Genomic DNA, 110,815 nt, shown 5'->3' on the forward strand with positions numbered 1-110,815 from the left:
GAGGGCGAGGGCGAGGGCGAGGGCGAGGGCGAGGGCGGCAGGGCGGCAGGGCGGCAGGGCGGCAGGGCGGCAGGGCGGCAGGGCGGCAGGGCGGCAGGGCGGCAGGGCGGGGCGGGACTCGCCGGAGCACGGTGGGGTGGGGGAGTGCGGCACGGGGGTGGGGTTTTGGGCCTTCTACGCTGGTGGCGTGACTGATGTCTACGAAAGCACCGAGCAGCCTGACCTTATTGCCACGCATTATCTGACCAGCATCGAGGATGTGACGGAGCACCTGCGGGCGGCGAATCGGCTGGGGCTCGGGGTTCGGGTGCGCAGCTATCTCGAGGCGGACGAGGAGGATGAGACGCTCGTCGAGCACTGGGAGGTGGAGCTGTACACGTCCTCGCCGGTTCATGAGGGGGAAGTGGCTGAGCCCGACGTGGCGGGCGAATAGCGTCCCGTGGGTGCCGTGAGTTTGGAAGACCTTGGCGCCTGGCTCCTCAAGGCCAACGGTGAGACGTCCGACATCGCCGAGGTGGCGGGGCGGCGGGAGCCGGTTCGGCGGTGGTGTGTGCGGGCCGGGTACCGGGCGCGGCTGATGGCGGCGGGGCAGCCGGTGGTCCTCTGGGTGAGCGGGGATCGGCGCCGGGTGACGCCGGGTGTCTGGGCGGTCGGTGAGCTCGGCGGTCCGGCTGCGGTGATGGACGGCAAGTTGCGGGTGCCGCTGGAGTTGCGCTGGCTGACCGAGGAGCAGCGGGTGCATCGGGACCTGGTGCGCTCCGATGAGGGGCTTGCCGCTCTCGAGGTGTTGCGCCAACCGCAGGCGGCCAATCCCTCGTTCGTCAGCACCGAGCAGATGGCGGTCCTGCGGACCTATCTGCCGGGCTGAGAGACAGGGCCGACCGAGAGGGCTGAGCGAAAGGGTTCACAAGAGAGCGTCCAGGACCTTGACCGCCCGGTTCTCGTGTTCGGCGTAGGCGTCCGGCACGGCTGAGCGCTGTACGGCCTGGGCCGCGTCGCCGGGGGTCCGGGATTCCCAGTCGGAGACCTTGAGCAGCCGCTCGTAGAACGCGTCGGCGGCGTACCGCGGGTTCATCAGTTGGGGGACGCTGCCCCAGCCCTGGCTGGGGCGCTGCTGGAAGACGCCGAGCGAGTCGAAGTTGTCGCCGCTGCCCTCGTGCGGGCGGTCGAGCGAGTCCGGGACCTTCGGGTTGGCCAGGTTACGCAGGCCGGATTCCTGCAGCCCGGTCATCATGGCCACCAGCATCGCCTGGCGGGGCAGGCCACGGTCCTGGGCGACCCGGACGATCACCGCGGCGTTGTTCATCTGTGTCTGGTTGAGGCCCGACACCGGCCGGGGCGGCCGGGTGGTGCGCGACGACGCCTTCGACGACGGCGTGCGGACCTTGGATTTCGCCGGGGCAGCGGGGGCAGCGGGGGCGGCGGACGTCGAGAACTCCGAAGCGGCGGCGGCCGGTCGCTGAAGCGCGGCGTCGACCGCGACCGGCACCGTGGCCGGTTGGGCGCCGCCGCTGACCGCGAAGATCGCACCCGCGGTGACCGCGACCGCGCTCATCGCCAGCAGGACGAGGCCGGTGCGGCCCGAGCGCCGGCGTCGGCGGTGCCGCGAGGTCGACCAGTCCGGTTCGTACCCGTCGCGGTCGTCGAACTGGACATAGGCGACGCGTCGATATCGTCCGGGTCCCGAACTGGTCGGGCGGCCGGGAACTACCGGATGATCCGAGTGCGCCGGCGTCACGTACGCGACCGCCCTTCCGTGATTGCCTGTCCTTCTGATGGCATTACGGGGTCCCGGGGGTCTGCGGATCAATGACTGGACGAGGAGGCTTTCGTGGTGGGTTCGGCATCGTTCCTGCGGGCCGGCCTGGAAAGGTCCGGCATGACCGACATCACCGAGGTGGAGCCGGTTTCCGGGGGGCTCGCGGCGCTCGCCGGGATAGCGACCCGCCGGGACGCGCCGCCGGTGTTCGTCAAAGCATTCGACGACCCTCCGGAAGACGACCCTGCGGAAGACGACACGCCGCAAGACGACACGCCGGAAAGTGACGTCTTCGCGGCGGAGGCCGAGGGGCTGGCGGTGCTGCGGGCGAACGGTGTGGTGACCCCCGACGTGCTCCTGGCGAACCGGGAACTGCTGGTGTTGTCGGTGCTGCGGCCCCGGCCGCGGAGCGCGGCCTTCTGGGAGCGGTTCGCCCATGATCTGGCCGGCCTGCACCTGGGTACGGTCCACCCGCGCTTCGGCTGGCATCGCGACAACTGGCTGGGCCGGCGCCGGCAGGTCAACACCTGGGCCGGCGACGGTTTCCGGTTCTTCGCCGAGCACCGGCTGCTCCGCTGGCTGGGGGAGCCCCGGGTCGAGGCCGCGCTGGACGCCGGCGACCGGGCGGCGTTGGAGCGGCTGTGTGACCGGCTGCCCGAGTTGCTGCCGGACCGGCCGGCCTGCCTGACCCACGGCGACCTGTGGGCGCAGAACGTGCTGGCGACCTCCGACGGCCGGCCCGCGCTCATCGACCCGGCGGTGTCGTACATGTGGGCCGAGGTGGACCTCGCCCACCTGTGGACCACCTCGCCGCCGGCCGAGGCGCAGCGGTTCTTCCCGCTCTACGCGGAGCTGACCTCGCTCGACCGGGGCTGGCCCGCCCGGATGCCGATCATCCAGCTGCGGCAGCATCTCGCCGTGCTGGCTCAGTTCGACGACGACTGGGGCGCGGGCGAGCGGATCCGCGCCACCCTGGCCCCGTTCCGGCCGGGAAACCAGGGCAGCACTGTCGGATCCGGGCCCGGCCGATCGTGGAAGGGACATGAGCGGGCGAAGGCGCCCGCCGAGGAGGGAAACCCGTGACCACCACCCGCGCAAGCCTGGCCCGTCGCATGTTCGAGCTGCTGGAGCCGATCTGCCTGGTCACCTTCTTCGCCGACGAGTGCAACGAGGAGCTGGCGGCGCTCGGCCACCGCACCTACTGGGACGGCTATTTCGCGAGCCGGGCCGCGCCGCTGGGCCGGGTGCCGGCGCAGGTGGTGCACGCGGCTTTCTACAACTTCGCCGAGGGTGAGGCGGCCCGGCACATCCCGAGCGCGTGGGCGACGATCCCGCCCGAGGCGTCGGTCGCCGCGCGGGAGCGGGGCAGCGCCGCCTCCCTGCGGCGCATCCTGGGGGCGGGGACGGCCGGGTCGGCGGGTCTGGCGCGGGCCGCCGACCTGACCACCAAGGCGGCGATCAGCGCACCCACGCAAGGGCGGATGATGTACGCCGGCATGCGCACCCTCGCGCTGCCGGGTGAGCCGGTCGCCCGGCTCTGGCACAGCGCGACGATGCTGCGGGAGCACCGCGGTGACGGGCACATCGCGGCCCTGCTCGGTGCGGGCCTCGGGGGGACCGAGGCGCACGTGATCAGCGCGCTGGCGGCGGGTGTCTACCCGGCCGAGTCCTTCGGGCGGATCCATCACCTGCCGGCCGAGCGGCTGGCCGCGGTCATGGCCGGGTTGCGCGAGCGGGGGCTGATCGACGCCGACGGCCGGTTCACCGACGCCGGCCGGGAGATCCAGCAGCGCGTCGAGGACCTGACCGACGAGCTCGCGGCCCCGCCGTACGACGCTCTCACCGCCGCCGAGCTCGCCGAACTGATCGCCGAACTCGAACCGATCACCGCGACGTTGGTGGCCGCCGGATCACGGTGAGCGGCAAGGCTTGACCCTGCCCCAGGGGCAGGGCTCGAGGATCGTGGCATGAACGACGCGAAGCACCTCAGCGAGAAGATCGCCGCCTTCTGCGCGGCGACCGGTGTTCCCGGAGTTGTCGCCGGCGTCCACCACGCCGGCGAGCAGGTCCGCGTGGCCCACGGCGTGGCGAACACCGCCACCGGAGCGGCGATGCGGGCGGACACCGGTTTCCTGTTCGGCTCGATCACCAAGGTCATGACCACCATGCTCGTGCTGCGCCAGGTCGAGCGCGGCGTCCTCGACCTGGACGCGCCGGTCGTCCGCTACCTGCCGGAGTTCCGGCTGGCGACCCCGGGCGCGGCGGAGCGGATCCAGGTCCGGCACCTGCTGTCGCACACCAGCGGGATCGACGCCGACCTGTTCTTCCCGGACGCCGCCGGGCCGGGCGCGCTCCAGGCGTACGTCGAGCGCCTCGGCCGGGAGTGCGGCAGCCTGTTCGAACCCGGCCGGCACGTCAGCTACTCCAACGGCGGCATGATCGTCGCCGGCCGGCTGCTGGAGGTGGTCACCGGCCGCCCGTACCATGCTCTGCTCGAGGAAGAGATCTTCGCGGCCACCGGCCTGGCGGACGCGTGCACCGGCGCGGAGAAGGCCGTCCGGCGCCCGACCGCGGTCGGGCATTTCGCCGACCCGGCCACCGGGGAGGTCCGGCCGACCGGCATGTTCATGCTGCCGGCGACGTGGGGGCCGGCCGGGGCGACGCCGATCGGCACCGTCGAGGATCTGCTCACGCTGGGCCGGGTCCACCTCGCCGGCGGGGTGTCCCCGGCCGGCCGGCGGGTGCTGTCGGCGGCGTCGGTCGCCCGGATGGCCACGGTCACGCACGACATGGGAACGCCCGGCACGACACCGGTCGGGCTCGGCTGGCTCGTCCGGTCGATGGGCGCGACGACCGTGCTGACCATGACCGGGGCCTCACCCGGCGGCATCGCGGTGCTCGCCGTCGTCCCCGAGCACGACCTCGTCCTCGCCGCCTACGGCAACGACGGGCGCGCTCTGGAACTGCTCGACGATCTGCTGCTCGACCTGGTCGGACAGTTCACCGAGGTGCCGGCGCCGAGCTTCACCCGACAAGACCTGGACCTTGCCGGGTACGCCGGGACGTACCGCTCGAACCAACTCCGGATCGACGTCCGCGCGGACGGCGGCGAGTTGGTGGAACAGGTCACCTACGAACCGGCCGACGACGACCAGGAACGCGTTTTCACCGGCTTCGTGGGCGGCCCCTTCACGGCGCCGCCGCAGCGGTACGTGCCGGTCGGCGCGGGCCTGTTCGCCCCGGCCGGGATCCCGCTGGCCGGCCTCCCGTCGTACTACCTGGTCTCGTACCACGACGACGCGGCGTACCGATGCTCCGGCGGCCGGATGACCCGGCGTACCCCGGTCTGACACCATGCGGCTCATGACCGGTGCCCGACATCTGCTGACCATCGGCCAGCTCGCCGGCTACGCCGGCACCACCGTCAAGGCGGTGCGGGTCTACCACGATCGGGGCCTGCTCGCCGAACCACCCCGCGACGATTCCGGCTACCGCAGGTACGACGCCGGGCACGCGATCCAGCTCGTGAAGATCAGGACGCTCGCCGAGGCGGGAGTGCCGCTGGCCCGGATCAAGGAACTGCTCACCGCCGGACCGGACCGGTTCGCCGCGGCCGTCGACGAGATCGACCTCGCGCTGAGCCGGCGCGCCCAGGAGATCGACCGGGCCCGGCACCGGATCGCCCAGCTGCGCGGCGGAGACCGGCTGTTCGTCCCGGCGAAGGTCGCCGGCTACCTGGAACTGCTGCGCGAGAACGGCATCAGCGAACGAACCGTACGACTCGAGCGGGACCTGTGGATCCTGATGCGCGGCGCCGCCCCCGAGCCGGCCGAGGGGTGGATCGACGGCAAGCTCGAGGCGGTCGCCGACCCGGAGTTCCTGGAGCTCTACCGCGACTACGACGCCGCGTTCGGTTGGTCCGCCGACGATCCGCGGCTGGCCGGGGTGGCCGAGCGGACCAGGCGGTGGTATGCCGGGCGCGCCACCGGTCCCGAGCCCGACCCGCGGGACCCGGTGATCGCCCAGCTGGCCGCCCTGACCGCCGCGGCCTCGTCACCCGCCTGGGCCCGGATCGCCACCCTGGCGAGAACGGGGTGACGACCACCTGACCCGGACCGGGCGGCGACGGTAGGTCGGCCGGGGCGAGGAAGCCCGGCACATCCGCGGAGGAACCAGTCATGAGCTATGTCGTGGATTTCGGGACGGTCTCGACCACCGGCCTCGAGTCGTCGCCGGTTGCCGACGCGCTCGCCGGGCTGCGGGCCAACGAGGCCCGGTATTTCAAGAACAAGTACGACCACGTCTTCACGGTCGAACCGGCCGCCGCCGCCGGGCCGGCCGTCGAGTGGGTGCACCGCATCCTCAAGCAGGAGCGGGGCCTGGTCATCTCCTCGCGGCCGCTCGAGGCGACCGCGTTCCAGGTCGAGAACATCCGGACGGCGTACGTCTTCTACGAGAGCGGCCTGTCGATCAACGTGATGTACACCGTCGACGACGGCGGCAAACGGGCGGTCGGCTTCAAACTCTCGGACGGCATGGAGGTGCCCGAGGAACTGGGCGCGTTCAAGTTCGCCCGGCAGAGGTCCAAGCTCGCCGGCACCATCCGCGGCTCCTATTTCGTCATCAAGAACGAGTACTGAGCGGGGCTCAGGCCGCCGGGCTCAGGCCGCCGGGCTCCGGCCGGCGAGCGGCGCCCGGGCGAAGATCGCGGACAGCAACCGGGTGGCGGCGACGGCGGCGGCCAGCAGGACGGCGCTGCCGACGACGTCGAGCACGTAATGGTTGCCGGTGGTGAGGACGACGGCGGTCATCAACAGCGGCCAGCCCCACGCCAGCAGAGCCGCCCGTGGATGGCCGGGGCGCAGCGCCGTCCACACCGCGTAGGCGCACCAGGCCGCCCAGGCCACGTGCATGCTGGGCATGGCCAGGAAGTTCGGCGAGCGGGCGAGGTCGTGCGCGGCGGTGTCGCGGACGATGTCGTGCTCGGCGACGACGTCGACGGTGCCGGGTGCCGCGAAACGCGGCGGCGACACGGGCCACGCCCAGAAGACCGGCAGGGCCAGGAAGAGCATCACCAGCAGCGTACGGCGGACCGGCCGGTAGACCTCGCGGTGCCGGACGTACAGCCACACCAGCACGCCCAGCAGCACGAGGTAGTAGAGGCGGTAGACGTACACCGCGGGTGGGATCAGGGCCGGGTGGTCGGTGAGCCATCGGTTGGTCGCCGGCTCGATGTCCAGGTGGCCGCGGTCCTCGATGGACCGCAGGTGGTGCGCGTCGGCGGTGGCGGCGGTGCGGCTCGTGCCGGTCAGTGCGCGCAGGCGCAGGAAGAGCACGATGCCCGCGGTCAGCAGAAGCAGTTCCACCAGGACCGCGGGGCGCCGTCGGCTCATGGCGTCACGATAGGGCAGCCCCCGGGGCGGCCGGGACCGGCGGATTGAACCGGGAGAGCTCGGGGGTGCTCCAGTGCAGCGGGGTGGCGCCGGTGGTCCGGACGACGCGGGTGACGGTGAAGTCGACCAGGCGTTGCGCGCCGGGCACGGTCGCGGCGTGCCGCGGGTCCCAGTCGACGACGGCGGTGCCGGTGACGTGCAGCAGGGTGCCGGTGGTCCAGTCCGGCAGCAGCAGGCCGGCGCGCGGGTTGACCTCGAGGTTGCCGAAGGTGTTGAACATCGAGTTGCCGTCGTAGTCGGGCCAGCGCAGCCGGGTCGGGCTCAGCGCCCGCAGGAAGCCGGGGTTGCCGCCGCGGTGCGAGGCGTCGGCGTTGCCGTCGAGGTCGGCGGTGGCGACGAAGAACGTGTCGGCCACGCTGGCGAAGCCCACCTCCTCGGCGCTGAGCTCGGGGCCGACCCGGGGCTCGCCGGGGGTGGTCGCGACCCGCCGCGGCGAGCGCTTCTGGATGTACTTGGGACAGTTCGCGTAGGCCTGGGTGAGATCGATCCGCAGCCCGTCCGCCGTGGGGCGGGCGGTCCCGTTCAGCCGGACGCGGCGGCGGGTGCCGGGCTCGATCACGATCATCCCGACCCGGGCCGGCCCGCTGAGGATCGGCCGCAGCGGGTCGCCGGCGGCCGGGGCGGCGGCGATCTCGACCGTGGACGGGCCGGTGGCGGTGATGAATCCGGGCTCGCCGGTCAGCATGGTGGCCCAGACGTCACCGGCACCGTCGGTGGCGCCGATCACCAGCATCGGCTGCTCGGCCAGGAAGGCGCGGGCGACCCGCGGGAGCTCGGCACCGATGAGGACGGAGACGCGGGCCGCCTCGTCGAGCACGCCGGCCCGTTCCTGGGCGGCCAGCTCGCCCCGGTGGTAGGGCGACATCTCTAGAAGAACCCGCAGGTCGGGGCCGCACCGGCGGGGGCCGGGGCGCCCTCGGTGCCGGCCGGGACGTAGATCTCCAGGCGGATGCCGTCGGGGTCGGTGAAGAAGATGCCCCCGGAGGCGGCGCCCTCGCTGTGGGCGACCACTCCGTCGTACGCGAAGTCGGCGCCCGCCTCGCGCAGGACCGCCTCGGCCCGGGTCAGGTCGTCGAGTGATTCGGCCTGGAAGGACAGGTGGTGCAGGCCGGCCGTGGTGGTGGAGAACGAGGTCTCGCTCTGCTGCCACAGGGTGAGCATCAGGTCGCCGCGCCGGCCGAGGAAGACCCAGCGGCGGTTGTCGTCGGCGCCCTCGGCGAGCGTCTCGAAGTCGAAGAGGCGGGTATAGAACGCCCGCGACCGGTCCAGGTCGGTGACGTTGAGCCCGACGTGGCCGGTGGCGAAGGAAGCGCTCATGGGGTGCCTTTCGGACGGAGGGCAACCGGTGAAGTCGACTTTAACGGTTGAACCTGGGAGCGGCAACCTGTAAAAGATGTTTAGCCGGTTAGGATGGCGTCGATGAGCGCACAAGCCGACCCGCGCCCCCTGCTCGGGGAGCCCCTGCCGCTGGACCTGGTGAACACCCGCTGGGTCGGCGACGACGGCGAGCACGACCTGCTGGCCTCGCCGGGCGGGCTGGCGATCTGGCTGTCCTCGGCCGGTCTCGCCGGCACCGTGCCGGAGTCGGCGGAGACTCTCGACGCGCTGCTGGCCACCCGGGCGGCGCTGGACGCGCTGACCCGGGCGGCGGCGAGCGAACCGGAGCGGGCGCGGGAGATGCTCAACGAGACGCTGCGCCACGGTCGGATCCGCCGCCTGCTCACCGCGGCCGGGCCGGCGAGCGTGGTCGAGACCGACACGCCCGGCTGGCTCGCCGCTTGGCAGGCCGCCGAGCAATACCTGCGGCTGCTGGCCGAGAACCCGGCGCGGATCCGCGAATGCGCCGACCCCGGGTGCCGGCTGCGGTTCTACGACGTGTCCAAGGCCGGCGGGCGCCGCTGGTGCTCGATGGCGGCCTGCGGCAACCGGGCCAAATATCGCAGCCACTACACCAGGCGGCGCGGCCGTCAGAGTTCCTGACGACCGCGCCGGCGGGTGGTGCGGGTGGTCAGGGCTCGACCTGGATCTCGGCCAGGCCCACGTTCGCCGTCGTCGTGCTCACCGAGGTGACGGTCAGCACGAGGCTGCTCGTGGTGTGCTCGGGGAACGTGACAGTGGTCGCGGCCCCGTTGTTGGTCAGGGCCGGCACCGCGACGGTGTCGCCGTTGTCGAAGGTCAACGTCGCGCCGGTGATCTGATCGTTGGTGTTGGGCCGGTCGTAGAGCACGACACGGGTCATCGTGCGCGGCGACTTCCAGTCGAGCTTGAGCCAGCTGCCGGTCTTGCCGCCGACCGTGGCCCACTCGCGGGTCGGGGCGGCCGGGGTGCCGGAGGCGTAGCCGTCGACCGCCTTGACGCCCAGCTGCTGGCTGCCGGTGCTCTCCGAGGAGACCGAGACGAACGCCTGGGTGGCGACGTTGGCGGTGTACGCCTGCATCTCGGCCAGACCCACGTTGGCGGTCGTGCTCGAGACCGTGTTGATGGTGAAACGCAGGCTGCTGACCCGGTGCGGAGCGAACTTGACCACCATCGCCGAACCGTTGTTGGGCAGCGCGGTGACGCTCACCGGGGCGCCGTCACTGAAGTAGATCGTGCCGCCGGTGACCTGGTCGTTGACGTTGGGCCGGTCGTAGAGCACCAGGGTGTCGATGGTGTGCTGGGTCGGCCAGGCGACGTGGATCCAGCTGCCCGCCTTGCCACCGGTGGTGGCCCACTCCTTGGTGGAGTCGGTCGGTGAGCCGCTCACCACGTCGTCGGCGGCCTTCGCGGCCTGCTGGTTGGTGGACGTGTTCTGCGAGGAGGCGGTGATGGTGCCGACCATCGTGGCGTTCTGCCGGCCACCGGTCTCGGAGGCGGTGCTGTAGCGGCGGGAGAACCACGGGGCGTAGTTGCCGGCGAGGCACGCCTCGGTGGTCTGGCAGACGTAGTCGTCGTGCACCGCGTACGCCATGAAGGTCGCGAGTTTGCGGTCCCGGTCCTCGACGCTGAGGCTGAGGTTCACCGACTGGTTCTGGCTCGGGTAGGCCATGTTGGCGAAGACCTGGTGCGGCCCCGAGAAGTACTGCTTGTGGGCGGCCAGCGAGAAGTACGCCGACGTGTGGTGGTCACTGTGGTCGGTGTCGCCGTACTGGCCCACGTAGTCGAGCGTGCGGATGACGTCCGGCTGGTAGTTGTGCATGATCGTGACCAGTGTGTTGTTCAGGCTCGTCTTGGTGAACGAGGTGGCGCCGTCCAGCGAGTGGATGGTCGGGATGGCGCCGGTCCACAGCTGTTGCAGGCTCTCGTTGCCGGTGGCGGGGAAGCCGGTGCCCCGGCCGCCGTCGGGCAGCCGCAGGAAGATCAGCGCGATGTCGGGCCGGCCCGCGAGCTCGTCGAAGACCAGGGCTTGGCCGTTGATCGTCTCGGTACGCCGCTCCCACTGGTCCGGCACGCCCGCCATCTGCGCGTACGCGGCGTGCGAACCGGCCTCGCGGCCCTGCCAGTAGCTGGTGTCCCGGCCGGCGTCGCCGCCGGTGAAGAAGACGGTGAGCACGCACCGGCCGGCATCCATGTCCTTCTGGATGTCCGGGTTCATGAAGAGCAGGTCGTCGTCCTGGTGCGCGGGCAGGTTGAGCGACCGGTGCCCCGCGCAGTCGGTGGTGGCCTGGGCCGGGCCCGCCCCGGAGAACACGGCGGTGAGGACAGTCAGGACGGCGAACAGGGCAAAAGCCCCCCGATGCCGTGATTTGGACAGACTCCGGCGGTGTTCGGTAACCATGGTGTTTCCCCCGTGTTGACGTGAATCGGTCGTGCGGGCTCGTGGCCGGAACGCGACCGATCTTCGAGAGCCACTTTTAACGATCAAGCCGATCGATCGCCATAGGTGGAATGGCTCATCGAATCTGTCCGATCGGGTGGCCCCCGCCGGATGCCCTGGTGAGGCCGTTCCGCCGGCCGCGAACGAGCCGGATTTCTTCGGCGCGACGGCCGTGGCAGCATGCGAGCCATGCGCCGAGCCGACCCGCGATCCGCCCGCGGATGAACTTGTGGCACCCCGGCCCGCCGCGGACAGGTACCGGGTATGGAAGGTGACGAGGATCGGTTCCGGGAGCTGCATACCGCCATGTATGCGGACCTCCTGCGGTTCGCCGAGCGGCGGGTACCGCCGGCCGAGGCGGAAGACGTCGTCGCGACCGTGTTCCTGGTGGCGTGGCGGCGGATCGGGGACGTGCCGCCGGACGCGCGGCCGTGGCTGTTCGGGGTGGCCCGCAAGACGATCGCCAACCAGAACCGCGGGCTGCGCCGCCGCAACGTGGTCGACCTGCGCATGGTCGAGGACCGGCCGGCCGAGGCGGACGCCACGCCGGACCGCGTCGACCTGATCCGTGCCTGGTGGACGCTCAGCGCCGCGGACCGGGAGGTGCTGGCGCTCGTCGCGTTCGACGGGCTGACCGGTGATCAGGCGGCGAGCGTGCTCGGCTGCCGGCGGTCGGCGTTCAGCATGCGGCTCGGTCGCGCCCGCGAACGACTGCGCAAGGCCCTGGAACCGGCGCATCCCGCCGCGACGATCGGAGAGCGGACATGGATCACGACCTGAACCGGCTGGCCACCCTCGACCCGGCGGCCGGCCGGGAACCCACCGCGGCGCAATGGTCGCGTGCCCGGGCCGGGCTGGAGAGGACCATGAGAACCCCGGCTGCCGTACGCCGTCCGGTCGCGCGCCGGCTCGCGACCGGACTGGCCGTGGCGTGCGTGCTGGCGGCCGGGGCGGCGATCGGGGTGCCGGCGCTGCTGCCGGACGGCGACGCGGCGTACGCGTCGTGGACGGCCGTGCCGCGCGGCGTGCCCGGCCCGGAGTCGCTGGCTGCGGCCCGCGAATGCGCCCGGTCCTGGGACGACGGCGGCCGGGGGACACCGGGGGAGATCGTCCTGGCCGAGCGTCGCGGGGTCACCGTCCTGCTGATCATGTGGCTGCGCGACGGGCCGCTGATCATCTGCTCCTCGCTCGGCACCGGCCACCCGGCCGGGGCCGAACGCCTCAGCGGCGACCGGGGCGAGGAACCGCCGCGGCCGGCGAACGGCCGGGTGACGCTGGACGGCGGCCTCGGCGCGACGGGTTCCGGCAGCCGGTGGTACTCGCAGGCGGCGGGGCGGGTCGCCGCGGACGTGACCGGCGTCGACATCGCCCTGCCGGACGGCCGGACGGTCCGCGCGAGCGTCCGCGACGGCTGGTGGGTGGCGTGGTGGCCGGGCGCCGAGGGCGGCCGGACGGACGCGATCAGGATCGTCGCGCACACCGGGGCCGGCGCCCGGCCGTACCGTCCGGACGAGCTCTTCGCCGACTGAGCCGGGGCTAGCCGACTGAGCCGGGGCTAGTCGGCGGTCTTGCCGAGCACCTTGAAGGCGGCGTCGAGGTCCACGTCCCACCTGGTGTTGTCGGCGGCGCGCACCTCGACCTCGTAGGCCGCCCCGTCGTCGCCGGCGTCCACCTCGACGACGGTGCCGCCGGGGACCGCGGTCAGGGCGGCCTGCCCGGCGGCGGTGCGGTCGGCGTCGGTGAGCACCCGGTCGGCGGGGCCGGGTGCCTCGGCGATCACCTTGAGGTCGCTGTCCAGGACGACCTCCGTCTCGGTGCCGTCGGGCTTGCGCACCTCGACCTCGTACGCCCCGCCGTCGTCGTCGGTCTCGACGTCGAGCACGGTGCCGGGGACGGCCCGCAGCGCCGCGTCCGCGACCCGGTCCCGCTCGCCGCCGCGCACGTCGGCGCCGGCCGCGGTGGCCCAGACGAGGCTGCCGGCGCCCAGCGCGGCGACGAGGGCGACGGCGGGGATGACGATGCGCTTGCGGGGCTTGTTCATTGCTGGTGGCCTTCCTCGAACACGGAATCGGAATGCCCACACCCTGCACCGGCCTCGCTGAACCTCACCTGAACGCGAGCACCGCCGAGCTCCGAGGTGGTGATCGTGACGGTGCCGCCGTGCGCCGTGACGATCTTCCGGACGATCGCCAGGCCCAGCCCGCTGCCGCCGGCGTCGCGGGCGCGGGACTCGTCCAGCCGCACGAACCGTTCGAAGACGCGTTCCCGCTGCTCCGCGGGCACGCCCGAGCCGTCGTCGTCGACGAGGAGCTCGACCGCGCCGCCGGTGTCGCGCACCGTGACCGCCACCGTCGCGTGGGCATGCCGGCCGGCGTTGTCGACCAGGTTGCGCACCACCTGGCCGAGCGTCGCCGCGTCGCCGCGTACCCGCCCCGGCCCGATCCCGGACGTGTCGACCCGCAAGCCGGCCCGGCGGGCCCGCCGGGCCTCGGCGAGGGCCAGGTCGTCCAGGTCGACGTCGCGCGGCGGCGGCGCGCCGGCCGGGCCGTCCGGCCGGGTGAGCAGCAGCAGTTGTTCGACGAGCCGCTGCATCCGCGCCGCCTCGTCCAGCACGGTCTCGGCCAGTTCGCCCTCCGGCAGCGCCCCGGGATGGTCGCGGGTGACCTCGGCCGCCTGCCGGATGCTGGCCAGCGGCGACCGCAGCTCGTGCGAGGCGTCCGCGACGAACTGCTGCTGGCTCGCCCGGGAATCGGCGAGCCGGGCCAGCATCCGGTTCATCGTCCGGGCGAGCCGGCCGATCTCGTCACCGGGCGGTGGTTCGGGGACCCGCCGGTCGAGCCGGTCGGCGGTGATCTCCTCGACCTCGCGCCGGATGCGTTCCACCGGGGCGAGGGCGCGGCCGGACACCACCCAGGTGACCCCGCCGACCAGCAGCAGCATCAGCGGCAGGCCCACCAGCAGGGGCGTCATCAGGGCCGCGGTGGAGTCGTCGACCTCCTCCAGGGAGATCGAGACCGCGACGGTGTAGTCGCCGGCCTCCTCGGTGACCACGGCGTACGGCCGGTCGGGCCGGGGTCCGGAGGAGCGTACGGTCGTCCCACCGCGGTCGAGCACCTGCCAGGCCAGCCCCGGGTCGTCCTCGTCGCCGGCGGGCTCGTCGGCCGGCAGCCCCGTCCGGAGCACCCCGGCGAGCGCCGCGGCGCGCTGCTCGGCGGTGTTCTCCAGGCCGTCGCGTAACGAGTCGCGCATCAGCAGCACGAGCGTGACCGCCCCGACGACCAGGGCGGCGGCGACGACCAGGACGGCCGCCGCGGTGGTGCGCAACCGCACCGAGGCGCGGCGGTCAGCCACCGTCGCCGCCCAACCGGTAGCCGGCGCCGCGCACCGTCCGGATCGCCTCCCGGCCGAACGGCCTGTCGATCTTGTTGCGGAGGTGCCGGACGTAGACCTCGACGATGTTCGGGTCGCCGTCGAAGTCGGCATCCCAGACCGCGTCCAGGATCTGCCGTTTCGAGACCACGTCGTCCCGGTGGCGGGCCAGGAAGTCGAGAAGCGAGAACTCCCGGGCGGTCAGCTCGATCTCGGTGTCGCCCCGCCAGACCCGCCGGGCCGCCGGGTCCAGCCGGAGGTCACCGGCCTCGAGCTGGGTCGGGCGTTCCCGGGCGCCGCGCCGGGCGATCGCGCGCAGCCGGGCGAGAAGCACCGGGAACGAGTACGGCTTGGTCAGGTAGTCGTCGGCGCCGGTGTCGAGCCCCTCCACCTGGTCCCATTCGCCGTCCTTGGCGGTGAGCATCAGGATCGGGGTCCAGTCCTTCTCGGCCCGCAGCGTCGCGCACACCTGATAGCCGTTGACCCCGGGCAGCATCAGGTCGAGGACGATCACGTCGTACCTGTTCTCCCGCGCCAGCCAGAGTCCGTCCACCCCGTCGTGCGCCACGTCGACCGCGAAACCCTCGGCCACCAGGCCCGCTCGCAGCGACCGGGCCAGCCGTTTCTCATCGTCGACGACGAGGACTCGCATGGCCCCATCCTCGCCTACCGAACCTGAAAGTCCGCTGACCGGTTGTCACTCATTGACCGACGCAAATGCGAAACCCTAGGCTTCGGGGGCCGAGCGAACGGGGAGCGCGATGCGAGTTCCGAGACCTGCGGGTGCGATGGCGATCGTGCTGGCGGTGGCCCTGATGCCGCAGCTGAGCGCCGCCCCGGCCGGTGCCGCCTGCGGGGACGGCTATCGGAGCACGGTGCCGAGCCCCGCGTCGTTCCTCGGCTTCCCGCTCGGCGCCGGCCAGCCGCGGGTCGTCACCAACGCCGAGATCCGCGGTTACCTGAGCGCCGTCGACCGGGCCTCCGACCGGGTGAGCACCGGCACGATGGGGACCAGCGTGCTCGGCCGGCCGCTCGACTACGCGGTCGTCTCCGACCGGCCCGGCGCGGTCGAGGAGATCCGCGCCCTGCGGGATCCGCGCGGACTCACCGCCGGGCAGGCCCGCCGGATCGCCGCCGAGCGGCCGGCCGTCGTCTGGATCGCCGGCAACGTGCACGGCGGCGAGACGAGCGGCGCCGACGCCGCGCTCAAGACGCTCTACGAGCTGGCCGCCGGCCGGTCCTGCGCGGTGAAACAGCGCAACGACAACCTGATCACCGTCATTCTGCCCACCCAGAACCCGGACGGCCGGGACGCCAACCGGCGGCAGAACGAGTACGGCTTCGACCTCAACCGGGACTGGTTCGCCCGCACCCAGCCCGAGACCGACAGCAAACTGCAACTGCTGCGCCGCTTCCCGCCGCAGGTCTTCATCGACGCCCACGAGATGGGCGGCCGGCAGTACTTCTTCCCGCCCAACGCCGACCCGATCCACCACGAGATCGCGAGCGAGCCGGTCGACTGGATCAACCGGATCGGCGAGGCCAACAAGGCCGGGTTCGGTTATCAGGGCGCCTGCACCGAGACGGTCACCACCGAGTGCTATTTCAACTACGACACCTATGACCTGTTCTACATGGGCTACGGCGACACGGTGCCGGCCACCGGATTCGGGGCGGCCGGCATGACTTACGAGAAGGGCAGCGCGTCCGCCGTCGAGGACCGGGTCCAGCAGCAGTTCAACACCCAGTGGTCGACCCTCGGCTGGGCGGCCGCCAACAAGCGCGCGGTGCTGACCGGCTATTACCGGCAATGGTCGGACGCGCTCGCCGAGGGCCGTGCCGGAAAGCTCGAGCCGAACGAGGTCGTGCAGCCGGGCAACGAGGTCCGGTTCCCGGTTCCCGACCTCCGGATCAAGTCGTACTTCCTCATGCCGGGACGCCAACTCGCCGATGTGCGCGGGCTGGTCGAACGCCTGCGGCGGATGGACGTCGAGGTGTACGAGGTGAAGGAGCCCCTGCGGGTGCGTGACGCGCGCCTCTTCGGAGGTCGCCGCGCCACCGGCGTCACGGTGCCGGCCGGCGCCTACTGGATCCCGATGGAACAGCCGCAGAAACACTGGATCCAGGCCACCCTCGGCGAGGACCCGTACGCGCCGTTCCCCTATTTCTACGACGTCTCCTCCTGGAGCAACCCGCTCCTGACCGGCATCGAGACCATCTACACAGGCGATGACGTACGGCCGCGGGCGGTCCCGGTCACGAAGATCGACGGCGGGCGTACGCGGGTGGCGCCCTACTACGCCTACGAACTGGACTCGGCCGCGGCCGCCCAGTTGACCTTCCGCCTGCTCGGTCAGGGTGCGCACCCCGTACGCGAGCCGGATCTTGACCGGGTGTCCCTGCCCGCCTCGGAGGTGACGCCGGCGGTCGACCGGCTCGCCCGCTCCCTCGGCGTGGACCTCACCCCGCGGCTGCGGCCGGTGACCGGCGTGGCGCTCACCCGGCCCGACGTCGGGCTGTTCCGCGGCACCGGCATCTCGACCACCTCCGGCTCCTTCGGCGAGGCCCGCTACGTGCTGGGCGAACGCTGGGGCCTCGACCTCACCCCGGTGACCACCGCCGACATCAACGACAACACCGCGGCCTTCACCGGGCGTACGGTCCTGCTGGTGCCCGACGGCAGCAGCGCGACCGGCGGCCTGACCGCGGCCGGTCAGGCCAACCTGCGCGCCTGGATCGCGCAGGGCCACACCTACATCGGCCTGCGCAACGAGGGCACCCGGCTGGCCCGCGCCGCCGGCCTGACCTCCACGACCGAGGCCCCGAAACCGGACGACTACCTGGTGATCGGCTCCCACCTGCGGGTCGACCTCGACGCCCGCAGCCCGGTCGCGGCCGGCCGCCCTGCCGAGGACTTCGAGTTCAACAACGGCGACCCGATCCTGACCCCGAGCAGCACCGGCGTGAACGTCCTGACCTACCCCGGCGACGACTCCTTCTGGCACAACGGCTACACCGTCCACGAGGACGTCCTCAAGGGAACCGCCGTGGTCGTCGACGAGCCCACCGGCGCGGGCCAGGCCGTCCTGTTCGCGTTCAACCCGTTGTTCCGCGCCTACAACGAGAGCGGCCTGCACCTGCTCGCCAACGCCGTGCTCCACCCGTCCTCGCCGGCCACCCTGCGCGCCCCCGGCGTCGCCCCGGCCCGAGCGGCCGCCGCGGCCCGGCCACCGGCCCCGAACCTGGGCGGCGAGTGGCGCCCGTCCCGCATCGAGGTCGCCGCCACCGACCTGACCCGCACCCGGAGCATCGTGTCCCGCTACACCGGCACCGCAACGACCGCCCTGGTGGGCGACTCGGCCTACGTGACCATCCCGAACCCGCAGGGCCTCCAGCCCGACGAGCACCCGTTCCTGCGCTCCCTGGTGGCCGACCTGCGCGCAACCGGCATCCCGCTCCGCTCGGTGGTCGGCTGAGGGCTTGACCCGTGCGCACTAGTCATGCGAACATCTCTAGGCACGAGACCAGGCCAGCAAGAATGGCCGGTGTGATTGATCCCAGCAGATCAATCACACCGGCCACCTTGAACAACTAAATACCAATATGTCCCTTTTGAGAATTAAGTGGCTTAAAGCCACTTCATCCACTGGGTGAGGTCCGCGACCGCATGTGCCAGCTCTCCGGAGACGGCACATGCCAGTAGCGCGTGAAAGGTGGGCGCTACTTCAGACGCGAACGAGATCGTTGACGCAAGCACAGGTCGAGTCCTCGGGTGCGAAGGGGCCTTGATCAATATAAACGTCGATCATGTTGGACCTTCTTCGGTCGACTCCGCAACCGCCACTTTCTCCGCGCCGGTAACGATTCGGCGCGAGGTTCGCGATGGCCTGGGCTTCTGTCCATTCCGGATCTGCCGCGCGCGTTCGACCCGCGTTTTTTTGGCCTCGTTCGGATGACACCGCACGGTTGCGGCAATCCTGGTGCCCCCGCGTCCCACCGATTCGTTCCTTTGTCCAGATAGGCGCTTCGATGCGGCGACCGGTCGTGGGGCCGCTCGGCCGCCGTTAGCATGGAAAGTTCCGTGGTGAACGGGGGGAACGCCATGATCGATGACGTCGTGCCGGCCATTGCGGCGGCGCTCTCAGCCCAGGGAACCGAACTTCTTGTCGCGGGCAGCAAGAGCGTTTTCGGTTCACTTTGCGAGATCATCCGCTCGCGTTTCGGGCGTGGCACGCCGGCGGAGCACAGCCTCCTCGCGGCCCTCGATCATCCCGACGACACCGAGCGGGTGGCCGTCCTCGCGCGACATCTGACGAGGCTCATGGCGCAGGACCCGGAGTTCGCCCGGCAGACGCTCGCGGCCTGGAACAGCGCGACAGCCGCCGGGTCGGCCGAGGGATCGGCCGTGGTCAACAATTTCAGCGGGCAGGCCGACCGAGTGGTGCAGGCCAGGTCCATACACGGCGGCATCAAGTTCTAGCGGTGGATGTGTCATGACCCGCCCCGGCAACGACCTCTCCGGCGTCGTGTTCGGGCCCAGCATCCAAGCCGTCGACATCAACGGAGGCGTGCACTTTCACGGCGTACCGCCACCGCCCTCGCTGGTGCCGCGTCAAGCGGCCGCTCCGCCGCCGCACTTCGCCGGACGGGCCGCGGAGCTCGCGGAGATGCGCGCGGCGCTGGATCTCGGATCGACGGTGGTCATCCTCACCGGGCCCGGAGGTGTCGGCAAGTCGGCACTGGCCCGGCAGTGGGGGCGTCTCGCCGCCGACGCGTTCCCGGACGGCCAGCTCTCGCTGACACTCTCCGGTTTCGGCCCGGGGCCGCCGCTGGATCCGGCCGAAGCGTTGCGGTATTTCCTGCGGGCACTGGGCTTCGGGGCCGGCGGCCTGCCGGCGACGCTGGCGGAGCTGACCGCGATGTACCGGTCGGTGACGGCGGGGCTGAGGCTGCTCGTCGTGTTGGACGACACATACTCCGTCGCCCAGGCCCGCGTGCTCGTGCCCACGTCGGCGACCAGCATGACTGTGGTGGTGAGCCGAAGCCGGCTTTCCGGTCTGGTCGCCGAGGGCGCCGTCCTGGTCGACGTCGCGCCGATGACCCGGGCCGAGTCGTTGGCGCTGCTGGCGAACGTGCTGGGCCGGGCGCGGATCGACCGCGAGCCGGAGCAGGCCGGACGGCTGGCCGAACTGTGCGCCGGCCTGCCGATCGCTCTGTGTCTGGCCGCCGCGAGGCTGTCGACGCGCCCGCGGCTTTCCCTGGCCCGTGCCGTCGAGGCGCTGGCCTCCGAGACCGATCGGCTGGCCCGGCTGGAGACGCCGGACGAGGAGGCCTCGGTGAGCGGATCCTTCGAACTGTCCTATCAGGCACTCGACCCGCCGGCCGCGGCACTCTACCGCGGGCTGGCGTTGCACCCCGGGCGTGAGTTCGGGCCGGGACCGGCGGTCGGGCTGGCGGGATCGGAGGCGGAGCGGCTGATCGATGTCCTGTTGGAGGTCAACCTGCTGCAGGAGGTGGCCGAGGAACGGTTCCGATTCCACGACCTGATCCTGCTGCACGCGCGGCAGAAGGCCACCGGTGCGGAGGCCGCGACGGCCTTGACCGCGATCCTCGAGTGGTACCTCGCGGCGGCGAGCGCGGCCGACGTGGTCGCTACGCCGTACCGGAGGAGGCTCCCCTATTCGTACCGCACGGTCCCGGCCGGTCTTCCGGTCCTTGACGACCGCGACCGGGCGCTCACCTGGCTCGACGCGGAGCGCGTCAATCTGGGTGCGGCCGGGCAGGCCGCGCTGGACCGCGGCTGGGCCGAGCTGGCCTGGCAGCTGACCGATGTGTTGTGGCCGCTGCAGCTCTACCGCAAGAGCACCGACCGCAAGGAGATCGACGCTCGTGGGCTGGCCGCCGCGCGACTGTGGGGTGAGCCGCGGGCGGAGGGTCGCATGCTGAAGCGGCTCGGGCGTACCTGCAGCACCCTCGGCGAGCACGAGGCCGCCGAGGAACTTCTCCGGGAGGCGATCGAGAAGTACGCCGGCGACCCCGAGAACCAGGTGGAGGCCCGGGAGATGCTGGCCCTCGCATACCGGGACACGGGCCGCGCCGGTGCCGCGATCGAGCAACTCCGCGCCGTCCTGGCTCTGCGGCGTCGGCTCGGGCACAGCCGTGACATCGCCCTTACCCTGATCAACCTCGGCGACCTGGTGTCCGGGCGGGAAGCGATCGACCTTCTGCGGGAGGCGGGCAGGCTTCTCGACCTGTCGGTCGCCGCCGACCCGTACAACCCGGTCCGAGTGAAGCTCAGCCTCGCCCGCGCGTACCTCGCCGGCGGCGACCTGGCCGCCGCCGACCGGGCGGCGTCCGAGGCCGCCGGGGACATGCGGCGTCTAGGGGTCGAGGCCGGTGAGGCCGAGGCTCTCGAACTCTGCGCCTGGATCGCCGCCCGCCATGGTGACGTCGCCCGGAACCGGCTCCTTCTGCAGCAGGCCGCGAAGCTTCTCGAGGCTCACGGGTCGCCGCGCGCCGCCGCCGTCCGCCGCCAACTCGCGGCACCACCAGGCGTAGAGGGGACCGGCCAGCGCGCGGGCATCCCCTCGGAGGGTGAGCCGTAGCCCGTTGCGGAAACCGGCCCTGACCACGTCGCCGGGCCCCGGGGTGAGCACGAGAACGACGCCCGGGAAGCGGGCGAGGAGACCGGCGGTTTCCCCGGTCGAGATCAGCACGTCGGCCAGGGCGCTTTCCCCGGCTTGGATCACGGGATCCGCGAAGCTCGTCATGACGCCGTCCGCGACCGGCCCGGGGCGGGCACCGGCAACAGCGGCGGGTCCTGGCTGCCGCGCCGCTGGGTGAGCCCGAGCAGCCGGAACATCGTCCGCCGGAGCAGGCGCCCGGCCCGGTGCGGCCGCGACGTGATCGCGGCGGCCACCCGGCGAGGATCGACCGGGCGGGCCGCCAGTAGTTGCGGCCGCAGCGGCTTCGTGACGTCCAGCCGAGCGGCGCCGCTGAGGACGACCGACTGGGGCGAGCCGGCGGCGGTCCGATCCACCGAGCCTGGCGAAACACACAAGACGGGCAAACCGACGGCTGCACCGTACGCGGTGACCGAACCCCGATCGCCGACCAGGCAGTCGGCGGCCGCGACGTACGCGCGCCAGTCGTCGCCCGGCTCGGCCAGCATCATCCCCGCTTCCTGGCAGGCCCGGGTCCACGCGCCGACCTGCCGGCGCCCGTGGGCGCCGGCGATCGCCGGATGCAGCAGCAGCGCCACCCGGAACCGCGACGGCGGCAGCTGTTCCATCATCGCCGGCAGCAGTTCGGGCACGCCGCCGAACAGGCCGTCCCCGCCCCACGTCGAGGTCACCACCACGAGCCGCTGCCGATCGGCCAGGCCCAGCGACCGCCGGTAGTCGCCACGCCGGGACATGCTGCCGGCGAGCCGGTCCAGGCACGGATCGCCGGCCACGGTGGCGACCCGCAGCGCGTCGGGGCATTGTCTTGCGAGCACGTCCCACTCGTTCTCGTGCGACAGTACGATCGCGGAGGCGATCACCCGGCCGTCCCGCACCAGCCGGGGCGCGTCGAGCCCGTAGACGGACGGTTGCCCCACCGGCCGCCCGCCGGAGTCCGGCGGGCGAACCAGTCGCGACCGCCCGGCGCCGTGCGCCATCAGCATCACCGGTGCGTGCAGCTCGTGCAGGCCGCCGTGCGAAGCGGCGATCGCCAGGTCGAACCGCTCCCGCACCGCCTGCTGCCAGGGGACGACGAGCGCGCCGAGCCGTTCGAGGTGACCGGCGACGCCCGTGTTGAAGACGTCCGGCGGCACCGTGAAAACGGTCTGGACGCGCGGGTCCGACTCGACGAGATCGACGATGTCCAGCAGCCGGTGGCAACTCGCCATCGTGTGGACAGCGATCAATACGGTGCGACACCCCGGTCGCGATACCCATCTTTTTGCATCGATGCCAATGGGTGTCCGCACCCATTCTGGATCAACCACTTCAGCCACCCCCGGTCGGTGAGTCCAACGTGGTCACCATGGGCCGGGTGCCTTGTCGCCGACATTGCGGAAACCTTGCGGAACGGATGCACGTGAACTGGCGATGGCATGTCAGATATCGCGCGATGCGCGCACGGCACCCGATCATTTGCCCGGCTGCAACACACTGAGTAGCGGCCTTATTGCGCGTTGATGGGGGCGCACGTGGAATTCGGCATACTCGGTGCGACAGAATTGATCCACCACGGACGGATCATCCCGCTCGGAACCGCGAAACAGCGCGGCATGATCGCCGTACTGCTCTATCACGCCGGTGAACCCGTGCGGGTGAGCACGATCATCGACCTTCTCTGGGACAACCCGGGAAAGGCGGATCATCGGCCCACGGTGTACTCGCTCGCGAGCCGGCTGCGAACCGTGCTCGCCGGGGTGGGCCTCGATCAGGCGCTGCGGCGGGTGCCCGGCGCCTACCGGCTCGACGTGGAGCCCGCGGCGGTCGACCTCACCCGGTTCCGGCGGATGCTGGCCGAGGCCCGGGAAGCCGCCCCGGAGGCCGCGGCGGAGATCCTCGTGGCGGCTCTGGCGCTCTGGCGTGGCGATCCGCTGCCCGAGCTCGGCGGCCCACGGGCGGAGCAGCTTCGCCACGTGCTCGACGGGCTCCGGCTCGACGCGCACCGGATGCTCGCCGAGAGCCTGCTGGCGCGCGGCCGGGCGCACGCGGCGCTCGACCAGCTCGACGAGATCGTGCGGATGCACGACCTGGACGAGGCCCTCGCCCGCTGCTGGATCCGGGCGCTACGCGCGACCGGCCGGCATGACGAGGCCAAACGGTTCACCACCGCGTTCCGGCGTCGCTTCCGTCGCGAGATGCGCGCCGAACCGGACCTCGGCGCCGCCGCCGCGAACGGATCGTCCGGTGACCGGGTTCCGCGGTACCTGCCCCCCGACCTCGCCGACTTCACCGGGCGGCGGGCCCTGCTCGCCGACCTCGAGCGGTTGAGCGGTGACAACGTGGTCGTCATCACCGGGATGCCGGGCGTCGGGAAGACGACGCTGGCCCGGCACTGGGCCCACCGCCGGCGACATCTGTATCCCGACGGCCAGCTCTACCTCGACGCGGGTGCTCACGGCCTCGGTACGCCGATCGATCCGCGGGACGCCCTCGACCGGTTCCTGCGCGTGCTCGGCGTGCCCCCGGACCAGATCCCGGTCACCTTGGAGCAGCGCCGGGACCGTTTCGAGGACCTGCTCGGCGACCGGCGGTTCCTGCTGCTCATCGACAACGTCCTGGACTCTGCCCAGGTACGCCCGTTGATCCCCCGCTCGATGAACTGTCTTACGGTCATCACCAGCCGAGTGCGGCTGAGCGGTCTGACCATCCACGACGGGGTGCGCACCGTCACGGTCACCCCCCTGCCCGTGGACGAGTCCACCTCCTTACTGGCCCGCATAGTGGGACCGCGGGGCGCGGCGGAGCCCGACGGCCTTGCCTCGCTGGCCCGGCTGTCCGGCGGTCTCCCGCTGGCCGTACGGGTCATCGGGGAGCAGGTGGCGGAACGGCCCCGGGCCGGCATCGCGGAACTTGCCGACGAGCTCGAGCACCGCCTTCTCGAGGCCGGTGACGACCAGGAGACCAGCCTCACCGCGGTGTTCGACTGGTCATATCTCGCGTTGCGCGCGGACGCGGCGCGCCTGTTCCGCCAGGTCTCGCACCATCCGGGAACGAGCATCAGCCCGGCGGCGGCGGCCGCCATCGCCGGTATCCCGGTCACGGACGCCGAGGGGCTGCTCAACGCCCTGGCCAAGGCGCACATGGTCAACCACGACACCACTCGTCGCTACCGCTTCCACAGTCTCCTGCACCAGTACGCGACGGAACGCGCGACCGGCGACGACCCCGCCGCGGCCAGGCAGGAGCAGCGCCGGATGCTGGACTGGTACCTGCTGTCGGCCGCCGGTGCCGTGGCGGTCATCGCCCCCGAATGGCCGCCGATGCCCGACCTGCCGGACGCGCCGGACATCGCACCGATGTTCTTCGCCACCGACGCCGAGGCGATGCAATGGTGCGAGACCGAACGGGACAACCTCTGCGCGGTCAGCCGCTGGGCGCAGGACCACGGATTCCATCGCCACGGCTGGCAGATCCCGGGTGTCGTCCACGAGATCCTCGAGCGGCACGGTTGCCTGGTCGACCTTCTCGAACTCAATCAGCGGGCCCTGGTGGCGGCGCGCTGGAACGAACACGACGAGGGGCAGATCGGGATCCTCAACAACCTCGGAACCATCTACTTCGCCGGGCACGACTACGACCGGGCGGTCGCGTCCCTGGTCGAGGCCCGCAACCTCGCCGCCGCCACCGGCAATGTCGGGGCGGAGACCAACTGCGCCCACAACCTGGCGTCGACCTACGCCATCCTGGGCGAGGTGCCCCGGGCGATCGAGATCTACGAGAAGGCCCTCGAGTCCTGCCGGGCGCTGGGCCACGCGGCCGGTGAGTCGGCGGTGCTGAACGGCCTGGCCGCGGCGCACCTGCGGCTCGGGCACCAGCATCGGGCCGCCGAGAACTACCACCGGGCTCTCGCCATCCGGGAGCGGATCGGCGCCCGCCGGGGCGCCGGCCAGAGCCACGGCGGCCTCGGCACCCTCTATCTGGCCTCGGGCCGGCTCCGGCTGGCGCTGTGGCACTGCGAGGCGGCGCTCGCCATCCACACGCATGCCCTCGACCAGGCGGCGGAGTGCGACACGCTGGTCACCCTCACCGACATTCAGCGCCGGCTCGAGATGCATGACGACGCGGTCCGCAACGGACAGCGCGCGGTGCTCCTGAGTGAGCTGATCGGTGACTCGTTCCGGCAGGTGGCCGCCTTGACCGCGGCCGGTGACGCCCTCGCCGCGGCGGGCGATCCGGAGTCCGCCGCACAGCGGGCCCGCACCGCCCGACGCATCCTCGACGATCTGTCCGGCGTCCACCTGCCGCCCCTGCGTGAGCGGCTGCTCGCCCTCGAGCGGACCGTTCAGATCGCGCCCCCGGAACCCCGGGCCGGCTGAGCCGGGTCCGGCGGCCCTCCTAGGGTCCGGACGGCGGTCATCAGCAGCCGCCAGAAGGCGTCCACGTCCAGGTCGACCGCGACGTCGGTGCGCAGGACGGCGCCGGTCCGGCGGTGCAGGTCCACCACGGTGGCTCCCCGGGTGTGGGTTCCGGTCAGCTCGACGGCGACCGCGGCCCGGGTCGTGGTGATCGTCGGCGGGGCGATGGCGGCGGCCACCGCGATCGGGTCGTGCACCGGTGGGTGGGCGAAGCCGAACTCGCGGCGGTAGGTGCCGGCGAAGAACGTCAGCAGGTCGGCGCAGACGGCGCCCAGCCGGGTGGGCATGGCGCGGAACTCGGCGATGATCTCGTCGGTGGCCAGTGCCCGGTGGGTGACGTTCAGGCCGATCATCGTGGTCGGCAGACCCGAGCGCAGCACGATGTCGGCCGCCTCCGGGTCGGTGACGATGTTGAACTCGGCGTACGGCGTCGTGTTGCCGCGCTCCGTCGAGCCGCCCATGAAGATGATCCGGCGCAGGTTCGCCGTCACCCCGGGGTGGCTGCGCAGCAGCAGGGCGACGTTGGTCAGCGGGCCGGTGGCGATCAGGGTGACCGGCTCGGCGCTGTGCTCGATCAGGCGCCGCATCAACTCGACCGCGGGCACGTCCGCCACCTCGCCGGTCGGCCCCTCGAGGTCGGGTCCGTCCAGTCCGGACGCACCGTGGATGTCCTCGGCCACGCGCAGCTCACCGACCAGCGGCCGGGCGCAACCCGCCGCCACCGGCACGTCCGTCGCGCCGGCCCGGGCGAGGATCTTCAACGCGTTGGCGGTCGTCCTGGGGAGCGTCTGATTGCCGGCGACGGTGGTGACCCCGAGCAGCCGCAACCGCGGATCGCCGACGGCGAGCAGCAGCGCGAGCGCATCGTCATGTCCCGGATCGCAGTCGACGATCACCGGCCGGGCAGCGAACTCGTTCACCCTGCTGACGATAGATCCCCCGGCCGGCGGGACGGCCGGCTCGGCCGCCGAAGCGGCCGTCAAGAGCGGATCGTGTGCAGGATCCGGTCGGTCAGGTCGGGGTCGCCGACCTGCTTGATCTGCAGGTAGGTCCGGCCGGCCACGACCTCGCTGTAGGAGATGGTGGTGCCGGCGCATCCGGCCCACCGGGTGACCTGGGCGCCCGGGACGGTGCGGACCGACCAGCGGGTGCAGCGGGCGTGGGTGGGCAGGGTCGCCCGCTCCAGGCTGTCGGCGGTGCCGACGAAGACGCCGGGGCCGCCGGAGTATTCCTCGCCCCACGAGCGCAGGTCGCCGGCGACGGCCAGGCCGGGGCGGGCGGTCGGGGGCAGGCCGACGGCGGCCGGGTTCCAGCCGGACTGGCGGGCCTGGCCGGCCCAGGCCGACGGCACGGCGATCGAGATCGTCCGGCTCTCGTCGGCCACCCGGGTCCAGCCGGGTGGGGTGCCGTGGGCCGGGCGGGTGCCGCCGAGCAGCGCCAGGCCGGCCAGCGCGAGCAGGCCACCGAGGGTGCGGCCGGCGATCTGCGAGGCCCGGTTGCGGCGCCCGGCGGGGGCGCCGGCCACCTCCTGCAGGGCGTCGGCGAGACCGGCGGCGGTCGGCCAGCGGCGGTCGCGGTCGGCGGCCAGGGCGCGCAGCACGATCCGGTCGACGGTGGGGGAGACGCCGGGGCGCAGCTTCGACGGCGGGCCGGCGGCGCCGCGCGGCTGCCTTCCGGTGAGCATCTGGTACGTCATGGCGCCGATCGCGTGGATGTCGGCGCGCTCGTCGAGGCCGCCGCCGGGCCGGGACTGCTCGGGGGCCATGTAACCGGGGGTGCCGGCGACGACCGTGAAGCCCGACGCGAACGCCAGCGACTTGGCCAGCCCGAGGTCGGCGACCAGCACCCGTTCGGTGCCGCGAACCGTCCCGAACAGCACATTGGACGGTTTGAGGTCGCGATGCAGCACCCCCGCGGAGTGCAGGTCGGCGGTGGCTCGGGCGATGTCGGCGGCGATCCGCAGCGCGGTGCGTACCGGCATCGGGCCCTGGTCCAGGCGTTCGGCCAGGGTGCCGCCGTCGGCGTAGGTCATCACCTGGAACGGCCGGCCGTCGGGCAGCTCGCCGTAGTCGTGGATGCGGACCAGCCGTTCCGAGTCGGCCCGCCGCAGCACCTGGGCCTCCTGCTCGAACCGGGCGCGTACGTCGGCCTGGTGGGCCCAGTTGTCGGCGAGCACCTTGATCGCGACCCACGACTCGAGCACGTCGTCCTCGGCCAGCCAGACGGTCGCGAACGCTCCGGAGCCGAGACGTCGCTCGACTCGGTAACGACCGATCTTGGCAGGCATTGACACACTCACATTGTGCGGCCGGCGCACGGGGCAACGACGGGGGGATCGGCATGGGTGACGAACGCCAGGAGGAGTTGGCCAGAAGGGCCGCGACGGGGGATCGGGCGGCGCTGAACGACCTGCTCGCCGCGATCCGGCCACAGGTGCTGCGCCGCTGCGCGCGGTTCCTGCCGTGCTTCCAGGACGCGGAGGAGGCCTGCCAGGACGTGCTGCTCCAGGTGGCCCGGAGGATCGAGCGGTTCGAGGGCCGTTCGCTGTTCTCGACCTGGCTGCACGTCGTGGTGGCCAACAGTGCGCGGCAGACCTATCGGACGCTGAAACGCCGTGCCGTCGAGGAGGCGCACGATCTCACGCCGCTGGACCGCCCCGATCCGCGCACCACAAGCGTGATCGCCGGTTCCCGGCTCGACTTCCTGGACGCTCTCGAACGTCTCGAGGCGCGCCGCCCCGATCTGGTCGCGCCGATCGTGCTGCGGGACGTCTGCCAGCTCGACTACAACGAGATCGCCGAGCATCTCGGCATCCCGGTCGGCACGGTCAAGTCCCGTATCCATCAAGGACGCTCCGACCTGCGGGAATATCTGTTCCAGGGGGCGTGAACCCGGCCGGGCCGGCCGGCCCGGCCGGGAGCGCCGTCAGACCGCGGGGGTCTCGGTCGGGCCGACCGTCTCGGTCGGGTCCGGGGACACGGTCTCCGTGGGGTCCGGCGTAGCCGTCTCGGTCGGCTCCGGGGCCACGGTCTCGGTCGGGTCCGGCGAGGCGGTCTCGGTGGGCTCCGGAGCGACCGCGTTGACGAACACCGAGCCACCCTGGGTGGTGTCGGTGACGGGGGAGTACCGCGCGGTCCAGTACGCCGACGACAGGCACAGCGACGAGCCGGAGATCTTGTTGAACTGCTGGTTGGTGAACTTGATCGAGTTGGTCGCGTTGTCCGCGGCACCGGCCAGCGAGGTGACGACCGGCTGGTAGACGCAGGTGATCGTGCCGAGCAGGGTGGTGATGACCACGGTGGCCTGGATCGGACCGGCGCCCGGGGCGATCGCGACCGCGCCGCTGGCACCGTCGATGGTGGCGTGGTAGGCGAGGTTGTTCAGCGTCACGCTGCGGACCCCGAGCGTGCCGATGATGTTGCTGGTGCAGTTGGCGAACGTCTGCGCGTCGATCGTCTCGGTGGCCACGCCGGGCGCCGCCGGGTTGGCGGTCACGGTCGACGAGAAGCTCGACGTCGAACAGCTGACCCCGCTGGTGCCGGTGGCGGTCGAGTAGAACGTGGCCTTGGTGCCGGTGGCCAGCGACGCGGTGACGGTGTCGCCGACCGCGACGTTGGTGCCGCCGGCCGCGCCGACGGTGAGCACGGCACCGGTGGCGGCGTACGCGGTGGAGGCGAGCAGGGTCGCCCCGAGGGCGGCACCGGCCACACCGGCCAGGTAGAGGTATTTACGCATTACCGTTCTCCAATCACGGCGGGGAACTGCTTTTGTCGGTGGCCTACAAAACGACGGCCCGAAATTGGAAATGGCATCCAACGAGATACGGATTTGCGCACGGTGCATCGCAAAACCGCAGGTGAACGCGGGGGTGGACGGGACGAGAAAAGGCGGAATCGGGCGCCGACGGAAACTGATCCGGGAGCTACCAGTCAGTAACGAGTCGATTTATATGCCTCAATAGGCGCCGCCGTCAAGAGTGCGCGGCACGGAGGGCCTTTACCGGCCGCCCTATCCTGGCCCGCATGGAGATGGAGTTCAGCGGCGAGGTGTGGTTCTGGCGGGGGCCGGCGCCGTGGCACTTCGTGACCGTCCCCGAGCCGCAGTGTCAGGCGATCGCCGACGCGTCGGCGGTGCTGACCTACGGCTGGGGGATGATCCCGGTGACCGCCCGGATCGGCGGCACCGACTGGGTGACGTCGCTGTGGCCGAAGGACGGGCGCTACATCGTGCCGGTCAAGACCAAGGTCCGGCAGGCCGAGCGGATCGAGCTGGGTGACCAGGTCACCGTGCGCCTCACGATCTGAACCGGGCCGAGCTGAATGGGGCCGAGCTGAACCGGGCCGAGCTGCCGAGCGGCGCGTGGTCCTCGCTCTGCGGCGGGCCGAGGTTCAGCAGCCGAAGACGGCGGCGACCCTGTCCTGACTGATCGGTTCGGCGATTTCTCGGCGAATGTCGGCCCGTCCGAGGTGCCGTCCTGACCGCCGTGCGGGTGACCGGGATCACGTTCCGAAGATCGGTCGAGTACGGTCGGTGAATGGCCGAGCTCTACTCACGACGGTCGTTCCTGGCCGGTGTGCTGACCGCGGGGATGCTGTCCACCTCCGCCGGATATTTCCTGACCAGGCGCCGGACCATCACCCTGACCCTGGCCACCGGCGTCGACCCGACGGGCGGGCGGCAGCTGCTGGTGACGATGTGGAATCTGCTGAACCCGGACACCCAGATCAGGCCGATCGAGGTCAACAGCTCCACCCGCGACCAGTACGACAAGTTCGTCGAGACCCGGGCCGACATCTACAACCTGGACGTCATCCACGTCCCGCGCTTCGTCGACGCCGAGCGGATCATCTCGTTCGAGCCGCACAACGACATCTCGCTGCTCGCCCCGATCCGCCGGGTGTGCGAGCGGCCCGGCACCGGCGAGTTCTGGGCGGCCCCGTTCAACTCCGACGTGGGCATGCTGTTCCGGCGGGTCACCGACAAACGCGGTGACGCCGAGCCCACCCTCGAGGACGTGCTCGCCGCCTCGGTGCGGGTGCCGGGGCAGTTCGCCGGGCAGCTCGACACGGTCGGCCAGCAGACCGACGAGGCGTTCGTCGTCAACGTCCTCGAGCACGCGCTCGCCCAGGACGACGCCATCCTCGACGCCGACGGCGTCCTGTCGTACGGGCTGGGGCAGTGGCGTGACGCCCTCGGCCCGCTCGCCGAGGCGATCCGGGCCGAACGCATCGTCACCGCGGCCGGCGAGGCCGACACCACCCGGGCGTTCCAGCAGGACACGTTGCGCTACATGCGGCACTGGCCGGTGACCCTGCGCTCGATCCAGGAGGCGGAGCGGGCCAAGCGGGGCACCGAGGACATCCGGCTGGGCCGCCTGCCGGTCGGCATCCTCGGCGGCCAGAGCCTCGCCATCGCGGCCGACACCGACCACCGGGCCGAGGCCGAGCGGGCCATCCACTTCCTGACCGACACGCCCGCCCAGAAGCTGCTGGCCAGCTTCGGGTTCGCGCCGACCGGGGTGGACGCCTACACCGATGCCGCCCTGCAGGCCTCGCTGCCGCAGCTCAACCGCATCCGGTTCGCCGTCGAGGGGTCCCGCCCGCGACCGATGCACCCCCGCTATGCCGAGTTCGCGGCCCGGTTCGCCGACCACACGAGACGTTTCCTGCACGAGGGCGAGCAGCTGACCCAGCGGTTCATCCAGGACATCCAGGAGGTGCTGAAGTGAACACCCAGGGCATCGAGGCCTGGCAGCTCTCCATCCTGATCACCGCGGGGGTCGTCCTGGTCGAGGCGGCGGTGAACGCGGTGCTGCGCCGGCAGGCGAGTTTCGTGCTGCACCAACGGGTGCGGACCGGCGCCCTGGCCGCTCTGGTCGCCCTGACCGTGATCGTCTTCGTGGCCGCGCTGGGCCCGTCGCTGGCCGACGAACTGTCCAGTGTGGCCGCGGCGGTGGCCACGGTGGTGGCGCTGTGGCTCACCTACCGCTCCTACCACTCGACCCACGAGTCCGGCATGACCGGCACCGGCGAGCCCCCCGCGCCACCCCCGCCCCCGCCCGTGCCGGACGGGACGCCCGGCCGGGGCGGCGAGTCGTGAGCTAGCGCGGCCGCCGGGTGAACGACAGGTGGGTCACGCCGAGCGGGGACGGGGTGGCCTCAACGGTGAACCGCTCCTCCAGTCCCTCGAGGCCGTCCCAGAGCCGTTCGCCCCGGCCGAGCAGGATCGGCACGAGGACGATGTGCATCCGGTCGATCAGGTCGGCCCGCAGGAACTGGCGCACCGTGCCGACGCCGCCGCCGATCCGCACGTCGAGGCCGCCGGCCAGGGCGCGGGCCTGCTCGAGGGCGGTGGCCGGGTCGGCGTCGACGAAGTGGAACGTCGTCCCGCCGGCCATCTCGAGCGTCGGCCGCGGATGGTGGGTCAGCACGACGACCGGCGTGTGGAAGACCGGGTCGTCGCCCCACCAGCCCTTCCATTCCTCGTCGGTCCAGGGGCCGCGCTGCGGGCCGAACTTGTTGCGGCCCATGATCTCGGCGCCGATGCCGGGGGCCCAGTTGCTCGCGAACGCCTCGTCGACGCCGTGCGAGCCGGCCGTCTCGCCGTGCAGGCCCATCTCGCGGAAGGTGCGGGTCTCGAAGGCCCATTCCAGCAGTCGGGAACCGGCGTGCCCGAACGGCGCCTCCAGCTCTTGCCCCTCGCCGGTGCCGAACCCGTCGAGCGAGACCGAGAAGTTGTGGACGCGGACCAGTGACATGCCGGCTCCTAGTGGTTGCGATCTGCAAGCACTCTAGGGGGTTGCGGAATTTTTGTCGCTGTGTAGCCACCCACGCGCTTGTGTTGTGGGTCACAATCGGGAGCTATGGGTGACTTGCGGGTGGTGGTCAGCGGCGGCGGTGCGGCCGCGGGGGTCGTCGGGCTCATCGAGGAGGCGTCGCGCCGGGGGTGGTCCGTCGACGTGACGGCCACGCAGAGCGCACTCGGTTTCCTCGACACGGCCGCGGTGACGAGAGCCAGCGGGCGGCCGGTGCGGACCACCTACAAGTTCGCGGCGGACGGGCGGCGCATCTCGCCACCGGCCGACGCGCTGATCGTGGCGCCGGCGACGTTCAACACGATCAACAAGCTCGCCGCCGGGATCGCCGACAACTACCCGCTCTCGTCGGTGGCCGAGGTGATCGGGCGGGGCATCCCCACGGTGGTGGTGCCGGCGGTCAACTCGGCGCTGGCGGCCCGGCTGCCGTTCCGGCGGTCCGTCGCCGACCTGCGCTCCGAGGGCGTGCGGGTGCTGTTCGGTGCCGAGGACGGCTGGGAGCCGCTGCCACCGGGCCGCAACGACCCGCGCAACTTCCCCTGGATCCGGTCGCTCGACCTGGTCGAGGAGGCCTTCGGGTTGACCACCGTGGAGTCGGGCGTGGCGCTACGGGCCTGATCCCGCCCGGCGCCGGGGACGGCACCACGAAGATCCCCTCCGCGTACCTCCAGGTGCTCGCCGTCGGTCAGAGACCGGTCTCCTCGGCGGGGGTGGGCAGCCGGTTCGGGGTGGCGGACCCCAGCCGGCGGCGCACCCCGGCGGGTCGGGACAACTCGTCCAGGGCCGCGGTGACCAGGGCGACGCTGGAGCTGGCCAGCCGCTCGAACTCGCCACGCAGGAGGGGGGTGGCGAGTTTGGCGAGGCCGTGCAGCTCCATCTCCATCCGGTAGGTCACCTCGGTGCCGCCCGGCACGTGGTGCAGCCCGACCAGGTCGACGCAGGTGGCGCCCTCGCTGCGGCCGTGGAAGACCAGCCGGTTCGGCTCGGCGGCGATCAGCGTGTAGGTGAGCTCGGTGGTCACCCCGTAGACCTTGCGGGTGTGCCGCCAGTGCGCGCCCGGCGCGATCGGGCCGGCGTCCACCCGGCTGGTCCGCCGGGCCGACGGGTCCCACTCCCGCGCGTTCGCGAAATCCTGGAGATAGCCCAGCACCGGGCCCGGGGCGGCGGTCACGGTGAACGTGCGCTCCACGACGATCATCGGTCCCCCAGGGCGTCGGCGTGCTGTCCCAGCGTAATGGCAGCTTCCGATCAGTGCCCGGGTTTCCCGGGCGGATCGAGACGGCGCACGAAACGGCTCTGCCACGGCATCTCCACGGCCTTCGGGTGGTAGTGCTCGCGGACGAACGCGACGGCCTCGCCCGGCGGCACCCCGTCGAGCACGGCCAGGCAGGCCAGCGCGGTCCCGGTGCGGCCACGGCCGCCGAAGCAGGCGATCTCGACGCGGTCCTGCCCGGCCCGGGCCAGGACCTCGAGCAGCACCGTACGGGCGTACGCGGGGTCGGCCGGCAACCGGAAATCGGGCCACCGCACCCACCGCGCCGGCCAGCCGAACTCCGGTGGCCGGGCGCCGAGGAGGTAGACGCCGAACGTCGGCGGGTGGCCGGACGGCAGCGGATCACGCAGGCCCCGGCCGCGCACCCGGCGCCCCGACGGCAACTCCAGAACCCCTTTATCGCCCCGCTGCCACAGTTCCATCCTGCTACAGTGCCCCGCATGTACAGCTTCAGCGAGCGACGCCGGCGATCTGACGACCGCCGCTGAAGTCTGCTTGTCCGCCGGCGGGTCGAACCCGCCGGTGCTGATGTCTCGACCGGTCGACCCGCGTACCCGATGGGTTGCCGATGAATCTCGAAGCTCTCCTCAACGACCGGCTCGCGGCGGCGTTCGCCGCCGTGGCCGGACTACCCGTCGACCCCGCGGTGCGCGCGTCGCAGCACGCCGATTTCCAGTCCGGGGCGGCCCTCGCCCTGGCCGGGCGACTCGGCCGCGCCCCTCGGGAGATCGCCGCCGACGTCGCCGCGCGCGCCGACCTGACCGGCCTGGCCGACGTCGGACTGTCCGGTCCCGGCTTCCTCAACCTGACCGTGCACGACGACGTGCTGGCGGCCGGCGTCGACGCGCTCGACGACCGGCTCGGGGTGGCCCGCACCGCCACCCCCGAACGGGTCGTCGTCGACTACTCCGGCCCCAACGTGGCCAAGGAGCTCCAGGTCGGACATCTGCGGTCGACGATCATCGGGGACGCGCTGGCGCGGCTGCTCGACTTCGCCGGGCACGACGTGGTGCGGGTCAACCACCTCGGCGACTGGGGCACGCAGTTCGGCATGCTCATCGAGCACCTGGCCGAGGACGTCGCCGGCGAACACTCCCTGGCCGACCTGACCGAGTTCTACCGGGCCGCGCGGGCGAGGTTCGACGGCGACGAGGCCTTCAGGACACGGGCGCGGCTGCGGGTGGTGGCGCTGCAGTCGGGCGACGAGGCGACCCGGCGGATGTGGCGGCGGCTGGTCGAGCAGTCCGAAGTGGCCTTCCTGGCGGCCTACGCCCGGCTCGGCGTGACCCTCGCGCCCGGCGACTTCGTGGGCGAGAGCTTCTATCAGGACCAGTTGGCCTCGGTGGTGGCCGAGCTCAGCGAGAAGGGCCTGCTGGTGCCGAGCCAGGGCGCGCTCTGCGCGTTCCCGCCCGGCTTCGCCGGCCGCGACGGCGAACCGCTGCCGCTCATCGTCCGCAAGAGCGACGGCGGATTCGGGTACGCCGCCACCGATCTCGCCGCGATCCGGCACCGGGTGGGGGAGTTGGGCGCCACCCGCATCCTGTACGTCGTCGGCGCCCCGCAACGGACCCACTTCGCGATGGTGTTCGCGGTGGCGCGGGCGGCCGGCTGGCTGCCCGCCGGAACCACCGTCGAACACGTCGAGTTCGGCGCCGTCCTCGGCGCCGACGGCAAGATGCTCAAGACCCGGGCGGGCGAGAACATCAAGCTGGCCGATCTGCTCGACGAGGCCCAGGCGCGGGCCACCTCGGCCGCCGTCGGGATCGGTGCGATCAAGTACGCCGACCTGTCCAGCGACCGGCGCTCCGACTACGTCTTCGACTGGGACCGGATGCTCGCCTCCACCGGCAACACCGGGCCCTACCTGCAGTACGCGTACGCCCGGATCCGGTCGATCTTCCGGCGGTCGCCGGCCGCCGAGCCCGGCCCGGTGGTTCTCGCCGACCCCGCCGAACGGCGGCTCGCGCTGCACCTGCTCGGTTTCGAGGCGGTCGTGCACGCCGCGATCGAGCAGCGCGAACCCCACCGGCTGGCGGTCTACCTGCACGACCTCGCGGTGGCGTTCTCCAGTTTCTACGAGACCTGCCGGGTCGCCGGGAACACGAGCCGGCTCACCCTCGCCGACCGGACCGCCCGTACCCTCCGGATCGGTCTTGATCTGCTGGGCATCGATATGCCCGAGGAGATGTGAGGTTTATCGTGCGTGAGGCGCGCCCACAGGTGCGTGATCCGATCTGGAAAGGTTTCCGATGACTACTCCCGCCGGTGTATCGCGGCGCACTGTTGTCGCCGCCTCCGCCGCGGCGGCCGCGGTGGCCCCGTTCGTCGCCGCCGAGGCCGCGCAGGCTCATGGCCGGGGGCACACCCACCCCACGCCGGAGACCTACCACCTGACCGTGCTCGGCACGTCCGACACCCACGGCAACGTCTACAACTGGGACTACTACAAGGACGCCGAGTACGACGACTCCGCGCACAACGACGTCGGCGTGGCCAAGCTCGCCGCCCTCGTCAACAAGCTGCGGGCGGAGGCGACCGGCGCGACACTCGTGCTCGACGCCGGCGACACCATCCAGGGCACGCCGCTCGCCACCTACTACGCCAAGCAGGAGCCGATCACCACGACCGGTGAACGGCACCCGATGGCCCGCGCCATGAACGTGCTGCACTACGACGCCGTCACGCTCGGCAACCACGAGTTCAACTACGGCCTGCCGCTGCTGAACCTGTGGATCCGGCAGCTCGGCTTCCCGGCCCTGGCCGCCAACGCGGTGAACGCCAAGACCGGCCGGCCGGCGTTCACGCCGTACGTCATCAAGCGCGTCTCCCTCGGAAAGCATGCGCCGACGCTGCGTGTCGGCATCCTCGGCCTCACCAACCCGGGCGTGGCCATCTGGGACAAGGCCAACGTCGAGGGCAAACTGACCTTTCTCGACATGGTGACGACCGCCGCGAAGTGGGTGCCGGAAATGCGGCGCCGGGGTGCCGACGTGGTCATCATCTCGGCCCACGGCGGCGACAGCGGCACCTCCAGCTACGGCCCGGAGCTCCCGAACGAGAACCCGGTCGCCCTGATCGCGCAGAACGTCCCCGGCATCGACGCGATCCTGTTCGGACACGCCCACCTCGAGATCCCGCAGCGATTCGTCACCAACACCAGGACCGGCCAGCAGGTGCTGACCTCGGAACCGTCGAAGTGGGGCCAGCGCCTCACCAAGATGGACTTCGACCTGGTCCGCACCCACGGCAAGTGGAAGATCACCAGCTCGGCCGCGACCACGCTCAACACCAACACCGTCGACGCCGACCCGCACGTGCTGGCCGCGGTCAAGGCCCAGCACGACAAGACGGTCGCGTACGTCAACCAGGTCGTCGCCACCTCCACCGAGGAGCTGTCCGCCGCCACCTCACGCTACGAGGACACCCCGATCCTCGACTACATCAACAAGGTGCAGACCGACACCGTCGCCGCCGCCCTGGCCGGTGGCCCCTACGCCGCCCTGCCGGTGCTGTCGATCGCCGCACCGTTCAGCCGCACCGCCGTCTTCCCGAAGGGCAACGTCAAGATCAAGGACGTGGCCGGCCTCTACATCTACGACAACACCCTGGAAGCGGTCGTACTGACCGGCGCCGAGGTCAAGGCGTACCTCGAGTACTCGGCGAAGTTCTTCGTCACCCTCGCCCCGGACGCCCCGGTCGTCGCCGCCACCATCAGCGACCCGGCCGTCCCCGACTACAACTACGACGTGCTGTCCGGCGTCGACTACGACATCGACATCAGCAAGCCGATCGGCTCCCGCATCACCCGCCTGCAGCTCAACGGCACCGACGTCGACCCGGCCGCCCAGTTCGTGGTCGCCGTCAACAACTACCGCCGCTCCGGCGGCGGCAACTTCCCCGGCATCGTCAAGACCCAGGTCTACAACGAGCAGCAGGAGATCCGCCAGCTGCTCATCGACTGGGCGCAGGCCAAGGGCGCCATCGACCCGGCCGACTTCTACGTCAAGAACTGGCAGCTCGTCCGCGCCGGCGTACCCGTCGCGTTCTGACCTCCGGAGCCCGCGGGGCGCCCGGCCCATCGAGCGCCCCGCCGCAGGCCCGTCCTTGTCCGCGCGTCCTTGTCGGCGCCGGCGGGTCCCGCCAGGTCGCCTCGCTCATGATCGCGGCTATTCGGTGAGCGGTTTGCACCTTTTAAACCCGTCGGCTTCGGCGTGTTCGGATTCGCCGGATGATCCGCCGACGGATCGGGCTGTGGCGGATCTCGTTCGGCGAATCCCTTCGGGGCGCCGGGTCGAGAATGAGGTCTCCCGAGGGACGTTCCGAGGACCCCGGCGCCGATGGCGGGTGCGGGCTAGCGGATGACGGGGACCTGCATCTCGGTGAGCCACTTGGTGAAGTCGTCCGGCGGGCAGTCCAGGTAGATCTCGCGGGCGTAGCCGGGCGGGACGGTGCGGAAGCCGTTGTCGTCGATCCAGTTGGCGATCTTCTGGCCGGTACGGAACGCCTCGCTCATCGAGCCCTCGTGCAGGGCCGTCGCGGCCTGCTCGATCTCGGGCAGGACCACGACGTCGAAGCCCGGGTCGGGGCCCACTTCGACGTCGCCGATCGGGAAGGCCGCGTGCACGGTGATCGTCTCGTCCTCCGGGCCGGTCGGCGCGGGCCGGTAGTAGGCGATCGGTGAGCCGGTCATCGGGACGCCGGCCCTCTCCATCAGCTCCATGAGTCGTGGATAGAGCGGGGTCAGGTTCTCGGTGATCGACGACGGGTCGTCGTAGCTCTTGGCGACGGCGGACAGTTCCGCGATCCGCAGCGGCGGGATGCTCTTGATGATGACGTCTCCGGTGTCCATGTGGCCCTCGATCTCGATCATGCGGAGACGGGCGTCGACCTGGGCCAGGCGCAGGTTGTCGCGGTCGACCTGAGCGGCCAGTTCGGCCCGGCGCAGGCGGAGCATGCCGCGCATCTCGCCGGTGTCGACCTTGTCCTCGAGCAGCGCCCGCACCTGGTGCAGGGTGAAGCCGAGGTCCTTGAGGGCGACGATCCGGTTGAGCGTACGCAACTGGGCCGCCGTGTAGGAGCGGTAGCCGTTGTGCTGGTCGACGTGGGCGGGCGGGAGCAGGCCGATGGCGTCGTAGTGGCGCAGCATCCGCACCGACACCCGGCCCAGGCCGGCGAAGTCTCCGATACTGAACATGGTTCACTCAGCCTCCGCCCTGACACGGTGTGAGGGTCAACCCTCGGCGCCGCCGCCTGCTCCGGCGCCGCCGCCGCCCGCCCCGGCACCGGCCGGCGTGGTGGGCTGGGTGGTCGGCGGGGTGGTCGGCGCCGCCGTGGTGGGCTGGGTGGTCGGCGGGGTGGTGGTCGGCTTCGTGGTCGGCGACTTCGAGGGGGTCGCGCTGGTCGCGGGGGCCTCGCTCGGGGTGGCCGAGGTGCGCGGGGCCGACGAGCGCGGGGTGCCGTTGGGCTTCACCGTCGACTTGGTGGTCGAGACGCCGACGGAGGGCTGCGGCTGCTGCTCGGTCTGCTCGGCGGTCGCGGACGGCACGGTGATCCCGTCCTTCACCTGGTTGCGGTCCTTCTCGCCGCCGAACAGGATGGCCATGGTCAGGCCGATCGCCAGCACCGCCATCGTCACGATCGCGACCAGCAGCGCCGTCTGACTTCTCGGCTTGCGCCTGGCCGGCGGCAACGGTGGGGGCAGGCTGCGGGGAACCGGCACCGCCCGGGTCGGCGGGGCCGGGCTGAGCGGGGCGACCAGAGCCGTGCCGGTCATCCGCTTCCAGTCGAGCGGTCCGGCCGCCTCGAACGCGGCTTCGGCGAACTCGGCGGCGGTCTCGAACCGGTCGGCCGGCTGTTTGGCCATGGCGCGGGCGATCAGCTCGCGGACGGCGAGCGGCACGTGCGGCGGCAGCGGCTCGGGCTCCTCCTCGAGGTGCCGCAGGGCCACCTGGAGGGCGTTGTCGCCGTCGAACGGCGGCACCCCGGCGATGCAGTGGTAGGCCACCGCACCCAGGGCGTAGATGTCGGTGGCGGCCGTGACCTTGCCCTTGGCGACCTGCTCGGGAGCCATGTAGAGGGCCGTGCCCACGATCGCGTTGAGCTGGGTGACGCTGGTCACCGCGTTCGAGCGGGCCACCCCGAAGTCGACGAGCACCACGGCGCCCGTCGGTTTCACGATCAGGTTGCCCGGCTTGACGTCCCGGTGCACCACGCCGACCTCATGGGCGGCGTGCAGCGCGTCGGCCGCCTGCGCGACGATCGACATCGTCTCGGCCACCGTCATCGGACCCTGCCGCACCCGGGTGGACAGCGGCTCGCCCTCGACGTAGGCCATGACCAGATAGGCCACCTGGTCGACGGCGGACTCGCCGTCGCCGGCCCCGGCGTAGTCGTAGACCTCGACGACGCCGGGATGGCGGAACGAGGCCATCATCCGGGCCTCGCCGTAGAAACGGGCGGTGAACTCGGGGTCGGCGAGCATGGCCGTCTTCAGAACCTTGACAGCGATCACCCGGCCGAGCACGACGTCGGTGCCCCGCCAGACCTCGCCCATCCCTCCGGTGGCGATGCGCTCGTCCAACCGATACCGGTTGCCCAGGAGGTTCCCCGCAGACAGCACCGACGGACCTTATCTGATCAGGTGGCATGGCCACAGCAGCCGAACGTCGCTCAACTCTACAGACGGTCGGTGATGAAAGCGGTACCAGCGGTGGGCTGGTCGCGGGCACGGCGAAGGGCCGCCAGGTGGCAAAGGGTTCCACCCGGCGGCCGGCGTCCGCCGGTGGTCACACGTCGGTACCGCCGACGATCACCGCGGTCTCGGTCAGCTCACGCTCCTCGGCCTCGGCCTGCTTGGCCAGCGCCGTACGGGTGTACGTCGCCGCCGCCCAGCCGACGGCCGCACCGGCCAGACCGGCCACGATCAGCAGCCCCCACGGGGTGCTCGGCTTACGCCCGGCCAGCGCCGCCGCCGCCGCGTTGGCCCTCGCCCACGCCACGTCCGCCTTGCCACCGGCCTTGCCGGCCGCCTTACCGGCGAATTCCTGGCTCCGGTCGGCCCATTCCTGGCTCTTGTCGCCCGCGACCGAAGCCGCCTTCGACGCGGTCTCCGCCATGGCGGACGACAGGTAGTCCCACGCCTGGGCCGCCGTCCGCTCGGCCTTGCTCAACGTGCTGGAAGACATATCCGTTTCCCTCCTGCGTTCGCCTACCCGATCTCACCTGCCCATGTGCGTCATCCGGCAAACGTGCCGGCTGTGCACGCCATCACGTTTCGGAAACGACTGGACAAGCCCCGGTACTCTTGACCAGGTTCACACGGGTCACTCAGGTGGCTAACAGGTTCGATGACTAGCCTTCTGGCCAGTTTCACCGGACCTTGCGGGGGTAGTCTCGACCACCCCCGGCGGGGGCACTCTCGTGACTAAGCACTACGCTGCGTCGCGGCCCGCGCACAGAGGAGCAGACGCCCGGGAAGGCTCGGGCGGGTGGAGGGATTGGCGTGACGCTGTCGATAACGACGTCGACGCTTGCCGACGGTGTGGTGGAGGTCTCGCCCAGCGGCGAGATCGACGTGGAGAACGCTTACGAGATCCGGGAGGCCGTGGCGACCCAGCTCGCCGAGGGACGTCCCGCCCGCATCGAGCTCAATATGCAAGCCGTGACCTTCATCGACTCCGTGGGGATCAGCGCGCTGGTCGCCGCCTTCCAGCTCGCCGCGGTCAGCGAGGTCAAGTTGCTGGTGACCCGGCCGAGCCGGTTCGCCCACCGGCAGCTGTGGGTCACCGGCCTGCTCGGGCTGTTCGGCAACCCCCAGCCGTTCGGCGAGGCGGAGAGTCAGCCGGTCGTCCCGGCCTGACGCCCGGCCCGGGGCCGCTCAGCGCACCAGCACCGTCTCCAGGTTGAACCGCACGTCCGCCGCTTCCACGGGGGCGCGCAGCGGCGTGACCACGGCGAAGTGCTCGGCCAGGGCGGCCAGGTCGGTCTGCGGCTCGAGCAGGTCGTCGGCGGCCTGCACGGCGGTCCGCACGAAGTCCTCCCCGGCCTCGGCGATGTGCATCTGCACCTGGCCGAACTGGGCGAGGGCGGCCCGGCGCAGGCCCCGGATCCCGTCCAGGTGAAGGTCGGGCACGTTGAGGTTGAAGACGGTGCCGGACGGGGTGTGCTCGAGTGTCGGGATCAGCCGCGCGGCCAGATCGGCGGCGCTGCTCCAGTGCCGCTTCTCGTCGTCGGCCGCGCTGATCACGTCCATCGCCGCGCCGCCGCTGCGCGACGACGCCACCCGGGCGGTGAGCACGTCGAGCGAGACGGCGAGGCCGTGCAGACCCGCGTACGAGGCGGTGAGCGTGGCGCCGACGGTGCCGGAGTGCACGACCGCCGACCCGGCGTTGGCCCCGCGGTTGATCCCGGACAGGACCATCTGGGGCGGCTCGCCGAACGCCTCCCGCAGCGCCAGGAGCACGATGTACGCCGGTGAGGCGGCCACCGCGTACGCCGGGATGTGCTTGGCCCCGGTGAGCTCGCGCTTGTGCAGAATGATCTTGCCGTGCTCCTCGATGGCGGTCATCGAGGCGCTGCAGCCACTCGACTCGGTGATCGGCGCGGCCACGACCACGTCGTGGCCCTCGCGCGCGGCCGCCCGCGCCAGGTAACGCAGGCCGGGAGCGTCGATGCCGTCGTCGTTCGTTACCAGGATTCTCGTCATCGTGCCTTCTTGATCGGGGTGAGCTTGACCCGCTCGGTGAGCACCTGGACGGCGTCCTGGTGCCCCGTACCGAGCCCGTGCCGGGTGACGTTCAACGCGCCTGCGGCCGCCCCGGTGCGAACCGCCTCGCTCATCTCGCCGCCGCGGGCGAGCACCGCGGCCACACCGGCGGTCATCGAGTCGCCGGCGCCGCGGGCGTCCGTGAGGGTCAGCTTGGGGGTGCCGACCCGGTAGATCTCCTCGTTGATGAGCGCGAGGGCGCCCGCGTCGGCCCGCGAGACGAGCGCCGCCTCGGCGCCGTCGTCGTGCAGCTTCAGCAGGGCGTCGGTGAGGTTCTTCTCGGAGTCGTCGGGGGAGAGGCCGTCGGCGATCAGCTCCTCGTGGCTGACCTTGACGACGCTGAGCCCGGCCGAGAGCACCGCTTTGAGGTGGTCGCCGCACAGGTCGGCGATCACCTTGCAGCCGTTGGCCTTGAGGTCGGCGGCGAGTCGCTGGTAGACCTCGGGCTTGATGACCGAGGGGTGGGCCGGGCCGCTGAGGATGGCGATGCCCGCCCGCAGCCCCTCGGCCAGCGCCAGGTTGTAGAGCTCGTCGAGCTCGTGCCGGGTGAACGGCGCCCCGGCCTGCTCGGCCAGGGAGCGGCGCTGGCCGTCGCGGCGATCATGGACGTACCACCCGCTGCCGCTCTCCCGGGGGATGGTGCGCAGCGTGACGCCCTTGAAGTCGAGCAGGGGCTTGAGCACCCGGCCGACCTCGCCGCCGACGGCCGCGCAGAGGATCACCTCGGCGCCGAGCGAGGTGATCATGCGGGTCTGCCAGATGCCCTGACCGCCCGGGTGGACGTGCAGTTCGGGCTGATCGTGCTGCTGTTCGATGGTCACGGTGAGTTGAGGTGCGGGCGCGAAGACCATGACCCGAGCGTCGCTCATGTCCAGATTTTCTCTGTTTGCGACGCACCAGTCTGGCGAATCCCGCAAAAGCGATTAAATCTCAGAGAGCAACGGCCTCCACGGTCAGCTCACGCACCGCGTCAGTCAGCTCCGGATGCGTACGCAACAGGTCTTCGAGCCGCACCCGCCACTTGCCGGCCTCCACGTCGCTCGCGTACCGGTCGCCGCCGGTCTCGACGAGGGCCGTCAGCAGGCGCTGCCGGGTGTCGGCGAACTGGCCGTAGACCTCGCTGCCGAGCCGGCTGAGCACCCGCGACGCGAACGTCTCGGACTGCGGGCTGCCGGCGGCCCGGACGAAGGCGCGCGCGCCGTCCCAGGCGATCCGTGGCTGATGGATGACGGACTGCGTCATGATTGTTTCCCTCCGTGATGGCATGGCCACCAAGCGTAGAGACGACCCCGCCGACGGGTCGGGGGTTGGCCTGTTCGGTGGCCGGTGTGGTGATCGTGCCCCCTGGGTTGTGATGATCGCCACCCGTCGCGCACCATCCGGCAGGCCGCCCACCACCTACGTCGCCGGGATCCACTCCTTGACCGTGCCGACCGTGGTCAGCCGCTGGGTGGCCCGGGACAGGGCGACGTAGAGCGTGCGGATCCCGGCCGCGTCCCGGGTGAGCGCCGCCGGCTCGACGAGCACGACCGCGTCGTACTCCATGCCCTTGGCCTCCAGCGCCGTGACCACCTGGATCCGCTCCGGCAGGCCGGTGAGCCAGCCGGCCATCTCGTCCCGGCGCGGCACCGGCGTGATCACCCCGATCGTCCCGTCGACGTCGGTGAGCTGCTTCTCGGCCAGCTCCCGCACCAGGCCCGGCAGCCCGGCCCGGTCGGTCACCAGGTCGACCGGCTCGACACCGGTGCTGCGTACGGCCGACGGCAGCGGCAGGTCCGGCATGATCGTGCGGATCACCCGGGCGGCCACCTCGAAGATCTCCGCCGAGTTGCGGTAGTTGGTGGTCAGCGCATAGGAGTTGCGCTTGCGCGTGCCGAGCGCCCGGTCCCGGGAGTGGTCCAGCTCGGTCGGGTCGCCCGCCCACGCCGTCTGGGCCGGGTCACCCACGACCGTCCACGACGCGTACTGGCCGCGGCGGCCGATCATCCGCCACTGCATCGGCGAGACGTCCTGCGACTCGTCGACCACCACGTGCGCATAGTCGCGGTAGTCCTCGTCACGCTGGACCCGCTGGGCGCGGGCGGCGGCCTGCCGGTCCGAGAAGGTGCTGACCTCCTGGACCCCGTCCCGTACGTGAAACGGGTTCCGGCTCTTGGCCTGGGCCCGCCGGGGCCGGCCCAGCAGCTCGTCGAGCTCGTCCAGCAGCGCCACGTCGGCGATCGTCGGTCCCTGCTCGTCGAGCAGGTCGAACGAGCCCTGCAGGGTGGCGAGCTCGGCCCCGGAGAGCAGGCCGTTGGCGTAGTGCCGCAGCCGGGCCGGATCAGCCATCCAGCGCAGCACCCGCATCGGGGTCAGGCGCGGCCACCACTGCTTGAGGAACTCCCGGAAGTCGGTGCGGTCGGCCAGTTCCGCCTCGAACTCGCGCTTCTCCGGCAGGCCGGACAGGCGCTGGTCGCGGACCTGCGCCCAGAGCGCGTCGAAGACCCGGTCGAAGCCGTGCCCGCGCACCTCGTTGCGGCGGGCCCCCCGCGGCAGCGCCTTGCGGCGGATCTGCTCCAGCGTGCCGGCGTCCAGTCGCAGCAGCGCGCCCCGGTAGAGCAGGCGCAGCTCGGTGGGACCGCCCGGGACGGCGTCGTGCGAGGCCCGCTCCAGCACCCGGCGGATGCGCAGCGAGCCCTTGAGCGCGGCGACCGGACCGGAGTCGACCCGGGTCGCGGCGTAGCCCGGCACCAGCGTGCCGAGCGAGCGCAGCGACGCGGAGTCCTCGCCGAGCGAGGGCAGCACGGTCGCGATGTACTCGACGAAGACGCCGGACGGGCCGACCACCAGGATGCCGCCGCCCGCGAACCGGCCGCGGTCGGAATAGAGCAGGTAGGCCGCCCGGTGCAGGGCCACCGCCGTCTTGCCGGTGCCGGGGCCGCCGGTCACGATCGTCACCCCCGAGGCGGGGGAGCGGATCGCGTCGTCCTGCTCGCGCTGGATGGTCGCGACGATGTCCCGCATGCCCCGGCCGGTCGCCTTGGACAGGCTGGCCAGCAGGGCGCCGTCACCGACGACGCGCATGCCCTCGGGGGCGGCCTCCGGGTCGAGCAGGTCGTCCTCGATGCCGGTGACCTTCTCCCGGGACGACTGGATCATCCGGCGCCGCACGACGCCGAGCGGCTCGGCCGGGGTGGCCCGGTAGAACGCCGCGGCGGCGGGTGCGCGCCAGTCGACCACCAGGGGGGTGGAGCTCTCGTCGCGGATACCCATCCGGCCGACGTAGTGGGTCGCTCCGGTGAGCAGGTCGAGGCGGCCGAAGACGAGGCCCTCGTACTCGGTGTCGAGGGCGTGCCGGCGGCGGGCCGCGTGGAACACCATCGCGTCGCGCTCGACGAGGGCACCGAACGTGCCGACGCCGGCCAGTTGGTAGCCCTCCTTCTCGGCGCGGGTCGCGTCGCGGCGCAGGTCCACCAACCGGGCGTAGACCCGGTCGACGTGCTTCTGCTCGAGGGCGATCTCTTGCTGGAGGACGGTGGAGTCGCTCAAGTGGTCATTCCTCCGAAAAAAGGGGGCAATCGAATCTACTCCCGGAGGACAGGTTGATGACAGCCGGGTCCGGATCTCGGGTCACCCGACGGTCACCGCCGCGAGCCGGGGCCCGCTACGCGGCCTTGCGCAGGACACGGCGGCGGCGCTTGGCCGGGCGGGCCCGCACCACGACGTCCGCCAGCACCGCCGACACCTCGGGGTGGCGCTCCAGCGGCAGCATGTGCCCGGCGCCCGGGTAGACGGTCAGTTCGGTGCCGGGCAGCGCGTCGGCGATCCCCTCCGCGCACGGCGGCGGGGTGAGCCGGTCACGGTCACCCACCAGCACCGCGGCCGGCACGTCGCCGAGCCGGGTGAGGGTGTCGAGGCGCTGTTGCGCACCGATCGAGGCCCGGAAACCACCGATCGACCGCAACGTCGTACGCCCCACGCTCGTCATCGTGACCTTGAGCGCCGCATCCTCGATCTCGTCGCCGAAGAGCAGCCACCGCAGGGCCGGGCGCAGCGCCGGCAGCACCGCGCGGTGCGGGCACCAGGCCCCCGACCGGGCCAGCAGACCCGCCCCGAGCGTCTCCCCGGCCCGCATCAGCGTCGCCAGCCCCGGTGGCAGACCGTAACGCGTGTGGGTGTGACCCTCCGCGGTCGTCGAGATGAACAGCAGGCCGGCGACCCGCCGGGTGAACTCGTCCGGGAACCGGTGCGCGAACTCCATGATCGTCATCCCGCCCATGGAGTGACCGGCGAGCACCACCGGCCCGTCGATCGCGCGCAGCACCTCGGCGAGATCCTCGCCCAACTGTCCGAGGGTGGCCGCGGCCAACCCGGTCGACCCGGAACGCCCGTGCCCGCGCGCGTCGTAGGCGACGACCCGGGGCTCGGGCCGCATCCGGCCCAGCGCGGCGACCTGGTGGTGCCAGGTTCGCTTGTCGAGGCACCAGCCGTGCAACAGAACGACCGTGACCTGGGCATCCTCCGGACCCCAGCTCTCGACGCTCAACGTCACACCGTCGGCGAGCGTCAGTTGCGAGCGCTCCGGCATGGGCACCTCCGCGAGTGGCACGGCCCCGTTGTACCCACGGGTAATAATCATCACTCGCGATACAGGACTTTGGCCACTTGTTTCTTCGGCCGGCGCGGAACGTGAGTTGCCTCGCACTCCCTGTCGCCGAGCCGGATCTCCGCAAGAATCCCCCTATGACGACCGACGCGTCGGTACCGCCGATCCCACCGATCACCACGCCCGCGCACGCCCTGGCCGAACTGGTCGCGGGCAACAAGCGCTTCGTGAGCGGCCGCCCTGAGCACGGCCACCAGGTCGCCGCCGCGGCCGCCGCTTCCGGCGGCCAGCAGCCGCACGCGGTCGTGGTCGGTTGCATCGACTCCCGGGTACCCCTCGAAGCGATCTTCGACCAGACTTTCGGCGACATCTGTGTCGTCCGCTCCGGCGGCCACGTCGTCGACCACGCCGTGCTCGGCTCGGTCGGCTTCGCGGTGGCCAAGCTGGGCGTCCCGCTGATCATGGTGCTGGGCCACAAGCGCTGCGGCGCCGTCCAGGCCACCGTCGAGGCGGTCCGCGCCAACGAACACCCCGAGGGCGACATCGGCTACCTGGTCGAACAGCTCACCCCCGCGGTGCTCCAGGTCGGCGCGGACGACCCCGAGGCCCCGGACAAGGCCATGCGTGTGCACGTGACCCGCACGGTCCGCCGCATCCGCGAGGTCGCCGGCGTCGCCGACCCGGTCACCGCCGGCCAGGTGGACATCGTCGGCGCGGTCTACGACCTCGACACCGGCCTGGTGGAACTTCTGCCCTCCTGAAGATCACACCCGGGAAGTACGCGGGCGCACCGGCCCCGCCGCCACAGCGCGAGCTCCTGCCCACGCACGCCCCCGACGCGCCTCTCGCGCGGCGTCAACTTCCCGACCTGCCCGCCGCCCTGACCTGCCCGCCACTCACCGTCGTGGCCCGGGATCCGGCGGCGGGCTCGGATCTCCGGGCGCTGTCCCGCAAGGCGCACCGCCGCGTCCCTGCCGCGGGACCGCGGTCTCGCGTGCTGACGACTCCCGCAGGCGCACGCAACCCGCTCGGCTTGCTGACATGCCTGGCTTGGGCCGGCTCGACCACAGCCCGCGAACACGAGATCGGCCCGCCGTCGGCCTGCGCGGGGGAGCGGAGATGTGCTGGCCACGGCGACGGTGGCGCAGCGGCGTGCTTTGTGGGGTTCTGGGGGTGAAGCGCCCGGATGATCTCGGTGGGTGGATCGTCGGTGGGCGCGAAAAAGGCGCCTCCCCGGTGGGGAAGCGCCCTTGTCGGTTCGGTCAGGCGGCTTCGAAGACGCCGGCGTCGACCAGGCGCTTCTCGGTCGCACCCCAGCCGTGCTGGGGGTGGGTCGACTCGAGCGACTCGAGCTCGGCGCGGATCTTCGCACCGTGGCCGGCGGCGGCCAGGACGCGGATCTCCTCGACGAAGGCGTCGGAGTCGGTCTTGAGGTGGGCGGTCTTGCCGTTGGTCAGGTTGCGCACATAGGCGAAGCGGCCATCGGCGAGCGGGATGAGGTACTTGTACTCACCGAGCACGCTGAGGGCGCCACCGGTGCCCTGGCCGGCGCGGACTGATGCGCGGGCGGTCTTCGAGGTGTTGCTCGCCACGGCGTAGCTCCTTGGGGCAGAAACAGGGAATGCAAAAAACGGCCGAGGCAACACTACACGATGACCGGGGGACCGTGCCGTCGGAGCAGGTACAGCCGTTGAACCGGGTGGGCCGCTACGGCAGTTCCGATGTCGATGTTGCCGATTCCCTGGCGCACCATCCGTACCATTCGGCATCATGGGACACGATCAACCGCGGTCGAGGTCGTAGGGGAAGACGCACCTCGGTCTCCGGGAGGTCACCGTGCCAACGTGTGGCGTCGTATACGTCCACTCGACCCCACTCGCCGTGTGCCAGCACGTCGAGTGGGCGATCGCGCGCGTTCTGACCGCGCCGGTCAATCTGCACTGGACCGTGCAGCCGGTCGACCCCGGCGCGCGACGGGCCGAGTGCAGCTGGACCGGGCGGGCCGGGACCGGCGCCGAGCTGGCTGCTGCCCTCCGGCAGTGGCCCATGATCCGTTTCGAGGTGACCGAGGAACCGAGTCCGGGCTTGGACGGTGAGCGTTTCATGCACGTGCCCGGGCGAGGCCTCTTTCACGGGATCATGGGCGCGTCGGGGGACATCCAGCTCGGCGAGGACCGGCTGCGCGCCGTCATGGCCTCCGCGCGTGCGCCGGAGGCTCTTGCCCATGCCCTCGACAAGGCGCTCGGCACGGCGTGGGACGCCGAGCTCGAGCCCTATCGGTACGCCGGTGACGGCGCCCCGGTCACGCTCCTGACCCGGGTCGGCTGACGCCGCCGAGCAGCCGAGCCGCGATGACCCGTGCCCAAAAACAATGATGAATCCGGCGAAATCAGTGCGTATTTGCGTGGCCGGCGCCAGGCTGCTGAGATGACTCGGGTGAAGAGGAGCCTGCTGGTCCTGCCGTTGCTGCTGGTCGTGACCGCGTGTTCCGGCAACGCCGCGAAACCGGCCGCGAAACCGGCGATACCGACGGGCGGGGCCGACGCGGTGTCGGCCCCGGCGAGCACGAACCCGCCGGGCGCCACCGCGAGCGGCGACCCGGCAGCCCGGGCCGCGACCGCGATCGCCGCCATGAGCGATGCCGATCTGGCCGGTCAGGTCCTCATGCCGTACGCCTACGGCAGCGACGCGAACATCGTGGACCGTGCCTCCGCCGCCGGCAACCAGTCGCTGGCCGGCGTCGACACCCCGGCCCAGATGATCGCGAAGTTCCGCCTCGGCGGCCTGATCCTGGTCAGCTTCGCCCCGCAGGACCCGACCGGCTCCACCAACCCGGCCACCAACGTGGAGAACCCGCAGCAGGTCCGGCGCCTCACCGACGGCCTGCAGGCGGCGGCGCGGCGGCTGCCCGGCGGCGCTCCGCTGATGATCGGCACCGACCAGGAGTACGGCGTGGTCACCCGGGTCACCAACGGCGTCACGATGCTCCCGTCCGCGATGGGCGCGGGCGCCGCCGGACAGCCCGCTCTGACCCAGGACGCGTGGAAGGCGGCCGGCGAGGAACTGTCCGCGATGGGCGTCACCGTCGACTTCGCACCGGTCGCCGACACCCTCGGGCCGCCCGACAACACCGTCATCGGTTCGCGCTCGTTCGGCTCGGACGCGGCGGCCAACGCCGGACAGGTGCAGGCGGCGGTGCGGGGGCTGCGAGCGGGTGGCGTCGCGGCGGGCCTCAAGCACTTCCCGGGCCACGGCCACACCAGTGGGGACAGTCACGAGGGTCTGCCGGTGGTGACCCAGAACATGGCTCAGTGGACGGCCCAGGACCGGCCGCCGTTCCGGTCCGGGGTGGACGCGGGCGCCGACGTGGTGATGTCCGGCCACCTCGACGTGCAGGCACTCGACAAGGGCACGCCGGCCACCTTCTCCCACAAGATCATGACGGATGTGCTGCGTACCGACCTGAAGTTCACCGGCGTCGCGATCTCCGACGCGATGAACATGCCGCCGGCGATGAAGTGGCCGGCCGGCGAGTCGGCGGTGCGCGCCCTCAACGCCGGCAACGACATGCTGCTCATGCCACCGGACATCACCGCCGCCCGGGACGGCATCGTGGCCGGCCTCAAGAGCGGCTCGCTCAAGCGCGAACGCCTGGTCGAGGCGGTCACCCGCATCCTCACCCTGAAGTTCCGCACCGCCGGGCAGCCGCAGCCGGCGGTCGGCACGGTGGGTTCGGCGGCCCACGCGCAGGCGGTGGCGGCGCTGGACGCCGCGTCGATCACGGTTCTGCGGGGGCCCTGTGCCGGCCCGCTGGTGAGCGGTCCGGTCACGGTCACCGCGGCCACCGGCCGCGAGGTCGCCCGGGTGACGATGGTCAAGGCGTTGCAGGAGGCCGGCGTGTCGGTTCAGGCGGCCGGCGGCAAGGTCGTCCACCTCGTCGGGTACGGGGACAAGGCCGTCGACCTGGATCCGGCCGCGGCCGTGACGGTGATGATGGACACGCCCTACCTGCTGGGCTCGGCCAAGTCCCCGGTGCTGGTCGCGACGTACTCGTCGAGCAGGTTGTCGCTGACCGCGCTCGCCTCGGTGCTCAGCGGCCGGAACAAGGCGCCGGGCCGGTCGCCGGTCGCGGTGCCCGGCCTGCCCCGCACCGCCTGCCCCTGACGGGGTCGCGAACCGCCGCCGAGGTGGCCATACTGTGCGCCTTCGGTTCAGGCGCATGGGGGAACTTCTTCAGTGAGCGAGATCAGCACGTCCGTCGGAGGCATGTGCTTCCAGTGCGGCACAGCGGTGCAGCCGGGTGCCCCGGCCTGCCCGAGATGCGGCGCTCCGGCGGCGCCCGCGCAGCCCCAGCCCTACGGCATGGTGGCGCCGCAGCCCTACGGCACGGTCCAGCCGCAGCCGCAGCCCTACGGCACGGTCCCGCCGCAGCCGATGTCGCCGCAGGCGCAGCCGCCCCGGGCGCCGCGGCGGGGGCCGTTCGGGCTCAGCACCGGCAAGGTGGTGGCGATCGGCCTCACCGTCTTCCTGATCCTGGTGGTCGGCATGGTCGCGGTCCTCGTCGCGGTACTGGGCATCGGCCGCGACGGGCCCGACTCGGCGGTCAAGGACTACTTCGGGGCGCTGGCCGAGGGCGATGCCGGCAAGGCGCTCGCGCAGACCTACGAGGGGAGTGCCGCGGCCCAGAAGAACCCGCTGCTCACCTCGGCCGCCCTGGCCGACCCGGCCCGCCGGCCCTCGGCGGTGGCGGTCGGCAAGGTCTACAAGCTGCCCGGCGCCGAGGCATGGCGGGTCACGGTCGCCTTCGTGGCGAACGGCAAGGACCTCAGCATGCCGGTCACGGTTCGCAAGATCGACGGCGAATACGTGCTCGTCGAGGCGTTCACCGAGGTGCGGGTCAGCCCCGAGTCGACGGCCGGGGTCACGGTCAACGGGGTGCAGGTGCCCGAGGGCGGCACGAACCTGGTCGCCTTCCCGGGGTCGTACGAGATCAAGGTGGCGGGCACGCCGCTGATCGCCGAGACGGTCGTGCTCGCCGAGCAGATGAGCGGCTCACACGCGTACGCGAGCATCTTCAGTCGTGATCTTGCCCCGGGTGTCCAGAAAGAGGTCGACAAGCAGGTGCGCGCGAAGCTCGACGCCTGCCTGAAGAGCACGTCGGACGCGCCGTCCGGCTGCCCGTTCCGCGCCTTCCTGCCGGGCGAGAAGCCGACCGTGAAGTGGACGATGCCGACCTATCCGAAGATCGAGATCAGGTCGACGCTGACCAGCGAGACCGGCAGCGCCCGCTTCTCCGGCAGCGGCACGGCCCACTACGAGGCCGATTACCGCGACTTCTTCGGGGCGAAGAAGCACGAGGCCGGCAACGACCAGATCTACCTGTACGGCAATGTCACGGTCAAGGACGCTGAACTGGTCGTCACCTTCACCAACTGAGCAGCGGAAACAGGAACGCCCGGGCCGCTCGGCCCGGGCGTTCCGTCGTCTCCCGCGCTAGGCCCTGGTGAAGACCAGAGCCACGTTGTGGCCGCCGAAGCCGAACGAGTTGTTCAGCGCCGCCGGGATCTCCAGCGGGCGGGCCTTGTGCGCCGCCACGTCGAGATCGAGACGGTCGTCCGGGTCGTCCAGGTTGATCGTGGGGGGAACCACGCTGTCCCGGATGGCCAGGATCGCGGCGATCGACTCGACCGCGCCGGCCGCGCCCAGCAGGTGGCCCGACATCGACTTGGTCGAGGTGATCACCGGGTGGGCGCCGACGGCGGTCCGGATCCCGATGATCTCGCCCATGTCGCCCGCCGGGGTGCTGGTGGCGTGCGCGTTGACGTGCGCGATGTCGGCACCGGTGAGGCCGGCGTCGCGAAGTGCCCGGCTCATCGCGCGGATGCCGCCCTTGCACTCCGGGTCGGGCTGCACGATGTCGTAACCGTCCGAGGTGATGCCGGCCCCGGCGAGCCGGGCGTAGATCCGGGCCCCGCGGGCCCGGGCGTGCTCGGCGCGCTCCAGGATGACCGCGCCCGCTCCCTCACCGAAGACGAACCCGTCACGGTTCTTGTCCCACGGGCGGGACGCCTTCTCCGGCTCGTCGTTGCGTGTCGACATGGCCCGCATCGCGGCGAACCCGGCGAACGGCAGCGGGTGGATGACCGCCTCGGTGCCGCCGGCGATGACCACGTCGGCGCGTCCGGAGCGGATCATGTCGAGACCCAGGGCGAGGGCCTCGGCACCGGTGGCGCAGGCGCTGGCCATGGCGTGCACGCCGGCCTGTGCGCCGAAGTCGATGCCGATCCAGGCGGCCGGGCCGTTCGGCATGAGCATCGGCACGGTGTGCGGGCTGACCTTGCGGGGGCCCGATTCCTCCAGGATGTCGTCCTGGTTGAGCAGGGTCTGGGCCCCGCCTATGCCGCTGCCGAAGCTGACCCCGAGACGTTCCCGGTCGAGACCGGCGGTCTCCAGGCCGGAGTCGGTCCACGCCTGCTTCGCGGCGATCAACGCGATCGCCTCGGAGCGGTCCAGCCGACGCAGCCGCACCCGATCGAGAACCTCGGTGGGTTCCACGGCGAGCTCGGCGGCGATGCGGACCGGCATCTGCACGGCCCACTCCTGGGTGAGCGGACCCACCCCGGAGCGACCGGCGAGCATTGCGTCCCAAGTGGACGCGACGTCCCCGCCCAACGGGGTGGTCGCGCCGAGCCCGGTGACGACGACGTCTACGTTGCTCATGTCAGTGGTTCGCCTCGATGTAGGAGACGGCGTCGCCGACGGTCTTCAGGTTCTGCACCTCGTTGTCGGGGATCTTGACGCCGAACTTCTCCTCGGCGGCCACCACGACCTCGACCATGGACAGCGAGTCGACGTCCAGGTCATCGGTGAAGGACTTCTCCTCGGCGACGTCGTCCGGGTTCACCCCGGCGACCTCCTCGAGGATCTCGGCGAGGCCAGAGGTGATCTCTTCGCGAGTTGCCATTTTGGGAATTTCCTCTCAACTGTTGGGGAGGTGCTCCGGTCCGGTCGGACTGCCTACGGGCAGCGGACGACCTGGCCGGCGTAGGTGAGGCCACCGCCGAAGCCGAACAGCAGCACCGGGGCGCCCGAGGGCACCTCCCGGCGCTCGACCAGCTTGGACAGGGCCAGCGGGATGCTCGCCGCGGAGGTGTTCCCCGAAACGACCAGATCTTTCGGGACGACCACGTGGGGCCCGAGGCCGAGCCGTTTGACGATGCCGTCGATGATCCGGGAGTTGGCCTGGTGCGGGACGAACGCGGCGAGCTCGGACACGTCGACACCGGCCTTCTCGCAGGCCTCCCGGGCGAACGGGGCGAGCGCGGTGGTCGCCCAGCGGAAGACGATCTGGCCCTCCTGCTGGATGTACGGCTGCCAGCCCTCGATCTTCAGGACGTCGCCCTTGTCGGGCGCGGAGCCCCACAGCACCGGGCCGACACCGGGCTCCTCGCCCTCGGCGACCGCGGTCAGCACGGCGGCCCCGGCCGCGTCCCCGAAGAGCACCGCGGTCTTGCGGTCGGTCCAGTCGGTGACGTCGGAGAGCTTCTCGGCGCCGATCACGATGGCGTTGCGGGCGGCCCCGGCCCGGATCGCGTGGTCGGCGGTGCCGATTCCGTAGGAGAAACCGGAGCACGCGGTGTTCAGGTCGAACGCGGCCGGCGCGGCGATCCCGAGCCGGGCCGCGACGCGGGTCGCGACGTTGGGGCAGCGGTCGATCGAGGTGCAGGTGGCGACGACGACCATGTCGATGTCGGCGGCGGCCAGGCCCGAGCCGGCGAGGGCCTTCTCGGCGGCGTAGGTGGCCATGTCGGCGACCGACTCGGCGCCGGCGATGCGCCGCTCGGCGATGCCGACCCGGTCCTTGATCCACTCGTCGTTGGTGTCGATGGTGCTGGCCAGGTCGTCGTTCGTGACGACTCGCGAGGGCTGGTAGTGGCCCATCGCGACGATGCGGGAACCCGCGGCGGTCATCGTGCTGCTCCTTCAGTCGCATGCCGGGCGATCAGGTCGCGGGCAGCGGGCAGGTCGTCAGGTGTGTTGAGGGTGACGATCTCGGGTGCGCCCTCGCCTTTGAGCTCCCGTTTGACCAGGCCGGCCAGGGTGCCGGCGGGTGGAAGCTCGAGCACGCCGGTGACGCCGAGATCCTTGAGCGTGCGCATGCACAGGTCCCAGCGGACCGGGGCGGTGACCTGGCGGACCAGGCGCTGCACCATCTCGGCACCGTTCGTGACGGCGGCGCCGTCGAGGTCGGACAGCAGGACGCGGACCGGGTCGTGCGCGGTGGCGCCTCCGGCGATCGCACCCAGGGCGGCCTCCGCGGGCGCCATGTAAGGCGTGTGGAAGGCGCCGGCGACTTGCAGGGGTCTGACCCGGGCCGCGGCCGGTGGTTCGGCCGCCAGTTCGGCGAGCGCCTCGAGGGTGCCCGCCGCGACGATCTGGCCGGTCGCGTTGCGGTTGGCCGGGTGCAGGCCGTGGCGCTTGATGGCGGCGACGACCTCGTCGGGGTCGCCACCGATGACCGCGCTCATCCCGGTGGGCTCGAGCGCGCAGGCGGCGGCCATCTCCCGGCCGCGCACGGCGGCGAGGGCGATCGCGGCCTCGGCCGGCAGCACGCCCGCGATGGCGGTCGCGGCCAGCTCGCCGACGCTGTGGCCGGCGACCAGGCCGACCTGGTCCAGCGGCAGGTGCTCGGCGGCGAGCAGGGCGGCGGCGACCAGCAGCGGCTGGGTCCGGGCGGTGTCCTTGATCTCCTCGGCGTCGGCCTCGGTGCCCAGGTGCAGCAGGTCGACCCCGGCGATGGCGGACCACCAGCGCAGGCGGGTCTCGGCACCGGGGAGCGCGAGCCAGGGAGTCAGGAAGCCGGGCTTCTGGGAGCCTTGGCCGGGAGAGAGGACAGCGAGCACGCCCTGACTCTTCCGGATGAGGGGGCCATGAGCGGTTGACGGCGGCCACCAAACCCTACGACCAGCGTTGTAGGGATCCTACAAAGAGGGCACGCTAAGTCCTGATTTGCCGTTTCTAGGAGTACACACCTTAACCGTGATTTAGGTCGCAGGGTCGAGCCGGCCGATCGTCATGGCGAGGCGTAGCGCGAACGCGTCCCGGCCGTCCAGCGGTGACAGCCGGGTCACCTCGGCCACCCGTTTGAGCCGGTATCGGACGGTGTTGGGATGCACGTACAGCTCGCGGGCCGCGCTCTCCAGCACACCGCCGGCGGCGAAGAACGCGTCGAGCGTGTCCAGCAGCCCGCCGCCGGCCCGCAGCAGCGCGCCGTAGACGTCGTGCCGCAGCGTGCGCCGGGCGGCCAGGTCGCCGGCCAGGGTGCGCTCGGGCAGCAGGTCGTCGGCGGCCACCGGGTTGGGCGCCCCGGGCCAGGCCTGGACGGCCCGGAAGCCGGCCAGGGCGGCGCGGGCCGACTCGGTGGCCTGGTCCAGCGAGGGAACGGCGGGGCCGACCACGATCGGGCCCTCGCCGAAGCTGGGGGCGAGGGCGGTGGCGCTGGCGGCGAGGTCGGTGACCCCGCCCATAACCACCACGAGCCGGTCGCCGTGCACGCCGCCGATCACCTCGAGCCGGGCCCGGCGGGCGGCCCGGTAGACGGCGTGCAGCACCGAGGTGATCTCGCCGCCGGGGGACCGGCCCACCACTACCGCGACCGGGGGCGCGTCGGCCCAGCCGAGCGCGGCCGCGCGACTGGCCAGCACGTCCGAGGAGTCGCCCCGCAGCAGGGCGTCGACCAGCATCGCCTGCAGGCGGGCGTCCCAGGCGCCGCGCGACTCGGCGGCGCGGGCGTAGACCCGGGCGGCGGAGAACGCGATCTCCCGGGAGAACTTGAGGATGGCGGTCAGCAGCGCCTCCTCCTCGCCGGCGGCGGCGAGGTGGCCGACCTCCGACTCGGCCACGTCGATGGTGACCTTGATCAGCTGAACCGCCTGGGTCAGCGTGATCGAGCGGGCCAGGGCGCGGGGCGCGGCCGCGAAGACCTCGTCGGAGATCTCCTGGCTGGTGGCGACCGTTCCGCCGGAGCGGAGCCACTCGACGAGGGAGCGGACGCCGGCCTGCGCCACCAGCATGACCCAGGAACGCTGATCGGCGGGCAGGGCGCGGAACCAGGGGAGATCGTCGTCCATCCGGGCGACGGCGGAGCTCGCGAGGGCGCCGGCGCTGCGCTCGATGCGGCGCAGAGTGGCGGCGAGCGGGGGTTTCGCGCTGTCGGCCACGACACACAGACTGCCATGCCGGGTCGGCTGCCGAGGTGAAGGGACCGCTCTGTCCGCTTCCGTCCTGCAAGTTGCAAGAACCTCAGGTCACGGCATTTATGGGCGCAATGAGAGCGTTATTTGTAGCGATTTAGGGTTTTTGTCGGGATAGCGGTGCGCCACTCCCCCGATTTCGGTCGGTGACCTGGCAGTCTGTCGCACTAGCATGGCCCGGTTCCCCCGGCCGGAACGTAATAAGGGGCACCGGGTCGCCGATGGGACACCGCGTGAAGGTTGGGGAGGCGAGATGACGGACCGCGAAGACGGACCGCTGCGCGCCGACATCGATCCCGCGCTCGAAGAGGCACCGCCGATGGCGACACCGGCCGTCGAGTCGGAGCCGGGATCGAGTCGGGTGGGGTGCCGGACAGAGCTGCACGGCTGGGCCGGAGGTCATCTGCACGGCGCGGTGCGTCCGCGCCGCCGGGCCGCGGGACGTGGCCGGCCACCCGGCCGGTGGTGCTGACCACTCACCCGAGCGGGTGAGTGGGTGGGCGCGGCACGACCGGTCCACCGCGCCCACCCGACACGGTGAGGTGTGGACGACAAGCGACGGCTGATCCTGGACCAGGCGCTCGCACTGGTCGACGAGCGCGGACTGGCCGCCATGTCGATGCGGGCCGTGGCCGAACGGGTCGGACTCACCTCGATGGCGCTCTACCCCTACGTCGGTGGCAAGGACGCGTTGCTCGACGGCCTGGTCGACCTGCTCCACCTGGAGCTCGGCTCGGCTGTCGACGGTCCCGCCGACCCGGACTGGCGGACCCGGCTGCGCGCTCTCGGCCGGGCGGTGCGGCAACTCGCGTACGCCCATCCGGGTGCCTTTCCGTTGCTGCTCAACCGCTCGTCGGCGGGCGCGTCGGCGTCCTGGCTCACCGCCGCGCTGCGCGGCATCCTGCACGACGCCGGCGTGCCCGCCGGCCGGGTGCCCGGCCTGGCCCGGATGATCTGCGCCTTCCTGCTGGGCTACGCGACCGGCGAGGTCACCGGCGGGCTGCCGGGCGGGTCCGAGGTGGACGACTTCGAGGCGGACCTGACCGATCTCGTACGCCTCGTGGAGGTCACCGTTCGAGCGGACTGATCGGTGTTTTGCCATGGTCGAGATGGGCTGTCTCCTATAAAGGGGTTATGTCCGGTGACGACGACGGTTTGCGGGAGTTCGTGACCAGCCGCCTGCCGCACCTGCGCCGGTCGGCGTTCCTGATGTGCGGCGACTGGACGACGGCCACCGAGCTGACCCGGGCCACGATGGCCCGGGTGGTGGCGGACAGCAGGCGGGGCGCGGTCGCCGACCCGGACGTCTACGCGTACGCCGAACTGATGGAGGCCTGCCGCCGCCGCAACCGCCGCCGGGAGCATGTCTTCGTGGCCGCCGCCGGCGCCGAGGGCGTCGCGGCCGAGTCCATCCTGCTGCTCGACGCCCTGCACAAGCTCGCCCCGCGCTGCCGGGCCGTGCTGGTGCTGCGCCAGTGGGACGGGTTCGAACCGGATGCGGTCGGCGCCATGCTCGACCTCGACGACGAGCGGGTCGCCGCCTACGAGCGGGCCGGGCTGGCCGCGCTGCAGAAGCTGCTCACCGAGTCCGAGGCGGCGCTGACCGGATGACCATGCCACTGACCCGGCTCCTCGAGCACGTCCTGGCGGGCGAACCGGACCTGGGCGACGAGATCGACGCGGTCTTCCGCGACGCCGACCGGATCCGCCGCCGGCGCACCCGCGTCCTGATCGCGGCCGGGGCCGGCGTGGTGGCCACGCTGGCCGTCACCGGCCTGGTGCTCACCACCACCCTGCTGCCGTCCCGGCCGGCCGGCGACCAGGTGGCCCGGCAAGCGGCTCCCGCCGGCAGCGCGGTCCCGGTGCCGTCGAACGTGGCCGACCCGGTGCTCGCCGTCCTCGCCCCGGCGGTCGACGACCGCAAGATGCACATCTACCCGCGGCCGCCCGAGCGCGGCAACGGCTGGCGGCAGTACTCGGTGACCGACTCCGCCGGCCGGGCGCGCGGGACCGTGGAGATCGCGGTCTACGACGTCGCCGGGGACATGTGCTTCCCGGTGCTGGCGCATCCGAACAAGTGCGCGCGCACCGAATGGGCGCCGGCCGGCGTCGAGTACGTCCGGTACGACGACGAGCACGACCCGGACTGGCAGGTGAACCAGACGATCGCCCGGCGGATCACCGACGGCCGCACACTGGCGGTGATGGCCACCGGCGAACGCGGCGCCGACAAGCCCGCGGCCGGCGAGCCGGGCCTCACCGGCGCGCAGATCGAGAAGATCGCCACCGATCAGCGGCTGTTCGACGCCTTCGACCCGGCCGAACGCTGCTCCGGCCCGTCGTCGGGGGCCTGCCCGGCCTTCCGCATGCCGGTGCCGCTGCCGTCGTCGTGAGTGGTGCCTAGACCCGGCGGCGGATCAGGAACGCGATGCCGGCCAGGCCGAAGACGATGACCACCAGGACCGCGCCGTTGAGCAGGAACAGCCGCCGGACCTCGGTGAGGAAGCTGTTCATCCCGGCGACCGGGTCGAGGTCCTCGTTCTTGATGTCCTGACCGATGCCGCCGCCGATGCCACCGGGCAACACGTCCGGCTTGGCCTGCAGCGGGACCCCGCCGGCGCGCAGCGTCTCGGACATGGTGAGCCGGCCGTAGAACCAGCCGTCGGTCGCCGACTTGTTGATCACCGGCTGCTTGGCCGGGCGGTGCGCCCGCGGTCCGCCGGCCGCCAGCGGGAAGAGCTCGTAGACCGCCTCCGGCGCCGTCTTCTGCATGACGGTCAGCGTGTATTTCGGACCGAGCTTGTCCGCCTTCGGGGCGGTGGTCTGCGGCGTGGCCGTCGCCATCCAGCTGACCTCGCCCAGCAGCGCGTCGAAGAGGCGGGTGCCGTCGGTCGGATCGACGATCAGCGTGCCGGCGATGTCCTTGCCGACGATCTGCACACTGGTCGGCTTGGCCGGCGGTTTCGGTGCGGCCTGCGCGGCCGGGGCGACCCCGATCGTGAGCAGCGCGGCCACCGCCACCGCCCCGACTGCCGAGATCAACCTCGCGGTCCGCCCAGGCCCCGGTGCCTCGTCGTGACCCAATTTCGCTCGAACCATAGTCCGGCCCTCCCGCCCCGTGGTGGACATGGCTGTGCGCTCGGGCTGGTCTCGCCACGACGGTGGATCGCGGCTCGGCCGAAGCACCCTCAGCCTTCCCGGACTTCTGTCCGGGCGCATCTCGAGCCGGACGAATGGGAGCCATCCGGGGATGACCGACACGACGACAACGGCCTTTGATCAGCCGCCGAATAGTACCCAGCGCGAGCAACCGGAGGGGGTCTCGGTCACCCGCTCAGCGGTTTTCGTTACCGGAACGACGGGAAGCGATGGCCTCGGAGGCGGCGAATGCGGTAAAAGGGAAAAGCGCGGTAAGCGGTGTACCGACCGGTTCGGCACACCGCCCACCTGGGCGAGCTAGAGAGCAGCCCGCGCTGCCAGCAGGCGACGCAGCGTCCGCTCGCGGCCCAGCACCTCGATCGACTCGAAGAGCGGAAGTCCCACCGTGCGGCCGGTCACCGCGACCCGGACCGGTGCCTGGGTCTTGCCCAGCTTGAGCTCGCGGGCCAGGCCGACCTCCTCGAGCGCGGCCTTCAGCGGCTCGGCCGCCCAGGTCTCCAGCGCCTCGAACGCGGCGGCGGTCGCGTCCAGGATCTCGGCGGCCTCACCCTTCATCGCCTTGGCCCAGGACGCCTCGTCGCGCACCGGCTCGTCGAGGAAGAGGAAGTCGACGTATTCCACGATCTCCGACAGCACCGCGATGCGGGTCTGCGCCAGCGGGGCCACCGCCGAGAAGACCTGCAGGTCGAACGCCTCCGGCCGCCACGGCGGGGCGGCGATCGTGTCGGTGCCCTGCAGCCACGGCGCGCAGCAGGCGGCGAACTCCTCGGGGGCGAGCGCGCGGATGTAGTCGCCGTTGAACGCCCGCAGCTTCTTGATGTCGAAGAACGCGGAGGCGTGGTTGACCTCCTCGATGCGGTACTCGTCCTCGATGACCTGCCAGGGGACGATCTCGCGGTCGCCCGAGGGCGCCCAGCCGAGCAGCATCAGGTAGTTCTTCAGGGCGGCGGCCAGGTAGCCCTCGTCGCGGTACGACTCCAGGGCGACCTTGTCGCGCCGCTTCGACAGCTTCTGCCGCTTCTCGTTGACGATGACCGGGACGTGGCCCCAGACCGGCGGGGTGTGCCCCAGCGCCTCCCACAGCATCTGCTGCTTGGGGGTGTTGGGCAGGTGCTCCTCGGCGCGGAACACGTGGGTGATCCCCATCGTCATGTCGTCGACGACGTTGGCCAGCAGGAAGAGCGGTGAGCCGTCGCCGCGGGCGATGACGAAGTCCTCGATCAGCTTGTTCTCGAACGTGGGCTTGCCGCGCACCAGGTCCTCCACCACGGTCTCGCCCTCGTCGGGCGTGCGGAAGCGCAGTGCCCGGCCGTCGCCCGGCCCGAGGTCCTTGTCGCGGCAGAAGCCGTCGTAACCGGAGTGCTGGTTGCCGGTGCGGGCGATCACGTCGTCGCGCTTGCAGCCGCAGTAGTAGGCCTTGCCCTCGCCGTAGAGGCGGGTCGCGGCGGCGATGTGGTCGGGCGCGTAGGCCGACTGGAAGTAAGGGCCCTCGTAGCTGCCGCGCTCGATGCCGACCCAGTCCAGCGCGTCGAGGATGCCGTCGATCCACTCCTGGCGGTTGCGCGCGGCGTCGGTGTCCTCGATGCGCAGGACGAAGACGCCGTTGTGCTGCTTGGCGTAAACCCAGTTCTGCAAGGCGGAGCGGATGGTGCCGACGTGGACGAGGCCGGTGGGGGATGGGGCGAAGCGAACGCGAACAGTCACCGGTTCAGTTTACGGCGTCGGCGGACGTGGCCGCCCTCGGCGCCGCGACCCGACGAGTAACAGCACCGGCCAGGCCCGGGTTGCCCGTGCTGTCGCCATCAGCACGCCACGCCACCTCCCCCGGAGCGCCGGCGACTGTGCCGCGTCCCGGGCAGGCGTGTGCTGCCGCCGGGCCCTGCTGGCGGCCGTGGTCAGCGAACCGAGCGGATCCTCAGCACGGCCAGGGCTCCGGCCAGGCTGGTGACGGCGGTGAGCACGAACAGCATCGGGTAGCCGCCGAGGAACGCGACGACCGGGGCGGCCAGCACCGGGCCGAGCGCCTGGGACACCGACGGGGCGATGTTGATCACGCCGATGTCCTTGGCCCGGTCGGCGGCGGCCGGCAGCACCTGGGTGACGACCGCCGTGTCGACCGCCAGGTAGACCCCGAAGCCGGCGCCGAACAGCAGCGCCGCCACCATCGCGACCGGCCAGGTGGGCCGGATCGCGAGCAGGACGGCGGCGACCGCGATGACCACACCCGACCAGACCACGAAGATCTTGCGCTTGCCGGCCCGGTCGGAGAGCCAGCCACCGAGCATCGCCGTGCCGACCATGCCGACCGTGTAGAGCAGGATCAGGTAGAGCAGGTCGGTCTCCGGGTCGGCGACCTTGACCTCGTCGGAGAGGAAGTAGAGCAGGTAGAGGGTGCCGAGCGCGTTGCCGAGCATGACCAGGAAACGGGTCACCCAGGCCCAGGCGAAGTCGGGGTTGCCGCGCAGGTCGAGCCGGAGCGTGAACTTCGGGACCGGCGCGTCGCCGAGCGGGTCGTCCGGGGTGCGCAGCAGGAACGGCGCCACCAGCAGGAGCAGGCCGATCGCGATGATCAGGTAGCCCGGCGACGGGGTGGTGACCACCGTGGTCACCAGGATCGCGCCGACCACCAGGCCGAGCGCCACCGGCATGCCGATCCAGCCCGAGACCAGGCCGCGCTGGGCGACCGGCACCCGGTCGGGCACCGCCGAGGTCAGGGTGGCCAGCATGATGTTGATGCCGACGTTGGCCAGCGCCCAGCCCACGGTGATCCAGAAGAGGTTGGGCGCGACGGCGAGCACCAGCAGCATGAGGAACAGCACGAGCGCGCCGCCGGCGGTCCAGATGTGCCGCCGGCCCCATCGGCGGCCGAAGAACCGCGGCCGGGTGCGGTCGGAGAGGGCGCCGGCCAGGGGGTTGACCACGACGGCGACGATCGCCCCGATGCCGGTGACGATGCCCAGCCAGAGTTCTTTGTGGGCGATGCCGAGATCTTCGATCTGCTCCGGCAGCAGGATCTGCAACGGCGTGTAGTAGGCCATCCAGAGACCCAGATTGGCCGCGAACAGCAGACCGATCCAGGTGCGCCGGACGGGGACGACCGGCTCGGCGAGGGCTGGAGTTCCGTGGGTGACCGCCATCGATCCTCCTCTGCGTAGCGAAGAGCTTACGGATCGTTAGACAGCTTGACGAGGCCCCAGTTCCGGAGTTAGTTTACCGATCAGCTAATTAACTGAGAGGTGAAATAAATGGGCAAGGTAGTGGCGGTCGAATACGTGACCCTCGACGGCGTCTTCGAGGAGCCGGCCTGGAGCGGGCCCTACTTCAACGCCGAACTGGCGAACTGGCAGGCCGGCAACCTGCGGGAGGCCGACGCGCTACTGCTCGGCCGCAAGACCTACGAGGGCTTCAAGGCCGCCTGGCCGCAGATGGAGGCGGAGACCGGCGAGTTCGGCGAGAAGATGAACTCGATGCCCAAGCACGTCGCCACCACCACACTGGTCACCCCGGAGTGGAACGCGACGTTCATCGCCGGTGAGGTCTCCGACACCGTGGCCAAGCTGCGCGCCGAGACCGGCAGCCTGCTGATCAACGGGAGCGCCTCGCTGGTCAACTACCTGACCAAGCACAATCTGATCGACGAATACCGGATCATGATCTTCCCGGTGGTGCAGGGCGAGGGCCGCAAGCTCTGGGACGACGGCACCAAGATCGCCCTTTCGCTCGCCGACTCCTGGAAGACCGCTTCCGGGGTCGAGGTGGTCACCTACGTGCCGGCCTGAGATGGCCACGGACCAGCTGAGCGTCGTGTTCGGCGCGCTGGCCGACCCGACCCGCCGGGCGATCCTGGCCCGGCTGGCCGACGGGCCGGCAACGGTCAACGCCCTCGCCGAGCCGTTCGACATGACCCTCCCGGCGATCTCCAAGCATCTCAAGGTGCTCGAGCGGGCCGGGCTCATCTCCCGCGGCCGGGAGAAGCAGTGGCGCCCCTGCCGGCTCGAGGCCGAGCCGCTGCGCGCCGCGACCGAGTGGATGAGCCGCTACCGGGAGTTCTGGGAGTCCAGCTTCGACAAGCTGGACGTGCACCTGCGCGGTTTGATGAAGGGAACAGAGCAGTGACGGACGAGGAAATGACCTTCCGGGAGCTCGACATCGTGCGCGTCTTCGAGGCGCCGCGCGAGCTCCTCTGGCGGGCCTGGACCGACCCCAACCAGATCTGCAAGTGGTGGGGGCCGGCCGGGATGCACACGCCGCGGTCCTCGGTGGAGATCGACCTCCGGCCCGGCGGGACCTTCCGGGTGACCATGGTGGCCGACGCCGACGGCACGGAATACCCCTCGGACATGCGGTTCACCAGGCTCGAGGAGCCGTCGTTGCTCGAGTTCGAGTGGGACGGCCAGCGCGGCCTCGGTGCCGGGAAGTCCACCATCACGTTCGTCGACCTGGGCGACGGCCGCACCGAGATGACCAACCACTACGCCGGCTACCTGACCGACATGATCCAGAGCTTCATGGTGGTCGGCTCCAACCAGCAGTTCGACAAGCTCGGCAAGTTCCTCACACCCGGAAGCGGCCGACCAGACCGGTGAGCCGGCGGGCGGTGGCGTTCAGCTCGTCCGCCGCCCGGTGCGACACCGTCACCGACTGCCGGGTGCCGTCGACCGCGCCGCTGACCACGCCGATGCCCTCGGCGATGTCCCGGCGGCCCGACGCCACCTCGGCGATGTTGCCGGCCATCTCCGCGGTGGTCGCGGCCTGCTGCTCGACCGTCGCCGCGATCGCCGTCTGATAGTCGTTGACCTGCCCGATCCGGGCCGTGATGGCGGCGATCGCGGTGACCGCCCGGGTGGTGTCGCCCTCGATCGCGGCCACTCGCGCGGTGACGTCCTCGGTCGCCCGCGCGGTCTCCTGGGCCAACTCCTTGACCTCGTTCGCGACCACCGCGAAGCCCTTGCCGGTCTCGCCCGCCCGGGCCGCCTCGATGGTGGGCCGACCCGCAGCAGGTCGCCGGCCGGGCCCATCCGCTGGAACACGGTGACCGCCCCGCCCAGCTGTGCCCGCACGTCGTCGACGAACGGCGTGGTCGTCCGCCGGTCGGTGTTCTGGCCGAGCCAGTCGCCGCCGATTGTCAGCCGGGGGAGGGCGACCGTCTGCTTGGCCTGGGAGACCTGATAGGTGGCGGTCCCAGCCGTGAGCCCCGCCGCGCTGCGCGAGCAGCTGGTCGGCCGCGGTCATGTCGGCGTCGACCTGGTCCTGCACCTCGTCGCCGACGGTGCTGACCAGGGTGGTGACGTCGGACGTGGTCCGGTCCAGGGCCGCCGCGTGCTGCGCGACCACCTCGGTCTCGGTGCGGTTGGCGAACCGGGAGCTCTGCCAGGCCCCCACGATGACCAGGACGACGGCGGTGATCAGGACGACGGCGGTGATCAGGACGCCCCCAGGCCCAGGGCGAGCAACTGGTGGCTCATCTGCGATCCGCGACGTCTGTGCTCCACCTGGTACCTATCGACAGGTGGCTACCGGTAATGAACGAAAAGGCCCCACCCGCTATGGGGTGGGGCCTTTTGTCCGATCCTTCTAGCTGTCGCCGCCGGTCTCGCCGACCGGCGCCGCGTTGACGTCGTCGATCGCGTACTTCTTGGCCGCCTCGGCCGGCACGTGCGCCGGTACCTTGCCGCGCAGCGCCAGCTGGCGCAGCGTGGCCACGGCCACCGACTCGGCGTCCACGTGGAAGTGGCGGCGCAGCGCGTGCCGGGTGTCGCTCATGCCGAAGCCGTCGGTGCCCAGCGACGTGTAGTCGTTCGGCACCCAGCGGCTGATCAGGTCGGGCACCGCCCGCATCCAGTCGCTGACCGCGACGACCGGGCCCTCGGTGCCCTCCAGCTTCTGCTGGATGTACGGCTTGCGCGGCTGGTCGCCCGGGTGGAGCAGGTTGTGCTCCTCGATCTCGACGGCGTCGCGCCGCAGCTCGGTCCAGGACGTCACCGACCAGACGTCGGCGCTCACCCCCCAGTCCTGCGCCAGCAGCTCCTGGGCCTTGATCGCCCACTGCATGCCGGTGCCGGAAGCCAGGATCTGCGCCGAGGGCCCGGTGGTCTCGGGCGCCGCCTTGTACCGGTAGATGCCCTTGAGCAGGCCGTCGACGTCGACGCCGGCCGGCTCGGCGGGCTGCAGGATCGGCTCGTTGTAGATGGTGAGGTAGTAGAAGACGTTCTCCTGCTTCTCGCCGTACATCCGGTGCAGGCCGTTCTCCACGATGTGCGCGATCTCGAACGCGAACGCCGGGTCGTACGCCACCACGGCCGGGTTGGTCGCCGCGATGAGCAGCGAGTGGCCGTCCTCGTGCTGCAGGCCCTCACCGTTGAGCGTGGTGCGGCCGGCCGTCGCCCCGAGCAGGAAGCCCCGGGTCATCTGGTCGGCGGCGGCCCACAGCTCGTCCGCGGTCCGCTGGAAGCCGAACATCGAGTAGAAGATGTACAGCGGGATCATCGGCTCGTCGTGCGTCGCGTAGGACGTACCGGCCGCGATGAAGCTCGCCGTCGACCCGGCCTCGTTGATCCCCTCGTGCAGGATCTGGCCGTTGATCGCCTCCTTGTACGACAGGAACAGCTCCCGGTCGACCGAGGTGTAGGTCTGGCCGTGCGGCGAGTAGATCTTCTTCGTCGGGAACAGCGAGTCCATGCCGAACGTACGCGCCTCGTCCGGAATGATCGGCACCCAGCGTGCGCCGAACTCCTTGTCCTTCATCAGGTCCTTCAGGAGCCGGACGAAGGCCATCGTGGTCGCGACCTTCTGCTTGCCGCTGCCCCGCTTGACGTCACCGAAGAGCTTCGAGTCGGGGATGGCCAGCGACTTGTGCTTGGTGCGCCGGGACGGGATGGAACCGCCCAGCTCGCGGCGACGCTCCAGCATGTACTGCATCTCGTCGGACTTCTCACCGGGGTGGAAGTACGGCGGGAGGTACGGGTTGTCCTCGAGCTGCTTGTCGCTGATCTCCAGGTAGAGCCGGTCGCGGAAGCCCTTGAGGTCGTCCAGCGTCAGCTTCTTCATCTGGTGCGTGGCGTTGCGGGCCTCGAAGTGCGACCCCAGCGTCCAGCCCTTGATCGTCTTGGCGAGGATCACGGTCGGCTGGCCGGTGTGCTCGGTCGCCCCCTTGTACGCCGCGTAGAGCTTCTTGTAGTCGTGGCCGCCGCGCTTGAGGTTCCACACCTCGTCGTCGCTCATGCCCTCGACCAGCTTGCGGGTGCGCGGGTCACGGCCGAAGAAGTTCTCCCGTACGTACGCCCCGGACTCGCCCTTGTAGGTCTGGTAGTCGCCGTCCGGCGTGACGTTCATGAGGTTGACCAGCGCGCCGTCGGTGTCCGCGGCGAGCAGCGGGTCCCACTCCCGGCCCCAGACCACCTTGATCACGTTCCACCCGGCACCCCGGAAGAACGCCTCCAGCTCCTGGATGACCTTGCCGTTGCCACGCACCGGGCCGTCGAGGCGCTGGAGGTTGCAGTTGATCACGAAGGTGAGGTTGTCGAGCTCCTCGCGGGCGGCCAGGCCGATCGCGCCGAGCGACTCGACCTCGTCCATCTCGCCGTCGCCGAGGAACGCCCAGACGTGCTGCTGGCTGGTGTCCTTGATGCCGCGGTTGTGCAGGTAGCGGTTGTAGCGCGCCTGGTAGATCGCGTTCAGCGGGCCGAGGCCCATGCTGACCGTCGGGAACTCCCAGAAGTTCGGCATGAGCCGGGGGTGCGGGTACGACGGGAGGCCACCACCGGGATGCGACAGCTCCTGCCGGAAACCGTCCAGGTCGTTCTCGCTGAGCCGGCCTTCCATGTACGCCCGCGCGTACATGCCCGGGGACGCGTGCCCCTGGTAGAAGATGTGGTCGCCGCCGCCCGGGTGGTCCTTGCCGCGGAAGAAGTGGTTCATGCCGACCTCGTAGAGGCTGGCGCTCGACGCGTAGGTCGAGATGTGGCCGCCGACGCCGATCTCCGGCCGCTGCGCCCGGTGCACCAGCATGGCGGCGTTCCACCGGATGTAGGCACGGATGCGGCGCTCGACGAACTCGTCGCCCGGGAACCAGGGTTCCTGCTCCGGCGGAATCGTGTTGATGTAGTCGGTCGAGGTCAGGGGCGGGACGCCGACCTGCCGCTCCCGGGCCCGCTCGAGCAGGCGCAACATAACGTAACGGGCTCTCTTGGCGCCGCGTTCGTCGATGACTCCGTCGAGAGACTCGACCCACTCGTTGGTTTCCTCGGGGTCGATGTCCGGAAGCTGGCTCGGCAGGCCATCACTGATCACCGGGCGCTTGCGCTCCGTGGCCACAGGCAATCCTCTTGGTCGGGTGTAGGAACCGAGCGGCGCATTGTGTGGGTCGCTCGGAGATGACACCCATCCTGCCCCCTCGCGGTGGGCATCGTCACGCCTACCCGGGGTGTCCGCGATCCGGGACACACGTACTGACCAGTAACTTTTTCAGCCCTCGATGAACGAGAAGCGCACCTGCCTGGTCGGATTGTCGCCGTTGGGATCGACCAGGCAGATCGACTGCCAGGTGCCCAGCGCGATCCGCCCGCCGATCACGGGGAGTGTCGCGTACGGCGGGATCCAGGCCGGGAGCACGTGGTCGCGGCCGTGACCACGGGATCCGTGCCGGTGCTGCCAGCGGTCCTCGGCCGGCAGCAGCTCGTCGATCGCGGCCAGCAGGTCGTCGTCCGAGCCGGCCCCGGTCTCGATGATCGCGAGACCCGCGGTGGCGTGCGGCACGAAAACATGCAGGAGGCCGTCCGCTTCGGACCGGACGAACGCGGCCGCCTCGGATGTGATGTCGCGGACAACCGGCGACCCGCCGGTCCGGACGGTGATCACTTCAGTGCGCATCCGGCCAAGCCTAGGTATAGAGGTCGAGCACCAGGAACAGGGCCGCCGTCAGGCCGAGCCAGAGTACGAGGGTCGCCGCCCTCGTCGCCGTTCTCATGATCATTCAGCGAGTAGAACACGCATCGCGACGGGATCGACGCAAATTGCTGAGTTTCTGACGTGGCGGGGTCGGCCGCCGTCGGCGATGCTGAATTTCGTGACCACCCCGCAGAACCTCGATGAGCGTTTCCGCGACGCGGTGACGGCGCTGCCCGCCCCCGGCGCCCGACGCGCTCCCGGCGAGGCCGTCCGTGACGGCTCCACCCTGACCGGGGCGCGCGCACTCGAGCTGTTCGACGCCCAGCTGGCCAGCCGCCACCTCGACCTGGCCGCCCGATGGTTGCGCAGCTTCAACGAAGGCTTCTACACCGTCGGATCGTCCGGTCACGAGGGCAACGCGGCGCTCGCCGCCGCCCTGCTCCCCACCGACCCGGCGCTGCTGCACCACCGCTCGGCCGCGTTCTTCTGCGCCCGCGCCAAGAGCCTCGCCGACGCCGCCCGGGACGTGCTGCGCGGCGTCGTGGCCAGCTCGCACGAACCGATCGCGGGCGGCCGGCACAAGGTGTTCGGCAGCGCCGAGCTGAACATCGTCCCGACCACCTCGACGATCGCCTCGCACCTGCCGCGCGCCGTCGGCCTGGCCTTCTCGGTGGCCCGGGCGCACCCGGAGCGCCGCTGGCCGGCCGACGCCATCGTGACCGCCACCTTCGGCGACGCGGCGGCCGACCACGCCACCGCGACCGCGGCGCTCAACGCGGCCGGCTGGTTCGAGCACGCCGCCGTCCCGCTGCCGTTGCTGCTGGTCTGCGAGGACGACCAGGCCGGCGCCGGCGGGCCCGCCCCGGACGGCTGGCCGGCCGCGGCGCTGTCCGCCCGCCCGGGTGTGCGCTACACCTCGGCCGACGGCTGCGACCTGGCCGCCACCTACGAGGCCGCCGCCGAGGCGGCCGGCTACGTGCGCCGCGAGCGCCGCCCGGCCCTGCTGCACCTGTCCATGGTGCGACTGATGGACCGGGCCGGGGCCGACGCCGAGGCCACCCACCGCAGCACCGAGGCGATCGGCCACGACCTCGGGCGCGACCCCCTCGTGCACACCGCCCGGGCGCTGATCGAGGCCGGCCTGCTCGGCCCGGACGAGGTGATCACCCGCTACGACGAGGTCGGCTGGCAGGTCCGCAAGGTCGCCGAGGAGGTGCTCGGCGAGCCCAAGCTGGCCTCGGTCGCCCAGATCGTCGGCCCGCTCGCCCCGCGCCGGCCGCTGCGCGTGGCCCACGAGATCACCGAGGTCGCCACCCGGGCCATCGGGCCCGGCGCGGCCACCCGGCTGCAGGCGTTCGACGGCAAGCTGCCCGAGCAGGACGGCCCGCTGACGCTCGCCCAGACGATCGACGCGACCCTCACCGACGCGCTGCTCGCCCAGCCGGGCGCGTTGCTGTTCGGCGCCGAGGTGGCCCGCCGGGGCGGCGCCCACGGCGTCACCCGCAAACTCCAGGAGCGCTTCGGCCCCGACCGGGTCTTCGACACCCCGCTCGACCAGACCACGATCCTCGGCCTGGCCCTCGGCTCCGGCCTCGACGGGCAGCTCCCGATCCCCGAGATCCGTTACCTGGCCGACCTGCACACCGCCGAGGACCAACTGCGCGGCGAGGCCGCCACCATGTCGTTCTTCTCCTCCGGCGCCTACCGCAACCCGATGGTGGTGCGCGTCGCCGGGCTGGCCTACCAGCAGGCCTTCGGCGGGCATTTCCAGAACGACAACTCGGTGGCCGCGCTGCGCGACATCCCCGGCCTGGTGCTCGCCGTGCCGTCCCGGCCCGGCGACGCCGCGCCGATGCTGCGCACCTGCCTCGCGTCGGCCGCGGCCGACGGCAGCGTCTGCGTCTTCCTCGAGCCGATCGCCCTCTATCAGACCCGCGACCTGTACGAGCAGGGCGACAACGAGTGGCTGTCGCCCTACGCCGGCCCGGTCTCCTGGTCGAGCGAGCACGTACCGGTCGGCCGGGCCCGCACCTATCCCGTGGGCAACGCCGCCGATCTGACCATCATCACCTTCGGCAACGGGGTGCGGCTGTCCCTGCGCGTCGCCGCCCGGCTGGCCGAGGAGGGCGTCGGATCCCGCGTGGTGGACCTGCGCTGGCTCAGCCCGCTGCCGGCCGCCGACCTCGTGCGCGAGGCCTCCGCGACCGGCCGGGTGCTGATCGTCGACGAGACCCGGCGCACCGGCGGGGTCGGCGAGGGCGTCCTCGCGGCCCTGGTGGACGGCGGTTTCATCGGTTCCGCCCGGCGGATCGCATCGGCGGACTCCCTCATTCCGCTCGGACCGGCCGCGAAGCACGTGCTGGTGGGAGAGGATGCCATCACACAGGGTGCCCATGCCCTGCTGGCACGGTAAATTGCCACACACTCGGTGCGCCACTTGCGCACTGGCCCACAAGTGTGTGGACTACCCCCAGGTTTCCGGCAATTTCACTCTTGGCTAGGAGGACTTAGACAGTGAGCGCGACCGCTGGTCAGGCCGACGGCGTACGTAGCCTGGCGGACCGGTTCGGCTTCGAGCCGAACATGGTGGTCATGGAGATGGGCTACGACGACGATGTCGACGAAGACCTCCGTGACGCCCTGACCGAACGCGTCGGAGAGCTGGTCGAGGAGGACACCGACGAGGTCGTCGACGCGGTGCTGTTGTGGTACCGCGACGGTGACGGTGACCTGTTCGAACTGCTCACCGATGCCCTCGGCCCTCTCGCCGACAACGGCGTGGTGTGGCTGCTGACCCCCAAGGCCGGCCGGGACGGCCACGTCGAGCCGAGCGAGATCAGCGAGTCCGCCCCCACGGCGGGCCTGCAGCAGACCTCGACGGTCAACGCCGGCAAGGACTGGGCGGGCGCCCGGCTCGTCTCCCCCAGGGGTGCCAAGAAGAAATAGCTCGCTGTTGTTCTCCGTGCCGGCCGGCGTCCGTTGGCGCCGGCCGGGCTAGCATGTGCCCATGCCGCTCCCGGTGGGTGCCGTCGCGCCCGAGTTCAGCCTGAAAGATCAGAACAATCAACCGGTACGCCTCGGCGCCTTCCGCGACCGCAAGGCCGTCCTGCTGGTCTTCTACCCGCTGACCTTCACCGGGACCTGTCAGGGTGAGCTGACCGGCATCCGGGACGACATCGACCGCTACGTCACCGACGACCTCCAGGTCCTCGCCGTCAGCGTCGATTCCGTCTACAGCCACAAGGTCTGGTCGCTGCAGGAGGGCTTCGACTTCCCGCTCCTGGCCGACTTCTGGCCGCACGGCGGGGTGGCCCGCGACTACGAGGTCTTCAACGAGCAGGCCGGCATCGCCAACCGCGGCACCTTCCTGATCGACCGGACCGGCGTGATCCGGTTCGCCGAGGAGATCGGCCCGGGTCAGGCCCGCGATCGCTCGGTCTGGGACGCGGCCGTCGCCGCCCTCCGGGCCGCCGATCGGACAGGGTAGGATGACGGCTCCGGTCGCGGCGACCCAGGTCACCCGCCGATCCGGGCGCGTAGCTCAGTGGGAGAGCACTCGCCTTACAAGCGAGGGGTCGTAGGTTCGAAACCTACCGCGCCCACCACACCCCATCCGCACCTGCGGAAACGTAATCGGATAACCGTCAGGTAGCGGGAACGATCGACGGCGGACCACTCGCTTGTGCCTTCGTCGGGTGATCGTGATCGCCTGGAGAAATCGGCCTTCGACCCGGCGGCGCTGACGCTCCTGGAAGCACGCGACGGCCGGCCCGGGATCAGGCGGCGGACCGGTTGTGCATCGGGCCGCCGGCATCGAATCGTCGGCATCGAATCGCCGGCATCGGGGCGTGTCCGATCCGGCCGGTGAGGTCGGGGCGCTTCCGGCGGCGTGGCCGAGGCGGAGATCGGCAGGATCGACGTTGGGCAGGGCGCCGGCCGCCAGGGGTCAGCCGGCTGCTGCCTGCTCGCTGCTGCCGACCGAGCCCGGATCCGGAGTTCGGCCGGCTCTGCGACCGGCACAGCGATGCGGGCCGGCGCGTCTCGTTCGGCAGCGTTCCGGCGCGGTCCGGCCACCTGCCCCGGCGAGGGGCGGCCCGGGCGAAGGGGCGTAGGCGGGGCCGCGCCGGCGGCCCACGTGCTGCGGGTGGGTCGCCGGCGCGGGGACTTCACTGTGGACCGGAGGTGGCGGGCGGCCAGGGCGCGCCCGGCTCGAGCTCGGTCAGCCGCTCCAGGCGGGCCCGGATGGCGTTGCGGCTGCGGCCGAACTCGGCCATCAGCTCGCGGGGGCGGGCGCCCGCCCGGAAGCGGGTGCGCAGGCGGTCGTCGTCGTCGGGGGTCCAGCGGGTGCCCTGGTTGGGGTGCCGGGCGCCGCGGTCGGGCGGGGGCGCCTGCGGTGGTGCCGGCGCGGGCCGGGTCATGCCGATCAGACCGGCCAGGGTCGAGGTCAGGACCTCGGTGACGTTGGGCAGGTCGGCGGGGGACAGACCGGCGCTGAGTTCGCTGAGCACGTCGCCGTCCGGGCCGGTGCTCACGATGCACAGGTCGATGCGGTGATCGTCGGTGGGGAACGCGGTCACCTGGTAGTCGGTGTCGCCGAGCAACAGGCGGCGGTCGAGGGTGATGGGGGACGTCTGAAGCGCGGTGTCATTCATGACCGTGACCATAGGGTCACCCTCTGACAGTTTCGGCGCCGCCGAAGCCGGTCGGCCGGCCCTCGCTCAGGCCCGCCCGGCCTGAGCCAGCCACGTGCGGTAATGGTCGTGGAACGGCTCCTTGCCCTTGGTGAGCGCCTCGCGTAACTCGCCCATCGCCCGCAGTGCCCCCTCGACGATCTCGTCCGGGTAGCCGAGGGTGATCCGGTGCTCGGCGAACTCGTCCTCGTCCTCGACCTCCACCCGGCCGTCGGCACGGTAACGCACCAGGTCGATGTCGAGGTCGATCACGGTCAGCTCGGCCGGGCCGGTCCACTCGGCCGGGGTGGTGACGTCGCAGTACATGTCCCGGACGTCCGGCTCGGCCAGGCACATCGCCATCCACCAGCCGCCGGCCGGGATCAGCCGCACGGCGTCGGCCCTGGTCAGACCGGTCGGCCGGGTGCCGTAGTGGTAGCTGACCACGCTGCCGCGCGGGGTGGCGATCCAGGTGCCGTAGGTGTCCTCGCCGAGCAGCTGCCCGGTCACCTGCCGATGCGGCGAACCGTCGAACTTGCGCAGGATCAGATCGACGGCGGTCACCCGGAGAGGCTACATCGATGACCGTAGAGTGACATGCCCGCCCGGGACCGGACCCGAAGCGTTGCCGAACCGTTCACCGGCCGTGCAACCGGGATGCAACGGCGGAACCATCAAGCGGGACCGGTCGGCGACCGAAACAACAGTCGCCGGCGGGGGAAACCCGCAGGTGGGCGGGCCCCGGTCGGACATCCCCTCGGCGACCGGGCCCGCCCGGGTGAAACCAGATCTCCGGGAGGACATGGCATGGCTGAGCTGCACATCGGCGCGGATGCCGAGAAGACGGTGGTCTCGGCGTACCCGCTGCGGACCCGGACCGGACGGGCGCGCCGCCGCCGCACCGGGGCCGTGACCGAGTTCCTCCCGGTGACCCCGAGCGGCCGCAGCCGCGAGATCCGGCTGACGTTTCTCGCCCGCCTCAGCCTTCCGCTGGTCCTGGTCTCGGCGTTCATGTTCGCCGCCGGCGTGCCCGGCTGGCTGGTTCTCACCCTGGCCGTCGCCACCCTCGGCCTGGCCGGCTGGGACGACCGCCGCCGCGCCCAGCGCACCACGTTCCGGCTGCCCGCCGACTCCGGCGCGCGCGTCCTGCGTACCCCCGAGGAGCGGGCCGCCTACGGCCGGGCCGTCGCCGTCGCCCGCCGCATCCGGCGCACCTGGCCGGCGCTGCCCGGCATGATCGACCCCGAGTCCGCCGACCGCACCCTCACCCATGCTCTCGACGACCTGGCCACGCTTCTGGTCCGGCGGCAGGAGATCCGCCGGCTCCGGGCGGGGCTCGACGGCGTACGCGTCCAGGACGTGCCCGCCGCGAGCCCGGCCGCGCTCGCCCTCACCGAGCAGCGGGCCCGCACCGAGGCGCTCTGGCTCGCCTCGGCCGAGCAGGCCAACCGCATCCTGCGCAGCATCGACGAGACCGCCGTGGCCGGCGAGGTGTTCGTGCGCGAGCAGCGGATCGGCGCCACCGCCCGGCAGGCCGAGGCCACCCTGGCCCGGCTCACCGTCGGCGCCGCGCCCGCCGAGGCCGCCCCGGAGCTGGCCGAGAACACCACTGTCGTGCTGGCGGCCTACCGGGAGCTTGCGGCTGCCGCAGAATTGCGGGTGTGACCCCGACTGACGACGTGCTCCGCGAGGTCGGTCCCCGGCTGCGGGCGTTGCGCCGCAAGTCGGAGATCACCCTCGCGGCGCTGGCCGAGACCACCGGCATCTCCGTGAGCACCCTGTCCCGCCTCGAGTCCGGGCAGCGCAAGGCCACCCTCGAACTGCTGCTGCCGCTGGCCCGGGCCTACCGGGTGCCGCTGGACGAGCTGGTCGGCGCGCCGCCGACGGGTGATCCGCGGGTCTACGCCCGGCCGATCGAACGGTTCGGCCAGTTGATCCTGCCGCTGAGCCGCAACCCGGGCGGCCCGCAGGCGTTCAAGCACGTCATCGCGGCCGGCGAGCGGTCGGAGCCGGAGCCGAAGACGCACGAGGGCTACGAGTGGCTCTACGTGCTCACCGGCCGGCTGCGGCTGATCCTCGGTGAGCACGATCTGGTCCTGCCGGCCGGCGAGGCGGCCGAGTTCGACACCCGGGTGCCGCACTGGTTCGGTGCGGCCGGCGGCCAGGCGGTCGAGTTCCTGACCATCTTCGACGCGCAGGGCGCCCGGATCCACGTCCGGGCCCGGCCGTCGAACACGTCGCCGTCAGGTGCGGCGCGGGCTGCGGGGCGGCCGGGATCCGACGGGGCGTGACCCGCGCGGCCGGGTACCGGCTCCTCGGGCACGAAAGTTCATTCCATTGTGTGACTCGACCGTCACGCAGAACGCAACTAGTTTGTCTGACGACATGCGTGCCCCCGCCGATCCCCGTGAACCGTCCGCTACCTGCGCTAACGATCCGGCGGCCGGTCGGACGTCGCTGCCCTCAGGCGGCCCGGCGGCTGGTGGACATCTGCCGGGGCACGGTGAGCCGGGGTTCGCTGACCGCGCCGAGCGAGTCGACGAGCAGGTTCTGCACGATCTCCGGATCGGGCAGCGACCACTGTGTCCGGTCGGGGTCGACGGCCCAGCGCACGGCACCTTCCAGCATCCGGCTGGGCGGGGCCGGGATCCACGAGCCGCAACCGTGGCGCACGACGTCGAGCCGGTGCTCCAGTTCGGTGCGCAACGGGGCTCCGGGTCGGACCAGGAACATCCACCGCCCGGCCGCGGTCACCGCGACCGGCCCGATCCCGGCCCGGTGCAGCCGGGCCGAGCCGAGCACGCGCAGGCCGAGGGCGGCCGGCGCCTCCAGTGCGTCGAAGCGCTTGCCGGTGACCAGCAGCACGCTGTACGGCCGGTTCCGCCACCAGTGGCGCACCCGGCCGGTGTCGGTCGTGGCGTCGTCCTCCCAGTACTCCATCGCCGGGTGGCACATCATGATCGGGCAGCCGGGTCGTCCACAGTCGAATCGGTGGCCGGTCAGGCGGGCGCCGGGCGTCACCGCCCAGCCGTGGGTGGCATAGCGCAGCGCATGCCTGCGCAGTCGCCTCCGGTCAAGGGGGACGAACGGTCTATTCGCGGTCCACTGCATGGCTCGATTCCCCCCGATCTGGGCAGATCCCCGGCCATAGCAGTTGCCGTCGCCGTATCCAAGCCCGACACACCTCGTTGGGCTCCTCAGATCCACCCTTTGCAAGTTGCACTGAAAACTACGAGCATCGGTGAGCAGGCGATCACACACGTTGTGCGACGCACGCACACGCAAGTGGTCAAGACTGCGAATTGACACAAGGGCTCGCCGGCGGGGGTCGCCGGGGGGTCGGGGGAGGCACCGTGGACGAGCTGCCGATCGGCCGCCGCGTCGCCTATTGGCGCGGCCGACGAAAGATGTCCCAGCAGGTCTTCGCGGACCGGTTGGGGAAGTCCAAGAGCTGGGTCGACAAGGTGGAACGCGGGGTCCGCCGACTCGACAAGTTCTCCGTCGTCTATGAGATCGCCGACGTGCTCCAGGTCGACGTCCAGCTGTTGCTGGGCAAGGACGTGGAGCGCCGGCCGGAAACGCAGAACTGCATCGATCAGGTGGAAGTCGAGGAGATTCGCGCCGCTCTGGAGCGTTATGACCAGATGAGCGCGTTCTTCCAGGCTGTGCCACACTCACCGCCACTGTCGGAAATGCGCAAAGCAGTCAGCCACGCGTGGCTGACCTACCAGCACGCGAAGTACGGCGTATTGGCCCGCGCCCTGCCCAAGCTGCTGCGCGACGCGCAGGCCGCGGACAGTGCGCACGCCACCACCGAGGAGGCCTCGGCGGCGGCTCACCTGCTCGGGCAGGTCTACCAGATCGCCTCGTCGGCGCTGCGCAAGGTCGGCGAGCACGAACTGTCCTGGTTGGCCGCCGATCGCTCGATCGCGGTCTCCCAGCGGGCCGGCGACCAGCTCCTGGCCGGGCTGGCCAGCTACCGGGTCGGCAGTGCGTTGCTCGCCCTCGGCCGGGTGCGACCGGCGCTCGAGGTGAACGTCAACATCGCCAACCGGCTCGCGCCCAGTCGCGAGCTCGCCGGCGCCGACCGGCTCTCGGTGTACGGCATGCTGCTGCTCAACGGTGCGATGGCGGCGGCCCGCATCGGCGACAGCGCCACCGTGCGCGACCTGCTCTGTGGCGCGGAGCAGGCCTCGCTCGAACTGGGCGGCGACTTCAACCACTACTGGACCAGCTTCGGCCCCACCAACGTGCAGCTGCATCGGTGCGCCACGGCGGTCGAGCTCGGCGACGGCCGCACCGCGGTGGAGACCCACGAGAGACTTCTCGACCCGGTGGGCTTCAACGCGATGCTGCCCGAACGGCGGGCGCACCACTACCTGGACATCGCCCGCGGGTACACGCAGATCGGCAACATCGAGAAGGCCAGCGAGATGCTCCTGGAGGGCGACCGGCTCGCCCCGTCGGAGATCCGTTGCCGGCCGCTCGCCCACGAGGTCCTTTCCGACGTGCTCCGCCGTACGCGTGGCACGCCGCCCGCTCCGATCGCGGAGTTGGCCGAGCAGATGGGAGTCGGCGTATGAGTGGGCTATGTGCCCCGGCCGCGACGGCGGAACGCAAGTCGGCACCGAGGTCGGGGTGGGTCGGCGCGTGATGACCGGTAACCCCTCGCCCGGCGTGCTCTACATCCTGGTCTGTGGCTCGCCCATCGCCCGTGACGTCGGCATCCTGGTCGGCCTGGCCCAGCAGGAGGGCTGGGACGTGTGCGTGATCACGACGCCGGACGGACGGAAGTTCGTCGACGTGGCCGCGCTCCAGGCACAGACCGGACATCCGGTACGTACCTACTACAAGAGCCCCGGCGATCCCGACATGCTTCCCGACGCGGACGCGATGATCGTCGCGCCCGCGACGGTCAACACCGTGAACAAGTGGGCCGCCGGGATCACCGACACGCTCGTGCTCGGGCTGCTGGTGGAGGGCTACGGCTACGGCGTGCCGACGGCCGTCGTGCCGTACACGAACAAGGTGATGGCCCTGCACCCCGCCCTGCACGAGAGTCTCGCCAAGCTCCGCGACTGGGGGGTGCACGTCCTCTACGGCGAGGACGTGTGCCGGCTGGGCGCTCCCGGGCAGACCGATCGCTTCCGGGGGCAGTTCCCGTGGCGGCGCGCCCTGCAGGCGGTCAGCAATCCGGTGACGATGAGCAGCCGAGTCGAGCCGGGGGCTGTCTCATAGCCCGATAGAGTTGTCGGCCGTGACCGACATTGCCGCACCACCCACCGTCCTGGACGTGGTGAACGCCCTGGACCGGCGCTATCCGCGGGACTGGGCGGAGTCCTGGGACCGGGTGGGCCTGGTGCTCGGCGACCTCGCGCACCCGGTGGCCCGGGTCCTCTGCGTGGTCGACTGCGTCCCCGAGACGGTCGACCAGGCGCTGGACGGGGGCGCCGACCTGATCGTGGCGCATCACCCGCTGCTGCTGAAGCCGGTGTCGACGATCGCCCCGGACACCTACAAGGGGCGCATCATCCACCGGCTGATCCGCGGTGACGTGGCCCTGTACGCCGCGCACACGAACGCCGACGTCGCCAATCCCGGCGTCTCGGACGCCCTCGCCCGCCGGCTCGATCTGTCGGATCTGCGCCCGCTGGTGGCCGCCGCCTCCGGCGCGGGCCGGGGGATCGGCCGCATCGGCACGCTGCCCGAGCCGATGGATCTCGCCGAGTTCACCGGCTTCGCGGCGACCCGGCTGCCGGCCACCACGGCCGGGGTGCGCGCGGCCGGGGACCCGGGCCGGACGATCCGCACCGTCGCGGTCTGCGGCGGTGCCGGCGACTCGTTCCTGGGCGACGCGGTGCGAGCGGGCGTGGACGCGTACCTTTGTGCTGATCTTCGCCACCATCCCGCGAGCGAGCATCTCGCCGAGGACGGCCCCGCGCTGCTCGATGTCGCCCATTGGGCGACCGAGCGTCCCTGGCTGGACGAGGTCGGGGAATGGCTGCGCGGCGAGTTCGGCGTCGCGGTCACGGTGTCCGACGTGGACACCGACCCCTGGACCGTCCATGCTTTCAGTTCCTCGGAGAAAGAGACGCAGTCATGAAGGCCTCCCCGGAAGCCCAGCGCCGCCTGCTCGACCTGCAGGCTGTCGACACCGCCCTGGCCCAGCTCGCCCACCGGCGCAAGTCGCTGCCCGAGCTCGCCGAGATCGACACCGTGTCGCGGGAGTTGTCCGCGCTGGAGGACGAGCGCGTGCGGGCGCAGGTCGCGGTCGACGACATCGAGCGCGACATCACCCGCTTCGAGAAGGACATCGAGCAGGTCCGCCAGCGCAAGGAGCGGGACCAGAAGCGCCTCGACGGCGGCGGTGCGCTGCGCGAGATCGAGGGCTTGCAGCACGAGCTGGCCACCCTCAACCGGCGCCAGTCCGAGCTCGAGGACGCCGAGCTGGAACTGATGGAGCAGAAGGAGACCGCCGAGGCCGCGCTGGCCGAGGTGGTGAGCCGGCTGCAGGCCGCGCTGGCGAAGCGGGCCGCCGCCGAGCGCCGCCGCGACGAGACCCTGTCGGACATCACCAAGGAGGTGGAGTTCAAAGCCGCCAGCCGTGGCCCGCTCGCCGCCGACCTGCCGGCCGACCTGGTCACGCTGTACGACAAGATCCGCCTGGAGTCCGGCCTCGGCGCGGCCCTGTTCCGCGCCGGCCGGTGCGGCGGTTGCCGCATCGAGCTCTACGGCGCCGACCTCGCCCGGGTCAAGGGCTCGGCGGCCGACGACGTGGTCCGCTGTGAGGAGTGCCGCCGGATCATGGTGCGCACGTCGGAGTCCGGGCTGTGAGAGTCTCGATCGAGGCCGACGGCGGCTCCCGCGGCAACCCCGGCCCGGCCGGCTTCGGCGCGGTGGTCCGCGCGGTCCCGGACGGCCAGATCCTGCTCGAGCGGTTCGGCTCGCTCGGCCGGACCACCAACAACGTCGCCGAGTACACCGGTCTCATCGAGGGTCTGAAAGCCGCCCGGGAGCTCGACGCGACCGAGGTCGAGGTCCGGATGGACTCGAAACTGGTGATCGAGCAGATGTCCGGCCGGTGGCAGATCAAGCACCCCGGCCTGCGCCCGCTCGCGGCCACCGCGGCCGAACTGGTCACCCACTTCGACAAGGTGACCTTCGACTGGATCCCGCGCGAGCGCAACAAGGCCGCCGACGCCCTGGCCAACCGGGCGATGGACGAGGCCGCCGGCAAGAAGGTCGCTCCGGAGGTCTCGGCGGACGACGTGGCACCGGCGTCGTGGGCGCCCCCGTCGATGGACAACGCCACCCGGATCATCCTGGTTCGGCACGGTTCGACGGCGCTGACGGCTCAGGGCCGCTACTCCGGTCGCGGCGACGTCCCGCTCTCGGACGAGGGCGAGGCGCAGGCCATGGCGGCCGGCGGCCGGGTGGCCGGTATCAGCCGCGATGTCACGGCCGTCCTGAGCTCGCCCCTGCTCCGATGCACGCGTACGGCCGAGCTGATCGCCGCCGAGGTGGGCGGGGTGGCCGTGACGGTCGTCCCCGACCTGATCGAGTGCGACTTCGGCGACTGGGAGGGCCTGACCTTCACCGAGGTCCAGAACCGCTGGCCGGACGAGATGCGCGAGTGGCTGGCGTCCCCGGCGGTGGCCCCGCCGGCCGGCGAGTCGTTCCGGGCGGTGGCCAAGCGGACCCGGGGAGTCCTGGCCGCGATCAAGGACCAGTACGCCGGGGGAGTGGTCGTGGTGGTCTCGCACGTCTCCCCGATCAAGCTGATCCTCAAGGACGCGCTGGCCGCCTCGGACGCCTTCCTGCACCGCATGTTCCTGGACGCCGCGGGCGTTTCGACCATGGACATCTGGCCGGACGGGAACATCGCGGTCCGGTCCGTGAACGAGACGTCCCACCTGCGCTGACCCTTCGGCCCGACTTTCGGCCGATGTCCCGGCTACTTTCTCCGACCGGCGCAGGATGTGCGGAGTTGCGCCGATAGGCGATTGTGGTATCCGCGCTCGCGTCGTGCGGCGCTTCACTCGGGGACGGGCACGGGGCATGATGCGGATGAGTCGGCGTGGGCTGTTTCGCGGGGCCGGGCTCGCAGCGGTCGGGGCGGCGGTCGGGGCGGTCGGGGCCACCGAGGTGCCGCACTGGTGCGGGTGGGATCACCCGCCGCTCGGCGGGGGCTATGCGGCCGCCGCCGACAACCAGGAGGCGATCGGCACGTCGTCGGTCAACATCCGGTACTTCGTGCAGAGCTCGCGGCCCCTTGTCGCGCTGACCTTCGACGACGGGCCGGCGCCCCGCTACACGCCGATGTTCCTGGACGTGCTCGAGGCCGCCGAGGTGAAGGCCACCTTCTTCATGGTGGGCCGCAACGTCCGGGACCACTACCAGCTCGTCAAGGACCGGCTCGACGGGCACGAGGTCGGCAATCACACGTGGGCGCACCGCGACCTCGCGACGATGGACCTGCCGGCGATCCAGGACGACCTCCGGCGTACGCACCTGATGATCCAGGACAAGCTGGGGCGTACGCCCACGATCATGCGGCCGCCGTTCGGGCATCTCGGCGGGTCGACGGTGCTGGCGGCGGACTCGGCCGGCTACGACGTGATCCTCTGGGACCGGCAGATGCACGAGCGGCGCTTCGCCGATGACGTGCCGGGTCAGGCCAAGGACATCGTCGACACGGTACGGGCAGGATCGATCGTCCTGGCGCACGACGTCGGGGACAAGCGGCGGCTGGTGGCGCTGCGGGCGCTCAAGGACACCGTCGCCGGGCTCAAGGCACGTGGGTTCGAGTTCGTCACCGTGTCGGAACTGATCGCGGAGGCGGCCAAGCCGTCGGTGGAGCGACACTGACGGGGTGGACCTGCGGCTGCCGTCGCCCCTGGAGCGGCTCGACGAGCCCGGGCTGACTATCTATCTGAAGCGCGACGACCTGATCCACCCGGATTTTCCCGGCAACAAGTGGCGCAAACTCAAGTACAACCTGGTGGCGGCCCGGGAAGCGGGCAAGCGGACGCTCCTGACGTTCGGCGGCGCCTATTCCAATCACCTGCGGGCGACGGCGGCGGCCGGGCACCATTTCGGCTTCGAGACGATCGGCATCGTGCGTGGTGCGGAGCACACGCCGCTCAACCCGGTGCTGGCGCGGGCCCGGGAGCTGGGCATGACGCTCGCCTATCTGGACCGGGCGGCATATCGCCGGAAAGCCGAGGAGCGGCTGCGTGAGACGTACGGCGATTTCTTCCTCATCCCGGAGGGCGGCGCCAACCGGTACGCGTTGCGGGGTTGTGCCGAACTGGTCGAGGAGATCGATCGGGACTTCGACCTGCTCTGTTTCTCGAGCGGCACCGGCGCGACGCTGGCCGGGGCGGCGACGGCCCTGCGACCCCACCAGCGGGCCCTCGGTTTCTCGGCGCTCAAGGGTGACTTCCTGGCCGGCGAGGTGCGGCGGCTGCAGGCCGGGTACGGCCACGAGACCGGCAACTGGTCGATCGACGACCGCTTCCACTTCGGCGGATTCGCCAAGCGGCCGCGACCGCTGCTGGAGTTCGTCGACGACTTCCACCGGCGGCACGGGATCGCGCTCGACCCGGTCTACGAGGGCAAGATGATGTACGCGCTGCTCAACGGAGCCGTCGAGCCGGGAACGTCACTGGTGGCCGTGCTCTGACGAGCTGATCTGCGCGGTCAGATGGGCCTCGACGGTGGCCGCCATGTCGACCGAGGTGTCGTCCAGCAGCCATTGGATCTGCAGGCCGTCCATGAGGGCGATCAGTTCGCGGGCGGCCCGCGCCGCGTCCACCCCGGGGCGCAGGTCGCCGGCCTCGCACGCCTCCCGGTAGGCCTTCTCCAGTTCGCGCACGAGCGTGCGATAGCGCTCGACGAAATAGGCGTGCGCCGGGTGGTCGGCCGCGGTCGCCTCGGCCGACAGCACGGTGAAGAGTTCGACGATGCCGCGCCGGGTGGTGTTCAGGGCGACCAGGTCGACGAGGCGGCGCAGGGCGGCCGCGCCGCGCGGCTGTCCCGCGGTGATCCAGGTCTGGTCGACCTCGTCGCGCAGCTCCAGAACGGCCAGCAGCAGCGACTCCTTGGTCGGAAAATAGTGCAGCAGGCCGGGATGGGAGAGGCCGCAGCGGGCGGCGATCTCGCGCAGCGACGTGCCCCGGTAGCCGGCCTCGCCGAACAGCGCGGTCGCCTGGTCGAGGATGTCGCGTCGTTTGGCCCGGCCCTTCGCGTAACCCACCGGTAAATACTTACCAACCGGTTGGGATTCGTCTAGCGTCGGTCGCATGGCTGTCACCGCCCTCCAGCCCGCCCCGGCGCTGCGCCGGGCACGGTTCGCCACTTCCACGATCTTCGCTGTTCATGGTGCCGTGACCGGGACCTTCGCCGCACGTGTCCCCTGGGTGGCCGACCACGTGGGCGCCGGTGCCGGCGGTCTGGGCCTCGCGTTGCTCATGCCGGGCGTCGGCGCGCTGCTCGCGATGCCGCTCTCCGGCCGGCTGGCGCACCGCTTCGACCTGCGGAGTCTCACCCGGGTGCTGATCGTCTGCTGGGCCGCGGCGCTGCTGCTGCCGGCCCTGCCGGGGTCGCTGCCGCTGCTGTGCGTGACGCTGGTGAGCTACGGCGCGACCGCCGGGCTGGCCGACGTGGCGATGAACGCGCACGCGGTGATCGTCGAAGAGAAGTACCAGAAATCAGTCATGTCGGGCTTTCACGGCTGGTGGAGCGTCGGCGGGCTGGTCGGCTCGGCCGGTGGTGCCCTCGCCGCCCGGGCCGGGCTCGGCGCGCCGCCGCACTTCGCGCTGACCACGGTGGTGCTGATCATCGTGAGCGTGGCGGTGTCCTTCTGGCTCCTCGACAGTCGTCCCGAGCCCGGCCTCGAGGAACCGCCCGCGTTCGCCCTCCCGTCGCGCGCGGTCCTGCCGATCGGCTTGATCGGGCTGTGTGCCGTCTTCGCCGAGGGCGCCAGCCTCGACTGGTCCGCCGTCTACGTGCGTGACCTGCTGCACAACTCGGCCTCGACGGCGGCGGCCACCGTCTCGATCTTCTCGATCTGCATGGCGATCGCGCGGTTCGGCGGCGACTGGGCGGTGCGCAAGCTGGGCGCGGTCAATGCCGTACGCCTCTCCGGGGTGATCGCCACCGCGGGCGCCCTGATCGTCGTGCTGACCAAGCCGGTCGCGCTGGTGATCACCGGGTTCGGCCTGCTCGGCGTCGGCATCGCGGTGGTCGTCCCGCTCGTCTTCGCGGCCGCCGGCCGGCTGCCCGGACATCCGGGGCGCAACATCGCCGGGGTCGCGGGCATCGCGTACGGTAGTGGTCTGATCGCCCCCGGCATTATCGGTGGCATCGCCCACGTGTCGAGCTTGACCGTGTCGTTCGTGGTGATCGTGGGCCTGGTCGCGATCATGGGGCTGGGCGCGACAGTCCTTAAAAATCGCAAGGGTTCGCTGTAACATACAGTTATGGGCGACGACGGAGTGCTTGGCCGGATCGAGACGCAGGTGGCGCTGCTCATGCGGCTCGGCGAGGCGACCCGCCGGTCGACCGGGGTGCAGCCGCACCGAGCCCTCGACCGGGCCGCCTATGTGATCCTCCGCCGGCTCGAGCAGGACGGGCCGCTCAACGTGTCGGTCCTCGCCGCCGCCCTCAACCTCGACGGCTCCACCGTCACCCGGCAGGTCACCGCGCTGCAGAAGGACGGCCTGGCCGAGCGCGGCCCCGACCCCAAGGACGGGCGCGGCACGGTCATCGCCGCCACGCCCCTCGGACTGACCGAGGTCGAGCGAGTTCGCCAGGCCCGCAAGATGCTGTACGGCAAGATACTCGCGGGCTACTCCGATCAGGAGCGCCAGGACCTGGCCGCCACCCTCGAGAAATTCACCGGGGCACTGGCCGAGCACATGCGCACCCGGGTGTAGCCGCCCACCCATCGGGGAACTTCCATCGATGTGAGAGGACTGACAAGACCGGCGCGAATCCTGGTCATCGCCCTGGCCGCGGTGCTGATCGTCGGCTTGGCCGCGATCCTGATCGGGAGCAACGGCCGCGACGGCAGCCCGAGCAAGGTGACCGGCAAGCGCAACGGTGAGCACAACGCCACCTTCGAGCTTCTCGACGGCGCCACCTCGGTGCGGGTGCGGACCGGCTCCCTCGGCGACGACCTCTACCAGGTGCGGGTGCCCGACGGCGGCGGCCTCGTCCCGCGTGCCGACCAGGCCGACGGCACCGTCCGGGTGCATCTCGCCGCCGCCCCCGAGCCGGGCTCCGGCGTGGTCGAGGTCGTGCTCAATTCGGCGGTCGGCTGGACGGTCCGCCTCGACGGCGGCACCCGGGACGCCGCGATCGACCTCAGCGGCGGCCTCGCCGACGGCGTCCAGCTGGCCGGCGGGGCGGGCCGCATCGACGTCGCGCTGCCCAAGCCGTCCCGCCCGGTCGCCGTGGAGATGACCGGCGGCGTCGACGAGTTCCAGGTGCGGCTCCCGGCCGGCACCCCGGCCCGGGTGCAGGTCGGCTCGGGCGCCGGTCGGCTCGTCCTGGACGGGCAGACCCACCAGGGGATCTCGGCCGGGCAGAGCTTCACCGCCAACGGCTGGCAGAACGGCACCGCCGGAGTCGACGTGCAGGCCCGCGCGGGCGTCGGCGCACTAGTAGTTTCGGCGGCATGAAGCCGACCACGAACGTGCTCCTCGGGGAGCGGATCCGCCTGCGGGAGCTGCGCGAGGACGACCTGACCGACCTGGTGGCCTGGTGGCAGGACCCGGCGGTGATGGTCACCCAGACCGGCGGGCCGATCCACCCCCGGCCGGCCGCGCCGATCGCCGAGCAGTTCCGGGCCTGGAGTCGCAACGACGGCACCGACGCCGGCCTGGTCGCGGTGACCCATGACGGGACGGTGCTGGGTCAGGTCTCCCTGTTCGGCGCGGAGGCGCACAACCGCACCGCCACCTTCGCCATCATCATCGGGCCGCCGCACCAGGGCCAGGGTTACGGGCTGGAGGCGACCCGGTTGATGCTGCGGTTCGCCTTCGCCGAACTGAACCTGCACCGGGTCCAGCTGAACGTGCTCGGTTACAACGAGCGGGCCATTCACACGTACACCCGAGCGGGTTTCGTCGACGAGGGCCGCGACCGTTCGGCGGTGTTCCGCGGCGGCGCCTGGCACGACAACGTGCGGATGGGCATCCTGGCCGAGGAATGGTGGGCCGCCGAGTCCGGTGAAAGGTGAACGCCGCACCCGGCGACGGGGTGCGGTTTTCTCCTACCGGGAGCGGGTCAGGTCGACGAAACCGTGTTGACGGTGGTTTCCGAACGGTCGATCCGGGGGTCGCCCTCGTCGGCGAAATAGTCGTCCGGCGCGGTGCCGTCGACGCCTTCCGCGGTCTTCAGGGCCCGCAGGACGAACGTCACGAGAACCGCCACCAGAAGATTGACCGCTACCGCTACGAAGCCCACGTATATCGTCTTCGAGGTGTCGAATCCGAACTCGGACAACGAGAACGCCGACCCGCCGAAGTGGGCGCGTTTCGTGGCCGCGTTGGGAATCTGCCAGAGCATCCAGAACGCGAGGGCCATGCCGGCCGCCCAGCCCGCGATCAACGCGCCCCGGTGCAGCCAGCGGGTGTAGAGGCCGATCGCCACCGACGGCGCCGTCTGCAGGATGATCACGCCGCCGATCAGCTGCAGGTCGATGGAGAACTGCGGGTCGAGGAAGACGATGAACGCGACCGCGCCCACCTTCACGACCAGTGAGGCGATCTTCGAGACCTGGGCCTCCTGGGCGTGGGTGGCGTCGCGCTTCAGGTATTCCTTGTAGATGTTGCGGGTGAACAGATTGGCCGCGGCGATCGACATGATGGCGGCCGGCACCAGGGCGCCGATCCCGATCGCGGCGAACGCGACGCCCGCGAACCACGACGGGAACTTCTGGTCGAACAGCAGCGGCACCACGGTGTTGCTGTCGAGCGTGCCCTCCTTGGCGCCGGGGAGCGGTTTCACCCCGGCCGCGATGGCCATGTAACCGAGCAGCGCGATCAGGCCGAGCAGGAAACTGTACGCGGGCAGCGCCGACATGTTCCGCTTGATGACGTTGCGGTTCTTGCTCGCCAGCACCCCGGTGATGCTGTGCGGATAGAGGAACAGGGCCAGGGCCGAGCCGAGCGCCAAGGTCACGTACTGGATCTGATTGTTGACATTGAGCAGAATGCCGTCGCCGGGCGCGGCCGACGCCTGGAATTTCTTGTCCGCGGCATCGAAGATGTCGCCCCAGCCACCCAGTTTGTAGGGCAGGTAGAGCACCGCCACGATGATGACGAGGTAGATCAGCGTGTCCTTGACGAACGCGATCAGGGCGGGGGCGCGCAGGCCCGACTGATAGGTGTAGGCCGCGAGGATCGCGAACGCGATGATGATCGGCGCGTGCCGGGCGAGCAGGCTGTCGCCGGTCACACCCATCGTCTTGAGCACCGCCTCGATGCCGATCAGCTGCAGCGCGATGTACGGCATGGTCGCCACGATGCCGGTGATCGCGATGAGCAGCGCCAGCGTCGGCGAGTCGAAGCGACTGCGCACGAAGTCGGCGGGGGTGACGAAGCCGTGCCGGTGCGACACCGACCAGAGCCGGATCAGGATCAGGAAGAACAGCGGATAGATGATCACGGTGTAGGGCACCGCGAAGAAGCCGGCGGCCCCGGCTCCGAAGATCAGGGCGGGAACGGCGACGAAGGTGTACGCCGTGTAGAGGTCACCGCCGACGAGGAACCAGGTGATCCATCCGCCGAAGCTGCGGCCGCCCAGCCCCCACTCGTCGAGGTGGGCCATGTCCTTGGGCGCCCGCCACCGGGCGGCCACGAAGCCGATGCCGCTGACCAGCAGGAACAAAATGGTGAAGACGACGATCTCGGTGATGTGGTCGCTCATGGGTCACCGCCGCCGGGTCATCTGGTAGACGACGCTGGTGGTCGCCACACCGAGCAGGATGAACAGGAACTGCAGCCAGTAGAACGCCGGGAAGCCCCACAGCCGCGGCGAGTCGTGATTGAACAGTGGGGTGAGCAGCGGCACCACGATGGGGATGACGAGCAGCCAGTTCCAGGGGCTGCGGTCGCTGCGCACCTCGGTCTTCGGAGATTCGGGCTCGGCCATCAGCCACACTCCTCGTTTGTGTCGGGGTTCACAGAGAAGCTAACGACGCGGACCGGAGTCAGTCGATCACCGTGCGCCGAACGGGCGAGGCGGTGCGCTCAACGGCACCGCCACGCCCGCGTAACTTTGCGCTTTTATCGGAGCCCGGCCGCTTTTATCGGAGCCCGGCAGTTACCGCCTTGGTCAGCGAAGCGTTGTCGTCGTCGCCGTCGAGCGACCACATCATCGCCCCGCCGAGACCCTTGCCCCGGATGTACCGGGTCTTCTGCCGCATCTGGGCGGGGTCGTCGTACGTCCAGAACGTGGTTCCGTCGAACAGCCACGAGTTGCCGGCCCGCCAGTCCCGGTAGAGCTTGAACCCGGGCAGGTTCTTCACCGTCTTGTAGTCCTCGGTCCCGTCCGCGAAGACACCCTTGGCCGGCCCGGTGGCCGTGGCGAACCGGCCGTTCCCGCCGCCGGTGATCCCGGTCCAGCCCTGGCTGTAATAGGGAAGCCCGAGCACGAGCTTGCTCGTCGGCGCACCGGCCGCGGTCCACGCGTTGATCGCGTTGTCGACGGAGAAGTCCGGGTTGTCCGGCGCGCCCCTGGGTACGAAGATCGACGACTGCTGGTTGGACCGCTGCTCCCACGAGCCGTGGAAGTCGTACCCCTGCACCGTTCCGAAGTCGAGGTACTTGAAGATCTTCCGCCCCTCGAAGCCGGCGTCGATCTTCGCCGGCGCCGCCGGCAGGAACGCGGTCAGGTCGTAGTGCTTGCGCGTGCCGCGGCCGAGCTTGTCGAGCTGCGCCCGGAACTCGGCGGCCAGCAGCGTGAAGTTGGCCTTGTCCGCGGGCCGGATCACGTTGCCGGTGTTGCCCGCCGAACCCGGCCACTCCCAGTCGAGGTCGACGCCGTCGAAGATCCCGCCCGCGACACCGGCCTGCAGGCCGGGCAGGTTCCCCTTGATCCACAGATCGACACAGGAGCTGACGAGCTTCTTGCGCGAGGCATCGGTCAGGGCCGCGTCCGAGAAGTACGCCGATCCGCTCCACCCGCCGAGCGAGATCAGCACCCGCAGCTTCGGGTTCTTGCTCTTGAGTTCGGCCAGCTGGTTGAGGTTGCCGGCGAGCGGCTGCCCGGCGACGTCACCGACGCCGTCGACACTGTTGGCGTCGGAGAACGAGGTCTGCCAGTCCGCCCACGGGTCGGCGCTGACGCACTCCCCGGTCGCGGTGACCGGCCCGAAGGCGTAGTTGAGGTGGGTGAGCCCGGCGGCGGCGCCGGAGTTCTGCACCTTGGCGAGCGGGAAGCCGCGGCCGTAGATGCCCCACTGCGTGAAGTAGCCGACCTTCACGTACTTCTTGCCGTACTCGTGGTGCCCGCTGTCGTGCGCCTGGGCCGCCCCGGGTGCGGCCGCGACCAGCGTCGCCGCCGTGGCCGCCACAGCGACGAGGCGGCGGGTGTTATCGCGCATGAGCCCTCCAGGGCTGTAAACAAAGTTTTCTGATTGACGAAGCTAAACGTCCATGCGCGACCGAGGCAATGCCTTCAGCGGTCAGAAACTGGCCGGATGGCCTGCGAGGCTTCCGTTATGAACACAGAGATCCTGGATACAGCCCCTTCCGGCGGTGCCGCCCTCAACCCGTTCGTCATCGTCGACGACGCCGCCGGCCTGATCCGTTTCGTCACCGAGGTCTTCGGCGTCACCGAACTCGCCGCGGCCCGCACCCCGACGCCGGACGGAAAGCTGATCCACGCCCAGATCCGCCTGGGCACAGTCGACCTCATGTTCGCCGACCGCCGGCCCGGCTGGCCGGCCCGCCCCGCCCTGCTCCAACTGTGGGTCCGGGACGTGTCCGCCGTGCTGGCCCGCGGCTTCGACCGGGGCGCCACCGTGATCACCGAGCCGGTCCCGTTCTACGGCGAGAAGACCCTCGGCCGGATGCTCGACCCCTGGCAGAACGTCTGGTGGCTGTGGTCACCCGCCCCCGGCCGGCCCGACCCCGTCCCGTACTGGGAGAGCGGCAGCCCCGACACCGTCTTCGCCACCCTCGACGTCGCCCTGAAGTCCTTGAAGCACTGACCCGCCCGAAGCCCGCCACCCGGGGCTCGGTCCCGGCGTCGCGGACCGGCCTGGTTTCCACGGTTCTCAGACTCTATCGATATTTCCTATCGGTTATATAGACTCTGGGGCATGCGCCGTACTTCAGGATTTGCCGCTGTTCTGACGCTTGTCGCGACCTCGCTCGTGGGGTGTGGTGGAAGCGACGACAAGGCCGCGGGTGGGGGTGCGCCCCTGCGGATCGGCTACCAGCGGTTCGGCGGGTTGAGCCTGGTCAAGGCCCGCCACGACGCGCCCGGGGTGACCTGGTCGCTGTTCGAGAGCGGGCCGGCGCTCACCGAGGCGATCAAGGCCGGGGCGATCGACGTCGGGCAGACCGGGGAGGCGCCGCCCATCTTCGCGGCGGCGGCCAGGACGCCGTTCAGGATCGCGGCGGTCGGGGCGCCCTCGCCGAAGAGCGAGGCGGTGCTCGTCAAGAGGAGTCGCGGGTTCAGGAGTTTCGCGGATCTCAAGGGCAAGACGATCGCGCTCAACAAGGGTTCCAATGTGCACTGGCTTCTGGTGCGGCTGCTCCAGGCCAACCGGATGACGCTCAGCGACGTGAACGTCAAATATCTGAAACCGGCCGAGGGTCGCCCGGCTTTCGACAACGACCAGGTGGACGCCTGGATCATCTGGGATCCGTATTTCGCGCTGGCCGAGCGCGACGACGTGCAGATCCTCGCGGATGCGACCGGTGTCGCCGACAACCGGGAATACATCTTGGTCGCCCAGGAGGCGGCCGACAAGAAGACCGAGCAGATCAAGAGCTTTCTGGCGACGTACGAGAGAACGACCGCGTGGGGGATCGCCAACCCGGACGAACGCGCCGAGGTGTTGTCGCCGGAATTGAAGATCGACGAGGCGACGACCAAACGGGCCCTGGCCCGGGCGGCGCAGCCGGTGGCGCCGCTGACCGGCGAGATCGGCGCGGAGTTGCAGGGGATCGCCGACGGGTTCACCGAGCTGGAACTGATTCCGGGAAAGGTGCAGGTCGACAAGCTTGTCGACACCCGGTTCACCGGGGCGGCGCAATGACGCTCGTCTCGGCCCGGCCCGATTCGGCGACCGCGGCGGTACCGGCCGGAAAGGTGCGGAAGCGGCGCTGGCGGCGCGCGGTGAGTCCGTTGCTGATTCTGGGGCTCTGGCAGGCCGGGGCCGGAGCCGGAGTGATCCCGGCGGACAAATTGCCGGCGCCCAGTGCCGTCCTGCGGACGGGCTGGCGACTCGCGGCGGACGGCACGCTCGGTCACCACCTGTTCGACTCGCTGACCCGGGCGGTGGTCGGGCTGCTGATCGGTGGCACGCTGGCCCTGGTCCTGGGTTCGCTGGCGGGGCTGCTGCGGCTGGGTGACGAAGCGATCGACCCGCCCGTTCAGATGGCTCGCATGCTGCCGCACCTGGCGCTGGTGCCGTTGCTGATCATCTGGGTCGGCATCGGCGAGTCGATGAAGATCACGCTGGTCGCGCTGGGCGCGTTCTTCCCGCTTTACTTCAACATCTACGCCGGAATCCGCGACATCGACGAGCGGCTGATCGAACTCGCCCGCAGTTACGGGCTGGGCACCTGGGCCCGATTGCGGCACGTCGTGCTGCCGGGCGCGATGCCTTCCCTTTTCCTGGGGCTGCGGCTGGCGATCGGCGCGGCCTGGCTGAGCCTGGTCGTCGGCGAGCAGACGAACACCCAGAACGGCATCGGCTTCCTGATGATGGAGGCGCGCGAGTTCAGCCGGACCGACGTCGTACTCCTGGGGCTTTTCATCTATGGCGCGCTGGGCCTTTTGTCCGACCTGCTTCTGCGGGCCGCCGAACGGCGCGCACTGTCCTGGCGCCGCGGACTGCAGGCAACCTGACCCGTAACGGCAGCGAACGCACTGCCGGTGAAGGTGACGGACGAGTCGGCCTGTACGCCGGATTCTGTCCACGGCTTGCGCCGGGGGCGGTCATCCATCTCGGCTCACCGTTGCCGGTGCGCTCTTGCGGCCTACCCGCAGACTCGGGCGAGCAGCCCTCGAACGCCTGCGCCGGCCCGCCTTGCGGCAGGCCTTACTTGGCCTTGCTCCGGGTGGGGTTTACCAAGCCACCCCGGTCACCCGGGGTGCTGGTGAGCTCTTACCTCACCGTTTCACCCTTACCGGCAGATGATGCCGGCGGTCTGTTCTCTGTGGCACTTTCCCGCGGGTCGCCCCGGGTTGCCGTTAACAACCACCCTGCTCTTCGGAGTCCGGACGTTCCTCGGTGACGCCACAGGGGCGCCGACGCGACCGCCCGGCCGACTCGTCCGTCGGCACAATCCTACGGGCGGCCGGTGGGGGTGCCGCAGGGGGCACGTAGATTCAGCTTCGCCATGGATCTGACGCATGTACTTCTGCTGATCGTCGCCGGTGTCGCGGCCGGCGGGGTCAACGCGGTCGCCGGGGGCGGGTCGCTGATCACCTTTCCCGGCCTGATCGCGACCGGACTGCCGACCGTCGACGCCAACGTCACCAACTCGGTCTCGGTGTTCCCGGGCTACGTGTCGAGCGTGGCCGGGAGCCGGGCCGATCTCGCGGGACAGTCGGCGCGGGTGCGGGCGATCCTGCCGACGAGCGTGGTGGGCTCGGTGGTCGGCTGCGTGCTGCTGCTGGTGACGCCGGCCCGCGCATTCGAGTGGATCGTGCCGTTCCTGGTGCTGGCGGCGGCCGCGACGCTGGCCTTCCAGCAGCGGCTGCGCGGCCTTGTCGGGCATCCGCGGCACATGTCGGCTCGGCGGGCGGCGGTCTCACTTCAGGCCGTGGTGTTCGTGGGGGCGATCTACGGCGGTTACTTCGGGGCGGCGCTCGGGGTCATGTACGTGGCCGCCCTCGCCCTGATCCTCGACGAGCCACTCAACCGGATCAACGCGCTGAAGAACACCCTGTCGGCGACCGTCGGCCTGGTCACCCTGGTGGTCTTCGCCCTGTTCGGGCCCGTGCACTGGGGCGCCGTACTGGTGCTGGCACCGGCCACCGTCGTCGGCGGTTACGCGGGCGCCCGACTCGCCCGCCGGCTCCCGGCCCGCGTGCTCCGCACCGTCATCGTCGTCTTCGGCACCGTCGTCGGCCTGCTCCTGCTCTATCGCGCGATCACCTGACCCGGCCCGGCCGGCCGGATCCGCGCAACGTGCTCGATCGAGGCTTCTCCGAGCGTCCGCGAGGCCGCATCTTCCTTGAACCAGGGGTCTCGGACTGCCCGGGAAGGCCCCTTTCTGGAGAAGGGGCCCTCCCGTAGCCGGGCGGGACGCGGCGGGCGGCGGGGTCAGATGAGGTCGCTGGGGTTGGTGTTGGCGCCGCAGAGGAGGACCACCACGCGTTCGTCGGCGGCGGGGAGGTAGGCGCCGGAGGTGATGGCGGCGTGGGCGGTGGCGGTGCCGTGCTCGACGGCGAGGCGGTAGTCGTCCCACAGGCGGCGGCGGGCGTCGACGATGGCTTTGTCGTCGACCAGGATGGCCGAGATCCCGGCGCCGGCGGCCAGGTCGTAAGCGATTTTGCCGGCGCGGCGGGCGCCCAGCGAGTCGGCGGCCACGCCGGAGACCGGGACGTCGACGGGGCCGCCGGCGCGGAGGGCCTCGTGCAGGGCGGCCGAGGTGGCGGGCTCGACGGCGATCACGCGGGCCCGGTCGTGGACGGCGGCGATGACGCCGGCGATCAGGCCGCCGCCGCCGACGGCGACCAGCACGGTGTCGAAGTCGAGTTGGGACAGCAGTTCCAGGCCGAGGGTGCCGTTGCCGGCGACCATGTCGGCGTTGTCGTAGGCGTGGCAGAACAACGCGCCGGTCTCGGTCGAGCGCTCGACCGCGGCGGCGGCGGCCACCGCGTACTCGGTGCCGATCTGGACCACGTGGGCGCCGTACTTGCGCAGTTTGGCGACTTTGACGGCGGGGGCGGTCTCCGGCACGTACACCTCGGCCGGGATGCCCAGCTCGCGGGCCGCGTACGCCGCCGCCAGGCCCGCGTTTCCGCCGGACGCCGCGACGATGCCGGCGGCCGGCAGGTCGCCGCGGGAGGCGGCGGCGAGGATCTGGTTGAACATGCCCCGGGTCTTGAAGCTGCCCGCGTGCTGGGTGTGTTCGAGTTTGAACCAGAGCTGCCGGTCGGCCCGCATGACGGGGGTGTGCCGCACCCGGTCGCTGATCCGGGCGGCCGCTGACGAGAGATCAAACTCGGGAAGCATCAGCCGACTCTAGGCGATGCTCCAGGTCACCCGCCGGGACGTGACGGGTGAGCGTTCTCCCACCAGCCGCGCGAGGTCGAGCAGGCGGTTGGAGAAGCCCCACTCGTTGTCGAACCAGCCGCGCACCTTCACTCCGCCGTCGGCGGTGGTCTGCGTCCCGGAAGGGTCGAACAGGCAGGACGCCGGGTTGTTCTTGACGTCGACGGAGACGGTGGGGTCGGGGTCGTACGCGAGGATGCCGCGCATCGGTCCGCCGGCCGCCTCGGCCATCGCCCGGTTGACCTCCTCGACGCTCACCGGGCGGTCGGTCAGGCCGGAGAGTTCGGCGAGGGAGCCGATCGGGGTCGGTACGCAGTAGTAGCTGTAGCGCATCTCGCCGATCTCCGGCAGCGCCACCCGCACCAGGTCACCGACCACGTGGTTGTGCGGGATGATGCTCTCGCCGGCGGCCCGGCCGAGCCGCGGGTCGTCGCGGGAGGTGCCGACCACCGAGTCCTGCGCGCGTTGCCAGCCCTGGACGGCGAGCATCACCGAGGTGGTGACCGAGCGCAGCCCGAACCGGTCGAGCAGAACCTTGGCCATCGTGGTGAGCGCGTTGACGCCGCACGAGCCGGGGGAGACCACGTCGTGTTCGGCGGGGTCGTAGATGTGGTGGTTGGCGCCGTAGACCAGGAACGCGTCGGGGTCGTCGGCGGACGCGCTGATCACCACCTTGCGGGCGCCGCCGTGGGTGATGTGGGTCCGCGCCGTGGTGCCGGCCCGGAAGCGGCCGGTGGCCTCGATGACGACGTCGACCCCGGCGTCGGCCCACGGGATGCGTTCGGGCTGCGCGTGATGGAAGACCCGGATGGCGTGATCATTGACGACGAGGTGATCGGCGCGCGCCGAGACGGTGCCGGGAAAGGCTCCACGAATGCTGTCGCGGCGCAGTCCGTAGGCCATTTTCTCGGTCGACGCAAGGTCGTTCACGGCGGCAATGGATATTCCGGGATCTCCCGACGCCGCTACTATCCGCGTGACGCTTCGGCCGATCCGTCCTAATCCGTTGATGCCGATCGTGACAGTCATCGAGGGCTCCTAGGCCGCTTGGTGTTCCGAGTTGCCGCATGCCGTCGGACAGAGTTGACCCCACCCCGGCCCGGCCCTTTTTCAGGGTCAGGCACCCGTCGTCACGCCCTCGACACTATGAGTCGTGCAACTTGCACGTCAACGCAGGACTTCTCACAGGCTGCCCGTTGATCCATATAAGACCTGGTCGATGGCGATCAAGCAGTCCGACAGTTGTTGCGACACCCCACTAAACAGTGATTGGGGTCCGGCGCCGGCCCGCGTGTTCCGGATCGATCGTGCGCTTTCCGGCCAGGCGTGCCATTTTTCGCCGAGAATTCCAAGCCGGACGGTGCTGACCGGTATTCCGCTACCGATCAACACCGTGGCGACAATCACTGAATCCTTTCACCGCCGAACTAAGCGATCGAGAAGTGTGATAGTGCCGAGCAGTGCCAGCAGGAAACCGGTGAACCACAGCATCGCCGTGGTGGCCGGCACGTAGCGGGTCGCGACGCCGAGGCCGAGAACCGGGCCGACCAGGCCCAGGTAGGCGACCAGGAACAGGCCGGCCAGGGTCTCACCGCGCTGGTGCGCGGCGGCCGTCGAGGTGACCACCCGGACCGCCGCCTTGAACATGATCCCGGCGCCCCCGCCGGCCAGCGCGCCGCCGGCCAGGAACAGCCCGAGCGAGGTGAGCTGGGTGGCGGCCGCGACGGTCACGACGCCGGCCGCGAGGGCCACCAGGCCGGTGCCCAGGCGCTGCCGGGCGGCGGTCTGGGCGACCGCGCCCGCCGCGAACACCACGAACGACACGGCGCCGGCGAGCAGGCGGCTCGGGTGGTGCAGCGAGCCCGCCACGAAGCCCGGGGCGAGCGAGGTGAACAGGCCGAAGACGGCGAAGGCGGTGAAGGCGGTCATCGAGGCGACAAGATCGACCCGGACGCGCTGCGGCCGGTAGGGCGGCCGCACGGCGGGCGCGCGCACCGTCTCGGGCGCGGCGGCGACGGCGGCGACGGCGAGCGTCAGCAGGATCAGGAAGACGATGTACGGCGTACGCAGGGGAGCCGGCGCGAACTGGGCCAGGAAACCCGCGACCAGGGTGCCGGTGCCGAGCCCGCCCAGGTTCGCCGCCGCCGACACGATCTCGAAGCGGGCGCGACCGGCGGCCGGGCGGTGCGCGGTGTGCAGTTCGAGAAGGTACGCGGTGGCGGTCGCGGTGATCAGGCCGACGCCGAGTCCGGTCAGGAACCGGGCCACGATCAGTCCGGGCAGGGCCGGCCAGAACAGGAAGAGCAGGGCGGCCACGATCTCGAGGCCGAGAGCCGGGAGCAGCACGCGCCGCCGCCCGGCCCAGTCGGACACGTGCCCGGCGAGCAGCAGGCTGATCACGACGCCGATCGCGTAGACGGCGAAGACGATCGTCACGGTGAACGAGGAGAAGCCGTCCTGACGCTGATAGAGCGGGTACAGCGGGGCGGGCACGGTGGAGAAGGCCAGCGACACGAGGAACACCGCGGCGATCAGCCAGAAGGCGACGCCGTGCCGGGCGGAGTCGGCTCGTTCGGCGGGAGCGGGCCGGGTCAGGACTGTCATGAGGTCAGAGTGCGCCGACACAACCATCTCGTCCAACGATGATTACTGACAGGATCTATCACCAACTGAGATGATCGCCGGATGGAACTACGGCACTTCGAGTATTTCGTGGCCGTCGCCGAGGAGCGCAGCTTCACCCGCGCCGCGGCCCGGCTGCACGTGGTCCAGTCCGGTGTCTCGTCGGTGATCAAAGCACTCGAGCGCGATCTCGGTGCCGACCTGCTCGAACGTAACTCCAAGCGGGTGACCCTGACCGACGCCGGGGAGGCGCTCCTGCCCCGGGCCCGGGCCGCGCTCGACGCCGCCCAGGCCGCCCGGGACGCGGTCGCCGAGGTGCGCGGCGGACTTCGCGGCACGATCCGGCTGGGCACCCTGACCTCGGTCGGCCTGATCGACGTGCCGGGGCTGCTCGGCACCTTCCATCGCACCCATCCGGGCGTGCTGCTGCAGCTCACGCACTCGCCGCGGGGCACGGCGGGGCTGCTCGACGGCCTCGCCGAGGGCTCGCTGGACCTGGCCGTCGTGTCGGTGCCGGGACGCCCGCCGGCCGGCATCGAGGTGCGCCAGGTGGCCTGGCGGCGGCTCGACCTGGTGCTGCCCGAGGGGCATCGGCTGGCCGAAGCCGACGAGGTCACGATCGCCGACCTGGCCGACGAGCGTTTCGTGGACTTCCCGGAGGGCTACGGCAACCGGGTGGTGGTGGACCGGGCGTTCGCGGCGGCCGGCACCCGGCGGCGGGTCGGCATCGAGGTGATCGACATCGGCAGCGGCGCCGACTTCGTACGCGAAGGACTCGGCATCGCCGTACTGCCGCCGTTCGCCGTACCGGATCGGCGGGGTCTGATCCTGAAAAGCGTGCTCGGCGCCGACCTGGACTGGCCCCTCGGCGTCGCCGTCTCCGCGCTGCGGGCCCCGAGCGCGGCCGCGCGAGCCCTTCTCGCCCTGATCAGCGAAACGGCCGCATGAGGTGCTTTCGTCCGTAATGCTCAGGGAGTGACGCAGGAGAACCGGCAGGCCGATTCGATCATGGCGTTCCGCCGCTTCGCGCTCGCCGTCTGCGTGATCGGCGTGCTCGTGCAGCTCGGCCTGACCGCCTATTACCTGGCCATGGGCCACAAGGCGCAACCGCACCAGCTGCCGGTCGGACTCGTCTCGCCGGCCGCCAAGCGCGAGGCCGTGGTCGCCCTGCTGTCCGAGAACGACTACTTCAAGGTCACCGACTACGCCACCGCCGACGACCTGACCCTCGCGATCAAACGGCGGGACGTCTACGGCGGCGTCGACATCACCTCGAGCAAGCCGCACCTCTACGTGGCCGGTGCCGCCGGGACCGCCGCCGCCGGGCTGCTGAGGAGCACCTACACCGCGGTCGTGCAGCAGCAGACCGCCGCGATCCTGGCCGAGTACGCCAAGTCCGGCGACACGATGAAGGTCAGCGCGGCCACCGACCTGAACACCCCGCCGGCCGTCACCGACGTGGTGCCGTTGCCCGGCGACGACGTCAACGGCGTCTCGCTCGGCTTCCTCACCCAGGCTCTCGCCCTCGGTGGCACGATCGCCTCGATGGGCCTCGGCCGGCTCATCCCGCGGGCCCGCCGCTCGTGGCGGCGCGGCATCGCGCACGTGTCGATCCTGATCCTGTACGCGATCGGCTCGGCCGCCGTCATCCTCTGGTCGATGACCTGGTTCGGGGTGGGGGAGACCGCCGACCGGGGCGAGATGCTCGGCATCTTCTCGCTGATCTCGCTCGCCATCACCGCTTCCACGGCCGGTGCGGTCGCGCTGTTCGGCCCGGCCGGCGCGTTGATCGGAGCCATGTACTTCACGCTCGGCACGGTCATCTCCGGGGCGAGCATCCTGCCCGAGTTCCTGCCCGCCTTCGGCCGCACCGTGGGCGAGAACCTGCCCACCGGCGCCGGTGTGCAGGCGGTCCGCGACGACCTCTACTTCCCGGCCGCCGAGATCCGCCAGCACCTGATCGTCCTCGGTCTCTACGCCGGGATCGGCTCGTTCGTCGTGCTGATCACCAACATGCTGCCGAACCGGCGGAACCGCACCTCCGAGGTCGAGCTGGACCTCGTCGAGCGGCTCGAGGGCGGCGAGCGGCGCGAACCGGTGGAGCTGGAAACCTCAGCCCCGGGCCGCGGCTGACCGATCTGGCGTGCATGCCCGCCGCCATCCGCACCACCGTCACGGTCCCGCTGCGCTTCGCCGACGGCTTCGCGGCCGACGCGCGGGTGAGCACCTTCACCGGCCTCGCCGACGGCAAGGAACACCTGGCGCTGCGGTTCGGCTCGCCCGGCGAGGTGCCGCTGGTGCGGTTGCACTCCGAGTGCCTCACCGGCGACGTGCTCGGCTCGCTGCGCTGCGACTGCGGGCCGCAGCTGCGCGAGGCGGCCGAGCGGATCACGCGGACCGGCGGCTACCTGCTCTATCTGCGGCAGGAGGGCCGGGGGATCGGCCTTTACCCCAAGCTTGACGCGTACGCGCTGCAGGACGCCGGGCTCGACACGTACGCCGCGAATCGGGCACTCGGGTACCTCGACGACGAGCGGGACTACACCGCCGCCGCCCAGATGCTCACCGCCCTCGGGGTCTCGAAGATCGACCTGCTCACCAACAACCCGGACAAGTCGGGCCAGATGCGGACGCTCGGCATCGAGGTTCGCGAGGTGCTACCGACCCTTGTGCACACTTCCGCGGCGAATAACCGTTATCTGCAGGCCAAGGTCGACCACACCCGGCACACGATCGACCTGCCGATCGCCGGCTGAGTTCAGGATTTCCCGGCCCGCGCCGAACGGGACTACGTGGGAATCGAGGGAGTGAACTCGCGGATCGCCGACATCCAGAGCCGGATCATCGCGCTCCAGACGCAGAAGACGGCGACCCCGGCGCAGAGCCAGCAGACCACGACGACCGGCGGTGCGGCCGGCGACGACTTCGCCAGCTATCTGTCCCAGGCCGTCCAGCAGACGCCGACCTCCGGACGTACCTACAAGCTCGACGCCAAGGGCATCCCGACCGACCTCGTCGCGTACGGCAACGGCAAGGTCCCGGCCACCGCGCTGGAGCAGGTCGGCGACACCCGGCACAAGTTGTGGGCACCGGCCGCCGAGAAGCTGACCCAGATGATCGCGGACGCCAAGAAGGACGGCGTGACCATCGGCATCACCGACTCCTACCGCCCGTACGCCGAGCAGGTCGACCTGGCCAAGCGGAAAGGGTTGTACTCGCAGGGCGGGCTGGCGGCCAAGCCCGGCACCAGCGAGCACGGCTGGGGCATGGCCACCGACCTCGACCTGAACGCCAAGGCCCTCTCGTGGGTGCGGGCGAACGCCGACAAGTACGGCTTCTACAACACCGCGTCGCGGGAGAGCTGGCACTGGGGCTTCAAGCCGGACAAGGTCCCGGGCCTGGTCTCCTAGCCCTGTCCGACCGTGCCCTGTCCGACCGTGCCCTGTCCGACCGTGCCCTGTCCGACCGCGCCTATTTGACGGCCAGCAGCTCGCCGTGCAGCAGCGAGAGCCAGCCGTCCGGGTCGGCCGCCCACGCCCGCCAGCCGTCGGAGATGCGTCGCAGGTCGTCCTGGCCGGCGGCGCCGGTGCGCAGCGCCGTGGCCGCCAGGTCGGACTTCAACACCCGATCCGCCCACATGCCGCCCCACCAGTCACGATCCTCCTGATCGGCGAAACACCACGTGCTCGACATCGCCGTGATGTCGGTGAATCCGGCCGCGCGACCCCAGGACAGCAGCCGGCGGCCGGCGTCGGGCTCGCCTCCGTTGCCGCGGGCCACCCGCTCGTAGAGGTCGAGCCACTCGCTCAGCTCGGGCAGCTGCGGGAACCAGGTGAACGCCGCGTAGTCGCTGTCGCGCACCGCCACGACCCCGCCCGGCCGGGTGACCCGGCGCATCTCGCGCAGTGCCGCCACCGGATCGGTCACGTGCTGCAACACCTGGTGGGCGTGCACGACGTCGAACGTGTCGTCGGCGAAGTCGAGGGCGTGCACGTCACCGGTCGCGAAGTCGACGTTGGTCAGACCGCGCCGGTCGATCTCGGCGCGCGCCAGGCCGAGGGCGGCGTCGGTGATCTCCAGGGCGGTGACCCGGGCCGGTGTGACGATCCTCGCGAGGTCGGCGGTGATGGTGCCGGGACCGCAGCCGACGTCGAGAACCGAAAGTCCGGAATTCAGCCGTGGCAACAGGTATGCCGCCGAATTCTCTGCGGTGCGCCAGCGGTGGGAGCGCAAGACCGACTCGTGATGTCCGTGCGTGTAGGTCGCCATGCCACCGAAGCTAGCCCTCCTGTCTTGCTATGTGGAACAAAAATCCCATTCTTCGGTACGCCGTGGACTAAGTGATTTCTTCCCGAGCTGATCAGGCCGTACTTTTATCGGCATGAGGATCGGCATTGTCGGCGCAACGGGACAGGTCGGTGGCGTCATGCGCCGCATCCTGGCCGAGCGCGAGTTTCCCGTGGACCAGCTCCGTCTCTTCGCCTCCGCCCGCAGCGCGGGCCGTGCCCTGCCGTGGGCCGGCGGCGAGGTGACTGTCGAGGACGCGTCGACCGCGGATTTCGGCGGCCTCGACATCGTGCTCTTCTCGGCCGGCAAGGCCAGCTCCAAGGAGCTCGCGCCGCGCGTCGCCGAGGCCGGTGCGGTCGTCATCGACAACTCGTCGGCCTGGCGGATGGACCCGTCGGTGCCGCTCGTGGTCAGTGAGGTCAATCCGCTCGCGGCCCGCAACCGGCCCAAGGGCATCATCGCCAACCCGAACTGCACCACCATGGCCGCCATGCCGGTGCTCCGCCCGCTGCACGACGAGGCCGAGCTGGTGGCGCTCGTCGCCACCACCTATCAGGCCGTCTCCGGGGCCGGTCTGGCCGGCGTCGCCGAGCTCGACGAGCAGATCAAGAAGGTCGCCGACCGGGCCACCGAACTGGCCCACGACGGTGCCGCCGTCGAGTTCCCGGCGCCGCGTTCCTTCGTCAAGCCGATCGCGTTCAACGTGCTGCCGCTGGCCGGCTCGATTGTCGACGACGGCCGCGACGAGACCGACGAGGAGCAGAAGCTCCGCAACGAGAGCCGCAAGATTCTCGACATCCCCGGTCTGCTCGTCTCCGGCACCTGCGTGCGAGTGCCGGTCTTCACCGGCCACTCGCTCCAGCTCAACGCCCGCTTCGGCAGGCCGCTCACGCCGGCCCGCGCCCGCGAGCTGCTCGCCGCCGCACCCGGCGTCGAACTGGCCGACGTGCCGACCCCGCTCCAGGCGGCCGGCCGCGACCCTTCCTTCGTCGGTCGCATCCGGGCCGACGAGACGGTCGACAACGGTCTCGCCCTGTTCGTCTCCAATGACAACCTGCGCAAGGGCGCGGCTCTCAACGCCGTCCAGGTGGCCGAGCTGGTGGCTGCCGAGCTCGGCTGACGTTCGCGAGAATTCGCCCCGACCGCCACCCGGTCGGGGCGTTTTTTGTTGAGTTCTCCTCAGTTCCAATGTGGAAATCTAGGACTTTTTGCCCGAATCGGTGGCGGATGGTCGGTTTGAGGTGCACAGTGATTGCATGAACGACACTGGGCCCGGCGGAGGCGACTATTTCTGGTGCCTTCGCCACAGCCGTGTCGAGACCGGCGACGACCTATGTCCCGCCCAGTACCGGCTAGGGCCCTACTCCACGGCTGACGAAGCGACGCGGGCACTCGAAACTGTCGAGAAGCGCAATGCCGAGTGGGATGCCGCGGATGCCCGCTGGACCGGGGAGGAAAGCTAACACCGGCTTCGATGCCCCCTGTGTCCAAGCCGGAATTCGTAGTCTCCAGGCGGAGACGAGCCCGCAGTCATTCGCAAGGAGGAACACCCAGATGGCCGCTGCCAAAAAGGCTCCGACCAGAGCTTCGAACCCTGGCGGGAAGGTCGCGGCCGCGACTTCTCGCACCACGACCACCACCCGTCCCACCGTGCCCAAGCCCACCAGCCCCAACCGCGCGCCGGCCGTGAACTCCGCCGCCAAGTCGGCGGCGAGCAAGCCGGTCGCCAAGGCGGTGGCGAAGCCGGTCGCCAAGGCGGTGGCGAAGCCGGTCGCCAAGGCGGTGGCCAAGTCCGCGGGCAAGTCCGCCGCCGCTCTGTCCGAAATTTCACGAAAAAGCGTGACGAAGGTCGATGCGAAGTCGGCGGGCAAGTCCGCCGTTGCCAAGACAACGACCGCGAAGGCCCCCGCGACGCGGCCGGCCGGCGCGGTAGCCAAGGTTCCCGCCGCCCGCCCCGCCACCACGCGCCCGACCCCGTCGAAGTCCGCGACCGCCTCGAAGCCCGTGGGCGGCAAGGCAACCGGCTCGATGTCCGTGGCCGGTAAGGCGAGTGCCTCGAGGACGGCGGCCGGTAAGGCGACTGTGGCTCGCGCCGGGGCGGCCAAGCCGGCGCCGAAGCCGGCTCGTCCGGCCAAGCCGACCACGGCCAAGCCCGCCACCTCGAAGCCCACCGCGGCGTCGGCGGCTCGGGCGGTGCGTGGTGCGGCCGGGGCCTCGACGCGTACCGCCGGGGTCAAGACGGCGGCGGCCGGCCGGACCGCGGCCAGCAAGCGCCGGCCCGTCACGCCGCGGCGGACCGCCGCCGCGATGAGCCCGCTGCCGGGCATGACCACGGCGACGATTCCGGCGACGCCGGCGGCCGACATGGACGACGACATGCCGCTCGCCGCCTCGCCCCGGACGGACGAGTCGACCGCGTCGGGCAGCAAGCCGGCCGGCCGGACGACACCACGGCGCGGCCGGAACACCGAGATGCCGGCCGTCATCGGAGCGATCAGCGGCATGCCGGTGATCACGCCGGAGCCGGCCGACAAGACCACCGCCCGCAGGACCGCCACCAAGGCCGCCGCCAAGTCGGCGACCCGGGCCACCGCGGCCGCCGGCAAGGCCGCCGCCGCCAAGTCGGCCGGGCCGCGCACCGCCGCCGCCAAGCCGGCCGGGCCGCGCACCGCCGCCGCCGGCAGGACGGCGGCCAAGGCGACCACGGCAGCGAAGAAGACCGTGGCCAGGACCGCCGCGGCCGCCCGCACCAGCGCGGCCAAGGCCGCCACCGCCAAGGCGACCGCGACCAAGGCCACCGCGACCAAGGCGTCCACCGCGGCGAGTGCCACCAAGGCGAGTGCTTCCAAGTCCGCCGCGCTGAAGGCGTCCGGTAGCAAGGCCACTATTACCAAGGCGTCCGGTAGCAAGGCTTCCGCGACCAAGGCGACGGCTACCAAGGCGACGGCGGCCAAGGCGACGGCGGCCAAGGCGACGGCGAAGGCCGGAACGCGGGCCGCGGCCGCCAAGAAGGCGCCGGCTACGAAGACGACGGCGAACCGGGCGCCCGCCACCAAGGCCACCGGCCGTGCCGCGGGCAAGACGGCCCCGACCGGCGTCAAGTCGGCCTCGCGTACCGCAACGAAGACCACCGGTCGGGCGGTCAAGGCCGGCGCTTCGGCGGCGGGCACGGCCGAGTCGAAGATCGCGGCGGCCAACCGGAGCGCCGCGAAGTCGGCGGCCGGGCGCACCGGCACGGCGGCGGCCAACCGGGCCGCGGCTCGGTCGGCGTCGGGAGCGGGATCGTCCGGCACGGCGGCGGCGAACCGGGCGGCGGCCAAGTCGGCCGGCGGTTCGTCGAGCTCGCGTACGGCGGCGGCGAACCGGGCGGCAGCCAAGTCGGCCAGTGGGATGCCGGCCTCGAAGACCGCGTCGGCGAACCGGGCCGCGGCCCGCTCGACGAGCACCTCGGCGTCCAAGATGGCGGCGGCCAACCGCGCTGCCGCGAAGTCGGCGGCCGGCGGCAAACTCGCGGCGGCGAACCGCAGCGCGGCGAAATCGGCCACCAGCCGGGCCGCCGCCGACGCCGCGATGGCGCTGACCGCGACAAAGCCGGCAAAGCGGGGCGCGACCAAGGTCTCCGGGACGGCCGCGAAAGCCACCAAGACCGCGAACAGGGCCACGACCACCGGGACCGCGGGCCGGGCGACCGGGACTGCGGGCCGGGCCACGGGGACTGCGGGCCGGGCCACGGGGACTGCGGGCCGGGCGACCGGGACTGCGGGCCGGGCCACGGGCGGTGCGGGCAAGGCGACCGGGACCGCGGCCAGGACCAAAGGCGCTGCGGCGAAGGCCACCGGGACGGCGATGAAGGCCACCGCGACAGCGGCGAAGGCCACCGGGACGGCGGCGAAGGCGGCGGCCGACAAGGCGGCTACGAAGGCGAGCGCGGCCAAGGCGGGCGCGGCCAAGGCGGGCGCGGCCAAGACGGGCGCGGCCAAGGCGGGCGCGGCGAAGCGGGTGGCGGCGGGCCGGTCGGCGGTGGCGCAGGCGGGCTCGGGCGCGGCGATGGCGGGCAAGGCGGCCAACACGGCGGGTCGGGCGGCCAAGACCACGGCGCGGTCCAAGGCGACAAACGTCGGCAAGGCGGGGGGCACGGCCAAGAACTCGGCCACCAACGCGGCCAAGGTCGCGAAGGCCACCACGGCTGCCGCGGCTCGCAAGGCGGCGGCCGGGAACAGCCCGGCGGCGGCCCGTAAAGCGGCGGGCCGGGAGACGGCGGCCCGGGAGACCGGGGGCCGGGAGACCGGGGGCCGGGACATGGCGGGCCGGGAGATCGGCGCGAAGCGCGCCTGAACCAGAGCATTTCCGCCGATGGCCGCACCGCCTGGTGCGGCCATCGGTGTGTGCGGGCTGGTAGGAATGGGCGGTGCCGATCAAAAGGGTTTGGGCGCCGCAGATCGACTTCTCGGTGCTGCGGCGGGAGCTACGGCTGCCCGGGGAGTTTCCGGCCGACGCGATGGCCGAGGCCGAGGCCGCGGCCCGGGAGGGCCGACTGACGGGGGCGGACCGGACGGACATCCCGTTCGTGACGATCGACCCGGCCTCGTCCACCGATCTAGATCAAGCTATGCACTTGGAGCGGCGGGCGGGCGGTGGCTATCGGGTCCGCTACGCGATCGCCGACGTGGCCTCGTTCGTCCGGGCCGACGGGGCGCTCGCCGCCGAGACCTGGGTGCGGGGCCAGACCGTCTATCTGCCGGACGGGCGGATCCCGCTGCATCCCGCGGTGCTCAGCGAGGGGGCGGCCAGTCTGCTGCCGGAGGTCGAGCGGGCGGCCGTGCTGTGGACGATCGACCTCGACGCGGACGGCGCGATCGCCGAGGTCGGGCTGGAGCGGGCGCGGGTGCGCAGCCGGGCCAAGCTCGACTACGAGGGGGTGCAGCGGCAGGTCGACGCCGGCACCGCGCCGGAGCCGCTCGCGCTGCTTCCCGAACTCGGCGCGCTGCTCGCCCGGCGGGCCGCCGATCGGGGGGCGGTCAACCTGCCGCTGCCCGAGCAGGAGGTCGAGCGCGCCGGGGACGGCTGGCGGCTCGTGCTGCGGGCGCCGCTCGCCGTCGAGGAGTACAACGCGCAGATCTCGCTGCTCACCGGGATGGCCGGGGCCGGGCTGATGCTCCGCGGCGGGGTCGGGTTGTTGCGGACCATGCCGGCGCCCAAGCCGGAGGCGGTGGACAAGTTGCGGGCCGCGGCCGGGTCGCTCGGGATGCCGTGGCCGGCCGGCGCCTCGGTCGGCGCGGTGGTGGCCGCCGTCGACCCGGGGACACCGCGCGGCGCGGCGTTCCTCGACCAGGCCGCGGAACTGCTGCGGGGAGCCGCCTACACGCCGTTCGACGGGGCGCCGCCGGCCGAAACCGGGCACGGCGGGGTGGGCGCACCGTACGCGCATGTCACGGCGCCGCTGCGGCGGCTGGCCGACCGCTTCGCCACCGAGGTCTGCCTCGCCCTGGCCGCGGGCGAGCCGGTGCCGGACTGGGCTCGGGAGGCACTGCCGCGACTGCCGAAGGCGATGGGCGACAGCGACCGGCTCGCCGGGGCGGCCAACCGGGGCGCGATCGACCTGGCCGAGGCGGTGCTGCTGCACGACCGGGTGGGGGAGACGTTCGAGGCCGGGGTGGTCGACCGGGACGAACCGCGCGGCAACCGCCCGCCGGGTGGCACGGTGGCCCTCGACGAGCCCGCCGTGCGGGCCCGTTGCGTCGGTGACCTGCCGCTGGGCGAGCGTGTCGCAGTGCGCCTGACCACCGCCGACCCGGCCACCCGCAAGGTCGAGTTCGAGCACGCCGGGTAGCGCGACCGCGCTGCCCGCCGGGTGGGCCCGGCCGGCCGGGCCCACCCGGATGGCCGGGCGCGGAGGGTGAGTGGGCAGCGCCCGGTCCCGGAAACCGGGGACCGGGCAAGCCCGTACTCATGGTGGCGGTTAGGAAATGCAGGCGCAGATGATCAGCGCCGCGCCGAAATGGGTCGCGGACGAGACCAGAGCGCCGCCGTGTCGTTCCGGGGTGCAGATGACCTCGCCGAGTTTGCCGGGGGTCATCCAGTCGAGCACCAGGAAGGACAGGCCCATGATGGCGATGCCGACCAGGCCGAAGATGACGGTCGAGGCCAGGCCCCGGCCGAACGAGTCGTAGCTCGTGAAGATCGCCGTGAAGACGATCAGGGCAATTCCCAGCTGGTTGGAAGCGAGCAGGAGCGCGGCGTTCTGATTGCGCTCGGCCCAGATCAGATCCCGGAGTTTTCCGGGCGTCAGAAGATCGATCAAAATGTATCCGACGGCCATCAGGCCGATGCCTACCAGGCCGTAAACGATGCTGCGGCCAGCACCTTCGAGCAGATCTTGCAGCACGGTCTCTCCTTCGCCACTGTCAGGAGAGACCGTACAAGAACAGATCTACGCGTTTACAGAGCGCCCAGATAACGTTGCCGCTCGTACGGCGTTACCTCGCGCCGGTATTGCTCCCATTCGGCCTGCTTGTTCCGCAGGAAGAAGTCGAAGACGTGTTCGCCGAGCACCTCGGCGACCAGCTCGGACTTGCTCATCACGTCGATCGCCTCGGAGAGGTTCTCCGGGAGGGCGTCGTAGCCCATCGCCTTGCGCTCGGCCGCCGACATCGACCAGACGTCGTCCTCGGCGCCCGGCGGCAGCTCGTAGCCCTCCTCGATGCCCTTCATGCCGGCCCCGAGCATCACCGCGAAGGCCAGGTAGGGGTTGGTCGCCGAGTCGATCGAGCGGACCTCGACGCGGGCCGAGTTGGGCTTGCCGAACGCCGGCACCCGGACCAGGGCGGAGCGGTTGAGGTGGCCCCAGCTGACGAACGCCGGGCTCTCGGTGATCGCGTTGGGCAGCTGCAGCGGGAAGAGCCGCTTGTACGAGTTGACCCACTGGTTGGTCACCGCGGTGTATTCCCGGGCGTGCACCAGCAGGCCGGCGATGAACGCGCGGGCCGTCTTGGACAGCTTCTGCGGGTCGTCGGCGTCGAAGAAGGCGTTGCGCTCGCCCTCGAACAGCGACAGATGCGTGTGCATGCCGCTGCCGGGCTGGTCGGTGTAGGGCTTCGGCATGAAGGTCGCGCGCACCCCCTGGGACAGCGCCACCTCCTTGACCACGTGCCGGAACGTCATGATGTTGTCGGCGGTGGAGAGCGCGTCGGCGTAGCGCAGGTCGATCTCCTGCTGGCCGGGGGCGACCTCGTGGTGGCTGAACTCGACCGAGATGCCGATCCGCTCGAGGGCGAGGACGGCCTGGCGGCGGAAGTCGCGGGCGACCGCGTGGGTGGTGTGGTCGAAGTAGCCGCCGGTGTCCACCGGGATCGGCACCGAACCGTCCAGCGGGCCGTCCTGCACCAGGAAGAACTCGACCTCGGGGTGGGTGTAGAAGGTGAAGCCCTTCTCGGCGGCCTTGGCCAGGGCGCGGCGCAGCACGTGGCGCGGATCGGCCCAGGCGGCGCTGCCGTCGGGCAGCAGGATGTCGCAGAACATCCGGGCGCTCTCGCCGGAGACGCCGCCCTCGAACGGGAAGACCTGGAACGTGGTGGGGTCGGGCATGGCGACCATGTCGGACTCGTAGACCCGGGCGAAGCCCTCGATCGCCGAGCCGTCGATGCCCATGCCTTCCTCGAAGGCGCTCTCGAGCTCGGCCGGTGCCACCGAGACGCTCTTGAGGGTGCCCAGCACATCGGTGAACCAGAGCCGGACAAAACGGATGTCGCGCTCCTCGAGAGTGCGAAGCACGAACTCCTGCTGTCGGTCCACGTTCACTCCTGGTGGTGATGCCTTGGCGTGCCAGTCTTCCCCGGCGTCATTACGCCGAGATTACGCTGAGCGGGGCCTACCGCGGGGTGCCGGGGTCGCTCTGTGGGGAAGAATAAAGTCCATGCCCACGCTCCGGATCGCCCTGGCTCAGGTCAACTCGACGGTCGGCGACATCGCCGGCAACGCGGCCACGGTTCGTCGCTGGTCGCGGCAGGCCGCGGACGCCGGTGCGCAGCTCGTCGCCTTCCCCGAGATGATGCTCACCGGCTATCCGATCGAGGATCTGGTGTTCCGGGACTCGTTCGTGCGTTCCTCGCAGGCCGCACTCGAGTCCCTGGCCGCCGATCTGGCCGGGGACGGGCTGGGCGACCTGGCGGTGGTCGTCGGATATGTGGACGCCGACGGACCGGCCGCCACCAGTTCCTCCGCCACACCCGGGCGCGGGCCCCGGGACGGGTCGGCGCTGCTGCTCGGCGGCCGGGTCGCGGCCCGCTACTTCAAGCACCACCTGCCCAACTACGGCGTCTTCGACGAGGACCGCTATTTCGAGCCCGGTGAGTCACTCACCGTGGTGCGGTTCGGCGGCGTAGACATCGCGCTCACCGTCTGTGAGGACATCTGGCAGGCCGGGGGCCCGTTCACCGCCGCCCGGCGGGCGGGCGCGGGCCTGGTGCTCAACATCAACGCGTCACCCTACGAACTGAACAAGGACGACGTACGCCTCCCGCTGGTCATGCGGCGCGCGGCCGAGGCCGGGGCCACTGTGGCCTATGTGAACGCCGTCG

At 71.3% G+C, this 110,815-nt stretch carries 109 protein-coding genes, 1 tRNA gene, 1 other RNA gene and 1 pseudogene (1 of these 112 cut by a window edge); 62 read left to right on the forward strand and 50 right to left on the reverse strand.

The genetic code is table 11. From position 1 onward, the window contains the following. Positions 1-187 precede the first annotated feature (187 nt). Both Afe05nite_RS33130 and Afe05nite_RS33135 read left to right on the forward strand, forming a co-directional pair. Positions 188-433 (forward strand): phospholipase D-like domain-containing protein, encoded by a 246-nt coding sequence (locus Afe05nite_RS33130; protein WP_203821221.1) that lies wholly within the window; start codon positions 188-190, stop codon positions 431-433. A 15-nt stretch (positions 434-448) separates the two neighbouring features. Continuing rightward, positions 449-868, forward strand: coding sequence for a hypothetical protein (locus Afe05nite_RS33135; RefSeq protein ID WP_239118380.1), 420 nt, complete (start codon positions 449-451; stop codon positions 866-868). A 36-nt stretch (positions 869-904) separates the two neighbouring features. Here Afe05nite_RS33135 and Afe05nite_RS33140 read toward each other — a convergent pair whose 3' ends face one another. Further along, positions 905-1,738: a hypothetical protein gene (locus Afe05nite_RS33140; protein WP_239118381.1), complete on the reverse strand. Its 834-nt coding sequence runs from the start codon at positions 1,736-1,738 to the stop codon at positions 905-907. A 93-nt stretch (positions 1,739-1,831) separates the two neighbouring features. On the opposite strand from Afe05nite_RS33140, the gene Afe05nite_RS33145 reads away from it, so the two are divergent. The 5 genes from Afe05nite_RS33145 to Afe05nite_RS33165 all read left to right on the forward strand — a co-directional run bounded on the left by Afe05nite_RS33145 (position 1,832) and on the right by Afe05nite_RS33165 (position 6,399). Beyond that, the gene (locus Afe05nite_RS33145) at positions 1,832-2,842 is read left to right on the forward strand and encodes a fructosamine kinase family protein (RefSeq protein WP_239118382.1); all 1,011 of its coding nucleotides are present in this window, start codon (positions 1,832-1,834) and stop codon (positions 2,840-2,842) included. Further along, complete coding sequence (locus Afe05nite_RS33150) at positions 2,839-3,678, forward strand: SCO6745 family protein (RefSeq protein WP_239118383.1); 840 nt, start codon at positions 2,839-2,841, stop codon at positions 3,676-3,678. The genes Afe05nite_RS33145 and Afe05nite_RS33150 overlap by 4 nt, the downstream gene beginning before the upstream one ends. A gap of 48 nt (positions 3,679-3,726) precedes the next feature. After that, positions 3,727-5,109, forward strand: a complete 1,383-nt coding sequence (locus tag Afe05nite_RS33155; protein WP_203821223.1) for a serine hydrolase domain-containing protein — start codon at positions 3,727-3,729, stop codon at positions 5,107-5,109. 13 nt (positions 5,110-5,122) lie between these two features. Beyond that, positions 5,123-5,857: a MerR family transcriptional regulator gene (locus Afe05nite_RS33160; protein WP_203821224.1), complete on the forward strand. Its 735-nt coding sequence runs from the start codon at positions 5,123-5,125 to the stop codon at positions 5,855-5,857. Between the two features lie 80 nt (positions 5,858-5,937). Continuing rightward, complete coding sequence (locus Afe05nite_RS33165) at positions 5,938-6,399, forward strand: DUF8821 family protein (protein WP_203821225.1); 462 nt, start codon at positions 5,938-5,940, stop codon at positions 6,397-6,399. Positions 6,400-6,420: 21 nt separating this feature from the next. Here Afe05nite_RS33165 and Afe05nite_RS33170 read toward each other — a convergent pair whose 3' ends face one another. Genes Afe05nite_RS33170 through Afe05nite_RS33180 form a run of 3 tightly spaced genes read right to left on the reverse strand, consistent with a single transcriptional unit; the run spans position 6,421 to position 8,529 of the window. Further along, complete coding sequence (locus Afe05nite_RS33170; protein ID WP_203821226.1) at positions 6,421-7,152, reverse strand: phosphatase PAP2 family protein; 732 nt, start codon at positions 7,150-7,152, stop codon at positions 6,421-6,423. Between the two features lie 4 nt (positions 7,153-7,156). Next, a complete protein-coding gene (locus Afe05nite_RS33175; protein WP_203821227.1) occupies positions 7,157-8,077 on the reverse strand; it encodes a pyridoxamine 5'-phosphate oxidase family protein in 921 nt (306 codons plus the stop codon). A 2-nt stretch (positions 8,078-8,079) separates the two neighbouring features. Continuing rightward, positions 8,080-8,529 carry a VOC family protein gene (locus Afe05nite_RS33180; RefSeq protein WP_203821228.1) on the reverse strand — a complete coding sequence of 150 codons (450 nt, stop codon included), beginning with the start codon at positions 8,527-8,529 and terminating at the stop codon, positions 8,080-8,082. Between the two features lie 102 nt (positions 8,530-8,631). Here Afe05nite_RS33180 and Afe05nite_RS33185 point away from each other — a divergent pair, with 102 nt between their 5' ends. After that, positions 8,632-9,192: a CGNR zinc finger domain-containing protein gene (locus Afe05nite_RS33185; protein WP_203821229.1), complete on the forward strand. Its 561-nt coding sequence runs from the start codon at positions 8,632-8,634 to the stop codon at positions 9,190-9,192. 28 nt (positions 9,193-9,220) lie between these two features. On the opposite strand, the gene Afe05nite_RS33190 is transcribed toward Afe05nite_RS33185, so the two are convergent. Further along, positions 9,221-10,969 carry a PIG-L family deacetylase gene (locus Afe05nite_RS33190; RefSeq protein ID WP_203821230.1) on the reverse strand — a complete coding sequence of 583 codons (1,749 nt, stop codon included), beginning with the start codon at positions 10,967-10,969 and terminating at the stop codon, positions 9,221-9,223. A gap of 303 nt (positions 10,970-11,272) precedes the next feature. Here Afe05nite_RS33190 and Afe05nite_RS33195 point away from each other — a divergent pair, with 303 nt between their 5' ends. Together Afe05nite_RS33195 and Afe05nite_RS33200 are read left to right on the forward strand one after the other, a co-directional pair. Continuing rightward, the gene (locus Afe05nite_RS33195) at positions 11,273-11,788 is read left to right on the forward strand and encodes an RNA polymerase sigma factor (RefSeq protein ID WP_203821231.1); all 516 of its coding nucleotides are present in this window, start codon (positions 11,273-11,275) and stop codon (positions 11,786-11,788) included. Further along, complete coding sequence (locus Afe05nite_RS33200; RefSeq protein ID WP_203821232.1) at positions 11,773-12,537, forward strand: hypothetical protein; 765 nt, start codon at positions 11,773-11,775, stop codon at positions 12,535-12,537. Before Afe05nite_RS33195 ends, Afe05nite_RS33200 begins: the two co-directional genes overlap by 16 nt. A 26-nt stretch (positions 12,538-12,563) precedes the next feature. Here Afe05nite_RS33200 and Afe05nite_RS33205 read toward each other — a convergent pair whose 3' ends face one another. From Afe05nite_RS33205 to Afe05nite_RS33215, 3 genes are read right to left on the reverse strand one after another with little or no spacing between them, the layout of a single operon-like run. After that, the gene (locus Afe05nite_RS33205; RefSeq protein WP_203821233.1) at positions 12,564-13,049 is read right to left on the reverse strand and encodes a PepSY domain-containing protein; all 486 of its coding nucleotides are present in this window, start codon (positions 13,047-13,049) and stop codon (positions 12,564-12,566) included. Next, positions 13,046-14,359, reverse strand: coding sequence for a sensor histidine kinase (locus Afe05nite_RS33210; protein WP_203821234.1), 1,314 nt, complete (start codon positions 14,357-14,359; stop codon positions 13,046-13,048). The genes Afe05nite_RS33205 and Afe05nite_RS33210 overlap by 4 nt, the downstream gene beginning before the upstream one ends. Next, the gene (locus tag Afe05nite_RS33215) at positions 14,352-15,029 is read right to left on the reverse strand and encodes a response regulator transcription factor (protein WP_203821235.1); all 678 of its coding nucleotides are present in this window, start codon (positions 15,027-15,029) and stop codon (positions 14,352-14,354) included. The genes Afe05nite_RS33210 and Afe05nite_RS33215 overlap by 8 nt, the downstream gene beginning before the upstream one ends. A gap of 109 nt (positions 15,030-15,138) precedes the next feature. Between Afe05nite_RS33215 and Afe05nite_RS33220 the strand changes: the two genes are divergently transcribed. From Afe05nite_RS33220 to Afe05nite_RS33230, 3 genes are all read left to right on the forward strand, one after another. Then, positions 15,139-17,853: a M14 family zinc carboxypeptidase gene (locus tag Afe05nite_RS33220; protein WP_203821236.1), complete on the forward strand. Its 2,715-nt coding sequence runs from the start codon at positions 15,139-15,141 to the stop codon at positions 17,851-17,853. Between the two features lie 626 nt (positions 17,854-18,479). Beyond that, entirely contained in the window at positions 18,480-18,857 is a 378-nt protein-coding gene (locus tag Afe05nite_RS33225; protein ID WP_203821237.1) for a hypothetical protein, read from the forward strand. A 13-nt stretch (positions 18,858-18,870) separates the two neighbouring features. Beyond that, a complete protein-coding gene (locus Afe05nite_RS33230; protein WP_203821238.1) occupies positions 18,871-20,982 on the forward strand; it encodes a tetratricopeptide repeat protein in 2,112 nt (703 codons plus the stop codon). A 161-nt stretch (positions 20,983-21,143) separates the two neighbouring features. Here Afe05nite_RS33230 and Afe05nite_RS33235 read toward each other — a convergent pair whose 3' ends face one another. After that, positions 21,144-22,268 (reverse strand): hypothetical protein, encoded by a 1,125-nt coding sequence (locus Afe05nite_RS33235; RefSeq protein WP_203821239.1) that lies wholly within the window; start codon positions 22,266-22,268, stop codon positions 21,144-21,146. Between the two features lie 303 nt (positions 22,269-22,571). Between Afe05nite_RS33235 and Afe05nite_RS33240 the strand changes: the two genes are divergently transcribed. Then, positions 22,572-25,415: an AfsR/SARP family transcriptional regulator gene (locus Afe05nite_RS33240; RefSeq protein ID WP_203821240.1), complete on the forward strand. Its 2,844-nt coding sequence runs from the start codon at positions 22,572-22,574 to the stop codon at positions 25,413-25,415. Here Afe05nite_RS33240 and Afe05nite_RS33245 read toward each other — a convergent pair. Next, complete coding sequence (locus Afe05nite_RS33245) at positions 25,382-26,374, reverse strand: nucleoside hydrolase (RefSeq protein ID WP_239118385.1); 993 nt, start codon at positions 26,372-26,374, stop codon at positions 25,382-25,384. The genes Afe05nite_RS33240 and Afe05nite_RS33245 overlap by 34 nt on opposite strands. Positions 26,375-26,433: 59 nt before the next feature. After that, positions 26,434-27,741, reverse strand: coding sequence for a serine/threonine-protein kinase (locus tag Afe05nite_RS33250; RefSeq protein ID WP_203821241.1), 1,308 nt, complete (start codon positions 27,739-27,741; stop codon positions 26,434-26,436). 53 nt (positions 27,742-27,794) lie between these two features. On the opposite strand from Afe05nite_RS33250, the gene Afe05nite_RS33255 reads away from it, so the two are divergent. Continuing rightward, entirely contained in the window at positions 27,795-28,343 is a 549-nt protein-coding gene (locus Afe05nite_RS33255) for an RNA polymerase sigma factor (RefSeq protein WP_203821242.1), read from the forward strand. Between the two features lie 36 nt (positions 28,344-28,379). Here the strand turns inward: Afe05nite_RS33255 and Afe05nite_RS33260 are convergent, their stop codons facing one another. Beyond that, positions 28,380-29,189: a Tat pathway signal sequence domain protein gene (locus Afe05nite_RS33260; RefSeq protein ID WP_203821243.1), complete on the reverse strand. Its 810-nt coding sequence runs from the start codon at positions 29,187-29,189 to the stop codon at positions 28,380-28,382. Between the two features lie 287 nt (positions 29,190-29,476). On the opposite strand from Afe05nite_RS33260, the gene Afe05nite_RS33265 reads away from it, so the two are divergent. From Afe05nite_RS33265 to Afe05nite_RS33275, 3 genes are all read left to right on the forward strand, one after another. Beyond that, complete coding sequence (locus Afe05nite_RS33265; RefSeq protein ID WP_203821244.1) at positions 29,477-29,758, forward strand: DUF1905 domain-containing protein; 282 nt, start codon at positions 29,477-29,479, stop codon at positions 29,756-29,758. Between the two features lie 230 nt (positions 29,759-29,988). Continuing rightward, positions 29,989-31,182, forward strand: a complete 1,194-nt coding sequence (locus Afe05nite_RS33270; protein ID WP_239118386.1) for a type 2 periplasmic-binding domain-containing protein — start codon at positions 29,989-29,991, stop codon at positions 31,180-31,182. Then, positions 31,179-31,553, forward strand: coding sequence for a hypothetical protein (locus Afe05nite_RS33275; protein ID WP_203821245.1), 375 nt, complete (start codon positions 31,179-31,181; stop codon positions 31,551-31,553). The genes Afe05nite_RS33270 and Afe05nite_RS33275 overlap by 4 nt, the downstream gene beginning before the upstream one ends. 1 nt (position 31,554) lies before the next feature. Here the strand turns inward: Afe05nite_RS33275 and Afe05nite_RS33280 are convergent, their stop codons facing one another. Further along, positions 31,555-32,211, reverse strand: a complete 657-nt coding sequence (locus tag Afe05nite_RS33280) for a dihydrofolate reductase family protein (RefSeq protein ID WP_203821246.1) — start codon at positions 32,209-32,211, stop codon at positions 31,555-31,557. A gap of 105 nt (positions 32,212-32,316) precedes the next feature. On the opposite strand from Afe05nite_RS33280, the gene Afe05nite_RS33285 reads away from it, so the two are divergent. Next, the gene (locus tag Afe05nite_RS33285; protein WP_203821247.1) at positions 32,317-32,886 is read left to right on the forward strand and encodes a flavoprotein; all 570 of its coding nucleotides are present in this window, start codon (positions 32,317-32,319) and stop codon (positions 32,884-32,886) included. A gap of 67 nt (positions 32,887-32,953) precedes the next feature. Here the strand turns inward: Afe05nite_RS33285 and Afe05nite_RS33290 are convergent, their stop codons facing one another. Both Afe05nite_RS33290 and Afe05nite_RS33295 read right to left on the reverse strand, forming a co-directional pair. Next, positions 32,954-33,466, reverse strand: coding sequence for an SRPBCC family protein (locus tag Afe05nite_RS33290; protein WP_203821248.1), 513 nt, complete (start codon positions 33,464-33,466; stop codon positions 32,954-32,956). Positions 33,467-33,516: 50 nt separating this feature from the next. Continuing rightward, positions 33,517-33,963, reverse strand: coding sequence for a protein-tyrosine phosphatase family protein (locus tag Afe05nite_RS33295; protein ID WP_203821249.1), 447 nt, complete (start codon positions 33,961-33,963; stop codon positions 33,517-33,519). A gap of 146 nt (positions 33,964-34,109) precedes the next feature. Between Afe05nite_RS33295 and argS the strand changes: the two genes are divergently transcribed. Both argS and Afe05nite_RS33305 read left to right on the forward strand, forming a co-directional pair. Beyond that, positions 34,110-35,732, forward strand: coding sequence for an arginine--tRNA ligase (gene argS, locus Afe05nite_RS33300; protein WP_203821250.1), 1,623 nt, complete (start codon positions 34,110-34,112; stop codon positions 35,730-35,732). 58 nt (positions 35,733-35,790) lie between these two features. After that, positions 35,791-37,590, forward strand: coding sequence for a bifunctional metallophosphatase/5'-nucleotidase (locus Afe05nite_RS33305; RefSeq protein WP_203821251.1), 1,800 nt, complete (start codon positions 35,791-35,793; stop codon positions 37,588-37,590). A 302-nt stretch (positions 37,591-37,892) separates the two neighbouring features. Here Afe05nite_RS33305 and Afe05nite_RS33310 read toward each other — a convergent pair whose 3' ends face one another. The 3 genes from Afe05nite_RS33310 to Afe05nite_RS33320 all read right to left on the reverse strand — a co-directional run bounded on the left by Afe05nite_RS33310 (position 37,893) and on the right by Afe05nite_RS33320 (position 40,725). Beyond that, the gene (locus tag Afe05nite_RS33310; RefSeq protein WP_203821252.1) at positions 37,893-38,735 is read right to left on the reverse strand and encodes a MerR family transcriptional regulator; all 843 of its coding nucleotides are present in this window, start codon (positions 38,733-38,735) and stop codon (positions 37,893-37,895) included. A 36-nt stretch (positions 38,736-38,771) separates the two neighbouring features. Continuing rightward, the gene (locus Afe05nite_RS33315) at positions 38,772-40,160 is read right to left on the reverse strand and encodes a serine/threonine-protein kinase (RefSeq protein ID WP_203821253.1); all 1,389 of its coding nucleotides are present in this window, start codon (positions 40,158-40,160) and stop codon (positions 38,772-38,774) included. Positions 40,161-40,326: 166 nt separating this feature from the next. Next, a complete protein-coding gene (locus tag Afe05nite_RS33320; RefSeq protein ID WP_203821254.1) occupies positions 40,327-40,725 on the reverse strand; it encodes a hypothetical protein in 399 nt (132 codons plus the stop codon). 317 nt (positions 40,726-41,042) lie between these two features. On the opposite strand from Afe05nite_RS33320, the gene Afe05nite_RS33325 reads away from it, so the two are divergent. Further along, the gene (locus Afe05nite_RS33325) at positions 41,043-41,399 is read left to right on the forward strand and encodes an STAS domain-containing protein (protein WP_203821255.1); all 357 of its coding nucleotides are present in this window, start codon (positions 41,043-41,045) and stop codon (positions 41,397-41,399) included. 18 nt (positions 41,400-41,417) lie between these two features. Here the strand turns inward: Afe05nite_RS33325 and surE are convergent, their stop codons facing one another. From surE to Afe05nite_RS33350, 5 genes are all read right to left on the reverse strand, one after another. Further along, on the reverse strand, positions 41,418-42,245 hold the full coding sequence (gene surE, locus Afe05nite_RS33330) for a 5'/3'-nucleotidase SurE (RefSeq protein ID WP_203821256.1): 828 nt from the start codon (positions 42,243-42,245) through the stop codon (positions 41,418-41,420). Further along, entirely contained in the window at positions 42,242-43,174 is a 933-nt protein-coding gene (locus tag Afe05nite_RS33335; protein WP_239118387.1) for a 1-phosphofructokinase family hexose kinase, read from the reverse strand. Before Afe05nite_RS33335 ends, surE begins: the two co-directional genes overlap by 4 nt. Before the next feature lie 61 nt (positions 43,175-43,235). After that, positions 43,236-43,547 (reverse strand): hypothetical protein, encoded by a 312-nt coding sequence (locus Afe05nite_RS33340; protein WP_203821257.1) that lies wholly within the window; start codon positions 43,545-43,547, stop codon positions 43,236-43,238. 156 nt (positions 43,548-43,703) lie between these two features. Beyond that, complete coding sequence (locus tag Afe05nite_RS33345; RefSeq protein WP_203821258.1) at positions 43,704-45,833, reverse strand: HelD family protein; 2,130 nt, start codon at positions 45,831-45,833, stop codon at positions 43,704-43,706. 115 nt (positions 45,834-45,948) lie between these two features. Beyond that, positions 45,949-46,872: an alpha/beta fold hydrolase gene (locus tag Afe05nite_RS33350; RefSeq protein ID WP_203821259.1), complete on the reverse strand. Its 924-nt coding sequence runs from the start codon at positions 46,870-46,872 to the stop codon at positions 45,949-45,951. Positions 46,873-47,027: 155 nt separating this feature from the next. On the opposite strand from Afe05nite_RS33350, the gene Afe05nite_RS33355 reads away from it, so the two are divergent. Next, positions 47,028-47,651 (forward strand): carbonic anhydrase, encoded by a 624-nt coding sequence (locus Afe05nite_RS33355; protein WP_203821260.1) that lies wholly within the window; start codon positions 47,028-47,030, stop codon positions 47,649-47,651. Positions 47,652-48,152: 501 nt separating this feature from the next. Here the strand turns inward: Afe05nite_RS33355 and Afe05nite_RS33360 are convergent. Beyond that, positions 48,153-48,482, reverse strand: a complete 330-nt coding sequence (locus Afe05nite_RS33360) for a hypothetical protein (RefSeq protein ID WP_203821261.1) — start codon at positions 48,480-48,482, stop codon at positions 48,153-48,155. 244 nt (positions 48,483-48,726) lie between these two features. Here Afe05nite_RS33360 and Afe05nite_RS33365 point away from each other — a divergent pair, with 244 nt between their 5' ends. From Afe05nite_RS33365 to Afe05nite_RS33375, 3 genes are all read left to right on the forward strand, one after another. Next, complete coding sequence (locus Afe05nite_RS33365) at positions 48,727-49,218, forward strand: DUF3145 domain-containing protein (RefSeq protein WP_203821262.1); 492 nt, start codon at positions 48,727-48,729, stop codon at positions 49,216-49,218. Between the two features lie 99 nt (positions 49,219-49,317). Further along, positions 49,318-51,054 (forward strand): glycoside hydrolase family 3 protein, encoded by a 1,737-nt coding sequence (locus Afe05nite_RS33370; protein ID WP_203821263.1) that lies wholly within the window; start codon positions 49,318-49,320, stop codon positions 51,052-51,054. Between the two features lie 72 nt (positions 51,055-51,126). Beyond that, positions 51,127-52,326 (forward strand): zinc ribbon domain-containing protein, encoded by a 1,200-nt coding sequence (locus Afe05nite_RS33375; protein ID WP_203821264.1) that lies wholly within the window; start codon positions 51,127-51,129, stop codon positions 52,324-52,326. 57 nt (positions 52,327-52,383) lie between these two features. Here the strand turns inward: Afe05nite_RS33375 and fabF are convergent, their stop codons facing one another. From fabF to Afe05nite_RS33400, 5 genes are all read right to left on the reverse strand, one after another. Then, positions 52,384-53,610, reverse strand: coding sequence for a beta-ketoacyl-ACP synthase II (fabF, locus tag Afe05nite_RS33380; RefSeq protein ID WP_203821265.1), 1,227 nt, complete (start codon positions 53,608-53,610; stop codon positions 52,384-52,386). Between the two features lies 1 nt (position 53,611). Further along, positions 53,612-53,854 (reverse strand): acyl carrier protein, encoded by a 243-nt coding sequence (locus tag Afe05nite_RS33385; protein WP_020516670.1) that lies wholly within the window; start codon positions 53,852-53,854, stop codon positions 53,612-53,614. A 53-nt stretch (positions 53,855-53,907) separates the two neighbouring features. Next, a complete protein-coding gene (locus Afe05nite_RS33390; RefSeq protein ID WP_203821266.1) occupies positions 53,908-54,861 on the reverse strand; it encodes a beta-ketoacyl-ACP synthase III in 954 nt (317 codons plus the stop codon). Further along, positions 54,858-55,793, reverse strand: coding sequence for an ACP S-malonyltransferase (locus Afe05nite_RS33395; protein ID WP_203821267.1), 936 nt, complete (start codon positions 55,791-55,793; stop codon positions 54,858-54,860). The genes Afe05nite_RS33390 and Afe05nite_RS33395 overlap by 4 nt, the downstream gene beginning before the upstream one ends. Positions 55,794-55,934: 141 nt before the next feature. Beyond that, positions 55,935-57,110: a PucR family transcriptional regulator gene (locus Afe05nite_RS33400; RefSeq protein ID WP_203821268.1), complete on the reverse strand. Its 1,176-nt coding sequence runs from the start codon at positions 57,108-57,110 to the stop codon at positions 55,935-55,937. 286 nt (positions 57,111-57,396) lie between these two features. Between Afe05nite_RS33400 and Afe05nite_RS33405 the strand changes: the two genes are divergently transcribed. The 4 genes from Afe05nite_RS33405 to Afe05nite_RS33420 all read left to right on the forward strand — a co-directional run bounded on the left by Afe05nite_RS33405 (position 57,397) and on the right by Afe05nite_RS33420 (position 59,536). Next, complete coding sequence (locus Afe05nite_RS33405) at positions 57,397-57,615, forward strand: hypothetical protein (protein ID WP_203821269.1); 219 nt, start codon at positions 57,397-57,399, stop codon at positions 57,613-57,615. A 72-nt stretch (positions 57,616-57,687) separates the two neighbouring features. Then, a complete protein-coding gene (locus Afe05nite_RS33410; RefSeq protein WP_203821270.1) occupies positions 57,688-58,230 on the forward strand; it encodes a TetR/AcrR family transcriptional regulator in 543 nt (180 codons plus the stop codon). A 47-nt stretch (positions 58,231-58,277) separates the two neighbouring features. Next, positions 58,278-58,754: an RNA polymerase sigma factor gene (locus tag Afe05nite_RS33415; RefSeq protein WP_203821271.1), complete on the forward strand. Its 477-nt coding sequence runs from the start codon at positions 58,278-58,280 to the stop codon at positions 58,752-58,754. Further along, complete coding sequence (locus Afe05nite_RS33420; RefSeq protein ID WP_203821272.1) at positions 58,751-59,536, forward strand: hypothetical protein; 786 nt, start codon at positions 58,751-58,753, stop codon at positions 59,534-59,536. Before Afe05nite_RS33415 ends, Afe05nite_RS33420 begins: the two co-directional genes overlap by 4 nt. A gap of 7 nt (positions 59,537-59,543) precedes the next feature. On the opposite strand, the gene Afe05nite_RS33425 is transcribed toward Afe05nite_RS33420, so the two are convergent. The 3 genes from Afe05nite_RS33425 to Afe05nite_RS33435 form a co-directional block, all read right to left on the reverse strand. Next, positions 59,544-60,185: a hypothetical protein gene (locus tag Afe05nite_RS33425; RefSeq protein WP_239118388.1), complete on the reverse strand. Its 642-nt coding sequence runs from the start codon at positions 60,183-60,185 to the stop codon at positions 59,544-59,546. A gap of 414 nt (positions 60,186-60,599) precedes the next feature. After that, the gene (gene gltX, locus Afe05nite_RS33430; protein WP_203821273.1) at positions 60,600-62,006 is read right to left on the reverse strand and encodes a glutamate--tRNA ligase; all 1,407 of its coding nucleotides are present in this window, start codon (positions 62,004-62,006) and stop codon (positions 60,600-60,602) included. Positions 62,007-62,197: 191 nt separating this feature from the next. After that, positions 62,198-63,439, reverse strand: a complete 1,242-nt coding sequence (locus Afe05nite_RS33435; protein WP_203821274.1) for an MFS transporter — start codon at positions 63,437-63,439, stop codon at positions 62,198-62,200. Positions 63,440-63,547: 108 nt separating this feature from the next. Between Afe05nite_RS33435 and Afe05nite_RS33440 the strand changes: the two genes are divergently transcribed. The 3 genes from Afe05nite_RS33440 to Afe05nite_RS33450 are packed head-to-tail and all read left to right on the forward strand — an operon-like array spanning position 63,548 to position 64,888. Continuing rightward, entirely contained in the window at positions 63,548-64,081 is a 534-nt protein-coding gene (locus Afe05nite_RS33440; protein WP_203821275.1) for a dihydrofolate reductase family protein, read from the forward strand. A gap of 1 nt (position 64,082) precedes the next feature. Further along, positions 64,083-64,418: an ArsR/SmtB family transcription factor gene (locus Afe05nite_RS33445; protein ID WP_203821276.1), complete on the forward strand. Its 336-nt coding sequence runs from the start codon at positions 64,083-64,085 to the stop codon at positions 64,416-64,418. After that, positions 64,415-64,888, forward strand: a complete 474-nt coding sequence (locus Afe05nite_RS33450) for an SRPBCC domain-containing protein (protein WP_203821277.1) — start codon at positions 64,415-64,417, stop codon at positions 64,886-64,888. Before Afe05nite_RS33445 ends, Afe05nite_RS33450 begins: the two co-directional genes overlap by 4 nt. Here the strand turns inward: Afe05nite_RS33450 and Afe05nite_RS45010 are convergent. From Afe05nite_RS45010 to Afe05nite_RS33465, 4 genes and pseudogenes are all read right to left on the reverse strand, one after another. Then, positions 64,857-65,240, reverse strand: a complete 384-nt coding sequence (locus Afe05nite_RS45010; RefSeq protein WP_369077032.1) for a methyl-accepting chemotaxis protein — start codon at positions 65,238-65,240, stop codon at positions 64,857-64,859. The genes Afe05nite_RS33450 and Afe05nite_RS45010 overlap by 32 nt on opposite strands. Positions 65,241-65,350: 110 nt before the next feature. Further along, positions 65,351-65,431 (reverse strand): annotated as a pseudogene (locus Afe05nite_RS45015) (hypothetical protein); the annotation flags it as partial. A gap of 445 nt (positions 65,432-65,876) precedes the next feature. After that, positions 65,877-68,615: a pyruvate dehydrogenase (acetyl-transferring), homodimeric type gene (gene aceE, locus Afe05nite_RS33460; protein WP_203821278.1), complete on the reverse strand. Its 2,739-nt coding sequence runs from the start codon at positions 68,613-68,615 to the stop codon at positions 65,877-65,879. A gap of 150 nt (positions 68,616-68,765) precedes the next feature. Next, positions 68,766-69,170, reverse strand: coding sequence for a YjbQ family protein (locus Afe05nite_RS33465; protein WP_203821279.1), 405 nt, complete (start codon positions 69,168-69,170; stop codon positions 68,766-68,768). Positions 69,171-69,354: 184 nt separating this feature from the next. Between Afe05nite_RS33465 and Afe05nite_RS33470 the strand changes: the two genes are divergently transcribed. The 4 genes from Afe05nite_RS33470 (at position 69,355) to Afe05nite_RS33485 (ending at position 72,793) form a co-directional block, all read left to right on the forward strand. After that, positions 69,355-71,601: a transketolase C-terminal domain-containing protein gene (locus Afe05nite_RS33470; protein ID WP_203821280.1), complete on the forward strand. Its 2,247-nt coding sequence runs from the start codon at positions 69,355-69,357 to the stop codon at positions 71,599-71,601. A 101-nt stretch (positions 71,602-71,702) separates the two neighbouring features. Beyond that, positions 71,703-72,134: a DUF3052 domain-containing protein gene (locus Afe05nite_RS33475; protein WP_203821281.1), complete on the forward strand. Its 432-nt coding sequence runs from the start codon at positions 71,703-71,705 to the stop codon at positions 72,132-72,134. Positions 72,135-72,195: 61 nt separating this feature from the next. Next, positions 72,196-72,675, forward strand: a complete 480-nt coding sequence (locus Afe05nite_RS33480) for a peroxiredoxin (protein WP_203821282.1) — start codon at positions 72,196-72,198, stop codon at positions 72,673-72,675. Positions 72,676-72,718: 43 nt separating this feature from the next. Then, a tRNA-Val gene (locus Afe05nite_RS33485) sits at positions 72,719-72,793 on the forward strand. A 561-nt stretch (positions 72,794-73,354) separates the two neighbouring features. Here the strand turns inward: Afe05nite_RS33485 and Afe05nite_RS33490 are convergent. Beyond that, on the reverse strand, positions 73,355-73,840 hold the full coding sequence (locus tag Afe05nite_RS33490; protein ID WP_203821283.1) for a hypothetical protein: 486 nt from the start codon (positions 73,838-73,840) through the stop codon (positions 73,355-73,357). A 66-nt stretch (positions 73,841-73,906) separates the two neighbouring features. Continuing rightward, positions 73,907-74,422, reverse strand: coding sequence for a ribonuclease FAU-1 family protein (locus Afe05nite_RS33495; protein ID WP_239118390.1), 516 nt, complete (start codon positions 74,420-74,422; stop codon positions 73,907-73,909). A gap of 243 nt (positions 74,423-74,665) precedes the next feature. Between Afe05nite_RS33495 and Afe05nite_RS33500 the strand changes: the two genes are divergently transcribed. Together Afe05nite_RS33500 and Afe05nite_RS33505 are read left to right on the forward strand one after the other, a co-directional pair. Further along, positions 74,666-75,523: a hypothetical protein gene (locus tag Afe05nite_RS33500; protein WP_203821284.1), complete on the forward strand. Its 858-nt coding sequence runs from the start codon at positions 74,666-74,668 to the stop codon at positions 75,521-75,523. After that, positions 75,520-76,149, forward strand: coding sequence for a helix-turn-helix domain-containing protein (locus Afe05nite_RS33505; protein ID WP_203821285.1), 630 nt, complete (start codon positions 75,520-75,522; stop codon positions 76,147-76,149). Before Afe05nite_RS33500 ends, Afe05nite_RS33505 begins: the two co-directional genes overlap by 4 nt. A 172-nt stretch (positions 76,150-76,321) precedes the next feature. Here Afe05nite_RS33505 and Afe05nite_RS33510 read toward each other — a convergent pair whose 3' ends face one another. After that, positions 76,322-76,969: a bifunctional DNA primase/polymerase gene (locus Afe05nite_RS33510; protein ID WP_203821286.1), complete on the reverse strand. Its 648-nt coding sequence runs from the start codon at positions 76,967-76,969 to the stop codon at positions 76,322-76,324. Between the two features lie 242 nt (positions 76,970-77,211). Between Afe05nite_RS33510 and Afe05nite_RS33515 the strand changes: the two genes are divergently transcribed. From Afe05nite_RS33515 to Afe05nite_RS33545, 7 genes are all read left to right on the forward strand, one after another. Continuing rightward, entirely contained in the window at positions 77,212-78,441 is a 1,230-nt protein-coding gene (locus Afe05nite_RS33515) for a helix-turn-helix domain-containing protein (RefSeq protein ID WP_203821287.1), read from the forward strand. Between the two features lie 70 nt (positions 78,442-78,511). Continuing rightward, positions 78,512-79,096 carry a flavoprotein gene (locus tag Afe05nite_RS33520; RefSeq protein ID WP_203821288.1) on the forward strand — a complete coding sequence of 195 codons (585 nt, stop codon included), beginning with the start codon at positions 78,512-78,514 and terminating at the stop codon, positions 79,094-79,096. A gap of 19 nt (positions 79,097-79,115) precedes the next feature. Further along, a complete protein-coding gene (locus tag Afe05nite_RS33525; RefSeq protein ID WP_203821289.1) occupies positions 79,116-79,961 on the forward strand; it encodes a Nif3-like dinuclear metal center hexameric protein in 846 nt (281 codons plus the stop codon). Next, positions 79,958-80,692 (forward strand): zinc ribbon domain-containing protein, encoded by a 735-nt coding sequence (locus Afe05nite_RS33530; protein WP_203821290.1) that lies wholly within the window; start codon positions 79,958-79,960, stop codon positions 80,690-80,692. The genes Afe05nite_RS33525 and Afe05nite_RS33530 overlap by 4 nt, the downstream gene beginning before the upstream one ends. Beyond that, positions 80,689-81,780: a bifunctional RNase H/acid phosphatase gene (locus Afe05nite_RS33535; protein ID WP_203821291.1), complete on the forward strand. Its 1,092-nt coding sequence runs from the start codon at positions 80,689-80,691 to the stop codon at positions 81,778-81,780. The genes Afe05nite_RS33530 and Afe05nite_RS33535 overlap by 4 nt, the downstream gene beginning before the upstream one ends. Positions 81,781-81,925: 145 nt before the next feature. Further along, the gene (locus tag Afe05nite_RS33540; RefSeq protein WP_203821292.1) at positions 81,926-82,726 is read left to right on the forward strand and encodes a polysaccharide deacetylase family protein; all 801 of its coding nucleotides are present in this window, start codon (positions 81,926-81,928) and stop codon (positions 82,724-82,726) included. 4 nt (positions 82,727-82,730) lie between these two features. Further along, a complete protein-coding gene (locus Afe05nite_RS33545; RefSeq protein ID WP_203821293.1) occupies positions 82,731-83,543 on the forward strand; it encodes a 1-aminocyclopropane-1-carboxylate deaminase/D-cysteine desulfhydrase in 813 nt (270 codons plus the stop codon). Here the strand turns inward: Afe05nite_RS33545 and Afe05nite_RS33550 are convergent. Next, a complete protein-coding gene (locus Afe05nite_RS33550; protein ID WP_203821294.1) occupies positions 83,523-84,116 on the reverse strand; it encodes a TetR/AcrR family transcriptional regulator in 594 nt (197 codons plus the stop codon). The genes Afe05nite_RS33545 and Afe05nite_RS33550 overlap by 21 nt on opposite strands. Positions 84,117-84,162: 46 nt before the next feature. On the opposite strand from Afe05nite_RS33550, the gene Afe05nite_RS33555 reads away from it, so the two are divergent. From Afe05nite_RS33555 to Afe05nite_RS33570, 4 genes are read left to right on the forward strand one after another with little or no spacing between them, the layout of a single operon-like run. Next, positions 84,163-85,332 carry an MFS transporter gene (locus Afe05nite_RS33555; protein WP_203821295.1) on the forward strand — a complete coding sequence of 390 codons (1,170 nt, stop codon included), beginning with the start codon at positions 84,163-84,165 and terminating at the stop codon, positions 85,330-85,332. A 9-nt stretch (positions 85,333-85,341) separates the two neighbouring features. Then, positions 85,342-85,797: a MarR family winged helix-turn-helix transcriptional regulator gene (locus Afe05nite_RS33560; RefSeq protein ID WP_203821296.1), complete on the forward strand. Its 456-nt coding sequence runs from the start codon at positions 85,342-85,344 to the stop codon at positions 85,795-85,797. Between the two features lie 30 nt (positions 85,798-85,827). Beyond that, a complete protein-coding gene (locus Afe05nite_RS33565; protein ID WP_203821297.1) occupies positions 85,828-86,544 on the forward strand; it encodes a hypothetical protein in 717 nt (238 codons plus the stop codon). Further along, positions 86,541-87,104 (forward strand): GNAT family N-acetyltransferase, encoded by a 564-nt coding sequence (locus tag Afe05nite_RS33570; RefSeq protein WP_203821298.1) that lies wholly within the window; start codon positions 86,541-86,543, stop codon positions 87,102-87,104. The genes Afe05nite_RS33565 and Afe05nite_RS33570 overlap by 4 nt, the downstream gene beginning before the upstream one ends. A gap of 47 nt (positions 87,105-87,151) precedes the next feature. On the opposite strand, the gene mctP is transcribed toward Afe05nite_RS33570, so the two are convergent. The 3 genes from mctP to Afe05nite_RS33585 all read right to left on the reverse strand — a co-directional run bounded on the left by mctP (position 87,152) and on the right by Afe05nite_RS33585 (position 90,473). Further along, positions 87,152-88,795, reverse strand: a complete 1,644-nt coding sequence (gene mctP / locus Afe05nite_RS33575; protein WP_203821299.1) for a monocarboxylate uptake permease MctP — start codon at positions 88,793-88,795, stop codon at positions 87,152-87,154. 3 nt (positions 88,796-88,798) lie between these two features. After that, the gene (locus tag Afe05nite_RS33580; protein WP_203821300.1) at positions 88,799-89,020 is read right to left on the reverse strand and encodes a DUF3311 domain-containing protein; all 222 of its coding nucleotides are present in this window, start codon (positions 89,018-89,020) and stop codon (positions 88,799-88,801) included. A gap of 154 nt (positions 89,021-89,174) precedes the next feature. Beyond that, positions 89,175-90,473, reverse strand: a complete 1,299-nt coding sequence (locus tag Afe05nite_RS33585) for a glycoside hydrolase family 18 protein (protein ID WP_203821301.1) — start codon at positions 90,471-90,473, stop codon at positions 89,175-89,177. A gap of 117 nt (positions 90,474-90,590) precedes the next feature. Here Afe05nite_RS33585 and Afe05nite_RS33590 point away from each other — a divergent pair, with 117 nt between their 5' ends. From Afe05nite_RS33590 to Afe05nite_RS33600, 3 genes are all read left to right on the forward strand, one after another. Further along, positions 90,591-91,082, forward strand: a complete 492-nt coding sequence (locus tag Afe05nite_RS33590; protein WP_203821302.1) for a VOC family protein — start codon at positions 90,591-90,593, stop codon at positions 91,080-91,082. A gap of 111 nt (positions 91,083-91,193) precedes the next feature. Then, positions 91,194-92,138 carry an aliphatic sulfonate ABC transporter substrate-binding protein gene (locus Afe05nite_RS33595; protein ID WP_203821303.1) on the forward strand — a complete coding sequence of 315 codons (945 nt, stop codon included), beginning with the start codon at positions 91,194-91,196 and terminating at the stop codon, positions 92,136-92,138. Continuing rightward, positions 92,135-92,953 (forward strand): ABC transporter permease, encoded by an 819-nt coding sequence (locus Afe05nite_RS33600; protein ID WP_203821304.1) that lies wholly within the window; start codon positions 92,135-92,137, stop codon positions 92,951-92,953. Before Afe05nite_RS33595 ends, Afe05nite_RS33600 begins: the two co-directional genes overlap by 4 nt. A 37-nt stretch (positions 92,954-92,990) precedes the next feature. Here the strand turns inward: Afe05nite_RS33600 and rnpB are convergent. After that, positions 92,991-93,380, reverse strand: an RNA gene (gene rnpB, locus Afe05nite_RS33605) — RNase P RNA component class A. Positions 93,381-93,447: 67 nt separating this feature from the next. Here rnpB and Afe05nite_RS33610 point away from each other — a divergent pair. Continuing rightward, entirely contained in the window at positions 93,448-94,212 is a 765-nt protein-coding gene (locus tag Afe05nite_RS33610) for a sulfite exporter TauE/SafE family protein (RefSeq protein WP_203821305.1), read from the forward strand. A gap of 164 nt (positions 94,213-94,376) precedes the next feature. Here the strand turns inward: Afe05nite_RS33610 and Afe05nite_RS33615 are convergent, their stop codons facing one another. From Afe05nite_RS33615 to Afe05nite_RS33625, 3 genes are all read right to left on the reverse strand, one after another. Further along, on the reverse strand, positions 94,377-95,291 hold the full coding sequence (locus Afe05nite_RS33615) for a threonine/serine dehydratase (RefSeq protein WP_203821306.1): 915 nt from the start codon (positions 95,289-95,291) through the stop codon (positions 94,377-94,379). A 9-nt stretch (positions 95,292-95,300) separates the two neighbouring features. After that, on the reverse strand, positions 95,301-96,359 hold the full coding sequence (locus Afe05nite_RS33620; RefSeq protein ID WP_203821307.1) for a type I glyceraldehyde-3-phosphate dehydrogenase: 1,059 nt from the start codon (positions 96,357-96,359) through the stop codon (positions 95,301-95,303). A gap of 387 nt (positions 96,360-96,746) precedes the next feature. Continuing rightward, positions 96,747-97,934: an MFS transporter gene (locus Afe05nite_RS33625; protein ID WP_203821308.1), complete on the reverse strand. Its 1,188-nt coding sequence runs from the start codon at positions 97,932-97,934 to the stop codon at positions 96,747-96,749. A gap of 81 nt (positions 97,935-98,015) precedes the next feature. Between Afe05nite_RS33625 and Afe05nite_RS33630 the strand changes: the two genes are divergently transcribed. Genes Afe05nite_RS33630 through Afe05nite_RS33645 form a run of 4 tightly spaced genes read left to right on the forward strand, consistent with a single transcriptional unit; the run spans position 98,016 to position 101,362 of the window. After that, positions 98,016-98,900 carry a LysR family transcriptional regulator gene (locus Afe05nite_RS33630; protein ID WP_203821309.1) on the forward strand — a complete coding sequence of 295 codons (885 nt, stop codon included), beginning with the start codon at positions 98,016-98,018 and terminating at the stop codon, positions 98,898-98,900. A gap of 27 nt (positions 98,901-98,927) precedes the next feature. Continuing rightward, positions 98,928-100,085 carry an MFS transporter gene (locus tag Afe05nite_RS33635; RefSeq protein WP_203821310.1) on the forward strand — a complete coding sequence of 386 codons (1,158 nt, stop codon included), beginning with the start codon at positions 98,928-98,930 and terminating at the stop codon, positions 100,083-100,085. A 14-nt stretch (positions 100,086-100,099) separates the two neighbouring features. After that, on the forward strand, positions 100,100-100,708 hold the full coding sequence (locus Afe05nite_RS33640) for a GTP cyclohydrolase II (RefSeq protein ID WP_203821311.1): 609 nt from the start codon (positions 100,100-100,102) through the stop codon (positions 100,706-100,708). A 36-nt stretch (positions 100,709-100,744) separates the two neighbouring features. Beyond that, on the forward strand, positions 100,745-101,362 hold the full coding sequence (locus Afe05nite_RS33645; protein ID WP_203821312.1) for a M15 family metallopeptidase: 618 nt from the start codon (positions 100,745-100,747) through the stop codon (positions 101,360-101,362). 61 nt (positions 101,363-101,423) lie between these two features. On the opposite strand, the gene Afe05nite_RS33650 is transcribed toward Afe05nite_RS33645, so the two are convergent. Next, on the reverse strand, positions 101,424-102,221 hold the full coding sequence (locus tag Afe05nite_RS33650) for a class I SAM-dependent methyltransferase (RefSeq protein ID WP_203821313.1): 798 nt from the start codon (positions 102,219-102,221) through the stop codon (positions 101,424-101,426). A 112-nt stretch (positions 102,222-102,333) separates the two neighbouring features. On the opposite strand from Afe05nite_RS33650, the gene Afe05nite_RS33655 reads away from it, so the two are divergent. The 3 genes from Afe05nite_RS33655 to Afe05nite_RS33665 all read left to right on the forward strand — a co-directional run bounded on the left by Afe05nite_RS33655 (position 102,334) and on the right by Afe05nite_RS33665 (position 108,069). Next, a complete protein-coding gene (locus Afe05nite_RS33655; protein WP_203821314.1) occupies positions 102,334-103,359 on the forward strand; it encodes an aspartate-semialdehyde dehydrogenase in 1,026 nt (341 codons plus the stop codon). Positions 103,360-103,793: 434 nt separating this feature from the next. Further along, on the forward strand, positions 103,794-106,574 hold the full coding sequence (locus Afe05nite_RS33660) for a hypothetical protein (RefSeq protein ID WP_203821315.1): 2,781 nt from the start codon (positions 103,794-103,796) through the stop codon (positions 106,572-106,574). Between the two features lie 73 nt (positions 106,575-106,647). Continuing rightward, positions 106,648-108,069, forward strand: coding sequence for an RNB domain-containing ribonuclease (locus tag Afe05nite_RS33665; protein WP_203821316.1), 1,422 nt, complete (start codon positions 106,648-106,650; stop codon positions 108,067-108,069). A gap of 129 nt (positions 108,070-108,198) precedes the next feature. Here the strand turns inward: Afe05nite_RS33665 and Afe05nite_RS33670 are convergent, their stop codons facing one another. Together Afe05nite_RS33670 and Afe05nite_RS33675 are read right to left on the reverse strand one after the other, a co-directional pair. Beyond that, a complete protein-coding gene (locus Afe05nite_RS33670; RefSeq protein ID WP_203821317.1) occupies positions 108,199-108,624 on the reverse strand; it encodes a DUF350 domain-containing protein in 426 nt (141 codons plus the stop codon). A gap of 53 nt (positions 108,625-108,677) precedes the next feature. Next, positions 108,678-110,030, reverse strand: coding sequence for a glutamine synthetase family protein (locus Afe05nite_RS33675; RefSeq protein WP_203821318.1), 1,353 nt, complete (start codon positions 110,028-110,030; stop codon positions 108,678-108,680). A 121-nt stretch (positions 110,031-110,151) separates the two neighbouring features. On the opposite strand from Afe05nite_RS33675, the gene Afe05nite_RS33680 reads away from it, so the two are divergent. Beyond that, a protein-coding gene (locus Afe05nite_RS33680; protein WP_203821319.1) for an NAD+ synthase crosses the window boundary here: on the forward strand, positions 110,152-110,815 show its 5' end (the start). Its footprint extends 1,118 nt past the window's final position; the window shows 664 of its 1,782 coding nt (coding positions 1-664); it begins with the start codon at positions 110,152-110,154; its stop codon lies beyond the right edge, outside the window.

The organism is Paractinoplanes ferrugineus (genome assembly GCF_016862195.1).
Lineage (GTDB): Bacteria > Actinomycetota > Actinomycetes > Mycobacteriales > Micromonosporaceae > Actinoplanes > Actinoplanes ferrugineus.

What these genes read in the sequence shown, in the direction of transcription:
- Afe05nite_RS33420 (WP_203821272.1), top strand. Translation starts at nt 58,751, where the DNA reads ATGACCATGCCACTGACCCGGCTCCTCGAGCACGTCCTGGCGGGCGAA.
- Afe05nite_RS33530 (WP_203821290.1), top strand. Translation starts at nt 79,958, where the DNA reads ATGAAGGCCTCCCCGGAAGCCCAGCGCCGCCTGCTCGACCTGCAGGCT.
- Afe05nite_RS33540 (WP_203821292.1), top strand. Translation starts at nt 81,926, where the DNA reads ATGAGTCGGCGTGGGCTGTTTCGCGGGGCCGGGCTCGCAGCGGTCGGG.
- Afe05nite_RS33220 (WP_203821236.1), top strand. Translation starts at nt 15,139, where the DNA reads ATGCGAGTTCCGAGACCTGCGGGTGCGATGGCGATCGTGCTGGCGGTG.
- Afe05nite_RS33615 (WP_203821306.1), bottom strand. Translation starts at nt 95,291, where the DNA reads ATGCTTCCCGAGTTTGATCTCTCGTCAGCGGCCGCCCGGATCAGCGAC.
- Afe05nite_RS33630 (WP_203821309.1), top strand. Translation starts at nt 98,016, where the DNA reads ATGGAACTACGGCACTTCGAGTATTTCGTGGCCGTCGCCGAGGAGCGC.
- mctP (WP_203821299.1), bottom strand. Translation starts at nt 88,795, where the DNA reads ATGAGCGACCACATCACCGAGATCGTCGTCTTCACCATTTTGTTCCTG.
- Afe05nite_RS33580 (WP_203821300.1), bottom strand. Translation starts at nt 89,020, where the DNA reads ATGGCCGAGCCCGAATCTCCGAAGACCGAGGTGCGCAGCGACCGCAGC.
- Afe05nite_RS33500 (WP_203821284.1), top strand. Translation starts at nt 74,666, where the DNA reads ATGGCTGAGCTGCACATCGGCGCGGATGCCGAGAAGACGGTGGTCTCG.
- Afe05nite_RS33435 (WP_203821274.1), bottom strand. Translation starts at nt 63,439, where the DNA reads ATGGCGGTCACCCACGGAACTCCAGCCCTCGCCGAGCCGGTCGTCCCC.
- Afe05nite_RS33385 (WP_020516670.1), bottom strand. Translation starts at nt 53,854, where the DNA reads ATGGCAACTCGCGAAGAGATCACCTCTGGCCTCGCCGAGATCCTCGAG.
- fabF (WP_203821265.1), bottom strand. Translation starts at nt 53,610, where the DNA reads ATGAGCAACGTAGACGTCGTCGTCACCGGGCTCGGCGCGACCACCCCG.
- Afe05nite_RS33195 (WP_203821231.1), top strand. Translation starts at nt 11,273, where the DNA reads ATGGAAGGTGACGAGGATCGGTTCCGGGAGCTGCATACCGCCATGTAT.
- Afe05nite_RS33480 (WP_203821282.1), top strand. Translation starts at nt 72,196, where the DNA reads ATGCCGCTCCCGGTGGGTGCCGTCGCGCCCGAGTTCAGCCTGAAAGAT.
- Afe05nite_RS33260 (WP_203821243.1), bottom strand. Translation starts at nt 29,189, where the DNA reads ATGCGTAAATACCTCTACCTGGCCGGTGTGGCCGGTGCCGCCCTCGGG.
- Afe05nite_RS33335 (WP_239118387.1), bottom strand. Translation starts at nt 43,174, where the DNA reads ATGAGCGACGCTCGGGTCATGGTCTTCGCGCCCGCACCTCAACTCACC.
- Afe05nite_RS33305 (WP_203821251.1), top strand. Translation starts at nt 35,791, where the DNA reads ATGACTACTCCCGCCGGTGTATCGCGGCGCACTGTTGTCGCCGCCTCC.
- Afe05nite_RS33510 (WP_203821286.1), bottom strand. Translation starts at nt 76,969, where the DNA reads ATGCAGTGGACCGCGAATAGACCGTTCGTCCCCCTTGACCGGAGGCGA.
- Afe05nite_RS33185 (WP_203821229.1), top strand. Translation starts at nt 8,632, where the DNA reads ATGAGCGCACAAGCCGACCCGCGCCCCCTGCTCGGGGAGCCCCTGCCG.
- Afe05nite_RS33470 (WP_203821280.1), top strand. Translation starts at nt 69,355, where the DNA reads ATGCTGAATTTCGTGACCACCCCGCAGAACCTCGATGAGCGTTTCCGC.
- Afe05nite_RS33625 (WP_203821308.1), bottom strand. Translation starts at nt 97,934, where the DNA reads ATGACAGTCCTGACCCGGCCCGCTCCCGCCGAACGAGCCGACTCCGCC.
- surE (WP_203821256.1), bottom strand. Translation starts at nt 42,245, where the DNA reads ATGACGAGAATCCTGGTAACGAACGACGACGGCATCGACGCTCCCGGC.
- Afe05nite_RS33415 (WP_203821271.1), top strand. Translation starts at nt 58,278, where the DNA reads ATGTCCGGTGACGACGACGGTTTGCGGGAGTTCGTGACCAGCCGCCTG.
- Afe05nite_RS33370 (WP_203821263.1), top strand. Translation starts at nt 49,318, where the DNA reads ATGACTCGGGTGAAGAGGAGCCTGCTGGTCCTGCCGTTGCTGCTGGTC.
- Afe05nite_RS33320 (WP_203821254.1), bottom strand. Translation starts at nt 40,725, where the DNA reads ATGTCTTCCAGCACGTTGAGCAAGGCCGAGCGGACGGCGGCCCAGGCG.
- Afe05nite_RS33555 (WP_203821295.1), top strand. Translation starts at nt 84,163, where the DNA reads ATGGCTGTCACCGCCCTCCAGCCCGCCCCGGCGCTGCGCCGGGCACGG.
- Afe05nite_RS33390 (WP_203821266.1), bottom strand. Translation starts at nt 54,861, where the DNA reads ATGACCGCCGCGGGTTCCCGCATCGTCGCGATGGGCCACTACCAGCCC.
- Afe05nite_RS33280 (WP_203821246.1), bottom strand. Translation starts at nt 32,211, where the DNA reads ATGTCACTGGTCCGCGTCCACAACTTCTCGGTCTCGCTCGACGGGTTC.
- argS (WP_203821250.1), top strand. Translation starts at nt 34,110, where the DNA reads ATGAATCTCGAAGCTCTCCTCAACGACCGGCTCGCGGCGGCGTTCGCC.
- Afe05nite_RS33250 (WP_203821241.1), bottom strand. Translation starts at nt 27,741, where the DNA reads ATGCCTGCCAAGATCGGTCGTTACCGAGTCGAGCGACGTCTCGGCTCC.
- Afe05nite_RS33350 (WP_203821259.1), bottom strand. Translation starts at nt 46,872, where the DNA reads ATGCCGGAGCGCTCGCAACTGACGCTCGCCGACGGTGTGACGTTGAGC.
- Afe05nite_RS33230 (WP_203821238.1), top strand. Translation starts at nt 18,871, where the DNA reads ATGACCCGCCCCGGCAACGACCTCTCCGGCGTCGTGTTCGGGCCCAGC.
- Afe05nite_RS33585 (WP_203821301.1), bottom strand. Translation starts at nt 90,473, where the DNA reads ATGCGCGATAACACCCGCCGCCTCGTCGCTGTGGCGGCCACGGCGGCG.
- Afe05nite_RS33235 (WP_203821239.1), bottom strand. Translation starts at nt 22,268, where the DNA reads ATGGCGAGTTGCCACCGGCTGCTGGACATCGTCGATCTCGTCGAGTCG.
- Afe05nite_RS33155 (WP_203821223.1), top strand. Translation starts at nt 3,727, where the DNA reads ATGAACGACGCGAAGCACCTCAGCGAGAAGATCGCCGCCTTCTGCGCG.
- Afe05nite_RS33270 (WP_239118386.1), top strand. Translation starts at nt 29,989, where the DNA reads ATGGCCGAGCTCTACTCACGACGGTCGTTCCTGGCCGGTGTGCTGACC.
- Afe05nite_RS33660 (WP_203821315.1), top strand. Translation starts at nt 103,794, where the DNA reads ATGGCCGCTGCCAAAAAGGCTCCGACCAGAGCTTCGAACCCTGGCGGG.
- Afe05nite_RS33175 (WP_203821227.1), bottom strand. Translation starts at nt 8,077, where the DNA reads ATGTCGCCCTACCACCGGGGCGAGCTGGCCGCCCAGGAACGGGCCGGC.
- Afe05nite_RS33600 (WP_203821304.1), top strand. Translation starts at nt 92,135, where the DNA reads ATGACGCTCGTCTCGGCCCGGCCCGATTCGGCGACCGCGGCGGTACCG.
- Afe05nite_RS33180 (WP_203821228.1), bottom strand. Translation starts at nt 8,529, where the DNA reads ATGAGCGCTTCCTTCGCCACCGGCCACGTCGGGCTCAACGTCACCGAC.
- Afe05nite_RS33265 (WP_203821244.1), top strand. Translation starts at nt 29,477, where the DNA reads ATGGAGATGGAGTTCAGCGGCGAGGTGTGGTTCTGGCGGGGGCCGGCG.
- Afe05nite_RS33290 (WP_203821248.1), bottom strand. Translation starts at nt 33,466, where the DNA reads ATGATCGTCGTGGAGCGCACGTTCACCGTGACCGCCGCCCCGGGCCCG.
- Afe05nite_RS33490 (WP_203821283.1), bottom strand. Translation starts at nt 73,840, where the DNA reads ATGAATGACACCGCGCTTCAGACGTCCCCCATCACCCTCGACCGCCGC.
- Afe05nite_RS33655 (WP_203821314.1), top strand. Translation starts at nt 102,334, where the DNA reads ATGAGGATCGGCATTGTCGGCGCAACGGGACAGGTCGGTGGCGTCATG.
- Afe05nite_RS33170 (WP_203821226.1), bottom strand. Translation starts at nt 7,152, where the DNA reads ATGAGCCGACGGCGCCCCGCGGTCCTGGTGGAACTGCTTCTGCTGACC.
- Afe05nite_RS33215 (WP_203821235.1), bottom strand. Translation starts at nt 15,029, where the DNA reads ATGCGAGTCCTCGTCGTCGACGATGAGAAACGGCTGGCCCGGTCGCTG.
- Afe05nite_RS33295 (WP_203821249.1), bottom strand. Translation starts at nt 33,963, where the DNA reads ATGGAACTGTGGCAGCGGGGCGATAAAGGGGTTCTGGAGTTGCCGTCG.
- Afe05nite_RS33200 (WP_203821232.1), top strand. Translation starts at nt 11,773, where the DNA reads ATGGATCACGACCTGAACCGGCTGGCCACCCTCGACCCGGCGGCCGGC.
- Afe05nite_RS33255 (WP_203821242.1), top strand. Translation starts at nt 27,795, where the DNA reads ATGGGTGACGAACGCCAGGAGGAGTTGGCCAGAAGGGCCGCGACGGGG.
- Afe05nite_RS33160 (WP_203821224.1), top strand. Translation starts at nt 5,123, where the DNA reads ATGACCGGTGCCCGACATCTGCTGACCATCGGCCAGCTCGCCGGCTAC.
- Afe05nite_RS33570 (WP_203821298.1), top strand. Translation starts at nt 86,541, where the DNA reads ATGAAGCCGACCACGAACGTGCTCCTCGGGGAGCGGATCCGCCTGCGG.
- Afe05nite_RS33590 (WP_203821302.1), top strand. Translation starts at nt 90,591, where the DNA reads ATGAACACAGAGATCCTGGATACAGCCCCTTCCGGCGGTGCCGCCCTC.
- Afe05nite_RS33340 (WP_203821257.1), bottom strand. Translation starts at nt 43,547, where the DNA reads ATGACGCAGTCCGTCATCCATCAGCCACGGATCGCCTGGGACGGCGCG.
- Afe05nite_RS33405 (WP_203821269.1), top strand. Translation starts at nt 57,397, where the DNA reads ATGACGGACCGCGAAGACGGACCGCTGCGCGCCGACATCGATCCCGCG.
- Afe05nite_RS33620 (WP_203821307.1), bottom strand. Translation starts at nt 96,359, where the DNA reads ATGACTGTCACGATCGGCATCAACGGATTAGGACGGATCGGCCGAAGC.
- Afe05nite_RS33610 (WP_203821305.1), top strand. Translation starts at nt 93,448, where the DNA reads ATGGATCTGACGCATGTACTTCTGCTGATCGTCGCCGGTGTCGCGGCC.
- Afe05nite_RS33465 (WP_203821279.1), bottom strand. Translation starts at nt 69,170, where the DNA reads ATGCGCACTGAAGTGATCACCGTCCGGACCGGCGGGTCGCCGGTTGTC.
- Afe05nite_RS33285 (WP_203821247.1), top strand. Translation starts at nt 32,317, where the DNA reads ATGGGTGACTTGCGGGTGGTGGTCAGCGGCGGCGGTGCGGCCGCGGGG.
- Afe05nite_RS33640 (WP_203821311.1), top strand. Translation starts at nt 100,100, where the DNA reads ATGCCCGCCGCCATCCGCACCACCGTCACGGTCCCGCTGCGCTTCGCC.
- Afe05nite_RS33225 (WP_203821237.1), top strand. Translation starts at nt 18,480, where the DNA reads ATGATCGATGACGTCGTGCCGGCCATTGCGGCGGCGCTCTCAGCCCAG.
- Afe05nite_RS33445 (WP_203821276.1), top strand. Translation starts at nt 64,083, where the DNA reads ATGGCCACGGACCAGCTGAGCGTCGTGTTCGGCGCGCTGGCCGACCCG.
- Afe05nite_RS33190 (WP_203821230.1), bottom strand. Translation starts at nt 10,969, where the DNA reads ATGGTTACCGAACACCGCCGGAGTCTGTCCAAATCACGGCATCGGGGG.
- Afe05nite_RS33355 (WP_203821260.1), top strand. Translation starts at nt 47,028, where the DNA reads ATGACGACCGACGCGTCGGTACCGCCGATCCCACCGATCACCACGCCC.
- Afe05nite_RS33165 (WP_203821225.1), top strand. Translation starts at nt 5,938, where the DNA reads ATGAGCTATGTCGTGGATTTCGGGACGGTCTCGACCACCGGCCTCGAG.
- Afe05nite_RS33650 (WP_203821313.1), bottom strand. Translation starts at nt 102,221, where the DNA reads ATGGCGACCTACACGCACGGACATCACGAGTCGGTCTTGCGCTCCCAC.
- Afe05nite_RS33520 (WP_203821288.1), top strand. Translation starts at nt 78,512, where the DNA reads ATGACCGGTAACCCCTCGCCCGGCGTGCTCTACATCCTGGTCTGTGGC.
- Afe05nite_RS33310 (WP_203821252.1), bottom strand. Translation starts at nt 38,735, where the DNA reads ATGTTCAGTATCGGAGACTTCGCCGGCCTGGGCCGGGTGTCGGTGCGG.
- Afe05nite_RS33595 (WP_203821303.1), top strand. Translation starts at nt 91,194, where the DNA reads ATGCGCCGTACTTCAGGATTTGCCGCTGTTCTGACGCTTGTCGCGACC.
- Afe05nite_RS33440 (WP_203821275.1), top strand. Translation starts at nt 63,548, where the DNA reads ATGGGCAAGGTAGTGGCGGTCGAATACGTGACCCTCGACGGCGTCTTC.
- Afe05nite_RS33205 (WP_203821233.1), bottom strand. Translation starts at nt 13,049, where the DNA reads ATGAACAAGCCCCGCAAGCGCATCGTCATCCCCGCCGTCGCCCTCGTC.
- Afe05nite_RS33560 (WP_203821296.1), top strand. Translation starts at nt 85,342, where the DNA reads ATGGGCGACGACGGAGTGCTTGGCCGGATCGAGACGCAGGTGGCGCTG.